General features: G+C 60.2%; 80 protein-coding genes, 4 tRNA genes and 1 riboswitch (1 of these 85 only partly in view). Of the genes, 24 read left to right on the top strand and 60 right to left on the bottom strand.

Going from position 1 to position 86,379, the window contains the following annotated elements; genetic code table 11:
- The 6 genes from CKW11_RS22600 to CKW11_RS22575 form a co-directional block, all read right to left on the bottom strand.
- Positions 1-1,487: DUF6531 domain-containing protein (locus tag CKW11_RS22600; RefSeq protein WP_256582122.1), on the bottom strand; the 1,487-nt coding region annotated here is incomplete at its 3' end.
- A gap of 246 nt (positions 1,488-1,733) precedes the next feature.
- Positions 1,734-2,132, bottom strand: a complete 399-nt coding sequence (locus CKW11_RS22595; protein ID WP_095139457.1) for a sel1 repeat family protein — start codon at positions 2,130-2,132, stop codon at positions 1,734-1,736.
- The gene (locus CKW11_RS22590) at positions 2,133-2,504 is read right to left on the bottom strand and encodes a hypothetical protein (RefSeq protein WP_003223109.1); all 372 of its coding nucleotides are present in this window, start codon (positions 2,502-2,504) and stop codon (positions 2,133-2,135) included. It abuts the gene before it with no gap.
- A complete protein-coding gene (locus tag CKW11_RS22585; RefSeq protein WP_027613366.1) occupies positions 2,501-2,842 on the bottom strand; it encodes a helix-turn-helix domain-containing protein in 342 nt (113 codons plus the stop codon). Before CKW11_RS22585 ends, CKW11_RS22590 begins: the two co-directional genes overlap by 4 nt.
- A gap of 112 nt (positions 2,843-2,954) precedes the next feature.
- The gene (locus CKW11_RS22580; protein WP_095139456.1) at positions 2,955-3,410 is read right to left on the bottom strand and encodes a YkvA family protein; all 456 of its coding nucleotides are present in this window, start codon (positions 3,408-3,410) and stop codon (positions 2,955-2,957) included.
- Positions 3,411-3,704: 294 nt separating this feature from the next.
- Positions 3,705-4,421, bottom strand: coding sequence for an FKBP-type peptidyl-prolyl cis-trans isomerase (locus CKW11_RS22575; protein WP_007950433.1), 717 nt, complete (start codon positions 4,419-4,421; stop codon positions 3,705-3,707).
- A 270-nt stretch (positions 4,422-4,691) separates the two neighbouring features.
- Here CKW11_RS22575 and CKW11_RS22570 point away from each other — a divergent pair, with 270 nt between their 5' ends.
- Together CKW11_RS22570 and CKW11_RS22565 are read left to right on the top strand one after the other, a co-directional pair.
- Positions 4,692-6,500 (top strand): di-heme-cytochrome C peroxidase, encoded by a 1,809-nt coding sequence (locus tag CKW11_RS22570; protein WP_095139455.1) that lies wholly within the window; start codon positions 4,692-4,694, stop codon positions 6,498-6,500.
- Positions 6,497-7,663 carry a catalase family protein gene (locus CKW11_RS22565; RefSeq protein ID WP_095139454.1) on the top strand — a complete coding sequence of 389 codons (1,167 nt, stop codon included), beginning with the start codon at positions 6,497-6,499 and terminating at the stop codon, positions 7,661-7,663. Before CKW11_RS22570 ends, CKW11_RS22565 begins: the two co-directional genes overlap by 4 nt.
- Positions 7,664-7,864: 201 nt before the next feature.
- Here the strand turns inward: CKW11_RS22565 and CKW11_RS22560 are convergent.
- The 4 genes from CKW11_RS22560 to CKW11_RS22545 all read right to left on the bottom strand — a co-directional run bounded on the left by CKW11_RS22560 (position 7,865) and on the right by CKW11_RS22545 (position 8,408).
- Positions 7,865-7,941: transfer RNA gene (locus tag CKW11_RS22560), tRNA-Asp, on the bottom strand.
- Positions 7,942-7,960: 19 nt separating this feature from the next.
- Positions 7,961-8,036: transfer RNA gene (locus CKW11_RS22555), tRNA-Val, on the bottom strand.
- 200 nt (positions 8,037-8,236) lie between these two features.
- Positions 8,237-8,313, bottom strand: a tRNA-Asp gene (locus CKW11_RS22550).
- 19 nt (positions 8,314-8,332) lie between these two features.
- Positions 8,333-8,408 (bottom strand) — tRNA-Val (locus CKW11_RS22545).
- A 158-nt stretch (positions 8,409-8,566) separates the two neighbouring features.
- Here CKW11_RS22545 and rdgC point away from each other — a divergent pair.
- The 3 genes from rdgC to sugE all read left to right on the top strand — a co-directional run bounded on the left by rdgC (position 8,567) and on the right by sugE (position 11,033).
- Complete coding sequence (gene rdgC, locus CKW11_RS22540; RefSeq protein ID WP_003223096.1) at positions 8,567-9,487, top strand: recombination-associated protein RdgC; 921 nt, start codon at positions 8,567-8,569, stop codon at positions 9,485-9,487.
- Positions 9,488-9,633: 146 nt separating this feature from the next.
- Positions 9,634-10,599: a bile acid:sodium symporter family protein gene (locus CKW11_RS22535; protein WP_095139453.1), complete on the top strand. Its 966-nt coding sequence runs from the start codon at positions 9,634-9,636 to the stop codon at positions 10,597-10,599.
- 119 nt (positions 10,600-10,718) lie between these two features.
- On the top strand, positions 10,719-11,033 hold the full coding sequence (gene sugE / locus CKW11_RS22530) for a quaternary ammonium compound efflux SMR transporter SugE (protein ID WP_095139452.1): 315 nt from the start codon (positions 10,719-10,721) through the stop codon (positions 11,031-11,033).
- Between the two features lie 98 nt (positions 11,034-11,131).
- Here the strand turns inward: sugE and CKW11_RS22525 are convergent, their stop codons facing one another.
- From CKW11_RS22525 to CKW11_RS22510, 4 genes are all read right to left on the bottom strand, one after another.
- Complete coding sequence (locus CKW11_RS22525; RefSeq protein ID WP_095139451.1) at positions 11,132-13,006, bottom strand: MFS transporter; 1,875 nt, start codon at positions 13,004-13,006, stop codon at positions 11,132-11,134.
- A 97-nt stretch (positions 13,007-13,103) separates the two neighbouring features.
- A complete protein-coding gene (locus tag CKW11_RS22520; RefSeq protein ID WP_095139450.1) occupies positions 13,104-14,255 on the bottom strand; it encodes a TDT family transporter in 1,152 nt (383 codons plus the stop codon).
- 105 nt (positions 14,256-14,360) lie between these two features.
- Positions 14,361-14,672: a cupin domain-containing protein gene (locus CKW11_RS22515; RefSeq protein WP_095139449.1), complete on the bottom strand. Its 312-nt coding sequence runs from the start codon at positions 14,670-14,672 to the stop codon at positions 14,361-14,363.
- Positions 14,673-14,723: 51 nt separating this feature from the next.
- The gene (locus CKW11_RS22510; protein WP_095139448.1) at positions 14,724-15,911 is read right to left on the bottom strand and encodes an MFS transporter; all 1,188 of its coding nucleotides are present in this window, start codon (positions 15,909-15,911) and stop codon (positions 14,724-14,726) included.
- Between the two features lie 91 nt (positions 15,912-16,002).
- On the opposite strand from CKW11_RS22510, the gene CKW11_RS22505 reads away from it, so the two are divergent.
- A complete protein-coding gene (locus tag CKW11_RS22505; protein WP_095139447.1) occupies positions 16,003-16,545 on the top strand; it encodes a TetR/AcrR family transcriptional regulator in 543 nt (180 codons plus the stop codon).
- Between the two features lie 221 nt (positions 16,546-16,766).
- Positions 16,767-20,237 (top strand): PAS domain-containing hybrid sensor histidine kinase/response regulator, encoded by a 3,471-nt coding sequence (locus tag CKW11_RS22500; RefSeq protein ID WP_095139446.1) that lies wholly within the window; start codon positions 16,767-16,769, stop codon positions 20,235-20,237.
- An 86-nt stretch (positions 20,238-20,323) separates the two neighbouring features.
- On the opposite strand, the gene rmuC is transcribed toward CKW11_RS22500, so the two are convergent.
- Together rmuC and CKW11_RS22490 are read right to left on the bottom strand one after the other, a co-directional pair.
- Complete coding sequence (gene rmuC, locus CKW11_RS22495; RefSeq protein WP_177440030.1) at positions 20,324-21,688, bottom strand: DNA recombination protein RmuC; 1,365 nt, start codon at positions 21,686-21,688, stop codon at positions 20,324-20,326.
- Positions 21,689-21,863: 175 nt separating this feature from the next.
- Positions 21,864-22,187, bottom strand: coding sequence for a hypothetical protein (locus CKW11_RS22490; RefSeq protein WP_080593230.1), 324 nt, complete (start codon positions 22,185-22,187; stop codon positions 21,864-21,866).
- Between the two features lie 1,021 nt (positions 22,188-23,208).
- Here CKW11_RS22490 and CKW11_RS22480 point away from each other — a divergent pair.
- From CKW11_RS22480 to CKW11_RS22470, 3 genes are all read left to right on the top strand, one after another.
- The gene (locus CKW11_RS22480) at positions 23,209-23,433 is read left to right on the top strand and encodes a hypothetical protein (RefSeq protein WP_007962908.1); all 225 of its coding nucleotides are present in this window, start codon (positions 23,209-23,211) and stop codon (positions 23,431-23,433) included.
- A 274-nt stretch (positions 23,434-23,707) separates the two neighbouring features.
- Positions 23,708-24,190 carry a hypothetical protein gene (locus tag CKW11_RS22475; RefSeq protein ID WP_095139444.1) on the top strand — a complete coding sequence of 161 codons (483 nt, stop codon included), beginning with the start codon at positions 23,708-23,710 and terminating at the stop codon, positions 24,188-24,190.
- 146 nt (positions 24,191-24,336) lie between these two features.
- Entirely contained in the window at positions 24,337-25,608 is a 1,272-nt protein-coding gene (locus tag CKW11_RS22470) for an OmpP1/FadL family transporter (RefSeq protein WP_095139443.1), read from the top strand.
- A 202-nt stretch (positions 25,609-25,810) separates the two neighbouring features.
- Here the strand turns inward: CKW11_RS22470 and CKW11_RS22465 are convergent, their stop codons facing one another.
- From CKW11_RS22465 to cobO, 14 genes are all read right to left on the bottom strand, one after another.
- Positions 25,811-26,368 (bottom strand): glutathione peroxidase, encoded by a 558-nt coding sequence (locus CKW11_RS22465; protein WP_095139442.1) that lies wholly within the window; start codon positions 26,366-26,368, stop codon positions 25,811-25,813.
- A gap of 57 nt (positions 26,369-26,425) precedes the next feature.
- Positions 26,426-26,548, bottom strand: coding sequence for a hypothetical protein (locus tag CKW11_RS28915; protein ID WP_256582121.1), 123 nt, complete (start codon positions 26,546-26,548; stop codon positions 26,426-26,428).
- A complete protein-coding gene (locus CKW11_RS22460; protein ID WP_095139441.1) occupies positions 26,545-27,753 on the bottom strand; it encodes an MFS transporter in 1,209 nt (402 codons plus the stop codon). The genes CKW11_RS28915 and CKW11_RS22460 overlap by 4 nt, the downstream gene beginning before the upstream one ends.
- A 53-nt stretch (positions 27,754-27,806) precedes the next feature.
- Entirely contained in the window at positions 27,807-28,211 is a 405-nt protein-coding gene (locus CKW11_RS22455; protein WP_007950413.1) for a MarR family winged helix-turn-helix transcriptional regulator, read from the bottom strand.
- A gap of 173 nt (positions 28,212-28,384) precedes the next feature.
- Entirely contained in the window at positions 28,385-29,116 is a 732-nt protein-coding gene (locus tag CKW11_RS22450; protein ID WP_095139440.1) for an adenosylcobinamide-GDP ribazoletransferase, read from the bottom strand.
- A gap of 1 nt (position 29,117) precedes the next feature.
- Positions 29,118-29,693 carry an alpha-ribazole phosphatase family protein gene (gene cobC, locus CKW11_RS22445; protein ID WP_095139439.1) on the bottom strand — a complete coding sequence of 192 codons (576 nt, stop codon included), beginning with the start codon at positions 29,691-29,693 and terminating at the stop codon, positions 29,118-29,120.
- Entirely contained in the window at positions 29,690-30,745 is a 1,056-nt protein-coding gene (cobT, locus tag CKW11_RS22440; RefSeq protein ID WP_095139438.1) for a nicotinate-nucleotide--dimethylbenzimidazole phosphoribosyltransferase, read from the bottom strand. Before cobT ends, cobC begins: the two co-directional genes overlap by 4 nt.
- The gene (gene cobU / locus CKW11_RS22435; protein WP_027614063.1) at positions 30,742-31,263 is read right to left on the bottom strand and encodes a bifunctional adenosylcobinamide kinase/adenosylcobinamide-phosphate guanylyltransferase; all 522 of its coding nucleotides are present in this window, start codon (positions 31,261-31,263) and stop codon (positions 30,742-30,744) included. Before cobU ends, cobT begins: the two co-directional genes overlap by 4 nt.
- A gap of 211 nt (positions 31,264-31,474) precedes the next feature.
- A complete protein-coding gene (locus tag CKW11_RS22430; RefSeq protein WP_095139437.1) occupies positions 31,475-32,926 on the bottom strand; it encodes a cobyric acid synthase in 1,452 nt (483 codons plus the stop codon).
- Positions 32,923-33,915, bottom strand: coding sequence for a threonine-phosphate decarboxylase CobD (gene cobD / locus CKW11_RS22425; protein WP_095139436.1), 993 nt, complete (start codon positions 33,913-33,915; stop codon positions 32,923-32,925). Before cobD ends, CKW11_RS22430 begins: the two co-directional genes overlap by 4 nt.
- Positions 33,908-34,816, bottom strand: a complete 909-nt coding sequence (gene cbiB, locus CKW11_RS22420) for an adenosylcobinamide-phosphate synthase CbiB (RefSeq protein WP_047600242.1) — start codon at positions 34,814-34,816, stop codon at positions 33,908-33,910. Before cbiB ends, cobD begins: the two co-directional genes overlap by 8 nt.
- A complete protein-coding gene (gene bluB, locus CKW11_RS22415; protein ID WP_095139435.1) occupies positions 34,813-35,463 on the bottom strand; it encodes a 5,6-dimethylbenzimidazole synthase in 651 nt (216 codons plus the stop codon). Before bluB ends, cbiB begins: the two co-directional genes overlap by 4 nt.
- A complete protein-coding gene (locus tag CKW11_RS22410; RefSeq protein ID WP_095139434.1) occupies positions 35,460-36,842 on the bottom strand; it encodes a cobyrinate a,c-diamide synthase in 1,383 nt (460 codons plus the stop codon). Before CKW11_RS22410 ends, bluB begins: the two co-directional genes overlap by 4 nt.
- The gene (gene cobO / locus CKW11_RS22405) at positions 36,839-37,450 is read right to left on the bottom strand and encodes a cob(I)yrinic acid a,c-diamide adenosyltransferase (RefSeq protein ID WP_003223053.1); all 612 of its coding nucleotides are present in this window, start codon (positions 37,448-37,450) and stop codon (positions 36,839-36,841) included. The genes CKW11_RS22410 and cobO overlap by 4 nt, the downstream gene beginning before the upstream one ends.
- An 81-nt stretch (positions 37,451-37,531) precedes the next feature.
- Positions 37,532-37,763, bottom strand: a riboswitch (cobalamin riboswitch).
- 164 nt (positions 37,764-37,927) lie between these two features.
- Between cobO and CKW11_RS22400 the strand changes: the two genes are divergently transcribed.
- Positions 37,928-38,512, top strand: a complete 585-nt coding sequence (locus tag CKW11_RS22400; protein WP_095139433.1) for a hypothetical protein — start codon at positions 37,928-37,930, stop codon at positions 38,510-38,512.
- 66 nt (positions 38,513-38,578) lie between these two features.
- Positions 38,579-39,892 carry a sorbosone dehydrogenase family protein gene (locus CKW11_RS22395; protein ID WP_095139432.1) on the top strand — a complete coding sequence of 438 codons (1,314 nt, stop codon included), beginning with the start codon at positions 38,579-38,581 and terminating at the stop codon, positions 39,890-39,892.
- 133 nt (positions 39,893-40,025) lie between these two features.
- Here CKW11_RS22395 and CKW11_RS22390 read toward each other — a convergent pair whose 3' ends face one another.
- The 5 genes from CKW11_RS22390 to CKW11_RS22370 all read right to left on the bottom strand — a co-directional run bounded on the left by CKW11_RS22390 (position 40,026) and on the right by CKW11_RS22370 (position 44,712).
- Positions 40,026-40,562, bottom strand: coding sequence for a C40 family peptidase (locus CKW11_RS22390; RefSeq protein WP_034156233.1), 537 nt, complete (start codon positions 40,560-40,562; stop codon positions 40,026-40,028).
- 219 nt (positions 40,563-40,781) lie between these two features.
- Complete coding sequence (locus CKW11_RS22385) at positions 40,782-41,396, bottom strand: C40 family peptidase (protein ID WP_095139431.1); 615 nt, start codon at positions 41,394-41,396, stop codon at positions 40,782-40,784.
- A gap of 225 nt (positions 41,397-41,621) precedes the next feature.
- Positions 41,622-42,326: a DnaA regulatory inactivator Hda gene (hda, locus tag CKW11_RS22380; protein ID WP_025111852.1), complete on the bottom strand. Its 705-nt coding sequence runs from the start codon at positions 42,324-42,326 to the stop codon at positions 41,622-41,624.
- A 219-nt stretch (positions 42,327-42,545) separates the two neighbouring features.
- A complete protein-coding gene (locus CKW11_RS22375; protein ID WP_095139430.1) occupies positions 42,546-43,619 on the bottom strand; it encodes an AI-2E family transporter in 1,074 nt (357 codons plus the stop codon).
- 34 nt (positions 43,620-43,653) lie between these two features.
- Positions 43,654-44,712 carry a DUF2066 domain-containing protein gene (locus CKW11_RS22370; protein WP_095139429.1) on the bottom strand — a complete coding sequence of 353 codons (1,059 nt, stop codon included), beginning with the start codon at positions 44,710-44,712 and terminating at the stop codon, positions 43,654-43,656.
- A 374-nt stretch (positions 44,713-45,086) separates the two neighbouring features.
- Between CKW11_RS22370 and purM the strand changes: the two genes are divergently transcribed.
- Genes purM through CKW11_RS22355 form a run of 3 tightly spaced genes read left to right on the top strand, consistent with a single transcriptional unit; the run spans position 45,087 to position 47,517 of the window.
- Positions 45,087-46,145: a phosphoribosylformylglycinamidine cyclo-ligase gene (gene purM, locus CKW11_RS22365; RefSeq protein ID WP_047600249.1), complete on the top strand. Its 1,059-nt coding sequence runs from the start codon at positions 45,087-45,089 to the stop codon at positions 46,143-46,145.
- Entirely contained in the window at positions 46,145-46,795 is a 651-nt protein-coding gene (gene purN / locus CKW11_RS22360; RefSeq protein WP_095139428.1) for a phosphoribosylglycinamide formyltransferase, read from the top strand. The genes purM and purN overlap by 1 nt, the downstream gene beginning before the upstream one ends.
- 8 nt (positions 46,796-46,803) lie before the next feature.
- Positions 46,804-47,517, top strand: a complete 714-nt coding sequence (locus CKW11_RS22355) for a DUF3108 domain-containing protein (protein ID WP_095139427.1) — start codon at positions 46,804-46,806, stop codon at positions 47,515-47,517.
- 193 nt (positions 47,518-47,710) lie between these two features.
- On the opposite strand, the gene CKW11_RS22350 is transcribed toward CKW11_RS22355, so the two are convergent.
- Both CKW11_RS22350 and CKW11_RS22345 read right to left on the bottom strand, forming a co-directional pair.
- Entirely contained in the window at positions 47,711-49,336 is a 1,626-nt protein-coding gene (locus tag CKW11_RS22350; protein ID WP_095139426.1) for a methyl-accepting chemotaxis protein, read from the bottom strand.
- 138 nt (positions 49,337-49,474) lie between these two features.
- Complete coding sequence (locus CKW11_RS22345) at positions 49,475-50,521, bottom strand: amidohydrolase family protein (protein WP_095139425.1); 1,047 nt, start codon at positions 50,519-50,521, stop codon at positions 49,475-49,477.
- Between the two features lie 129 nt (positions 50,522-50,650).
- Between CKW11_RS22345 and CKW11_RS22340 the strand changes: the two genes are divergently transcribed.
- Positions 50,651-51,067, top strand: coding sequence for an OsmC family protein (locus CKW11_RS22340; RefSeq protein ID WP_027614046.1), 417 nt, complete (start codon positions 50,651-50,653; stop codon positions 51,065-51,067).
- Positions 51,068-51,128: 61 nt separating this feature from the next.
- Positions 51,129-51,992: a pirin family protein gene (locus CKW11_RS22335; protein WP_095139424.1), complete on the top strand. Its 864-nt coding sequence runs from the start codon at positions 51,129-51,131 to the stop codon at positions 51,990-51,992.
- 147 nt (positions 51,993-52,139) lie between these two features.
- Here CKW11_RS22335 and CKW11_RS22330 read toward each other — a convergent pair whose 3' ends face one another.
- The 4 genes from CKW11_RS22330 to CKW11_RS22315 form a co-directional block, all read right to left on the bottom strand.
- On the bottom strand, positions 52,140-52,868 hold the full coding sequence (locus CKW11_RS22330; RefSeq protein ID WP_095139423.1) for a dienelactone hydrolase family protein: 729 nt from the start codon (positions 52,866-52,868) through the stop codon (positions 52,140-52,142).
- 68 nt (positions 52,869-52,936) lie between these two features.
- Positions 52,937-54,841 (bottom strand): molecular chaperone HtpG, encoded by a 1,905-nt coding sequence (gene htpG, locus CKW11_RS22325; protein ID WP_166495502.1) that lies wholly within the window; start codon positions 54,839-54,841, stop codon positions 52,937-52,939.
- Positions 54,842-54,922: 81 nt separating this feature from the next.
- Complete coding sequence (locus tag CKW11_RS22320) at positions 54,923-55,375, bottom strand: PaaI family thioesterase (protein ID WP_095139421.1); 453 nt, start codon at positions 55,373-55,375, stop codon at positions 54,923-54,925.
- A complete protein-coding gene (locus CKW11_RS22315) occupies positions 55,372-55,848 on the bottom strand; it encodes a PaaI family thioesterase (protein ID WP_095139420.1) in 477 nt (158 codons plus the stop codon). Before CKW11_RS22315 ends, CKW11_RS22320 begins: the two co-directional genes overlap by 4 nt.
- Positions 55,849-56,006: 158 nt before the next feature.
- Here CKW11_RS22315 and CKW11_RS22310 point away from each other — a divergent pair, with 158 nt between their 5' ends.
- Positions 56,007-56,243, top strand: a complete 237-nt coding sequence (locus CKW11_RS22310; protein ID WP_007962865.1) for a hypothetical protein — start codon at positions 56,007-56,009, stop codon at positions 56,241-56,243.
- Between the two features lie 89 nt (positions 56,244-56,332).
- Here CKW11_RS22310 and CKW11_RS22305 read toward each other — a convergent pair whose 3' ends face one another.
- From CKW11_RS22305 to sdhC, 12 genes are all read right to left on the bottom strand, one after another.
- Positions 56,333-56,734: an MAPEG family protein gene (locus tag CKW11_RS22305; protein ID WP_095139419.1), complete on the bottom strand. Its 402-nt coding sequence runs from the start codon at positions 56,732-56,734 to the stop codon at positions 56,333-56,335.
- Positions 56,734-57,471 (bottom strand): DUF599 domain-containing protein, encoded by a 738-nt coding sequence (locus CKW11_RS22300; RefSeq protein WP_027614039.1) that lies wholly within the window; start codon positions 57,469-57,471, stop codon positions 56,734-56,736. Before CKW11_RS22300 ends, CKW11_RS22305 begins: the two co-directional genes overlap by 1 nt.
- Positions 57,472-57,727: 256 nt before the next feature.
- On the bottom strand, positions 57,728-59,041 hold the full coding sequence (brnQ, locus tag CKW11_RS22295) for a branched-chain amino acid transport system II carrier protein (RefSeq protein WP_095139418.1): 1,314 nt from the start codon (positions 59,039-59,041) through the stop codon (positions 57,728-57,730).
- 483 nt (positions 59,042-59,524) lie between these two features.
- Positions 59,525-60,406: a succinate--CoA ligase subunit alpha gene (gene sucD / locus CKW11_RS22290; protein ID WP_003223019.1), complete on the bottom strand. Its 882-nt coding sequence runs from the start codon at positions 60,404-60,406 to the stop codon at positions 59,525-59,527.
- Positions 60,406-61,572, bottom strand: coding sequence for an ADP-forming succinate--CoA ligase subunit beta (gene sucC, locus CKW11_RS22285; RefSeq protein WP_003223015.1), 1,167 nt, complete (start codon positions 61,570-61,572; stop codon positions 60,406-60,408). The genes sucD and sucC overlap by 1 nt, the downstream gene beginning before the upstream one ends.
- Before the next feature lie 183 nt (positions 61,573-61,755).
- The gene (gene lpdA / locus CKW11_RS22280; RefSeq protein WP_007962860.1) at positions 61,756-63,192 is read right to left on the bottom strand and encodes a dihydrolipoyl dehydrogenase; all 1,437 of its coding nucleotides are present in this window, start codon (positions 63,190-63,192) and stop codon (positions 61,756-61,758) included.
- A gap of 97 nt (positions 63,193-63,289) precedes the next feature.
- The gene (gene odhB / locus CKW11_RS22275) at positions 63,290-64,513 is read right to left on the bottom strand and encodes a 2-oxoglutarate dehydrogenase complex dihydrolipoyllysine-residue succinyltransferase (protein ID WP_003223011.1); all 1,224 of its coding nucleotides are present in this window, start codon (positions 64,511-64,513) and stop codon (positions 63,290-63,292) included.
- A 42-nt stretch (positions 64,514-64,555) separates the two neighbouring features.
- Positions 64,556-67,387: a 2-oxoglutarate dehydrogenase E1 component gene (locus tag CKW11_RS22270; protein WP_027614036.1), complete on the bottom strand. Its 2,832-nt coding sequence runs from the start codon at positions 67,385-67,387 to the stop codon at positions 64,556-64,558.
- 259 nt (positions 67,388-67,646) lie between these two features.
- Entirely contained in the window at positions 67,647-68,351 is a 705-nt protein-coding gene (locus tag CKW11_RS22265; protein WP_003223007.1) for a succinate dehydrogenase iron-sulfur subunit, read from the bottom strand.
- An 11-nt stretch (positions 68,352-68,362) separates the two neighbouring features.
- On the bottom strand, positions 68,363-70,135 hold the full coding sequence (gene sdhA / locus CKW11_RS22260) for a succinate dehydrogenase flavoprotein subunit (RefSeq protein ID WP_007962857.1): 1,773 nt from the start codon (positions 70,133-70,135) through the stop codon (positions 68,363-68,365).
- Between the two features lie 3 nt (positions 70,136-70,138).
- Positions 70,139-70,507, bottom strand: a complete 369-nt coding sequence (sdhD, locus tag CKW11_RS22255; RefSeq protein ID WP_095139417.1) for a succinate dehydrogenase, hydrophobic membrane anchor protein — start codon at positions 70,505-70,507, stop codon at positions 70,139-70,141.
- Positions 70,501-70,875: a succinate dehydrogenase, cytochrome b556 subunit gene (gene sdhC / locus CKW11_RS22250; protein ID WP_047292829.1), complete on the bottom strand. Its 375-nt coding sequence runs from the start codon at positions 70,873-70,875 to the stop codon at positions 70,501-70,503. Before sdhC ends, sdhD begins: the two co-directional genes overlap by 7 nt.
- Positions 70,876-71,237: 362 nt before the next feature.
- On the opposite strand from sdhC, the gene gltA reads away from it, so the two are divergent.
- Positions 71,238-72,527, top strand: a complete 1,290-nt coding sequence (gene gltA / locus CKW11_RS22245; RefSeq protein WP_003222994.1) for a citrate synthase — start codon at positions 71,238-71,240, stop codon at positions 72,525-72,527.
- Positions 72,528-73,633: 1,106 nt separating this feature from the next.
- Here the strand turns inward: gltA and CKW11_RS22240 are convergent.
- The 3 genes from CKW11_RS22240 to CKW11_RS22230 form a co-directional block, all read right to left on the bottom strand.
- Complete coding sequence (locus CKW11_RS22240; RefSeq protein WP_095139416.1) at positions 73,634-75,292, bottom strand: cation acetate symporter; 1,659 nt, start codon at positions 75,290-75,292, stop codon at positions 73,634-73,636.
- Positions 75,289-75,600: a DUF485 domain-containing protein gene (locus CKW11_RS22235; protein ID WP_095139415.1), complete on the bottom strand. Its 312-nt coding sequence runs from the start codon at positions 75,598-75,600 to the stop codon at positions 75,289-75,291. Before CKW11_RS22235 ends, CKW11_RS22240 begins: the two co-directional genes overlap by 4 nt.
- Before the next feature lie 306 nt (positions 75,601-75,906).
- On the bottom strand, positions 75,907-76,758 hold the full coding sequence (locus CKW11_RS22230; RefSeq protein WP_095139414.1) for a glycine betaine ABC transporter substrate-binding protein: 852 nt from the start codon (positions 76,756-76,758) through the stop codon (positions 75,907-75,909).
- A 288-nt stretch (positions 76,759-77,046) separates the two neighbouring features.
- Between CKW11_RS22230 and CKW11_RS22220 the strand changes: the two genes are divergently transcribed.
- On the top strand, positions 77,047-78,642 hold the full coding sequence (locus tag CKW11_RS22220; RefSeq protein WP_095139412.1) for a beta (1-6) glucans synthase: 1,596 nt from the start codon (positions 77,047-77,049) through the stop codon (positions 78,640-78,642).
- Positions 78,643-78,757: 115 nt separating this feature from the next.
- On the opposite strand, the gene CKW11_RS22215 is transcribed toward CKW11_RS22220, so the two are convergent.
- Entirely contained in the window at positions 78,758-79,126 is a 369-nt protein-coding gene (locus tag CKW11_RS22215; protein ID WP_095139411.1) for a hypothetical protein, read from the bottom strand.
- A gap of 223 nt (positions 79,127-79,349) precedes the next feature.
- On the opposite strand from CKW11_RS22215, the gene CKW11_RS22210 reads away from it, so the two are divergent.
- Together CKW11_RS22210 and CKW11_RS22205 are read left to right on the top strand one after the other, a co-directional pair.
- Positions 79,350-80,648 carry a serine/threonine protein kinase gene (locus CKW11_RS22210; RefSeq protein WP_095139410.1) on the top strand — a complete coding sequence of 433 codons (1,299 nt, stop codon included), beginning with the start codon at positions 79,350-79,352 and terminating at the stop codon, positions 80,646-80,648.
- Positions 80,641-81,429, top strand: a complete 789-nt coding sequence (locus CKW11_RS22205) for a VacJ family lipoprotein (RefSeq protein WP_095139409.1) — start codon at positions 80,641-80,643, stop codon at positions 81,427-81,429. Before CKW11_RS22210 ends, CKW11_RS22205 begins: the two co-directional genes overlap by 8 nt.
- 176 nt (positions 81,430-81,605) lie before the next feature.
- Here the strand turns inward: CKW11_RS22205 and CKW11_RS22200 are convergent, their stop codons facing one another.
- Entirely contained in the window at positions 81,606-82,520 is a 915-nt protein-coding gene (locus tag CKW11_RS22200) for a DUF808 domain-containing protein (protein ID WP_095139408.1), read from the bottom strand.
- Positions 82,521-82,654: 134 nt separating this feature from the next.
- Between CKW11_RS22200 and CKW11_RS22195 the strand changes: the two genes are divergently transcribed.
- Positions 82,655-83,260, top strand: coding sequence for a TetR/AcrR family transcriptional regulator (locus tag CKW11_RS22195; protein WP_095139407.1), 606 nt, complete (start codon positions 82,655-82,657; stop codon positions 83,258-83,260).
- Positions 83,261-83,372: 112 nt separating this feature from the next.
- On the opposite strand, the gene CKW11_RS22190 is transcribed toward CKW11_RS22195, so the two are convergent.
- On the bottom strand, positions 83,373-83,831 hold the full coding sequence (locus CKW11_RS22190; protein WP_095139406.1) for a transposase: 459 nt from the start codon (positions 83,829-83,831) through the stop codon (positions 83,373-83,375).
- 210 nt (positions 83,832-84,041) lie between these two features.
- Positions 84,042-84,482, bottom strand: a complete 441-nt coding sequence (locus CKW11_RS22185; protein ID WP_095139405.1) for a heme-binding protein — start codon at positions 84,480-84,482, stop codon at positions 84,042-84,044.
- 269 nt (positions 84,483-84,751) lie between these two features.
- Between CKW11_RS22185 and gcl the strand changes: the two genes are divergently transcribed.
- A protein-coding gene (gene gcl / locus CKW11_RS22180) for a glyoxylate carboligase (RefSeq protein WP_041479607.1) crosses the window boundary here: on the top strand, positions 84,752-86,379 show its 5' portion. 148 nt of this gene lie beyond the right edge of the window; only the first 1,628 of its 1,776 coding nucleotides appear in the window; it begins with the start codon at positions 84,752-84,754; the stop codon falls past the right edge of the window.

Raw genomic sequence — 86,379 nt, 5'->3', positions numbered from 1 at the left:
TCCCCGAGAAAAATCGCCGCCCGCGACAGGCTGTTGTGAATCGCCGGGCGTTCAACGCTGGGCAACGGAAACCGCGTGCGGCGGTTCTCGTGATCGACCCAGACCACCGCATCGCCATCAAACTCCAACCGATGCGCCAGCGAATGGCTCCAGCCAAACCCCAGCCCGACATCGATCTCCACCGCGCTGGTGCGGTACAACCGGATGAACTCGAACGGCAGCAAGCCATCGAGCGTGCCATCGCTCAGGGTCAGCAGTTCTTCGCCGGTGACCATCGACACCGGGCAGCCGTTGGTGCAGGTCAGCGGCGCGCAGTCGGCGCTGTCGCCGTTGGGGTTTTGCGCTTGATCGGGAGCGTCGTCGTGATGCTCGTTTTTCTTCAGGGCGGCATTGCGTTTCGCATCCCAGCGCAGTTGCATGCGGCCCTTTTTCACTCCGGCGGCAATGCCCCGCGCGGCGACAGTTTTGTACTGGTCAACGTAATGAATGAACGTGTTGACGATGCCGAACATCGCCTTGACCAGGCGTTTCACAACCGAGAGCAACTGGGCGGCGCGATCCGCCAGGCGTAGCGTCAGATAAGCGATTCCTGCGCCAGCCCCGACGAATGTCAACACAACGCCGATCAGCACATCGATCAGCACCTGCACGATCATCATCGACGCCGTTTCAGCGGTTTTGCCGGCGATCTGACTGGGCGGCAGCATCTCCATCCAGAGACTCGCACTGCGCAGCAGCAAACACAGCGCCGCCTCATCGCTGACCAGCAACTGCAGCTTTTGCATGACATCCGGAGCTGATTCTGCGAGGCGGATCAGATCGGCCGCGCCGCTTCCGAGCCTCTCAGCAAATGCTCCTGGATCCTTGAGAATCTCCGACAGCATGCCGATGCTGTCCCATACCCCCTCGATCGCCGTCCAACTCCCGGCGAGCATGCCGTTGCCCACCGCCGTCGCCACCGACTGCGACCACTGCGGCTTGAACCCCTGCCACTCGCTGCGCAGCCAGCCATCCAGCTCGCCGGTCAAGCCGTCGTAGGACTTGAACAGTGCCTCGATCTGCTCCGGGGTAACGTCGCTGTGCACCTGCACGCGATAGAACTTGCCTGGCGTACCGCTGAATGTTCCCCGGCCTTGCGCATCAAGTGCGACGGGGGAGGTTTGGCCATCATCCACCGCGACCACATCCACCACGATGTCGCCGAGCGGAATGTCGTACACCGACTCGAATTTGCTCTCGATCGCCAGCACCCCGTTTTTCGGGCACTGCACGACTCCGGAGGCAAACTCACTGTCGCCCGTGCTGACCGCGGTGACGCGATCACCAAAGCGGATGACCCGCTCCATGCCCATCAGCGACGGCAGATCCGCCGCGTGGCTGACCTGGTCGGCCGCTCCGCTGAGCCAGTGTTCAAGTTGCTGGCGATAGAGGCTGAGGGTGTCGGGAAAGCTGTCGAGTTCCTGCTCGATACGGCTGACGGCTTCCATCAGCGCGCGCAACGATGCGGGGTGGAATGAAAAACCGGGTCAAACATGAGCGTTCCCTCGCGCAAAAATTAGGCGCGGGGACTTTGCGGGGGATCAATCAGGAAAGAAGTCAGGCGAGTAGGCGTTTGCTGTAGGACTAATCTGCAAAAGGCCAATTACTACAAAACGTATGGCGATAAACGCAAACGTGGCGTGAGGTTTCCCTCACGCCACGTTTATCGAGCGATACAAAATGATTTGCCGGGTTTAATCCCGAGCGCTCAACTCTTTGAGCTTGAGCTCGGCCAACGGGTGACCGGCCTTGGCGGCCAGCGTCCACCAGCGCGCCGCTTCTGCCGGGTCCGGCGCTTTGCTCGGAGTACCGGCCAAGCTGATCACGCCGACTTGATAAGCCGCTTTGCCATCGCCGGCGAGCGCCGCCAGACGCAACAGCCGCACACCCTCTTCACGGGCACCCAGGCCAACCCCGCGAAACGTCAGAATGTGTCCATAAAAGCTTTGCGCGCCGACATCGCCAAGATTGGCCATGCGCGCAAACTGCCCTTCGAGCCAGCGCCAGCCTCTGGGCTGGCGAACAAACCACGGCCAGTGAAACAGCCTACGGGCCAACCAGTAACTGGCCGACGCCTTGAGTCGTAAGAACACTCAGGCCTCCGCCGATTCCGGGTACTCGTATTCGAAAACCCTGACCACTTCCGACGCATGCCAGGAGGCAGCCGCAACGCCATCGGACGGCCCGGAAAAGCGTCCAAGACGCTCGACACATTCAAAGAAGCCGGTACGTGGCAAGCGGCTGGCCCCCTGACTGATTACCAGCGAACTGCGCAATGGCTGTTCGGCCTTGGCGTCCAGTGCGGCCAGATGCTCAAGTGCCGCGGTCAGCGTCTGCATCGCCGGCGTCGGCAGTTGCAAACGTTCGAGCAAGGCTCGATAGGTCAACAGATGGCGCTGCCTGCGCGCCTGATCCAGCTCCCCCAGCAATCCGTCCCAATGTTGACGACTGATGCGTACGCTCACGATTCATCCCTCCAACCCGGCACCGTCAGTTCCCAGGCCAGGCTGCGACGAATCGCGGCGTCAGGTTGACGCTCGCCGCTTTCGATCATGGCCAGATAAGACGGGCTGATGCCTACCGTGCGGGCAAGCGCCTCAATGGCGATGCCCTTCCCTTCGCGCAAACTGCGTAGTTGATCCAGACCTGGAAGAATCGGGTCTGGCGTTGCGGCGGCCGGCGCTGGCGCCTGCTGCTGCGGTGTTTCGTTGATGCCTGCTGCTTTCAGTAGAGCCTGATACTGAACCCATGGCAGAACCGCATATTCGGGTTCGCCATCGCGTGCAATTATCTGAATATCCATGACTACCCCGTAGGACAACAACACTTAGCGAGTCGGCACTTTTCCCTAGAAGTGTAATCCTAACAGCGGCCAAGGTCGCGGGGGGTATCTATCTGTCTGCAGGCGAAGTGAATCAGGGCTTTTTCGGGCCCTGAAGCTGAAGTTGCTCGGGGGTATCAGGCAGGCGCTCGACCACCGCGAGTTTTTCCGGCTGCTGGCGGTTGCGCCAGAGGCGGAACGCAGCGAGTTCGTCGTCGAGGGTTTTCATCAGCCAGGCCAGCACAGCGATGTCATCGAGCATACCGAACATCGGGATGAAATCCGGAATAGCATCCACCGGGCTGAGGAAATACATCAGGCCCGCCACCACCGAGACGATGGCTTTCGGGCTGATCGCCCGGTATTCGCCACGCCAGTAAGCCAGGCACAGCGCCTGGAGCAAGCGCAGATCATCCTTGAGTTTGCCAAGACGATTACCCTGCGCGGCACCTTTGCTCGCCACCGCGAACAACAGAGTCGGCAGACGGCCACGCGCCAGCAATCGACCGGCGAGGGGCAGAAATCGGGCGAAATTCCACGGCGCTTTCATCTATTTCTCCCGTTGAAATGTTATCCACACAAATTGTGGATAACCTTGTGAACAGAGCTGCATTTCAGCGCTGCAAGCCCCGTTTTATAAGGGCCGCGCTCAGATCGGGCGTTTTTTACTCACATAAAAAACCCCAATATTTCATTGACTTGGCGGCTCAGGGCGTCTAGCGCTGGCGGCCTCAATCTCTAGGACTGCTGTAAGCGCCATCCGTTCGCTCTGTTTACCGCCAGCTTCCTCCAGATGCAACAACGCCCCGCATAAGCGAGGCGTTGTCGTCGAAGCTACAGCCGATTACTTGGCGGCGGCGTCTTCTTTGGCTGGATCCTTGATGGCCAGCAGTTCCAGGTCGAAGACCAGAACCGAGTTGGCCGGGATTGCCGGGCTTGGCGATTGCGCGCCGTAAGCCAGATCGCTAGGGATGTACAGTTTGTACTTCTCGCCAACGTGCATCAGTTGCAGACCTTCAACCCAACCCGGAATCACACCGCTGACCGGCAGATCGATCGGGCTGCCGCGTTCAACGGAGCTGTCGAACACGGTGCCGTTGGTCAGCTTGCCGGTGTAGTGAACAGTCACGACGTCGGTAGGCTTAGGCTGTGGGCCGTCGGCTTTCTTGACCACTTCGTACTGCAGACCGGAAGCAGTAGTGGTCACGCCGGCCTTCTTGCCGTTTTCTTCGAGGAATTTCTTGCCGGCGGCTGCCGACTCTTCGCTCATCTTGGCCATACGCTCTTCAGCACGCTTTTGCAGCGCGGCGAAGGCTTCAACCAGTTCTTCGTCTTTCAGCTTCTGTTCTTTCTTGCCAACGGCATCTTCGATGCCCTGGGCTACCGCTTTGGAGTCCAGATCATCCATGCCTTCCTGAGCAAGGCTCTTGCCCATGTTCAGGCCGATACCGTAGGAAGCTTTTTGCGCCGGGGTTTTCAGCTCTACGCTGGTCTGCGAATCACAACCCGCTAGGACCAGGCTAACCAGGGCTACCGCCGCCGCCAACCGATGCTGTTTCATGCTATTTCCTTGTTCATGCGCCGAAAGGGCAATCGAGTAAAGCCGCGAGCTTATCAGGCCGCCACGACCAATGGCTACCGGCATGAGAGCAGGAAATGTCTGATAAGTTCAGGGATTAAAACGCATTCGGGCCAAGGGACGATGAAGCTTCTGTCATCTGGAGCTGACAACGACTGATGAGACTTCCTACGACAGTTGGCGTAATGGCCACTTGCCGCACCAGCAATAGCTGAGGCATAACGAGGCAACAACTCGACAAGGATGTTTATCTTGCGCCTCTTATACCGTGTGCTGGCACTGATCATTGTGCTGCTGGGCCTCGCCCTGGCAGTGGTTCTGTACTACGTCGCCAATCCGAAATTGCCCTTCTATACCCCCGCCCAACAGGTGCATTACCTGCAGCAGTGGAGCGAGGAGGAACGCCAGACCTACTACTTCACCCCGCAAGGCACGCAGGTCAAAGGCCTGCGCTACGAATGGTTCCAGGCGCTGGAGTTGCCCTTCTCGCAGCAGCGTTTCGCGTCCCCGGAATACCTCGCACGCTTCGGTTTTCTGGTTGATCCACAGCAGAAAGCCACGTCGAACAACCCCGGTAATCTGCCGGTCGGCTTCACCCGCCACCCGAACCCCGGCGGCACGGAGCAATATCTCGATATCACCTGCGCCGCCTGTCACACCGGCGAATTGCGCTTCAACGGCCAGGCCGTACGAATTGACGGCGGTTCGGCGCAGCATGTCTTGCCTTCCAGTGTTCCTACATTACGCGGTGGCAGTTTCGGACAGGCATTGGTCGCGAGTCTGGCCTCGACTTACTACAACCCGTGGAAATTCGAGCGCTTCGCCAGAAATGTTCTGGGCGATGACTACGAGAAACGCCACGAGCAACTGCGCAAAGACTTCAAGCAATCGCTGAATACCTTCCTCAAAGTCGCATGGAACGACACGCATCGCGGCCTCTACCCGACCGAAGAAGGCCCGGGGCGCACCGATGCGTTCGGACGCATCGCCAACGCCACCTTCGGCGATGCGATCTCCCCCACCAACTACCGCGTGGCCAACGCACCGGTGGACTACCCGCAACTGTGGGACATGTGGACGTTCGACTGGGTGCAGTGGAACGGCTCGGCGCAGCAACCGATGGCGCGCAATATCGGTGAGGCACTGGGGGTCGGCGCCACGCTGAATTTCTTCGACAGCAACGGCCAGCCACTACAGGGCGATGCGCGTTATGCCTCAAGTGTGCGCGTGCGCGATCTGCATGAAATCGAAGAAACCCTGCAACGCCTGCAACCGCCGGCCTGGCCGGAGGATGTCCTGGGCGCCATCGACAAACCGCTGGCCGCCAAGGGCCGCGCGCTGTTTGCCGAGAACTGCGCCGGTTGCCACGTGCCGCGCAAGACTCAGGAGGGCGAGCGCTGGGTGCAGCATTTGCACATGCTGCCGGTGGAGGTGATCGGCACCGATCCGAATGCCGCGACCAACATTGCCACCCACCGTTTCGACCTGTCGCCGCTGCAATGGGACCTGAAGGAGTTGGAGCAGATGGATGTGAAGTTGCATCCGACGCCCACCGAACCACTGAATCTGAGCCAGTTATCGGTGGCCAAGGGCCTGGCCTACGTCACCGCGTTCGTCGGGGAACGCGCCTATCGCGAGGCTGGCGTCACCCTGCAGGAAAAGCCACAACTCGACGGCTTCGGCCTGCCGATCGGCGTGCGCGAAAAGGTCGCGTACAAGGCCAGGCCGCTGGCCGGCATCTGGGCCACCGCGCCGTTTCTGCACAACGGTTCGGTACCGAGTATTTATCAACTGCTGTCACCACAGGATGAGCGCGCCACGACGTTCTATAAAGGTTCGTTCGAATACGACCCGCGCCATCTGGGGTATCGCACCGAAGCCTTTACTAATGGCTTTCTGTTCGACACGCGGATTAGCGGCAACCACAACAGCGGTCATGAATTCCGCGCCGGCGAGCGCGGCAATGGGGTCATCGGCCGACTGCTGCAACCAGAGGAGCGCTGGGCCTTGCTGGAATACCTGAAAGTACTGGGCGGACCACTGGAGGCGCAATTGCCATGAGGATCGCCCCGTATAAAAGACCGTCGATGTTCGCCCGCGTCTGGTTGTGGCTGGGGCGCCTGCTAGGCAAAGCCCTGCTAGCATTACTGATTGTCGGCCTGCTGGGCTGGGCCATCGCCAGCGCGTGGTTCGCCTGGCAGCAGCGTGGCCCGGTGTCGGCGCAGGAACAGATTCCCGCCGGTGAAGCGGCGATGACCCAGGACGTGATCCAGACCGCCGTACGCATCGTCGATCAGCACCGCGAAGGCACGCGCTATCTGCGTGACGCGCATGCCAAGGCCCATGGTTGCGTGAAAGCCGAAGTGACGGTGCTGCCGGAACTGGCACCAGCGTTGCGCCAAGGGGTGTTCAGCGAACCGGGCAAAACCTGGCAGGCGATGATTCGCCTGTCCAATGGCAACGCCTACCCGCAGTTCGACAGCATCCGCGACGCTCGGGGCATGGCGATCAAACTGCTCGATGTGCCCGGCAAACCATTGCTCGGCGACCGTCAGCAGCGCCGCGAGCAAGACTTCGTGATGTTCAGCCACCCGAATTTCTTTGTCAGCGATGTCGCCGAGTATCGTCAGAATGTGGCGGCTCAGGCTGATGGCAAAAAGATCATGGCGTTCTTTCCTGGCTGGGATCCGCGCACCTGGCAGATCCGCCACCTGTTCATCGCCTTGGCGACCCTGTCGCCAGCGCCGGACAGCCCGACCGGGACTGCGTACTTTTCGGTATCGCCCTACAAGTTCGGTGAGGCCAATGCAAAGTTTCGCGTTGCGCCGGATCCGGACAATTGCCCGGCATATGCCCTGCCCCCGCAAAACCACGACCTGCCGAATTTCCTGCGCAGCGCCTTGAACCAGCAACTGTCGACGGATCGGGTGCCGGCGTGTTTTGCGCTGCAGATTCAGCGTCAGGATGCGAACAAGTACATGCCGATCGAGGACACCAGCATCGAATGGCGCGAGCAGGATTCACCGTTCGAAACCGTGGCGCGGATTACCCTGCCTGCGCAGGACTTCGACACACCGGCATTGAATCTGACGTGTGACAACCTGTCGTTCAACCCGTGGTTTGGTATCGAGGCGCATCGGCCGATTGGCGGGATCAACCGCTTGCGCAAAGCGGTGTATGAGGCGGTGAGCGATTATCGGCATAGCCGCAATGCCGAACAGTGAGAATCACAACCCCTGTAGGAGCTGCCGAGTGAAACGAGGCTGCGATCTTTTGATCTCTAAAAGCCAGATCAAAAGATCGCAGCGTGCCGCAGCTCCTACAGGGGAGATCGAGTGATTTCACAAATCGCAGACAGCAAAAAGCCCGCACTTGGCGGGCTTTCTGTGGTGACCTGGCGTTCAGTGGGTCCAGGTGACCGAATATGGCGCAGCGGACGGGACTCGAACCCGCGACCCCCGGCGTGACAGGCCGGTATTCTAACCGACTGAACTACCGCTGCGCGAAACGCTTGAAACGAATGGTGGGTGATGACGGGATCGAACCGCCGACATTCTGCTTGTAAGGCAGACGCTCTCCCAGCTGAGCTAATCACCCTTCGCTTCGTTACGGGGCGCATTATGCCACAAGTTTTCGTAATGTGTTGATTTAATTGAAGTTTTTTTTCAAAAAAATCCGAAAACCGGTGAAACGACACAAACCCGATGGAACAAGGTACAAACTTGAGACAGAAAAAAACCCGCTTCAGCGGGTTTTTCCGTGGTGACCTGGCGTTCAGTGGTCCAGGTTACCGAATATGGCGCAGCGGACGGGACTCGAACCCGCGACCCCCGGCGTGACAGGCCGGTATTCTAACCGACTGAACTACCGCTGCGCTAAACACTTGAAACGAATGGTGGGTGATGACGGGATCGAACCGCCGACATTCTGCTTGTAAGGCAGACGCTCTCCCAGCTGAGCTAATCACCCTTCGCTTCGGTGTGGCGCGCATTCTACGGAGCGACCCAACCTCTGGCAAGCACTTTTTTAATTAATTTTCTCAGGCCTTCCAAAGGCTTAGAGAAGGGTTGGCCTATGACCCGGCGAAGACAATAATGCCCCCTTTGTATAAAGGAGAGACTCACCCCATGTGGTTCAAAAACCTGCTTATCTATCGCCTGACCCAAGACCTGCCTGTCGATGCCGAGGCGCTGGAAACTGCACTGGCCACCAAACTGGCGCGTCCATGTGCAAGCCAGGAGTTGACCACCTACGGTTTCGTCGCGCCGTTCGGCAAAGGCGAAGATGCGCCACTGGTGCACGTCAGCGGTGACTTCCTGCTGATCGCTGCGCGTAAAGAAGAACGCATTCTGCCGGGCAGCGTCGTGCGCGACGCGGTCAAGGAAAAGGTCGAAGAGATCGAAGCCGAGCAGATGCGCAAGGTCTATAAGAAGGAACGCGATCAGATCAAGGATGAAATCATCCAGGCATTTCTGCCGCGCGCCTTTATCCGCCGCTCGTCGACCTTCGCCGCCATCGCGCCGAAACAGGGGCTGATTCTGGTCAACTCGGCCAGCCCGAAACGTGCCGAAGACCTGCTTTCCACAATGCGTGAAGTACTCGGCACCCTGCCCGTGCGTCCGCTGACCGTGAAAACCGCACCGACCGCGGTGATGACCGAGTGGGTGACCACCCAGCAAGCGGCCCCGGACTTCTTCGTGCTGGACGAGTGCGAGTTGCGCGACACCCACGAAGACGGCGGCATCGTGCGTTGCAAGCGTCAGGACCTGACCAGCGAAGAAATCCAGCTGCACCTGAGCACCGGCAAAGTAGTCACCCAATTGTCGCTGGCCTGGCAGGACAAACTGTCGTTCATGCTCGACGACAAGATGACCGTCAAACGCCTGAAGTTCGAAGACCTGCTGCAGGATCAGGCGGAACAGGACGGTGGCGACGAGGCCCTGGGCCAACTGGACGCCAGCTTCACCCTGATGATGCTGACCTTCGGCGACTTCCTGCCGGCACTGGTGGAAGCGTTGGGCGGTGAAGAGACTCCGCAGGGGATCTAAAACCCTTGTGAAATCCCAATGTGGGAGCGGGCTTGCTCGCGAAAGCGGTGTGTCATTCAACATTAACTTGGCTGACCCGCCGCTTTCGCGAGCAAGCCCGCTCCCACAATTGGTTTTGTGGTGTAACTAATAATAAGGATCAGGCCATGCGCGCACTGGCTGCACTGAGCCGCTTTGTCGGCAACACCTTCGCTTACTGGGTTCTGATTTTCGCCGTGATCGCGTTTCTGCAACCGGCGTGGTTCCTCGGCCTCAAGGGCGCGATCGTGCCGCTGCTGGGGCTGGTGATGTTCGGCATGGGCCTGACCCTCAAACTCGATGACTTCGCTGCCGTCGCCCGCCATCCGTGGCGTGTGGCGTTGGGCGTGGTCGCGCATTTCGTGATCATGCCCGGTGTGGCGTGGTTGCTCTGCCAGATCTTCCATCTGCCGCCGGAAATCGCGGTCGGGGTGATTCTGGTCGGCTGCTGCCCAAGCGGCACCTCTTCCAACGTCATGACCTGGCTGGCCCGCGGTGATCTGGCGCTGTCGGTGGCGATTGCCGCCGTCACCACCCTCCTCGCCCCGCTGCTGACCCCGGCCCTGATCTGGCTGCTGGCTTCGGCGTGGTTGCCGGTGTCGTTCATGGAATTGTTCTGGTCGATCCTGCAAGTGGTGCTGCTGCCGATCGTGCTCGGCGTGATCGCGCAACGCGTGCTCGGCGACAAGGTGCGCCACGCGGTGGACGTGTTGCCACTGGTGTCGGTGGTCAGCATCGTGATCATCGTCACCGCCGTGGTGGCCGCCAGTCAGACGAAGATCGCCGAATCCGGCCTGCTGATCATGGCCGTGGTGATGCTGCACAACAGCTTCGGGTATTTGCTGGGCTACTTCACCGGACGCCTGTTCAAGTTGCCGTTGGCGCAGCGCAAGTCGCTGGCGCTGGAAGTCGGCATGCAGAACTCGGGGTTGGGTGCCGCTCTGGCCAGTGCTCACTTCTCGCCGCTGGCGGCAGTGCCAAGCGCGTTGTTCAGCGTCTGGCACAACATTTCCGGGGCGCTGCTTTCGACCTGGTTCCGGCGCATGAGCGAGAAACAAGACCGTGAAACGCTGGCACAGCAGCCGGCCGACTGAGCGGGAAACTTGATCCCCGGGTTGATGCTCGGCAGACTGTTGCGCTACGCGGGGACGACCCTGCGGCTCGATCGAGTTATCAATCCGGGGACGGCCCCGTCAATCGATGGAGGTCTCTCATGTCCTGGATCATTCTGTTTTTCGCCGGCCTGTTCGAAGTCGGCTGGGCCGTCGGCCTGAAATACACCGACGGCTTCAGCCGCCCGCTCCCCACCGTCCTGACCGTTGCGGCCATGGCCATCAGCCTTGGCCTGCTGGGTCTGGCAATGAAGGAATTACCGTTGGGTACGGCTTATGCGATCTGGACCGGGGTCGGTGCCGTGGGCACGGTGATTGCCGGGATCATTCTGTTTGGTGAGTCGATGGCGCTGATTCGGCTGGCCAGTGTGGCGTTGATCGTTACCGGATTGATTGGCCTCAAGGTCAGCGCTTAGGCCACTGGCCTCTATCGCGAGCAGGCTCACTCCTACAAGGGTACGCGCTTCAAATGTAGGAGTGAGCCTGCTCGCGATGGGGCCATATCAGGTAACAACTATCTGACTGCCCCGCGCAACGCCCCCACCATCCCCTGCAATTTCGCCGGCTGCGCCGCCTCAACCTCGACCGCCGAACCCGCCACCAACGTCACCCGCGACCACAACCGCTTGAACACCCCCTTGTTCGGATCGCGACTGAAGAAACTCCCCCACAACCCCTGCAACGCCAGCGGAATCACCGGCACCGGCGTCTCTTCGAGAATCCGCGTCAGCCCGCCCTTGAACTCGTTGATCTCGCCATCGGTGGTCAACTTGCCTTCGGGGAAGATGCACACCAGCTCACCGTCCTTCAGATACTGGGCAATCCGGGTGAAGGCCTTTTCGTAGATCTGGATGTCTTCGTTGCGTCCGGCAATCGGAATCGTCCCCGCCGTGCGGAAGATAAAGTTCAGCACCGGCAGGTTGTAGATTTTGTAGTACATGACAAAGCGAATCGGCCGACGCACCGCACCGCCAATCAGCAGCGCATCGACGAACGACACGTGGTTGCACACCAGCAGCGCCGCGCCCTCGTCCGGGATCGCCTCAAGGTTGCGGTGCTCGACGCGGTACATGGAATGGCTGAGCAGCCAGATCATGAAACGCATGCTGAACTCGGGGACGATCTTGAAGATGTAGGCGTTGACGCCGATGTTCAGCAGCGACACCACCAGGAACAGCTGCGGAATCGACAGTTTGACCACACTCAGCAACACGATCGAAACGATCGCCGAGACCACCATAAACAGTGCGTTGAGAATGTTGTTGGCGGCAATCACCCGCGCCCGCTCGTTTTCGGCGGTGCGCGACTGGATCAACGCGTACAGCGGCACGATATAGAAACCGCCAAAAATGCCGAGGCCGAGAATGTCGACCAGCACCGCCCAAGTATGCGCAAAGCCCAGCACTTCGATCCAGCTGTGGCCGGTGACGCTCTCCGGGATTCCCCCGGAATGCCACCACAGCAGCAGGCCAAACACGGTCAGACCAAACGAGCCGAACGGCACCAGACCGATCTCGACCTTGCGCCCGGAGAGCTTCTCGCAAAGCATCGAACCCAGCGCAATCCCCACCGAGAACACGGTGAGAATCAGCGTCACCACGGTTTCGTCGCCGTGCATCCATTCCTTGGCGTAGGCCGGGATCTGCGTCAGATAAATCGCCCCGACAAACCAGAACCACGAATTGCCGACAATCGAGCGCGACACCGCAGGCGTCTGGCCCAGCCCGAGCTTCAGCGTGGCCCAGGACTGGCTGAAGATGTTCCAGTTCAGGCGCATTTCCGGCGATGCGGCGGCAGCGCGCGGAATGCTGCGACTGGCGAGATAACCGAGCACCGCAATGCCGATAATCGCGATCGACACCAGTGGCGCGTAATGCGTCGAGGACATGATGATCCCGGCGCCGATGGTCCCGGCGAGAATCGCCAGGAACGTGCCCATCTCCACCAGACCATTGCCGCCGACCAGTTCATCCTCACGCAGCGCTTGCGGCAGGATCGAATACTTCACCGGCCCGAACAGCGCCGAATGCGTGCCCATGGCAAACAGCGCCACCAGCATCAGCGACAGGTGATCGAACAGAAAGCCGATCGATCCTACGGCCATGATCGCGATTTCCGCGAGTTTGATCAGACGGATCAGCGCGTCCTTGGCGAATTTTTCCCCGAACTGCCCGGCGAGCGCCGAGAACAGGAAGAACGGCAGGATAAACAGCAGCGCACACAGGTTGACCCAGATCGAGCGGTCACCTTCGATGGTCAGCCGATACAGAATGGCGAGGATCAGCGACTGCTTGAACACGTTATCGTTGAACGCGCCCAGCGACTGCGTGATGAAAAACGGCAGGAAGCGCCGGGTGCGAAGCAGGTTGAACTGTGAGGGGTGACTCATCTTCCGTGTTTCCCTGAGGTCGGTAGAGAATGGCCTGGATCTGCTTATTGGAATCTCGATCGGCGATCCAGGCCACACCTTACCTAAACTTTTCAGGTTATTGCTTCAAACCTGCAATACACGGCGAGACAAACAACTCCCCGCGCCACGCGCCTTGCACGGTGCGTTTACCGACGATCAGCCACATCACCGCCAACAGGCTCACCAGCATGCAGCCGACCACGCTGAAAAAATCCAGGTTCAGCGTGCTGGCGAGCTTGAGGGTCGCCAGCGAATACACGCCCAGCGGGAAGGTAAAACCCCACCAACCGAGGTTGAACGGGATGCCGTCACGCAGGTAACGCGCGGTGATCAGCAGCGCCATCAACATCCACCACAAGCCGAAGCCCCACAGGGTGATACCGGCGACCAGCCCTACGCCTGCAGCGATTTCACCGATACCCGGCAGGCCGTTGGCAGCGAAGATCGCCGGTGCATCAGCGCCCAGCAGCAACATACCCAACGCACCGGTACCGATCGGGCCGAGGGCCAGCCAGCTCGAAGCGGCCATGTTTTCGTGGGGCAGTTTATGCAGGGCCATGCGCAGCAGCAGGATGGTCAGAATGCTGAACGCCACCGGCAGGGAAAATGCCCAGAGCACGTAGCTGGTGGTCAGCACCACCAGTTGCGCGTGGGCATCAGCCAGATGCGGCGCGAGCAAGCCGCCGCTGGCCGCTGCCACTTCCGCGGCGACTACCGGCAACAGCCAGACCGCGGTCATCTGGTCGATGCTGTGTTCCTGGCGGGTAAACATCATGTAGGGGATCAACACGCCGCAGGCCAGCGACATCGCCACGTCGAGCCACCACAGTACTTCGGCAAGATGAATCACCCCCTCACCCCAGCGTGGCAGACCGAACAGCAGAAAGCCGTTGATGATGGTCGCCAGGCCCATGGGAATGGTGCCGAAGAACATCGATACGGTGGAGTGGCCGAAGATCCGCCGCGCTTCATCGAAGAATAAAATCCAGCGCGCGGCATAAGCGAAGGTAAACAGGGTGAACAACAGAATGTTGAACAGCCACAACCCTTCGGCCACCGCGTGCAACCCGGGGATCGCCACCGGCAATTGCGCCAGGGCCAGGGCCAGCACACCGGTACCCATGGTCGCGGCAAACCAGTTCGGGGTGAACTGACGGATCACTTCACGCGGATGCTGAAGCTGGCTGAACGGCTTGATGCCGGGTTTGGCTATGTTGGGGCAAGTCATCATGAACTCCTGTCCTCTTGTGAGGTTGAGCCCATGGTAGAACCGAATCGAATATCTATATAACGGGTAATTTCTCTATCTGTTATCTACTTTACAGATAAGCAGTCAAACACTGCCTTCGCTCTCGATCACCAGAATCCGCGCCGCGCCCTTCGGATGCGCCACGTGCTCGGTGCCGACTGAGGCGTAGAAGATGTCGCCGACCTCAAGCAGCACCTGTTTTTCTTCGCCCCGTTCGCGATAGTGCATCTGCACCTGCCCATCGAGCACCACGAACACTTCCTCGCCATCGTTGACGTGCCATTTGTACGGCTGATCAGTCCAGTGCAGACGCGTGGTGATGCCGTTCATGTTGGCAATGTCCAGTGCACCCCAGGCACGCTCGGCGGTGAACGACTTGCTGCGGATAATCTTCATCGGTCGATCCGTGAAAAGAAGGCCGGCCAAAGGTAACTGAAACCAAGGCGTTTATGGAGCGCTGCAAGCTTCGACCGTTTGCGGGCGCAGGCTGAGCAACAGCGCGGCGACGGCCAGGACGATCAATCCGGCGCCGTAGCCGTCGGTGGTCGAAAGCAAGCCGTAGGTGCGGGTCAAATGCCCAGCCAGCAACGCCGGCAAGCAGAACGCCAGATAACTCAGCGCGTAATACGCCGACATCAAACCGGCCCGCTCATGCGGCAGGGCTAGCGGCACCAGGCTGCGCACCGCGCCGAGGAAACCCGAGCCAAAGCCGCAACCGGCGACCAGTGTGCCGAGGAAAAACAGCGCCAGACTGGCGCTGTGCACACCAAGCAAAATCAGCAGCACGCCGATAGGCAGCAGACTGGCGCCGATTTGCAGGGCTTTGCCGGCGGGACGGTTGCGCAGAGTGAAGATCATCAGCGCCCCGGTCACGGTCAACGCCGAGACGGTCGCGCCGCCGATCAGGTTCGAAGTCGAGCCGGTGGCGGTGCGCACCAGCGACGGCGCCAGTGAGGCAAAAAAGCCGCCGAGGGCCCAGGTCGCGGTGTTCAGCGGCAGCACACGCCACAGGGTCGAACGCGCCTGAACCGGCACATGCAGGGTTGGCCGCAGCGAAGCCCAGGCCCCGGCTTGTGGAGTGACGCTTTCCGGCAGACGCCAGACATACACCGCCTGCAACACAAACAGCGCCAGCAGCAGCCAGTAAGTCAGTTGCAACGGCGCCGGGGCGAATTCGGCCAGCAAGCCACAGCCCATGCTGCCCAGCGCCATGCCGAGCAACGGTGCGACGCTGTTGATCAACGGCCCTTGCTGGCGATCGGTGTCGAGCAGCGTCGCACTCAAAACAGCGGTGGCCATGCCGGTGGCGAAACCTTGCAGCACGCGGGCGCTGATCAGCCAGGCAACACTGTCGGCGCCGATAAACAGCAACATCGCCAGTGCATTGAGCAGTACTGCCGTGAAAATCACCGGTTTGCGTCCCAAATGATCGGACAGCGAGCCGACCATCAGCAGCGCCGCCAGCAGACTCAGCGCATACACGCCGAAAATCAGGGTCAGCACCGCTGCCGAGAAGTGCAGTTGATCCTGATACAGGTGATACAACGGCGTCGGCGCTGTGGAAGCGGCGAGGAAACTCAGTAAGGTGATCGCCAGAAAAATCAGGCTGCCACGGTTGGAAGCAAGGCTGGTCATGGGCACACTCCGCAAAAGCTAATTTTTTGCTTTTGCGGAGTGTGCTCTCGGCTTTGGCTTAAAGCAAATTCTTTGTGTTAAGGTCTGACGCATGGCTATTAAAGAAGGTTTACGCCCCGGTGGCCGCAGTGCCCGGGTGCAAGAGTCGATTCATTCGGCAGTCCGCGCACTTCTGCAAGAACAGGAGCGCAGCACCGTGACCGTCCCGCAAATTGCGGCGCGGGCCGGGGTCACGCCGTCGACCATCTATCGACGCTGGGGTGATCTGGCGGCGCTGCTCGCTGACGTCGCCCTCGCCCGCATGCGCCCTGACAGCGAACCGGCGGTGACCGGTGACCTGCGTGGTGACATTCGCGCCTGGGCCGAACAGTATCTCGACGAGATGAGCTCAGAGCCGGGGCGCAACATGATGCGCGATGTTCAGGCCAGCGCCACGCCGGGGTACTGCGTGACGATTCTTGGTGGGCAGTTGCAGACCATCATCGAGCGCCACCCGGATGAAGCAGCGCCGAGCGTTGATCATCTGATCAATCTGGTGGTGGCGCCGGTGGTGTTCCGGATTCTGTTTTCGGCGGCGGCGCTGGAGGTGGATGAGCTGCATCATCTGATCGATATTGCGCTGCGTCAGGACTGACGCCTTCGCGAGCAAGCTCGCTCCCACAGGGGATTGCATTCCAAATGTGGGAGCGAGCTTGCTCGCGATGGGGCCTGATGAGTCACCATAAAACCACCCGGTTTCAAACCTGCGACACCCCGCCACGCCACGACCTTGGTCGACACTGACTAACCGCCATACTCATGCGAGACTGTCCGCCCGGGCAGGACTGCCGGGGAGTCTTTTGTCGGGAGTGTTGCATGTCGTTGTCCACCGGGCTGATCGCCGCCGTCGCCCTGGCCTATATGGCCATCATGTTCGCCATCGCCTTCTACGGCGACCGTCGCAGCGCGCCGTTGCCGCCGCGGGTGCGCGCGTGGGTGTACAGCCTCTCTCTGGCGGTTTATTGCACCAGTTGGACATTCTTCGGCGCGGTCGGCCAGGCCGCCGAACAGCTGTGGTCATTCCTGCCGATCTACCTCGGGCCGATCCTTTTGTTGCTGGGCGCGCCGTGGGTTCTGCAGAAAATGGTGATGATCAGCAAGCAGGAGAACATCACCTCGATTGCCGACTTCATCGCCGCGCGCTACGGCAAATCGCAATCGCTGGCGGTGGTGGTGGCGCTGATCTGTCTGGTCGGCGTCCTGCCCTATATCGCTCTGCAACTCAAAGGCATCGTCCTCGGCGTGAACCTGTTGATCGGCGCCGGGGCCGACGCTATGGGCACCCGCGCCCAGGACACCGCGCTGATCGTCTCGCTGGTGCTGGCGCTGTTCACCATCGTCTTCGGTACGCGCAACCTCGATGCTACCGAGCACCACCGCGGCATGGTGCTGGCGATTGCGTTTGAATCGCTGGTCAAGCTGTTCGCCTTCCTCGCCGTTGGCGCGTTCGTGACCTACGGGCTGTACGACGGTTTTGACGACCTGTTCAATCAGGCGATGCTCGCGCCGCGCCTCGAGGAATACTGGAAGGAAACCATCAACTGGCCGTCAATGGTGGTGCAGACCGGGGTGGCGATGATGGCGATCATCTGCCTGCCACGGCAGTTTCACGTCACGGTGGTAGAGAACATCGACCCGCAGGACTTGCGCCTGGCCAAGTGGGTGTTCCCGGCGTATCTGGCGCTGGCCGCGCTGTTCGTGGTGCCGATCGCCCTTGCCGGGCAGATGATGCTGCCGAGTCACGTACTGCCCGACTCGTTCGTGATCAGCCTGCCGCTGGCCCAGGCCCATCCGGCCCTGGCGTTGCTGGCGTTCATCGGCGGCGCGTCGGCGGCCACCGGCATGGTGATTGTGGCGAGCGTGGCGCTGTCGACCATGGTCTCCAACGACATGCTGTTGCCGTGGTTGCTGCGGCGCAACAACGCCGAGCGCCCGTTCGAAGTGTTTCGCCAGTGGATGCTCTCGGTGCGCCGGGTGAGCATCGTGCTGATTCTGCTGCTGGCCTACGTCAGCTACCGCTTGCTCGGCTCCACCGCGAGCCTGGCGACCATCGGCCAGATCGCCTTCGCCGCCGTCACCCAACTGGCCCCGGCGATGCTCGGCGCGCTGTACTGGAAACAGGCCAACCGCCGTGGAGTGTTTGCCGGTCTGGCCGCCGGGACTTTTCTCTGGTTCTACACGCTGGTCCTGCCGATTGCCGCGCACAGCCTCGGCTGGTCGCTGAGCACCTTCCCGGGTCTGGCGTGGCTGCACAGCAACCCGCTGAACCTGCCGATCACTCCGCTGACCCAAGGCGTGGTGCTGTCGCTGGCGGGCAACTTCACGTTGTTCGCCTGGGTCTCGGTGCTGTCGCGCACGCGAGTCTCGGAGCACTGGCAGGCCGGGCGCTTCATCGGTCAGGAAATCAGCGCCCGGCCGAGTGCGCGTTCGATGCTCGCAGTGCAGATCGACGACTTGCTGCAACTGGCGGCACGCTTTGTCGGCGAAGAACGCGCGCGGCAGAGCTTCATTCGTTTCGCCTACCGCCAGGGCAAGGGCTTCAACCCGAACCAGAATGCTGACGGCGAATGGATCGCCCACACCGAACGTCTGCTGGCCGGTGTGCTCGGCGCTTCGTCGACGCGGGCGGTGGTAAAAGCCGCGATTGAAGGCCGGGAAATGCAGCTGGAGGACGTCGTCCGTATCGCTGACGAAGCCTCGGAAGTCCTGCAGTTCAACCGCGCTTTGCTGCAAGGCGCGATCGAGAACATCACCCAGGGCATCAGCGTGGTCGACCAGTCGCTGAAACTGGTGGCGTGGAACCGCCGCTACCTGGAACTGTTCAACTACCCGGACGGCTTGATCAGCGTCGGCAGACCGATTGCCGACATCATCCGCTACAACGCCGAACGCGGCTTGTGCGGCCCCGGCGAAGCGGAAGTCCACGTCGCCCGGCGCCTGCACTGGATGCGTCAGGGCCGTGCGCACACTTCCGAACGTTTGTTCCCCAACGGCCGGGTAATCGAGCTGATCGGCAACCCGATGCCCGGCGGCGGCTTCGTCATGAGTTTCACCGACATCACCGCGTTCCGCGAAGCCGAGCAGGCACTGACCGAGGCCAACGAAGGCCTGGAGCAACGGGTCAGCGAGCGCACGCAGGAGCTGTCGCAGCTCAACGTCGCACTGACCGAAGCCAAGGGCCATGCCGAGGCCGCCAACCAGTCGAAAACCCGTTTCCTCGCCGCCGTCAGCCATGACCTGATGCAGCCGCTGAACGCCGCGCGCCTGTTCTCTGCCGCCCTCTCCCATCAGGACGACGACTTGAGCAGCGAGGCGCAGAAACTGGTGCAACACCTCGACAGTTCGCTACGTTCGGCAGAAGACCTGATCAGCGACCTGCTGGATATTTCCCGTCTGGAAAACGGCAAGATCAACCCCGACCGCAAGCCGTTTGCGCTCAATGAGCTGTTCGATACGCTCGGCGCCGAATTCAAGGCGCTGGCCCAGGAACAAGGTCTGACCTTCCGTGTGCGCGGCAGCCAGTTGCGCATCGACAGCGACATCAAACTGCTGCGCCGAATTTTGCAGAACTTCCTCACCAACGCTTTCCGCTACGCCAAGGGCCCGGTGCTGTTGGGCGTGCGCCGACGTGGCGGCGAACTGTGTCTGGAAGTGTGGGATCGCGGGCCGGGGATTCCGGAAGACAAGCAACAAGTGATTTTCGAGGAGTTCAAGCGCCTCGACAGCCATCAGACCCGCGCCGAAAAAGGCCTCGGGCTGGGCCTGGCGATTGCCGACGGTTTATGTCGCGTGCTCGGCCATACCCTGCGCGTACGTTCGTGGCCGGGGCGCGGCAGCGTGTTCAGTGTCAGCGTGCCGCTGGCCCGGGCGCAGTCGGTGCCGGTGCACGCTGCGGTCGAGTTGAATGGCAAGTTGCACAGCGGCGCGCGAGTGCTGTGCATCGACAATGAAGACAGCATTCTGATTGGCATGAACAGCCTGCTGACCCGTTGGGGCTGTCAGGTGTGGACGGCGCGCAATCGCGAGGAATGCACGGCGTTGCTGAACGAGGGCGTGCGGCCGCAACTGGCACTGGTCGACTATCACCTCGACCATGGCGATACCGGAACCGAGCTGATGGCGTGGTTGCGCACCACGCTGGGCGAGCCGGTGCCGGGGGTGGTGATCAGTGCCGATGGTCGCCCGGAGACGGTGGCGCAGGTGCATGCGGCGGGGCTGGATTATCTGGCCAAACCGGTGAAACCGGCGGCGTTGCGGGCGTTGTTGAGTCGGTATGTGCCGCTGTAAAGCAAAAGATCGCAGCCTGCGGCAGCTCCTACAGGATGAATGCAAATCCCATGTAGGAGCTGCCGCAGGCTGCGATCTTTTGATCTTTATTCCGGGAGTTCGACGAGGCCATCGACATCGGTCATCGCCCGCTCCAGCAGATCCGCCGGCAGACTCTTGCTGGCCCGCGCACCGAGCAGTTTGAGCTGCTCACTGCGGCTGACCAGATTGCCGCGGCCTTCCGTGAGTTTGTTGCGCGCCGAGCTGTAGGCCTTGTCCAACTGCTGCAGGCGATTGCCGACTTCGTCCAGATCCTGAATGAACAGCACGAACTTGTCGTACAGCCAGCCTGCACGCTCGGCAATTTCCCGGGCGTTCTGGCTTTGCCGCTCCTGCTTCCACAGGCTGTCGATCACCCGCAATGTCGCCAGCAACGTGGTCGGGCTGACGATCACGATGTTGCGGTCGAACGCCTCCTGAAACAGCGCCGGCTCGGCTTGCAGGGCTGCGGAAAACGCCGCTTCGATCGGCACGAACAGCAAGACGAAATCGAGGCTGTGCAGGCCCTCCAGACGCTTGTAATCCTTGCCGGCGAGGCCTTTGACGTGGCTGCGCAACGACAGCACGTGCTGCTTGATCGCGATCTGGCCGATGCTGTCGTCTTCGGCGGCAACGTACTGCTGATAGGCGGTGAGGCTGACTTTGGAGTCGACCACCACCTGCTTGTCGCCCGGCAGGTAGATGATCACGTCGGGCTGGAAGCGCTCGCCATCCGGGCCCTTGAGGTTGACCTGGGTCTGGTACTCGCGGCCCTTCTCCAGCCCTGCATGTTCCAGCACCCGCTCAAGAATCAGTTCACCCCAGTTGCCCTGAGTCTTCTGGCCTTTGAGGGCGCGGGTCAGGTTGGTCGCTTCGTCACTCAGGCGCAGGTTAAGCGCTTGCAGACGCTCCAGTTCCTTGGCCAGCGAGAAGCGCTCGCGGGCTTCGGCCTGATAGCTTTCCTCCACACGTTTTTCGAAGGACTGGATGCGTTCTTTCAGCGGATCGAGCAACTGCCCGAGGCGCTGTTGACTGGTCTCGGCAAAGCGCTGTTCACGCTCATCGAAGATCTTCCCCGCCAGCTCGGCGAACTGCGCGCGCAGCTCATCGCGCGAGCCTTGCAGGTCGTTGAGGCGTTGTTGATGGCTTTCCTGTTGCTCGCGCAATTCGGCGTTGAGCGACGCGGCCTGGGCGTCGAGGCGACGCAATTCGGCTTCTTTGTTGGCACGCTCGATGTTCCAGGCGTGGGAGGCGTCACGGGCGTCATCGCGCTCGATCTGCAGCAGCTCGACTTCGCGGCGCAGAGCCGCCAGTTCAGCCTGCTTGGCGGCGTTGGCCTGAGCGAGATCGACGGTTTCATCACGACTGGCTTCAAGCTGGGCGTTGAGTCCGTCCTGCGCCAGTTGCGCCATGGCCAGGCGCTCTTCGAGCAAGGCGACCTCGGCTTGCCGGTCGCTGGCCCGCCGCTGCAGTTGCCAGGCCAGCGCCAGCAGCGGCAATCCCGCGCCCGCCAGACCCAGCAACACGCTGGTCAAGTCCATAGCCATAGCCACTCCTGCCGATTCGATAAAGCCTGAAGGTTAACCAAGGCGTGAGGCGTTGGACAGCTCAGTCTTCGAGCAGACCAAGTTCCTGTTGCGCACGTCGATCACCGGCCCGCGCGGCCTGGCGCAGCAGATCCTGCCCGATACGCCGGTCCCGGGCGTTGCCACACTCGCGGCACATCAACTGACCGAGACGGCTTTGCGCCGCGACCACGCCTTCGCGCGCCGGTTGCTTGAGCAGACGCCCCGCCAGATGCTTGGCATTACGGCTATCGCCCAGACGCGGGCTGTCGAGCAGCCATTCGGCCACACGCACGGAAAATCGCTTGGGGGAGGTAACACGAGGGTGTTCGGAGGTAACAGAGCCTGATACTGAGCGAAACTTCATAAAACACTGTGGGACAGATCGGAAGGCGCGCCACTCTACTCTCTTTTTCGTACAGGTAAAGTCGAAAAAAAACCCGGCACGCCCGTCCTAGAGCAAGCGCTAGGGACAATCCACAGAAGCTGTGGATAACTCAGTGGACAACCGCTCCCGAACCTCCGCAAAGCCTTGTGGAATGGGGCTCGCAGTCAAACTGACGATTTTTTCACCAACAAAAAAAGACGATATTTTTCATTGACTTAAACTTTTGATACAGGCAGCCATGCGAGTCAGGATCGGTATGACAGTGTGGTTACAGCTTGCGCAACTAATGTGCACAAGTACCTGTTACCCGGTTATATCGATGCGCTTTTTTGGCTCGTTTGGCGTCTCGAACTGGGGATAAGCGGGTTGGCGATGGGCATGGCTGCACGCTTTTGTGGCGACCGGCGGTTGATCAGGGTGATCCCTTCGCGAGCAAGCTCGCTCCCACACTGGATGGTGTTTCCCATGTGGGAGCTAGCCTGCTCGCGAAGAAGCGGGACACCACCTCAATGCTTGGCGACTCACGAAATCTTTTTTACGACGGGGTTTGCATTGCCCAGAACGTTCCGTTACTATCCGCGGCGTTAGTACCAAGCTGAAAGTCAATTCCGGTCGAACACATCCCCACGGTCAACCTTCTTCCCAGAAGCCCTTCACCGAAAAAAGCGGGAACGACCCCTCGATGGTTTCCAGGTAAATCTTGCGCCGACACCGCCTTTGAATGAATGCAAAGGGTGTTGCGAAGACCACTTACTCTGACCGAACCAACCTGCAAATTGATCAGGATCTTCACCCCGGGCCCAGAACCTTTGCCCTCGATGTGTTGCCTGTCCTCCTAAGTACCTACCTGCCAGCCCAAGCGCGCCAACTTAATAGCGCTTCAAACTGGCTGCTTTGTTCCAGTCGGGTTCTTTGTTCGACCAATGGTGGTCGACATTACTGGAACGTTTTAACGTTGCACGGTTCTTATCCGTGTCATTTGTAGGAACACCTAATAACTATGTCTACTCAAATCCAGACTCAGGATGCCATTCGCACCCTAACCAACGCTTTTGCCCCAATGAACTGCCTGATCATGGCCGCTCGCAAAGGCTGCTTCAGCTTCACCGTGGTCAATGAACACGGGATCGCCCGCCACAGCGAGCGTCTGTACCCCGATCAATACTCCAGCGCCGAACCGCTGCAGGCAATTATTGATCGTACGCGTCAGGCCTTGATTGCCTGAGAGCCGAAAAGGCTGCAAAAGCAAAAGCCCCGCACACAATGCGGGGCTTTTTATTGCCTGATGTTTCGCTTTTAACCCTTCACGCCTAAGCACCTTCGGATATAACACTTGCGGCTCGCTGCCGGAAATATTTTAAAAACAGGCCTTTACGTCGCAAATATGACACTACACTTCAACTCAAGCGGCTTGATCCGCTTCCGGCGAGCCTGAGTCGATCCACCGCTGCCAAGGCCCCTTCAGGTATCGCCGCCCCATTACAAGATCCGAGGGTTTTATGGGTATCGCTGCCAGCGAACTGTGCCGCTATGTGATCCGTCCCACACTGATCTATCTGGGACGCCACTGCGCAACCGCCGAATCCCTGCTGCTGGGGATAGCGGCCAGCCAGTCCGCCCTCGGTTCCGCCCTGCATGACCGCCGGGGCCACGGCCTGTACCGGATTGCCGAGCACCGTCACCAGGCCCTTTGGGATCACTATCTGGCGCTCGATCCGGAGCGTGCCAGCCTCGTCCGCGGCCTCGCCAGCCAGCATGCCTTTCTCAGTGGCCCGCACCTGGAATTGACCGTCAACCTGCGTTACGCCACCGCCATCGCCTGGCTGCTGGTGGAAGAACAACACCCCACCCTCCCCGCCCCGGACGATCTGCTGGGCATGGCGCGAATCTGGCGTCAGACCTTCCAGCCTCAGGGACGTCTGCGCGACTTCACCTGCGCCTGGCAAACCTGTGTTTCACCGATGAATCAGGTCGCGTGTTGACTGGCGAGTTTTAGAAGATCGCTCAACAGGTCGCGAATCTGGTCGGATTGTCCTACAAAACCGCTCTAACTCAAGGCATACGGACTATAGCGCTGGGGCGAAAATGTTGGTAATTTTCGCCCCGGTGATCACCAGGAGTTCTAATAATGAAAAAAGTCATGCTCAAAACCACCCTTAGCCTCGCCGTTGCCATGGCATCCACCCAGATCTTCGCAGCTGGCTTTGCCATCAACGAACACAGCATCAGCGGGATGGGTACTGGTTATGCCGGGCGATCTTCTTCTGCCGACGACGCAAGCACTGTTTATGGCAACCCTGCCGGCATGTCGCGCCTCACGCGCGAACAAGTGACTGGTGGTGTTGCATTTCTCGATGCCAAGACCGATATCAGCGACGCCAGCTCCAGCCCTAACGGCGGCAGCAACAAAGGCGACATGGTGCCCTTCACCTCCGTACCTATGGGCTTCTACGTCAAACCGATCGACGAGCATTGGGCATTCGGCCTCGGCGTTTACGTGCCGTTCGGCCTGATTACCGACTACGAAAACGGCTTCGCCGGCCGCTACTTCGGCAGCAAGTCTGAAGTACAAGTCATCACTTTCCAGCCGACTGTCAGCTACAAGTTCAACGACGTGGTGTCGATCGGTTTCGGTCCGACCATCAACCGCATCGATGGCACCCTGGAGTCCAACCTATCGGTGACTCAGCTGGCGCCGGACGGCAAGGTCAAGATCAAGGGTGACGACACCGCACTGGGCTACAACATCGGTGTGTTGGTACAAGCCACCGACACCACCCGCCTGGGCCTGACCTACCACTCGAAAGTCGACTACAAGCTCGAAGGCAACACCAAGGTCAACTACGGCGCACTGGCCGCAGTCGGTCTGGGTGCCAGCCAGAAGTACGACGCTTCGCTGAAGATCACCACACCTGAATCCGTGGACTTCTCGGTCACTCAGGCGATCAACGATCGCTGGAACGTCTACGCCGGCAGCACCTGGACCCGCTGGAGCCAGCTGGAAAAGATCACCGTCAAGAACTCCGGCGTGCAGCCGCTGCTGGCCGGTCAGTTCGGCGAAATCACCGAAGACCAGAACTGGCATGACTCCTGGGCTTACGCCGTGGGTACTTCGTACCAGTTGAACAAGGAATGGGTACTGCGTACCGGTCTGACCTTCGACCAGTCGCCGACCAACAACGTCGACCGTTCGCCACGCATCCCGACCGGCGACCGCACGATCTTCAGCCTCGGTGCCGGCTGGAGCCCGACCGAAGACCTGACCATCGACGTGGCGTACTCGTACCTGAAGGAAGAGTCGGTCAAGATTCGCAACGAAAACAATCGTGGCCAGAGCTACGACGCCAAGTATGAAAACTCGGCAAACGGTTTCGGTGTCGGCGCGACCTATCGCTTCTGATGCTGTACGGCGAGGCTAAACCCTCGCCCACAAAAAAGCCCCGCTCTCTTTGCAGAAAGCGGGGCTTTTTTGTGCCTGTTCAAACACCACAGATCAAATGTGGGAGCGGGCTTGCTCGCGAATGCGGTCTGACCTTCAAAACAAGTGCTGAAAGATCCGCAGCCTTCGCGAGCAAGCCCGCTCCCACAAAAAGCGTGTGTTATCAGTTGAGCGGTTTTGAGGCGATGGCCTTTTCAACTGCCGCAATGAACTCTGGATCATCCGGCTTGGTCAGGCTGGAGAAATTGGCGATCACCTTGCCTTGGCGGTCGATGACGTATTTGTAGAAATTCCACTTCGGTGCGCTGCTCTGCTTGGCCAGCACCTTGAACAGGTGAGTGGCGTCGTCGCCACGGACTTTCTGCGGCTCGGTCATGGTGAACGTCACGCCGTAGTTGGCGTAGCAGACCTTGGCGGTTTCGGCGCTGTCCTTGGACTCTTGCTTGAAGTCGTTGGAGGGTACACCGAGCATTTCCAGGCCCTGGGCCTTGTAGCGCTGATTCAGCGCCTCCAAGCCCTCGAACTGCGGCGCGAAGCCACAGAAGCTGGCCGTGTTGATCACCACCAGCGGTTTGTCGGCGTAGCGCTGACACAGGTCGATGGATTCCTTGGCGCGCAACTTGGGCAACGAACCTTGCAGCGCCTCCGGACAATCAGCGGCCTGGGCCAGTCCGGTCAACGCCATCAGCAACGCGGGTACAGCACACCAGCGCATGAGCATGTCGGGGCATCCTTGAGCAGTCATCAGACCCCCGACGTTACTCGCCCTCCCGCCGGTCTAGCAAGCACCCATGCCCAACTGCATCAACGCCAGGCCGCCCTGATGCCAGCCCCACCACACCAGCGTCAGCAACAGCACGCCGAGTGTGGCGAAGGCGATTCGCGGCCAGGAGCGCTTCATACCGCGCCAACCGCCGGCTGCAGACGCGCCACCGGACGCTCGCGCACCGGCCAGTTCAGCGCGGCCGCCAGCAGGCTCAAGAGAATCGCCACTTGCCAGATCAAGTCATAACTCCCGGTACGGTCATACACCACCCCGCCCAGCCAGCCGCCGAGGAACGAGCCGAGTTGATGAAAGAGGAACACGATACCGCCGAGCATGGACAGGTTACGCACGCCAAACAAGGTCGCCACCGTGCCGTTGGTCAACGGCACCGTCGACAGCCACAGGAAGCCCATGGCCATACCGAACAGGTAGGCAGATGTGGTGGTCACCGGCAGCCACAAAAACAGCACGATCACCACCGCCCGCAGCAGGTACAACGCCGTCAGCAGACGCGGTTTGGACATGCGCCCACCGAGCCAGCCGGCAGTATAAGTGCCGAAGATATTGAACAGCCCGATCAGCGCCAGCACCGTGGTACCGACCGTCGCCGGCAGATGCTGATCGACCAGATAGGCCGGCAGGTGCACACCGATGAACACCACCTGGAAGCCGCAAACGAAAAAGCCGAACGCCAACAGCCAGAACCCCGAGTGGGAGCAGGCTTCGCGCAGCGCTTCGGACAGGGTTTGTTCATGACCCAGTACCGGCAGCGGTTTGTCCTTGAGCATGCTCACCAGCGGCACGATCAGCGCCACCAGCAAACCGAGTACCAACAGCGCCGCCGACCAGCCGAGCCAGCCGATCAAGCCCAGCGTGCCCGGCAACATCGCAAACTGACCGAATGAGCCGGCGGCGCTGGCGATGCCCATGCCCATGCTGCGTTTTTCCGGCGGCACGGCACGACCGACCACGCCGAGAATCACCGAGAACGAAGTGCCGGAGAGACCGATACCGATCAACAGGCCCGCACTCAGCGACAGCGTCAGCGCCGAATCGGACAGGCCCATGCACACCAGGCCCAGAGCGTAGAGCACCCCGCCGACCAGTACCACTTTCGCCGCCCCGAAGCGGTCAGCCAACGCGCCAGTGAACGGCTGCGCCAGGCCCCAGATCAGGTTTTGCAAGGCGATGGCGAAGGCAAACACTTCGCGACCCCAGCCGAATTGCGCACTCATCGGCGACAAGAACAGGCCGAAGCCGTGCCGTACGCCCAATGACAACGCCAGAATCAGCGCACTTCCCAGCAACACCCAACCGCACGTACGCCACATCGATGTCATTGTTATTCTCCGTTCGCGGGTATATACCCGCTTAAAACCGGAAAAACCGGCCCTCAGGCCAGTTCATCCAACAGTCGCAGCAAGGTTTCACGCTTCTCGGCGCCCAGACGATCAATCAATCGCTGTTGCGCCGCTTCCCAGGCCGGCAGCGCCGCCGCAAGGCGCTGTGCACCGGTTTCGGTGAGCCGGACGATGCGGTTACGCATGTCCTCGCCCTCGGCCAGCGCCACCAGGCCCTCGCCTTCGAGCACCCGCAGGTTGCGCCCCAGGGTGCTGCGATCCAGACCCATGGCTTCGGCCAGTTCCGAGATGCTCGGTTGATCCAGACGCTGCAGATTGCACAGCAAAGAATACTGGGCAACGTTGATCCCGAAGCCGTCGAGAGCGCCGTCGTAATGCCTGCTGACGCCACGAGCGGCGCGACGCAGGTTGGTGCACAAACACTGAGAAGGAAGCATGATGCGTGTATATACCCGCGACTGTGTTAAATCAAGTTACATGTGTTTTTTCAGTAGTAGTTCCGATGCCGGACAGACCGCTATCGCGAGCAGGCTCACTCCTACAAATTGACCGCATTCCCCTGTAGGAGTGAGCCTGCTCGCGATGGAGCCAGAACAGGCAACACAATATCTCAGACCAACACCACCCCAACCAACACCGCCATCTCCAGCAATTCCAGCAACGCCCCCGCCGTATCGCCCGTAGTCCCGCCCAACCGCCGCATCATCACCCGCCGCAACCAGACAAACCCGACCAACGCGACAACCAGCGCAACAATCGCTTTCACCCCGGCAATCAGCAAGCAGGCCAGCGCACTCGCCCCAAGCACCCACCAACCAGCCCTGCGCGGCAGATGATCAGCCAACGCCTGCCCCAACCCACCCGCCCGCACATACGGCGTGGTCAGAAACAGCCCCAGCAGCGCCGCGCGGCCCAGCAGCGGCACGATGATCAACATCACTGCGTGCCCCTGCTCGATCAGCGCCAGCAACGCGCAGAACTTCAGCAGCAACACCAGCACCAGCGTCACCACGGCAATCGGCCCGCTGCGCGGATCCTTCATGATCGTCAGCGTGCGCTCGCGATCACCGAAACCACCGAGCCAGGCATCGGCGCTGTCGGCCAGTCCGTCGAGGTGCAGCGCGCCGCTGAGCAGCACCCACGCCGTCAGCAACAGCGCCGCATGCAGCAACAACGGCGCGCCAGCCAATGCCAGGTTGAATGCCCAGAGGATCCCCCCGAACAGCAACCCCACCAGCGGATAAAACAACAGCGAACGCCCCAGCTGTTGCGGCTCCGGCATCCCCGGCAGACGAATCGGCAAGCTGCTGAGAAATTGCAGGGCGATCCACAGTGGCAGCATGTCAGTAACCTTCCTTGAGCACGCCATTGGCTTCGACGCTCAGCGCAAACAGCGAAGCATGCGCGACTTCGACATTGAGCAACTGCTCACGCGGCAAACCACGGGCCTGCGCCAGCAACAGACGCATCACGCCGCCATGACTGATCAGCAACACGCGCTCGCCGGCGTAAGCCTGATGCAAACGCGCAACCGCACCGAGTACCCGATCGGCAAAATCGCTGACCGGCTCACCCTGCGGCGGCGTGAACGCATACGGATCGGCCCAGAACAACCCCAGCGCCTCGGCATCGGTTTCCATCAATGCCGCTGCGCTCTGGCCTTCCCAGGTACCGAAATGCAGTTCTTGCAGATCATTTTCCAGCTGCACCGGCAGATTCAGTTGCTCGCCCAGCTCTGCGGCGAACCGTGCGCAACGCTGCAGCGGCGAACTGATCAGCCGATCCCACGGCCCGCCCGCGACCACGGCGGCACGCATCTGCGCCCAACCTTTTTCGGTGAGCGCATCATCGAGACTGCCGCGCAAACCGCCGCCCAGTTCAGTCTCACCGTGGCGCAGCAGATCCAGACGCAACGTCATGCCGGACGATCCGCCACCGCGGCTTCGGCGAACGTCGCCATCTGCCCGTGAAGGTCACAGGCCAGACGCAACAGCGGCACGGCCAACGCCGCCCCGCTGCCCTCGCCCAGACGCAAACCGAGTTCCAGCAGCGGCTCGGCATTGAGGGCTTCCAGCACGTGATGATGGCCCGGCTCGGCACCACGATGACCGAACAAGAGCCACTCGCGGCAAGCCTGATTCAGCCGCACCGCGACCAACGCAGCGACCGTGCAGATAAAGCCGTCGACCAGCACCGCGACGCCTTCCTGCGCACAGGCCAGATACGCTCCTACCAATGCGGCAATTTCAAACCCGCCGAGGTTGAACAGAGTTTGCAGCGCATCGCCACGTTGCGCCGCGTGCAGCGCCAGTGCGCGCTCGATCACTTGCGCTTTATGGCTGACGCCTTCGGCATTCAACCCGGTGCCGGGACCGGTCAGGTGCACCACCGGGCAATCGAGCAAGGCACACGCCAGCGCACTGGCGGCAGTGGTGTTGCCGATGCCCATTTCGCCGCCGATGAACAACTGCGCGCCGGCCGCTTTGGCGCGCAGCACGCTGTCGCGACCGGCCTGCAAGGCGAGTTCGCCCTGTGCCTGGGTCATCGCCGCGCCCTTGGCGAAATTCGCCGTGCCCGGGCCGATGTTCAGATGGCGCACGCCCGGCAGATTCAACGACGGCGTCACGGTGCCCAGATCGACCACTTCCAGCTGCGCATCGAGCTGGCGCGCCAGCACGCTGATTGCCGCGCCGCCGCTGACGAAGTTGAGCAGCATCTGCCCGGTGACTTCCTGCGGGAACGCGGAAACGCCTTCCGCGACCACCCCGTGATCACCGGCGAAAATCGCGATCCAGACCTGCTTAAGGGTCGGCTTGATCTGCCCCTGCAACCCGGCCAATTGCACCGCCACGCTTTCGAGGCGACCGAGGGAGCCGGCCGGTTTGGTCAGTTGCTGTTGGCGCGCGGCCGCTTGTTCAACGATCTCGGCATTCACGGATTGGCACGGGTTCAACCACCACGCTTGAGTCATAACGCAGGTCCTTTCAGGGTCAGGGGCAGGCCGGCGACCGTCAGGACGACTCGCTGACAACGCTCGGCCAGAGCTTGATGCAGCCAACCGGCTTCATCGACGTAGCGGCGAGTCAATTCGCCCAGCGGCACAACACCCATTCCGGTCTCGTTGCTGACAAAAATGATTTCTCCCGGCAATGACGCCAGGCAGTCCAGCAGGGCGTCGCGCTCGGCGGCGAGACGCGCGGCGTCATCGAGCATCAGCAGGTTGGTCAGCCACAGGGTCAGGCAGTCGACCAGCAGGCAACGCTCGGCACTGGCGTTCTCGCGCAGGACGCGGGCCAGTTCCAGCGGCTCTTCGATCAGCGCCCATTCGGCCGGACGCCGGGCGCGGTGATGGGCGACCCGCTCGTTCATTTCGCCGTCCAGCGGTTGGCTGGTGGCGATGTAAGTGACCGCCAGATGGCTGTCGCTGGCGAGTTTTTCCGCGAGGCGACTTTTGCCGGAGCGGGCGCCGCCGAGGATCAGTTGGAGCATGGGGACATCCTGAAAATTATGTGTTGAGGCAAACGACCTCTTCGCGAGCAAGCCCGCTCCCACCCTGGAATGTATTCTCATGTTGGAGCATGGGAACATCCCGAATTATGTGCTGAGACAACCGGCCTCTTCGCGAGCAGGCTCGCCCCCACATGGGAATGCCTTCTCATGTGGGAGCGGGCTTGCTCGCGAAGAGGCCGTAACAGCCAGCCTAAATCCCGCAGAGCTGACGCAGCAGCCCGGTATCCAGATGCTGCTCCACCAGATCCGCCAGCCGCTCGATATCGCGCTCGCGCAAGCCGTGGTAATCCACTTCCTGCACATCGCTCAACCCGGCCCAGCGCAGCAACGCGGCACTGGCTTGCGGTGATTCGAACAAGCCATGCAGATAGGTGCCGAACACCTGCCCGTCCGGACTCTGTGCGCCGTCGCAACGACCGTCATCCAGATGCACCGCCGCATTCTCCAGCGCCGACCCTACCGTCACGCCGGCATGGATTTCATAGCCACTGACCTCGGCGTTTTCCAGCGCCAGACGTCCGCGTACATTGCGCAACTGCTTCTCGGCTTCCAGCGTGGTTTCGAACGCCAGTAAACCCAGACCTGCACTGGAACCCGGCGCGCCTTCCAGGCCCAGCGGATCGTGCACCTGCTCACCGAGCATTTGCAGCCCGCCGCAGATCCCCAGCAACTTGCCGCCATACCGCAAGTGCCGATTGATCGCCGTGTCCCAGCCATTGGCACGCAAATACGCGAGGTCGCTGCGCACGCTTTTCGAGCCGGGCAGGATGATCAGGTCGGCGGCAGGAATCGCCTGCCCCGGGCCGATGAATTGCAGATCGACCTGCGGATGCAGTCGCAGCGGATCGAAGTCCGTGTGGTTGCTGATGCGGGGTAGCACCGGCACCACCACTTTCAGCACTTGCTCGGCCTTGTCGGTCTGACGTTGATCGATGCCGTCCTCGGCCTCCAGATGCAGGTCCATCACGTATGGCAATACGCCGACCACCGGTTTGCCGGTGCGCTGTTCCAGCCAGTCGAGGCCCGGTTGCAGCAAGGCGATGTCACCGCGAAAACGGTTGATGATGAAGCCCTTGACCCGTGCCTGTTCGCTCGGCGACAGCAGCTCCAGCGTGCCGACCAGATGCGCGAAAACGCCGCCGCGATTGATGTCGGCAATCAGCAGCACCGGGCAATCCACCGCTTCGGCAAAGCCCATGTTGGCGATGTCACCGGCACGCAGATTGATCTCGGCCGGCGAGCCGGCGCCTTCGACCATCACCAACGGATACGCCGCGCTCAACCGCTCGTGCGAGGCGAGCACCGCTTGCATGGCGATGGCTTTGTAGTCGTGATAGGCCACCGCGTTCATGCTGGTGACCGCACGGCCATGGATGATCACCTGCGCGCCGGTGTCGCTGTTGGGCTTGAGCAGCACCGGGTTCATGTCGGTGTGCGGTTCGAGATGCGCCGCTTGCGCCTGCACGGCTTGCGCACGGCCGATCTCGCCGCCGTCGGCGGTCACCGCGCTGTTGAGCGCCATGTTCTGCGGTTTGAACGGCACCACCGCCACGCCCTGACGGGTTGCCCAGCGGCACAGCGCCGTCACCAGCGTGCTTTTACCGGCGTCGGACGTGGTGCCTTGAACCATCAAGGTTGTCATTGGTTTTCCTTGGCGAAAGCTTGCAGCGCTTGTTCGAGACGCGCTTCTTCAGCGGCGTTGGCCGGCAGACCAAAACGCAGGCTGCTGTTGTGGGTGAAGATGCGCAGGAGGATGCCGCGTCGGGCCATGAACTCGTGCAGCACAGGCGCGCGCTCGGTGATCAGCCACTGGAACAACGCGCAACCACCGTGGGGTTTGAAGCCGTAGCGCTCCAGCAGCAAAGCCAGACGTTCACTGGCTTCATCGCTGCGAATGCGTTGCCGGGTGTGCGCTTCGGTGTCTTGCAGACAGGCCTGGCCGAGCACCCGCGTCGGCCCGCTGACCGCCCAGGGTCCGACCTGCTCCGCGAGCAATCTGAGCAACTTGCGCTCGGCCAGCACAAAGCCCAGACGCACCCCCGCCAGACCGAAAAACTTGCCGAACGAACGCAACACGATCAGGCCAACTTGATGGGTATGCGACGCCAGACTCAGCTGCGGCGTGTTGTCCATGAATGCTTCATCGACCACCAGCCAGCCGCCGCGCTGGGCCAGCCGCGCGTGCCAGTCGAGCAGCCGCGCCGGGGTCAGGCTCAGGCCGGTGGGATTGTTCGGATTGACCACCACCAGCACGTCGAGGCTGTCGAGAAAGAATTCCACTTCCTGCTCCAGCACTTCGCGCACGATGTAACCGCTGCGGCGCCAGGCTTCGGCGTGCTCGGCATAACACGGCGACAACACACCGACCTTGCCGGCGCGGCGCAAACGCGGCAGCAACTGAATCGCCATCTGCGAACCGGCCACCGGCAGCACCTGCGCGGCGCCGTAGTAATCGCACGCAGCCTGCTCCAGCCCGTCATCGGTTTCCGGCAAGCGTGCCCAGGCGCGCAGCGGAATCTCCGGCACCGCAAACGGCCACGGCGCGAGGCCGCTGGAGAGGTCGAGCCAGTCAGCCTCGGCAATCCCGTAATCGAGTGCAGCCTTGCGCAGCCGGCCACCGTGCTCAAGCATAGAATTCAGCCCCCACGCAGAGAATCAGCAGCCATAACCATACCCCGCGCTGGACCAATTGCCAGCCGCGATCAATCGAATCGGCATCCGCCGGCGGACCTTCACCCAGTTGCGGACGCTCATGCAGTTCGCCGTGATAGATCGCCGGGCCGCCCAGTTCGACATTCAACGCACCGGCACCGGCCGCCATCACCGGACCGGCATTCGGGCTGTCCCATTGCGGCCCTTGGCTGCGCCAGCATTTCCAGGCAAGCCGGGTGTTGCCCAGCAGCGCATAGGTCAGCGCCACCAACCGGGCCGGAATGTAGTTGAGCACGTCGTCGATTTTTGCCGCGCACCAGCCGAAGCGCTCGAAGCGCTCATTGCGATAGCCCCACATCGCGTCGAGCGTATTGCTCAAACGATAGAGCACCACGCCCGGCGCTCCGGCCACGACAAACCAGAACAGCGCGGCGAACACCGCGTCGCTGCCGTTTTCCAGCACCGATTCGGTGGCGGCACGGGCGACCGCGGTGCTGTCCAGTTCGCTGGTCTGGCGACTGACCAGGTAGCCGACACGCTTGCGCGCTTCTTCCAGATCATCAGCGCGCAAGGCGGCGGCTACCGGCGCGACATGCTCACCGAGGCTGCGCATGCCGAGGGCGCAATACAGCGCAAGAATCTCGACGATCCAGCCCACGTAAGGCGCCCAGGAAAACGCGGTGGCGAGCAAGGTCAGCGGCAGCACCGCGATCACCCAGGCGGTGACCCCGTGACTGCGCCAGCCACGCCCGCCCGCATTGAAACGGCGCTCGATGCGCCCGGCAAAATTGCCGAACGCTACCAGCGGATGCCAGCGTTTCGGTTCACCCAGCAGCGCATCCAGCGCGACCGCGGCGACACTCAACAACGCCACACTCATTGACTCACTCCCCAATAATTTTCGTACAGCAACTCATTGAGCGGCCGCGCCTGCGCCCACCCTTCGAGTACCAGCATCGGCGCCGGATAGAATGCCTTGACCGGCCCCAGGCACAACACCGCCAGCGGCTTGGCCCCGGCCGGCAACTGCAGCAGATCGGCCAGTGCCTGCGGTTCGAACAGCGACACCCAGCCCATGCCCAATCCTTCGGCACGGGACGCCAGCCACAGATTCTGAATCGCGCAGGACAGCGAGGCCATGTCCATTTCCGGCAGCGTACGACGGCCGAAAATGTGTTTTTCGCGATCGTCCATCAGCGCCGCGACCAACACTTCGGCGCAATCATTGATGCCTTCGACCTTGAGCTTCATGAACTCGTCGCTACGCTCGCCGAGGGCTTCGGCGGTACGCACGCGTTCTTCTTCGACGAGGTTCCGGATCTGCCCGCGCAAGCCGCGATCGCTGATGCGGATGAAGCGCCATGGCTGCATCAGGCCGACGCTGGGCGCCTGATGCGCGGCTTCGAGCAGGCGGCGCAGCAGCTCCGGCTCGACCGTGCCGCCGGTGAAGTGGCGCATGTCGCGGCGTTCGGCGATGACTTTATAGACCGCTGTGCGCTCGACCTCAGTGAATGCGTTGTTGCTCATGGCCTCTTCGCGAGCAAGCCCGCTCCCACAGGGGTTAGGTGATCCAATGTGGGAGCGGGCTTGCTCGCGAAAGCGGCCTCAAGATCTGGCACAAACAGTGCCGCGATAGCCGCAGGATTCGACGGAAAGTAGAAATGCACGTACGACGCCGTCATCCGCCCTTCCCGATATACCGCCTCGGCTCCGCGCCCGCCATTCGGGCTCAGGCCCCGGGCGATCGGCGTCAGCTCAGTGGTGGTCAGGGAATGGTGATAGGTGTGGCCGCGCAACGAGCCTTCCGGCAGATCCACCGCTTGCAGTGCCAGTGCCGCCAGACGTTTTTGCATTACCGCCTCACCGCGCAGCAGCCCGACCAGTTCGGCGCGGGTGCCGTCGACATCGGTCAACGCGTCGAGCAGGTAGAGCATGCCGCCGCACTCGGCGAGCAACGGCTTGCCGGCGGCGTGGTGCGCACGGATCGCATCGAGCATCGCGGTGTTTTGCGATAACGCGACATGGTGCAATTCCGGATAACCACCGGGCAGATACAGACTGTCGGCCTCGGGCAATTGCGTATCGCGGATCGGCGAGAAGAAACTCAACTCGGCGCCCATCGCCCGTAGCAGGTCGAGACTGGCGCCGTAGGTGAAGGCAAAGGCCTCATCGCGAGCGACGGCGATGCGCACGCCGTCGAGCAGCGGTTCGGCAGGGATCACTTCAGGTGCGGCAAATTCCACGGCCGGTGGCAGCGCTACCTCGCAACTGCTGGCCAAGGCTTCGGCGGCGGCGTCGAGACGCAGGTCGAGATCATTCAGTTCGCTGGCCTGCACCAGACCGAGGTGCCGGCTCGGCAACTCGATCCCGGTCTCGCGGGACAGCGCGCCGTACCAGCGCAGACCTTCGGTGAGGCTGCCTTCGAGCAACTGTGCATGACGCAAGGTGCCGACACGGTTGGCCAGCACGCCGGCGAATGGCAGGTCCGGCTGATACTTCGCCAAACCCAGTGCCAGGGCGCCAAAGGTCTGGGCCATGGCGGTACCGTCGATCACGCCGAGCACCGGCACGCCGAAATGCCGCGCCAGATCAGCGCTCGATGGTGTGCCGTCGAACAGGCCCATCACGCCTTCGATCAGGATCAAATCGGCTTCGGCGGCGGCTTCCCACAACAGACGGCGACTTTCCTGCTCGCCGACCATCCACATGTCCAGTTGATACACCGGCGCACCGCTGGCGCGCTCGAGAATCATTGGGTCGAGGAAGTCCGGGCCGCACTTGAACACGCGCACCTTGCGCCCCTGGTTGCGATGCAAGCGAGCGAGCGCGGCGGTGACGGTGGTCTTGCCCTGACCGGAGGCCGGCGCGGCAATCAGTACCGCCGGGCAGTGACGTGGTTGATTCAAAGTTCGACGCCTTTCTGCGCTTTGATGCCGGCCTGGAAGGCGTGTTTGAGCATGCCCATTTCGGTGACGGTATCGCCCATCTCGATCATTTCCGGCTTGGCCGCGCGACCGGTGACGATCACGTGCTGCATCGGCGGACGCGCCTGCAAGTCGCTGAGCACCTGATCAAGATCGAGGTAGCCGTGCTTGAGGGCGATGTTCAGTTCGTCCAGCACCACCAGGCCGATCGACGGATCGCGCAGCAGTTCGCGGGACACTGCCCACGCGGCTTCGGCGGCGGCGATGTCACGCTGGCGATCTTGGGTTTCCCAAGTGAAACCCTCGCCCATCACGTGAAAACGCACTTGCTCGGGGAAGCGGCGGAAGAACAGTTCTTCGCCGGTGCTGTTGCGACCCTTGATGAACTGCACCACACCGCACTGCATGCCGTGGCCCATGGCGCGGGCGAGCATGCCGAACGCCGAGCTGCTTTTGCCTTTGCCATTGCCGGTCAGCACCAGCACCAGGCCGCACTCGTCAGGCGAATTGGCGATGCGTTCGTCGATCACGGCTTTTTTGCGCTGCATACGCGCCAGATGGCGTTCGTCGCGCTCGGGGGAATCGGTCATTGGGGGAGCTCTCCGTTGAGGCTGGATAACGGCGGGCAGGCACAAGAATAGACGGCAAAAAGCCTGGCATCGCCCACCGTGATGCCGCTGGATGGATCAGGCCGGTCTCCGGGCTCATGAGCGGCGAATCGCCTGGCTGCGCGCCTTCCCGCTTCTGTCGAGGCAGTGGCTCAAGGCGCAGCTTTTACTCATTTACCGTTGCGGGGGCAGCGCCGGGATCGTGATCGTTCTTCGCCTGAAGACAACCCTCACCGGCTTCCCTGTTTCACTCTGTCGACACAGGTCACAGAGCACCTGAAACAAGCCGCGAAGGTTAGAGGGTTGGGGGTGGAGCGTCAATTAAAGAGGGGGCCGGCGGGCGAATAACTGCCGTCGATCAATTAACTGACGCCAATCTTGTGCCACACTGAGACAAGTGATATCAAAGAGCCATGCTTTTGTTTGAAAAAGCACACTACAACAATAAGGATGATGACGATGCAAGGCATGATCATCAGCAACCCGCGCCTGGAATTCCTGCGCCCGATGCTTGAACGCTGGTTTGACTGTATCGACCGCTACAACGCCATTCGCGGCGACAACGACACCCCTTACTGGCATGACGAGAAAGCCAATCTCGGATTGCTCTCCGCTGCGGCATGGATGGCCGAACTGGTAACCCTTTGCGACACCCCCACCCGTAAACAGAATGAGGAAGGCGAACGCAATGCCCGCGCCGACCTGTTCATCGCCGGCGCCGAAGACCGCGCCTACCTCCAGGCCACCCAGCGCTGGCCACGGGTCAACAACCTCAATCTGACCCAGGCCCTGCTGGACATCACCAGCGATGCCAAACGCATCAGCTTCGCCAGCGATCTCAAACTCGGCTGCCTGTTCGTCGCCCCGCAAAAGGCCCAGCACAGCGCCAGCCCCGAAGAACTGCAGGACATGGTCGACGACCTGCAAAAGGAACACTGCTGCGCGGTGGCCTGGTATTTCCCCTACGCCTACCGCAAGTTGCGCAGCGAAGCGGGCAACTATCACCCGGGCGTCGCCGTGCTGTTCAAAGAGGCCCGCGGTTGAGCGGTTGAACCATCGGGTGCGCAAGCTCCTCTATGATTAGGCAAGCATTCATAGGGAAGATCAGTAATGCGCAGAACCCAACTCGCTCTCGTCATCGCCCTCGCCGGAGGGCTCGCCGCCTGCGGTGAATCCTCCAGCCTGCAAGTTTCTGACGGCACCGGTCCGTCACCGAAGCTGCCTGAACCAAACAAAACCCTGATCCCGACGGTGAACATCGCCCCGGCGGTCGGCTGGCCTGCGGGCGGCAAACCGACTGCTGCGGCCGGTACGCAAGTCGCGGCATTCGCCGAAGGCCTCGATCACCCGCGCTGGCTCTACGTGCTGCCCAACGGTGACGTGCTGGTGGCGGAAACCAACGCCCCGCCCAAACCGGATGACAGCAGCGGTATTCGCGGCTGGGTGATGAAGAAAGTCATGGGCAAGGCCGGCGCTGGTGTGCCGAGCCCGAATCGCATCACCCTGCTGCGCGATGCCGACCACGACGGCGTGGCCGAGACCCGCACGGTGTTTCTGCAGAATCTCAACTCGCCGTTTGGCATGACCCTGGTCGGCAACGATTTGTACGTCGCCGACACCGATCGCCTGCTGCGCTTTCCCTACGAGCAAGGCGCGACCGAGATCAAGACGCAGCCGATCAAAGTCACCGACCTGCCGGGCGGCACCCTGAACCATCACTGGACCAAGAACGTCATCGCCAGCAAGGACGGCAACAAGCTGTACGTCACCGTCGGCTCGAACAGCAACGTCGGCGAGAATGGTCTGGATAAAGAAGAAGGACGTGCGGCGATCTGGGAAGTGGATCGCGCCACCGGCAACCACCGGATCTTCGCCTCGGGCATTCGCAACCCCAACGGCCTGGCGTGGGAACCCACCACAGGCGCGCTGTGGACAGCAGTCAACGAACGTGACGAGATCGGCAGCGATCTGGTGCCGGACTACATCACCTCGGTCAAGGACGGTGGCTTCTATGGCTGGCCATTCAGCTACTACGGTCAGCACGTGGATGTGCGGGTGAAGCCGCAGAATCTGGATCTGGTGGCCAAGGCTATCGCCCCGGACTACGCCGTCGGCCCGCATACCGCCTCGCTGGGCCTGACCTTCGCTGAAGGCAACAGCCTGCCGGCGCAGTTCAAGGAGGGCGCGTTCATCGGCCAGCACGGCTCGTGGAACCGTAAACCGCACAGTGGCTATAAAGTGATTTTCGTACCATTCGCCGCCGGCAAGCCGAATGGAGCACCGGTGGATGTGCTCACCGGTTTCCTCGACAAGGACGAGAACGCGCTGGGTCGCCCGGTAGGCGTGGTGATCGACCAGCAAGGTGGTTTGCTGGTAGCAGATGATGTGGGGAACAAGGTTTGGCGAGTGTCGTCGGCCAAGTAACTTTTGCCTGACCTGAAACAACTGTAGGAGTGAGCCTGCTCGCGATGACGGTGCCACATTCAACATCAGTGTTGATTGATCAACCGCTATCGCGAGCAGGCTCACTCCTACATTGGATTGTGAGCTTTTTGAACTACGGGTTATGCGCCAGATGCTCCGGCTGCAACACCCGCTTGGCACTCAGATACGCCTTCTGCCAGTACGCCTTCGACAGGCTGTCCAGCTTCACCGTGCCGCCGGTTGCCGGCGCATGCACGAAGCGCCCTTCCCCAACGTAAATCCCCGCATGGCTGACCTGCGAGCCGCCATTGGTAGCGAAGAAGATCAGGTCGCCGGTCTGCAAACCCTCTTTGCCGACATTCGGCGCCTGCATCACGATCATCTCGCGCGTCGAACGCGGCAAGCTGATGCCGGCAGCATCACGGTAGACGAAACCGATCAGACCACTGCAATCGAACCCGGAGTCCGGTGTGTTGCCGCCCCAACGATAAGGCGTGCCGACCAGCCCCAGCGCGCGAAACAGCACGTCTTCAGCAGCCGGCGAAAAAGCCTGGGAAGGCCCGAACACCACCGGAGCGCGTACGACGGGCGCAGGCGGCGGAGTGCGGCTGGCGCAGGCGCTGAGCAGCGCTGCGAAGAAGATCAACGTGAGGCGGGCCGACATCGTCATAAGCAGAACATCCTGATCTGGCTGCGGCTTTCTCTGCCGAATGGACAGAAACAAAACCGCCTGCGCAGCACGCAGGCGGTTTGCCATCAATATAGATACAGGATTCTAGCGGCTACGCGGCAAACTTCAAGTAAGACTTTAACTTCACCTTGTAAAGTCTAGGTCTACTCCCTTGCCGGGCACCGTTTTTGTCGCCACGAACGTGGCGACAACGGGGAATTACTTGCGAGCAGTGACCACGGTCGGTGCCATCGCGAGGGCGCGCTTGGCTTCGATGAAGGTCTTGCTCCAGTAGCTGTCACCCAGGCTGTCGATGCGAACACCGCCGCTGCGACGACTGCTGGAATGGATGAACTGGTTGTCACCCAGGTAGATCCCGGCGTGGCTTACACGACCGCGACGACCATTGGTGGCGAAGAACAGCAGATCGCCCGGCTCAAGGTTGCCGCGCGAGACCAGAGGCGCATCAACGTTGATCATTTCGCGGGTGGAGCGCGGCAGATTCATGCCGGCTTCTTCGCGGAACAGATAACCGATGAAACCGCTGCAGTCGAAACCGGCTTCAGAGGTACCGCCGAAACGGTAACGGGTACCGATCAGGGACATGCCGCGTTCGAGGATGCTGTCGGCCAGAACCGGGAGCTCGTACGGCTTCTTGTTGAAGTCCGAGAGTTCTTTTTCGGTGTCCAGCTCTTCCTGGTAAATAACGGAAGACTGGGCAGTGGCAGAATTTTTAACCTGTTGAGGCTGCTCTTGAACTGGAGAATGAGCAGCGCAACCGAACAACAGGGTGACGAGTGCGAGAGGCACGAGGGGTGCGAAGCGCTTTAGCATGGGCACGACCGTGGCTGAAGTTGTAAAGAAGCCGAGACTATGCCCGCTATCGGCCTCATTTGCAAATTCAATCGATCCTTTTGTGACTTCCCGGTTTCTCGTTTACATCTAAGCGCTTAAGCCCATTTGAGTCGATACGCGGTCCGCGCGCAGTGCGGAAAAGCGGATTTTCTGACGCCTGAAATATGTCGAAACGCGGTCAAAGCCGCGAATTTCAAGGGCTGGCTACCAGCCGAGGGTTTCTTTCAGGAACGGGATCGTCAGCTTGCGTTGCGCCTGCAGCGAGGCCTGATCCAGCTGTTCGAGCAAGTCGAACAATGCACTCATGCTGCGGGTGCCGCGAGTCAGAATAAAGTGTCCGACTTCATCGGTCAGGTGCAGGCCGCGACGCGACGCGCGCAATTGCAGAGCACGCAATTTGTCTTCATCGGAGAGCGGACGCATCTGGAAAATCAGCGCCAGGGTCAGGCGCGATTTGAGGTCAGCCAGTTTCACCGGCAGTTCGCGTGGCGAAGTTGAAGCAGCAATCAGCAAGCGTCGTCCGCTGTCACGCAGGCGGTTGAACAGATGAAACATCGCCTCTTCCCAGTCCGGCTTGCCGGCAATCACCTGCAAGTCATCCAGGCAGACCAGTTCGTACTGTTCAAGGTTGTCGAGGATCTCGATGCCGCGATCCATCAACTCTGCCAGCGGCAGATACACCGCCGGTTCACCCATCTGTTCGAAACGCAGACACGCGGCCTGCAACAGATGCGTACGCCCTACCCCATGCTTGCCCCACAGGTAGATCAGGCTTTCGGTCCAGCCGGCGTCGGCTTCGCATAGGCGCTCGACATAGCCGAGTGCAGCGGCATTGGCGCCTGGGTAGTAGTTGATGAAGGTGGCGTCGTCACGCAGACGCACACCTAGGGGCAGCTGAATCGGTTTCATGCTGACTGAACAGTTCTCAAGGAACCGTTAGTGGCCTCTGTGTAAAGTTTGCGAAGTTTATACCCGTGAAGCTGAGCGCACAATGCGACAGACCCCAAGCAAAATCAAAGGTTTGCGTTAACACGCTGGTTTTATGACAGTTTCTCTGACGCGGATCGAACCACCCCGCCGCAAAACACGGGCCAACCCGGCACAATGCCGGGCCGCCCTGCGATCGGTTTACAACTCAGGCTCATCTGCCCCGCTGTAGATATCCGAGTCCTTGTAAAGATCGTGCACATGACGCACCAGCACCATGATCACCGCCGCCACCGGCAGTGCCAGCAGGACACCGGTAAAACCGAACAGCTCGCCCCCGGCCAGGATCGCGAAAATTACCGCTACCGGATGCAGGCCGATCCGGTCGCCGACCAGCAGCGGCGTCAACACCATGCCTTCCAGCGCCTGCCCGACCATGAACACCGCGACAATCCCGATCATCGGATACAGATCGCCACCGAACTGGAACAACCCGGCAATCAGTGCCGCGCCAATCCCGATCACGAACCCCATGTACGGCACGATGGCCGCCAGACCTGCGATCAGGCCGATCAACAGCCCCAGCTCCAGACCAACAATCATCAGGCCCGCGGCGTAGATCACGCCCAGCGCCAGCATCACCAGCAACTGCCCGCGCACGAACGCGCCAAGCACCTCGTGGCACTCACCGGCGAGCGAGACGATGGTTTCTTCACGATCACGCGGCAGCAAGCTGCGGATCTTGGCCATCATCACGTCCCAGTCGCGCAGCAGGTAAAAACTCACCACCGGGATCAGCACCAGGTTCGCCAGCCAGCCGATCAGTGCCAGACTCGATGCCGTCGCCTGACTCAGCACCACACCGACGATGTCAGTGGTCTGCCCCATGTGTTCGCTGATCGCCGCCTTGACTTTGTCGAACTTCCAGAAACCGTCAGACAAACCCAATTTCGACTGCGCCCACGGCACCGCCGTGTGTTGCAACCAGTCGAGCATTTGCGGGGCCAGCTCGTACAAGCGCAGCAACTGCTTGGCGAGCATCGGCACCAGCACCAGCATCAGTGCCGTGACGATCAGGGTGAACAAGGCAAACACTGCGATCACGCCCCAAGTGCGCGACAGGCCCAGCCGTTCCAGGCGATCCACCAGCGGATCGAACAGATACGCCAGCAGCAGCGCCACCAGAAACGGCGTGAGGATCGGGTGCAGCAACCACACAAACGCGCAAAGCAGGACTACCCCACCGAGCCAGAACCAACGCCGCGTATCGGCCATGTACCACTCCTACTGCTTCTATATAAGGAAAGACTTACCAGCGAAACCGCAATGACGGTGCAGCCGGTGTCGGAGCCGGAGCCGCAACGGGCGCTACTCCCGCCACCGCAGGCTGCGGCGCGGCCACCGGGGCCGGCGGTTCGGCCGGCAACTCCTGCAACTTGGCCAGCGACAACTGCGCACGCAACTGATCGGCACTGCCGTTGACCCGATACACGATGCGATCACCATCGACACTTTGCAGACGCACACCGAACGGTTCGAGTAACCGCAGCAGCGCGGCGTAATGTTCCAGATTCATGCCCTGCACTTCCAGGGTCTGTTGGCCCGAAGCGCCAGGCCTGGCGACAAAGCGCGGCGCCAGACGCTCGGCCACCGCCAGCATCACCGCATCGGCCACGCTAGCCTGATCGGTTCCCTGCACACTGCCGGCCTCTTTCTGATCGCCCAGCCACAGACGCCACTTGGCCTGCCACTGCCCACCCTCTTCGTGCGCATGCACCGCCAACAAGGCATCCGCGCCGTAACGCTCCGAAGCGCCGCGCAATGGCGCGGGATCGCTGCCATCCAGCACTGGCGCGGTGGCCACCAGTTGCTCGCTCAGATCCGCCAGCGGCAAACGCAGCGGCAAGCCGCGATGCTGAGCCGCAGACCGCAGTGGTGCAGCCGCTGCCTGACCGTCGCCGACCAGACTCGAGCCTTCAGTCGAATCGTTCAGCCACCAGCTCAGAATCGACGGCCGACTCGCCCCCCACAACGACAGCCCTGCCCGGCGCAGCGCCTGCTCGGTGGTGGCCGGATCGAAATCGACCTTGAGCACCTCCGGCGGCCCGGCATCGAAACCGAACTGACTGATGATCTGCTGCGGATCCTTGCGAATCGCCGCCAGCCCGGGATTTTGCGGCGCCTTGGGGTCACCGGTCAGGCGCAACACCAGCGTATCGACCGCCGCCTGCGTGGCGCGCTCACGCTCTTCCGGCGCCTGGCTGCTGACTGGCTGGCGCACTTGATAGAGACCTTTGAGGTTTTCGGCATGACTCGCCAGGCTGACCAACGACAAACAACCCACAACCAACAATTTACAAAAACGCATGGAAAATTCCCGTCGACAGGAGCGGCTGGAACAGGCCGCGTGAACCGGTTTAGCAAGGCTATGACAATCTGCCATCGCAAAACATTCACACGGTAGCGGTAAGTTTTTGCACAGTGATAACGATAGACGGTTAATCGGCACACCTTATACAGGCAGCCACCCGGCACAATTGCAAAAAATTTCCGCTGATTATGCCCCTGCCCGTCGGCGCGAGGATGGCCGCTGCCCCTCAAGCCTGATAAAATCGCGCGCCTTCGCAGACCGGCAACAGCCGGGCGCCCCGAAATTCGCGTGAGGCTATCGCCCCACCGCTTTTGGCGTTCCCGCTGAACTCGGTCGTTACCCCTGAATCCCCTCCCCTAAAGGCCTGGATCATGAGCAAGCAACCCTCCCTGAGCTACAAGGACGCCGGTGTAGACATCGACGCCGGTGAAGCATTGGTCGAACGCATCAAGAGCGTCGCCAAGCGCACTGCGCGCCCGGAAGTCATGGGCGGCCTGGGCGGTTTCGGCGCCCTCTGCGAAATCCCGGCCGGCTACAAGCAGCCTGTGCTGGTTTCCGGCACCGACGGCGTTGGCACCAAGCTGCGTCTGGCGCTGAACCTGAACAAGCACGACAGCATCGGCATCGACCTGGTTGCCATGTGCGTCAACGACCTGGTCGTTTGCGGTGCCGAGCCACTGTTCTTCCTCGACTACTACGCCACCGGCAAACTGAATGTCGACACCGCTGCCCAGGTGGTAACCGGCATCGGCGCCGGCTGCGAACTGTCCGGTTGCTCGCTGGTTGGCGGCGAAACCGCTGAAATGCCTGGCATGTACGAAGGCGAAGACTACGATCTGGCTGGTTTCTGCGTCGGCGTGGTGGAAAAAGCCGAAATCATCGACGGCTCGAAAGTCGCCACCGGTGACGCACTGATCGCCCTGCCATCGTCCGGCCCGCACTCCAACGGCTACTCGCTGATCCGCAAGATCATCGAAGTGTCCGGCGCCGACATCGAAAACATCCAGCTCGACGGCAAACCGCTGACCGACCTGCTGATGGCCCCGACCCGCATCTACGTGAAGCCGCTGCTCAAGCTGATCAAAGACACCGGCGCAGTCAAAGCCATGGCCCACATCACCGGTGGCGGCCTGCTGGACAACATCCCGCGCGTTCTGCCAAAAGGCGCTCAGGCCGTGGTTGACGTGGCCAGCTGGACTCGCCCGGCGGTGTTCGACTGGCTGCAGGAGAAAGGCAACGTCGACGAGACCGAAATGCACCGAGTACTGAACTGCGGCGTGGGCATGGTCATCTGCGTGGCTCAGGAGCACGTTGAAGTGGCCTTGAAAACCCTGCGTGACGCCGGCGAACAGCCTTGGGTCATCGGTCAGATCGCTGCCGCTGCCGAAGGCGCTGCTCAGGTTGATCTGCAGAACCTTAAGGCTCATTAATGTCCGCAACCTGTGATGTCGTGGTGCTGCTGTCCGGCACCGGCAGTAACTTGCAGGCTCTGATCGACAGCACGCGGACCGGCGACAGCCCGGTCCGCATCGCTGCGGTGATTTCCAACCGTGCCGACGCCTACGGCCTGCAACGCGCCAGTGACGCGGGTATCGCCACCCGCTCGCTGGATCACAAGGCTTTCGAAGGTCGCGAGGCCTTCGATGCAGCCCTGATCGAACTGATCGACGAATTCAAACCGAAACTCGTGGTGCTGGCCGGCTTCATGCGCATTCTCAGCGCTGACTTCGTGCGTCACTACCAGGGTCGGCTGCTCAATATCCACCCGTCGCTGCTGCCCAAATACAAAGGGTTACACACTCATCAGCGCGCGCTGGAGGCCGGCGACGCGGAACACGGCTGCTCCGTGCACTTCGTCACCGAGGAACTCGATGGTGGACCACTGGTCGTACAAGCAGTAATACCGGTAGAGTTGCACGACACGCCGCAGACACTTGCGCAGCGAGTGCATGTCCAGGAACACTTGATCTACCCGATGGCGGTACGCTGGTTTGGCGAAGGCCGACTGGTACTCGGTGAACAAGGTGCATTACTGGACGGCCAGCTACTCGCGGCCAGCGGCCACTTGATTCGACACTAGGAGATTTTATGCGTCGCGCCCTGCTCTTCGCTTGCGCTTTGCTCACCCTGCCCTTCGCGCAGGCGGCAGACCTTCAACCGTTCTCCGCCAGCTACACCGCCGACTGGAAGCAGCTGCCCATGAGCGGCACTGCCGAACGCAGCCTGACCAAGGAAGCCAACGGCGTCTGGAAACTCAGCTTCAAGGCGTCGATGATGATCGCCAGCCTGACTGAAGAAAGCACACTGACGCTGGACAAGGACACCCTGCTGCCACAGTCCTATCACTTCGAACGTGGTGGTCTGGGCAAAGCGAAAAAGGCTGATCTGGACTTCGACTGGAACAGCAAGATGGTCACCGGCACCGACCGTGGCGACGCGGTGAAGATCCCTCTGAACCGTGGCATGGTCGACAAGTCGACCTACCAACTGGCGCTGCAGCATGACGTGGCCGCTGGCAAAAAGACCATGAGCTATCAGGTGGTCGATGACGGTGAAGTCGATACTTATGACTTCCGCGTGTTGGGCTCGGAAAAAGTCGAGACCAAGGCTGGCCAGATCGATGCGATCAAAGTCGAGCGCGTGCGCGACCCGACACAAAGCAAGCGCATCACTGTGCTGTGGTTCGCCAAGGACTGGGATTACCTGCTGGTCCGCCTGCAACAGGTGGAAACCGACGGCAAGGAGTACAACATCATGCTCCAGGACGGTACGGTCAACGGCAAGGCTGTCAAAGGCAGCTGATCCGCCGCTACAACGAAAGGCCCCGCAGATGCGGGGCTTTTTTGTGCCTGCGATTTCTCAGGCGACACACAAGTACTGTGGGAGCGGGCTTGCTCGCGAAAGCGGTCTGCCACTAGCGACGATGTATCTGATACAACGCCTTCGCAAGCAAGCCCGCCCCCACAGAGGGTCAGTGCAATCATCAAGGGTCAGCTCAGACCGAAAACCTGGCCACCATATTGTTCAAATCCACCGCCAGTCGCGACAACTCCTGGCTCGCCGCACTGGTCTGATTCGCCCCCGCCGACGTCTGCATTGCCAGATCGCGGATGTTCATCAGATTGCGGTCCACCTCCCGTGCCACCGCCGCCTGCTCCTCCGAGGCGCTGGCGATCACCAGGTTGCGCTCGTTGATCAAGGTGAATGCCGAGGCGATTTCCTCCAGCGCCACGCCCGCGGCCTTGGCCAGCTCCAAGGTCGAATTGGCGCGGACGCTGCTCTGCTGCATTGAACTCACCGCCGAATCGGTGCCCTGCTGGATGCCACCGATCATCTGCTCGATTTCCTGGGTCGATTGCTGGGTGCGGTGCGCCAGCGCCCGCACCTCGTCGGCCACTACCGCGAAACCACGACCGGCATCCCCGGCCCGCGCCGCCTCGATTGCCGCGTTCAGCGCGAGCAGATTGGTCTGCTCGGCAATCGAGCGGATCACGTCGAGCACTTTGCTGATGCCGTGAACCTTCTGCGCCAGGTCCTCGACCTGCGTGGCGTTGGAGGTCACATCTTCAGCCAGGGATTCGATTGACGTCACGGTCTGGTTGACCTGCTCGCGCCCATGCTGGGCAATCCGGTCAGATTCGCGCGACGCCTCGGAAGTCGCCACGGCGTTGCTCGCCACCTCTTCCACGGCGGCGGTCATCTGATTGACTGCGGTGGCCGCCTGCTCGATCTCCAGACTTTGCTGATGCAGCCCGCGCGTGGCGTCCTCGGTGACGCAACTGAGTTCCTCCGAGGCTGACGCCAACTGGCTGGACGACTCGGAAATCTGCCGGATGGTGTCGCGCAGGTTGTGCTGCATGCTTTTCAGCGCCTGCAGCAGCCGCGCCGGTTCGTCCTTGCCGGAGATAGTGATATCGCCAGTCAGATCGCCACCGGCCACCACTTGCGCCACGCCCAACGACTGCGTCAGCGGCAGGACGATGCTGCGAGTCAGCAACAACGCCAGACCGATGGTGACGAGGGCCGTTATGCCGATCATCACCCCCACCCACACTCGCGAATTGGTGAAGACCAGCCGCGCGGCTTCGGTGGCGAGATTGGCATTGTGTTTGTTCAGTTCGACCAGTTCACGCAGGGTGACCGCGATCTCGTCGGCCAACGGGCTCATTTCACCATTGAGGATGGCCGCCGCCTCTTCCACTCGATTCTGGGCAGACAACTGCATGACCTGCGCCTGAAGCTCCAGATATTGGTGCTCGGCGACCTTGAAGCGATCAAACAGTCCGCGCTCCTGGGGCAGCACGATCAGCACGTCATAACGCTGCTGAGCCTCACTGAGCGCACCGCGCAGCTCATTGAGCTTGGCGACATTCTGCTGCAGCGCCTGCGGGTCGCGATTGAGCAGCAGGCGCATGGTCAGCGCACGCAGGCGCAGCATGTCCTGACTCATCTCGCCAACCGCCATCACGCTCGGCAGCCAGTTGTTGTCGACCTCATCAGACTGCGCGCGCATATTCGCCATTTGCAGCAGGGCGAACGCCCCCAAGGCAAACACCATCAGCGCCAATACACCAAACCCCAGGCCGGCACGCGGCGCGATATTGAGACTACGGATGCTCATTACTCTGGTTCCTTCCAAAAGCGCTGCATCAACCCTGCAGCTGGTTGCTTTAGAAGGTATCGGCCCGGCGACAATTTGCGTAAGACGAAAAGGTGATATCAAAAGGCCTTGATACTTCGAACCCTCGACATTAACGATTCAGCGCGCTTTCCCGGACTTTGCTGCTGTTCGTGGCAATATTGCCAGGAAGTTATCCCGGGCGACTTTGCGCGCGACGTCTTCGGGCAATGCATCAAGGAACGGCGTGAAACTGCGCATTTCCTTACCGAGTTTGTTGAATCGGCCCACAACATCCGAACCCACCATGAACCGATCAGGGTACTTCTCGACCAACGCCAGCCATTCCGCGCGCGGCTTGCCCTGTTCGTCCAGCAGGTACGGCGTGAGCATGCTCCACGACAGGTCGATGAACAGATTCGGATAGGATTCCAGCATCCGGCTGACAGTGGGCAGAAGGAATTCCAGCTGCGTCTGGTGCCGGTGAATCTCCGCGCTGGTGCCGGCGTGCGCCCAGATGAACCGCGTGTGCGGGTGATTACGCAGCGGTTCTTCGACTTCCTTCAGGTACAGCGGATTTTTCTCACGCTTGGAAGTGATGTTGGAATGCAGCATCACCGGCAGATCGTTTTCCGCCGCCAGGTGATATATCCGCTTCATCGCCTCGTTATTGGCCCGTGGCGTGTCGCCGGCGGTCAACGCCGTCAAGTCATCATGGCGGGTGAACACCTCACCAATGCCCTGCCACAGCCCCGGATACAGGTCGAGCATGCGCTGAATGTGCGCAGCGGAGTTCTTGTCGTTGGGGTTGAACCCGGACAGAAACGGGTGGAAATGCTGACGCTGCTCCGGGGTGAGTTTCAGCACGGCATCGGCGACGATCACGTCGGTGGCGCTGTACCAATAGGCATCAGCGTCATCGCCGGCGTAATAGCGCGGACGCTTGGGCTCGTCTTCGTGCCACTTCTTCGCGACGGGAATCCCGGAAATCATCACATGGTCGATGGAGTTGTCCTTCATCGCCGTGAGCAATTTCGCCATGCCGGCGGTTTCCTGGAAAAAATCCACGTAATGCAGGTGCGCATCGCTGTAGGTGTAATCGCGGGCGCTGGCGCTACCGGCCAATGCCAGCAGGCAGGCAAGACTCAAACGAAACAAGGACACAAGTAATCTCCGACAGGTAGGCATAGCCTAGACCCTGAGTCGATCACAAGGGTTCATCCTGCAGGAAAGTGGAACGCGCCTCCGTAGGAATGCTCTATAACTGCAAGGTCTTTTTTGATCGAACGACTTTTTCCTACTGCCAGTGAGGTTGCCATGACTGTTACCGTCAATACCGTCTCCGCCGAAGGTTTCCGTCACACCGTACAGATCGATGACCACGAATTGTTTGCCGACGTGCCGAAGTCTGCCGGTGGCGAAGGCTCGGCACCCGAGCCACATGACTACTTCGACGCCGCGCTCGGTGCCTGCAAGGCACTGACCCTGAAGATGTACGCGAAGAAGAAAGACATCCCGCTGACCGGCGTGGGTGTCGAGGTCAAACGCGACAACAGCGAGGAGCAGAAAGGCAAATACGCGCTGCACGTCACCCTCACGCTTAAGGGTGTCCTCACCGATGCCCAACGCGAAGAACTGCTGCGCGTCGCTGATCGCTGCCCGATCCACAAGCTGATGACCACCACCGACGTCAGCATCGAAACCCACGCGCCACAAGGCTTTGACAGCCAGTAATCACCTTCTTGCCAGCGGCGGGTTATGCTTCTGGCATCACCCGCTCAGCCTGGAATGCACCATGGACACGCCACCTCTGATCATCCGCCCGCGCGCCGAAGACGTCGAAGGCCAGCCGATCCTGCGCCCGCTGCCGTCAGCCAAATGCCGCAGCGTCGGGCCGTTCGTGTTTTTCGACCACATGCTCGAAACGGTTTATCCGACGGGTAAAGGCATGAACATCCGACAGCATCCGCACATTGGTCTGTCGACCCTGACCTACCTGTTCGACGGGCAGATCCAGCACAAGGACAGCCTTGGCTCCGATCAGGTGGTCAGCGCCGGCGATGTCAGCTGGATGACCGCAGGCAGTGCGATTGCCCACGTCGAGCGCACGCCCGAGCCGTTGTGGGAGCAAGGCTTCACCATGCACGGCTTGCAGATCTGGCTGGCTTCGCCCAAGGATCACGAGCAAGGCCCGGGACACTACAGCCATCACCCGGCGGCAACCCTGCCGGTCAGCGATAACCTTGGCGTACAGATCCGGATGATTGCCGGGTCAGGCTTTTGCCTGGAATCCCCAGTGCCAGTGCTTTCTCCTACGCTGTATGCCGAAGTGAAGATGCAGACCGCGACTACTTTGCTGATCCCGACCGAGCACGAAGAACGGGCGGTGTATGTGTTGAGTGGCGATGCACAACTGGATGGCGAGCCCCTCGAACCCCATGCGCTGGTGGTGTTGCCGGCCGGGGAAGAGATGAGTTTGTTTGCCGAGAGCGATCTGCACGCGGTGGTATTTGGCGGCGCGCCGCTGGACGGGCCACGGCGGATCAACTGGAATTTTGTCGCGAGCGATCCGGCGGCGATCGACGAGGCGCGGCGCAAGTGGGCGGCCGGGGATTGGCCGACGGTACCGGGGGAAGTGGAGCGAATCGAACTGCCCTGAGTGTTGTGTCGCCAGTGAGTAAGCCTTCGCGAGCAAGCCCGCTCCCACAAGGGGAATTGTGGTGTGTATGAGTTCTGAGTACACACCACAATTCCCCCCGTGGGAGCGGGCTTGCTCGCGAAGAGGCCAGTAAAGGCGCCGAAAAAATCAGCCCTTGAACACCTCATCCAGCAAGTCATGCATCGACTTGAACGCACGCTTGGCGGTCTTCGCGTCGTACATCATCTTGCCCGGCACATTGGCGTGCGGATCGGTGAACGAGTGCACCGCACCGCCATAGCTGAGCAACTGCCAATCGACCTTCGCTGCGTTCATTTCATCCTCAAACGCTGGCAACTGCTCTTTTGGCACCAACGGGTCTGAAGCACCGTGCAGCACCAGCACAGAGCCTTTGATGTTCTGCGCATCGGCCGGATTCAGCGAGTCCAGCGTGCCGTGGAACGACACCGCCGCCTTCACCGGTGCACCGGTACGCGCCAGATCCAGTGCGCAGCAACCGCCGAAGCAGAAACCGAACACCGCCAGTTTCGAGGTATCGACCGCTGCCTCGCCCTGCTTCTGCAATTGTTCGAACGCCGCCTGCATACGCTTGCGCAGCAGTGCCCGATCGTTCTTCAGCGGCATCATCGCGGCGCCGGCCTCGTCAGCGTTCTGCGGACGCACGGCCTGGCCATACACGTCAGCAATCAACACCACATAGCCCTTGGCCGCGACCGACTTGGCGATCTCTTCAGCACCGGCGCTGACGCCCATCCAGTTCGGCGCCATCAACAGGCCCGGGCGCGCGCCCTTGTGCTCGGCATCGAACGCCAGACGACCTTCAAAAGGCTGGCCATCCAGCTGATAGACCACGGAACGTACAGTGACTTGGCTCATTTCTGACTCCTGATTAGTTAAACACCAGAATGAAAAAACCCGCCGAAGCGGGTTTTTCTACAACGTGATCAAGCTGACAGTTCAACCAGCAGCTTATTCAGACGGGTCACGTAAGCGGCCGGGTCCTTCAAGCTTTCGCCAGCCGCCAAAGCGGCCTGATCGAAGAGGATGTGCGACAAGTCGCCAAAACGCCCTTCGTTCTGTTCGCCGTCGAGTTTCTCGATCAGCGGGTGGCTCGGGTTGAATTCGAAGATCGGTTTCGATTCCGGCACTTTCTGCCCGCTGGCTTCGAGGATCTGGCGCATTTGCAGGCCCAGATCCTGTTCACCGATGGCCAGAATGGCTGGCGAGTCGGTCAGACGATGGGAGACCCGGACTTCCGCCACGGAATCGCCCAGCGCGGTTTTCAGACGCTCGACCAGACCTTCTTTGGACTTGGCGACTTCTTCTGCAGCTTTCTTGTCCTCTTCCGAGTCCAGGTTGCCCAGATCAAGGTCACCGCGTGCCACGTCGACAAAGGTCTTGCCGTCAAATTCGTTGAGGTAGCTCATCAGCCACTCGTCGATACGGTCGGTCAGCAGCAGCACTTCGATGCCTTTCTTGCGGAAGACTTCCAGGTGCGGGCTGTTCTTGACCTGCGCGTAGGTTTCGCCGGTGAGGTAGTAGATCTTGTCCTGACCTTCCTTGGCGCGCGCCAGGTAGTCGGCCAGACCAACGACCTGCTCGCCGTCGTCGCCTTGGGTCGATGCGAAGCGCAGCAGACCGGCAATTTTTTCCTTGTTGGCGAAATCTTCTGCCGGGCCTTCTTTCATGACCTGACCGAAGTTTTTCCAGAAGCCCTTGTATTGCTCAGGCTCGTTCTTCGCCAGTTTTTCCAGCATGTCCAGGACGCGCTTGGTCAGCGCCGATTTCATCGAGTCGATGATCGGATCTTTCTGCAGGATTTCCCGCGACACGTTCAGCGACAGGTCGTTGGAATCGACCACACCTTTGATGAAGCGCAGATACAGCGGCAGGAACGACTCGGCCTGATCCATCACGAACACACGCTGCACGTAGAGCTTCAGGCCTTTCGGCGCTTCACGCTGGTACAGGTCGAACGGCGCGCGGGCCGGCACGTACAGCAGCGAGCTGTATTCGAGCTTGCCTTCGACCTTGTTGTGGCTCCAAGCCAGCGGGTTTTCGAAGTCGTGAGCGATGTGCTTGTAGAACTCCTGATATTCCTCGTCCTTCACTTCAGTGCGCGGACGGGTCCACAGGGCGCTGGCGCGGTTGACGGTTTCCCATTCAACGGCAGGCTTCTCTTCGCCTTCGGCGGCAGTGACTTCTTTCGGCAGCTCGATCGGCAGCGCGATATGGTCGGAGTATTTCTTGATGATGTTGCGCAGACGCCAGCCGTCGGCGAACTCGTCCTCAGCGGATTTCAGGTGCAGGACGATGCGAGTGCCGCGCTCTGGCTTGTCGATGGTGGCGACTTCAAACTCGCCCTCGCCTTTCGACGACCAGTGCACGCCTTCGCTGGCCGGAGTACCGGCGCGACGGGAATACACATCAACCTGGTCGGCAACAATGAACGCCGAGTAGAAGCCGACACCGAACTGGCCGATCAGGTGCGAATCTTTCTTCTGATCGCCCGAGAGATTCTTCATGAAATCGGCGGTGCCCGACTTGGCGATGGTCCCCAGGTGGGTGATCACATCGTCACGGTTCATGCCGATACCGTTGTCTTCGAGGGTGACGGTCTTGGCGTCCTTGTCGAAGCTCACACGGATTTTCAGTTCAGCGCCACCTTCGAGCAACTCAGGCTTGGCCAGGGCTTCGAAGCGCAGCTTGTCGACAGCGTCAGAGGCGTTCGAGATCAATTCGCGAAGGAAGATTTCCTTGTTGGAATACAGCGAATGGATCATGAGGTGCAGCAGCTGCTTTACCTCGGTCTGGAAGCCCAGGGTTTCCTTTTGAGTTTCCACACTCATGGTCATCAAACTCCAATCAGATGGCAGTGGCCGCGACCCTGAGGGTCGGCGGCGGGTTGTTCACTGAGTTGGGGGCAGCGTTCAGGATTTCAAGGGCTCATCAATTTTGAAATGTGCACGGGCGGTGGCAATCGGTTCGCTCTCGGTGCTTTGCCAGGCCGTGATGGCGACGTTGGCCACGCGCCGCCCCTGGCGACAGACCTGACATTTGGCCCAAGTGTCGCGAAACTGCCCCGCACGCAGGTAATCCAGAGAAAAGTCGATGATCTTCGGCACGCCCGGCGCCTCGGTAAAAACCAACAGATGCAAGGCTGCGGCCAGCTCCATGAATCCGGCAATCACTCCGCCATGGATCGCCGGCAATAAAGGGTTACCAATGTTGTCCTTGTTCGCCGGCAGCTTGAACAGCAATTCATCGCCAACCCGCGAGCATTCGACGCCGATCAGTCCGGCGTAGGGAATCAGTTGCAATAGCGGCGCGTAGTCACCCTGAGCATGAGCCTGCTGCAGTTGTCGCTTCCAGTCATCGCTCATCGGTTTTCCCCTTTGACCTTGCCGCCAAATCCCTGGGTACCTTTCAGGCCCTTGCCCATGCGCATGAAGGTGCCGACGACATGGGCGATCGGTTGCTGCGGGTCGTCCTGATAAGCAAAGCCGCGGGCGAAGATCACGTCGGTGGTGACCCGGTAACACTGGGCAAAGCCGTAGACATCCTTGTGCGGTTCAGCGGCGTGCATGTAATCGATGCGCAGGTCCAGGGTCGGGCAAACTTCGAACTCCGGCAAAACGCACAGCGTGGACATGCCGCACGCGGTGTCCATCAATGAGGTAATGGCGCCGCCGTGGATGACCCCGGTTTGCGGATTACCGACAATTTGCGCGCTGTACGGCAACTTCACCGTCAGCCCTTCGCTATCGGCGCTTTGTACCGTCAGACCAAGCACCTGACAATGGCGCAGGGCCGAGAGAAAGCGTGTCGCGCGCTCAAAAACGGGGTTTTCAGCCATATGATAATTACTCTCGTTAGAGCCTTGTGCCAGTATTGAGAAATACGGCAAAAGTTCCACTAAAAAACAAACTTATATATCTGAACGAAATGAGGAACTTAACCTTTGGGCCAACGCTCTTAAGGCCAGTAGTTATTTTCCATAAGGAGAAACACCCCATGCGTAAGACTTTAGCTATTGCCTTGATGTTGACCGCTTCCCTCGGTCTCGCTGCCTGCGATAAGAAATCCGAGGACAAAGCTCAAGATGCCAACCAACATGCTGAGCAAGCTCAGCAAGACATGAACAAAGCTCAGGATAAAGTGAACGACGCAGCAAAAGAAAACGCCGAAGCTGCCAAAGCTCAGGCTGAATCGAATCAAGCTGCTCAGGAAGAAGCTGCCAAGAAGCAATAATTGCGACTTGATGCAGAAAAAGAAAACCCGCCAAGTGCGGGTTTTCTTTTGCCTGTGATTTTTTGTCAGTGTTGGCTTAGAGGCTGTTTTTAGAGCAATACGGTTCTAAAAGTCGGACTAATCATCAGCAACAAACTGCAGATCAGTCCGACCAGCCACACCAAGCTGCGCAGGGATGGTTTATCCGCCAGGTACAACCACACGTAAAGAATCCGCGCGATCACAAAGATGATCGCCAGGGCATCAATCAACCAGCCTTGGGTTTGCGTGGTGTGCGCCATCAGCACACCCACGGCAAACAGGATGAACGCTTCGATGCAGTTCTGGTGCGCCGCCAGCGCCCGCGCGCCGTAGCCGGTGAGTTGCGCCTGCTGTTGACGCGGCAGGTGGTTGTTGTAACCGCCCTGCTCTTTCATGGCTTTAGCCACCGGCATACGCGCGATGTAAATCAACAGTGCACTGATAAACACACACCAGAACGGAATACTCATCAAGCAGCCTCTTTATTGGTTTCGGGCAATGGCGCCTCTGTAGGGGTATAGACCATCACATCCAGCACGTCAGAATGAAACTCGCGGCGGTACAAAACGATGACCACACCGGCACTCATCAACATGAACAGCCACGGGCTGACAAACCACGCCAGCATGCTCATGCCGAAGTAATAAGAGCGCAGACCGAAGTTGAACTGGTTGGCCGCCATCGAAATCACCCGCGCCGCCCGCAGCGCGAAGGCTTTACGCTCCTGCTCGGACACCTGGCGCTCGCCGATCATCGGCGCTGAACCGACCAGCACCGCAGCAAAGTTGTACTGACGCATGCACCAGCTGAACGTGAAAAACGCATAGACGAACACCAACGCCAGGCACAGCAACTTGATCTCCGACATACCCTGCGACGCCTGCTGCACCATCGGGATATCCGCCAGCAGCGACACCGCGCGCTCGGACGCACCGAGCACGGTGAGAATGCCCGCAAGAATGATCAAAGTGCTGGAAGCGAAGAACGAGGCGTTGCGCTCCAGATTGCCGATCACGCTGGCGTCAGCGATGCGGTTGTCGCGCAGCAGCATGCGGCGCATCCAGTCTTCGCGATACAGGTGCAGCACGCTGGCCAGGCACGCGGTGTCGCGGGCCTTCCACGACGCATAACGGGTGTAGCCGCCCCAGCAGATGACAAACCAGAGCGCGGCCAGCAGGTGGATCAGGTTGGCTTGGATGAACGACATTCGTTTTCCTGTGAAGTGTGGATGCATTACCTGTAGGAGTGAGCCTGCTCGCGATTCGCTGGCACATCCGGCATTGATCTGACAGACACGACGCCATCGCGAGCAGGCTCACTCCTACATAAAACCTGTGCAGTGCTTCGACGTTAGCTCGCGAAAAAAGACACTGCCAGACGCCCATAAAAAATGCCCCGTATCGATTGATACGGGGCATTTCCGTTTAAGCGCTGAAGACCCGCTTGTGGCGGGTCAGACAACGTCAGGCAACGGCTTCGCTGCGCTTGCCCAGCAGGCGATCGCAGACCACGGCGACCACCAGAGTCATCACGCACGGCACCAGCCACGCCAGCCCCTGCTCGCTCAGCGGCAAGTGCGACAGCTGTGACGGCATCCAGTCAGCCAGACCGGCGCCCTTGAGCGCGTCGATGGCGCCGAACAGGAACGACACCAGCATCACCGGGCCGAGGATCCGCCCGTGCTCATGCCAGAAGTCCTTGCAGAAGCTCAGGGCCACCAGAACGATGCACGGCGGGTAAATCGCCGTCAGCACCGGGATCGAGAACGCGATCAGCTTGGTCAGGCCCAGGTTGGACACCAGCAGCGAGAACGCGGCGAGGATGATCACCAGGGTCTTGTAGGACAGTGGCAGCACGCGGCTGAAGTATTCGGCACAGGCGCAGGTCAGACCGACCGCTGTCACCAGACATGCCAGCGAGATCAGCACCGCGAGGAAACCGCTGCCCAGCGAACCGAAGGTGTGTTGCACGTAAGCGTGCAATACCGCCGCACCGTTGGTGGCACCGACCGCGACTTCATGGCTGCCGGAACCGAGGCGGAACAGGCTGATGTACACCAGCGCCAGACCGACACCGGCGATGAGGCCGGCGATGATCGCGTAACGGGTGATCAGCGCAGGCGACTCGACGCCACGGGAGCGGATCGCGTTGACGATGACGATGCCGAACACCAGCGCGCCGAGGGTATCCATGGTCAGGTAACCATTGATGAAGCCCTGTGAGAACGGTGCCGCGACGTATTCCGGTGTGGCCTGACCGATATCACCGGCCGGCAAGGCGAATGCGGCGATGCCGAGTACCGCCAGGGCGATGATTTTCAATGGCGCGAGAAAACGCCCCACGGTATCGAGCAGACGGCCCGGATACAGCGAGATGAAGAACACCAGCAGGAAGTACACCGAGCTGTAGAGGAACAGCGCCAGCGGGCTTTCGCCGGTCAGCGGCGCCAGCCCCACTTCGAACGACACGGTCGCGGTCCGCGGGGTGGCGAACAGCGGGCCGACCGCCAGGTAGCACGCCGCGGCGAGCACACCGCCGGCGATCTTGCCGATCGGGCTGCTCAGCGCATCCATCGCACCACCGACCTTGGCCAGGGCAACGACGGTGACCACCGGCAGACCGACGGCCGTGATCAAAAAGCCCAGCGCCGCCATCCAGACGTTAGGTCCGGACTGCAGGCCGACGATAGGCGGGAAAATGATGTTGCCGGCCCCGACGAACAGGGCAAATGTCATAAAGCCCAGTGCCAGGATGTCCTGACCTTTCAAAACTTTCATTAAGGAAATACCACACTACTGAATCGGAATTTAGAGGGGGATTTCCCTGTGGGGTTAGGGAAATGCTGTCAGTCCGTTTGGGGCTGACCCGTTTAGCGCGTTGCATGCCTTGTGGGCGGCAGACGCAAAAATGGCTGCTAGCCTAACGAATTTGTCTGACAAACGCACTGTTTGAGGGCGAACTATCCGATACACGACGTGTCCGTGTCGCGTTTACGCATCTATTTTTCCTACGGAGCACTCTGCAGGAAGAACCAGGACATGTAGCGAGGGGATTTATCCCCGATGGGGCGCGCAGCGGCCCCGATTGAGACCGTTTGGTTTTTTCAGACTGAGCGCACTCACCGGCTTAGGGGGCCGCTTCGCAGCCCATCGGGGATAAATCCCCTCACCACAAATGCCCGCTAAAACGCAGATTGCAGAAACAACAAAGGCCACCCGAAGGTGGCCTTTGTCTGGTGAAGCGTCAGTCAAGCACGAGGCTTACTTGACAGCCCAACCGGTCAGCTCGGCCAGGGCCTTGCCGATGTCTGCCAGCGAACGCACGGTTTTTACGCCTGCGTCTTGCAGCGCAGCGAATTTCTCGTCTGCAGTGCCTTTGCCGCCAGAGATGATTGCGCCAGCATGGCCCATGCGCTTGCCCGGAGGAGCAGTCACACCAGCGATGTAGGAAACAACCGGCTTGGTCACGTGTGCCTTGATGTAGGCAGCCGCTTCTTCTTCAGCCGAACCGCCGATCTCGCCGATCATCACGATCGCTTCGGTCTTCGGATCTTCCTGGAACAGCTTCAGGATGTCGATGAAGTTCGAACCCGGGATCGGGTCACCACCGATGCCGACGCAGGTCGACTGACCGAAACCGGCGTCAGTGGTCTGCTTCACAGCTTCGTAGGTCAGGGTGCCGGAACGCGAAACGATACCGACCTTGCCTGGCAAGTGAATGTGACCTGGCATGATGCCGATCTTGCATTCGCCTGGGGTGATCACGCCTGGGCAGTTAGGGCCGATCAGGGTAACACCCAGCTCGTCGCACTTAACTTTGGCGTCCAGCATGTCCAGGGTAGGAATGCCTTCGGTGATGCAGACGATCAGCTTGATGCCGCCGAAAGCAGCTTCCAGGATCGAGTCCTTGCAGAAAGGAGCCGGAACGTAGATCACGCTGGCGGTAGCGCCAGTGGCAGCTACTGCGTCTTTAACGGTGTTGAACACTGGCAGACCCAGGTGCTCGGTGCCGCCTTTGCCCGGAGTTACGCCACCAACCATCTTGGTGCCGTATTCGATGGCTTGCTGGGTGTGGAAACTACCTTGCGAACCGGTAATACCCTGGCAGATAACTTTGGTGTCTTTATTGATCAGGACGCTCATTATTTGCCCTCCGCAGCTTTGACAACTTGTTGAGCAGCGTCGGTCAGGCTGGTAGCAGCGATGATGTTCAAACCGCTTTCTGCCAGTACTTTAGCGCCCAGCTCAGCGTTGTTGCCTTCAAGGCGAACAACAACCGGGATTTTCACGCCGACTTCTTTCACGGCGCCGATGATGCCTTCGGCAATCATGTCGCAGCGAACGATGCCGCCGAAGATGTTGACCAGTACTGCAGCGACGTTGGTGTCGGACAGGATGATCTTGAACGCTTCAGTTACGCGTTCTTTGGTTGCACCACCACCTACGTCGAGGAAGTTGGCTGGCTTGCCGCCGTGCAGGTTGACGATGTCCATGGTACCCATGGCCAGGCCGGCACCGTTGACCATGCAGCCGATGTTGCCTTCCAGGGCTACGTAGTTCAGTTCGAACTTGGCAGCGTGCGCTTCGCGCGGATCGTCTTGCGACGGATCGTGGAAAGTCTTCAGCTTAGGCTGACGGTACATGGCGTTGGCGTCGATGTTGATCTTGGCGTCCAGGCAGTGCAGATCGCCGTCAGCCTTGATCACCAGCGGGTTCACTTCCAGCAGGGCCAGATCGTGATCCTGGAACAGTTTGGCCAGACCGACGAAGATCTTGGCGAACTGGGCAACTTGCTTGCCTTCCAGACCCAGTTGGAACGCCAGCTCGCGACCCTGGAATGGCTGAGCGCCAACCAGTGGATCGATAGTGGCTTTGAGAATTTTTTCTGGAGTGTCGTGAGCGATTTTCTCGATGTCCACGCCACCTTCGGTGGAAGCCATGAACACGATGCGACGGCTCGAACGGTCAACGACAGCGCCCAGGTACAGCTCTTTAGCGATATCAGTGCACGATTCAACCAGGATCTTGGTGACTGGCTGACCATTGGCGTCAGTCTGGTAAGTCACCAGACGCTTGCCCAGCCACTGCTGTGCGAAGGCCTTGGCGTCTTCTTTGTTGCGAACCAGCTTGACGCCGCCCGCTTTACCGCGACCACCGGCGTGGACCTGGGCTTTGACAACCCACTCGCTGCCGCCGATTTTATCGCAAGCTTCTGCTGCTGCTTCCGGGGTGTCTACTGCGTAACCAGTGGAAACTGGCAGGCCGTATTCAGCGAACAGCTGCTTACCCTGATACTCGTGAAGATTCATGCTTTTTACCGTCTTCGTTAGGTACTGCGCATTCGGCGCTGCGCTCTTGATGAGTGCCGCGCCACCTGTGACTGCTGCTTGCGTAGCTGAGCTACGCAAGACTGCGTCCAGCGGACATTCCGCGGTGAGACTTGCTCGCAAGGCTCACGACGGGCCGCAACCGCCGTGGTTTCTTATTGTGTCTTAACGCTTCTTGCGGTTGGCAATGTGAATGGCGCCGCCATTCACCGCCAGAGCAGCTTCGTGCAAGGCTTCAGACAGGGTCGGATGGGAGAAAACCATCATGCCCAGGTCTTCAGCGCTGGTGCCGAATTCCATACCGATCGCGCCCTGCTGAACCAGTTCTGCAGCGCTCGGGCCAATCACGTGCACGCCCAATACGCGGTCAGTCTTGGCATCAGCGATGACCTTGACGAAACCACCGGTATCGTTGGCGGCCATGGCACGGCCGGAAGCGGCGAACGGGAAGGTGCCGACGTTAACTTCAACGCCTTCGGCTTTCAAGGCCTGCTCGGTTTTGCCAACCCACGCGATTTCCGGGTGAGTATAAATAACCGAAGGGATCAGGTCATAGTTCATCTGAGCCTTGTGGCCCTTGATGCGCTCGACAACCATGATGCCCTCTTCCGAGGCCTTGTGCGCCAGCATCATGCCGCGAACCACGTCACCGATGGCGTAGACGCCCGGTACGGTGGTGGCGCAGTGATCGTCAACGTGCACGAAACCGCGCTCGTCCAGAGTCACGCCGCTGTCGGCAGCCAGCAGATCAGTGGTCACCGGACGGCGACCAACGGCTACGATCAGCTTGTCGAAAGTGATGGACTGTTCGCCGTTGGCATCGGTGTAGTTAACAACGACTTCGTCGCCGTTCACTTTCGAACCGGTTACGCGAGCGCCCAGCTTGATGTCCAGACCTTGTTTGGTCAGGGTTTTCAGCGCTTCCTTGGAAACAGCGGTGTCCGCTGCCATCAGGAAGGTGTCCAGTGCTTCGAGGACAACCACTTCGGAACCCAGACGCGACCACACCGAACCCAGTTCCAGACCGATCACGCCAGCGCCGATCACGCCCAGACGTTTAGGTACGGACTGGAATTCCAGAGCGCCAGTCGAATCAACGATGACTTTCTGATCGACCGGAGCCGGTGGAATGTCGATCGGACGCGAACCTGGAGCCAGGATGACGTTTTCGGCTTCGATGACTTCAACCGAACCGTCCGGCTTGGTGACTTCGACTTTCTTGCCGGCCAGCAGCTTGCCGTGGCCCTGGATCGAAGTAACGCCGTTGGCCTTGAACAGGGTGGCAACGCCGCCAGTCAGGTTCTTGACGATGCCAGCCTTGCGGCCAACCATCGCAGCGACGTCCATTTTGACTTCGCCGGTCGAGATACCGTGAACGTTGAAGCTCTCTTTGGCTTCCTTGTACTTCCAGGAGCTGTCCAGCAGCGCCTTGGACGGAATGCAGCCGACGTTCAGGCAAGTACCGCCGAGGGCCTGCTTGCCTTCAGCGTCGGTGTACTTCTCGATGCAGGCAGTGGTGAGCCCCAGCTGCGCGGCCTTGATGGCAGCTACATAGCCGCCAGGGCCGGCACCGATCACTACTACGTCAAATTTCTGCGACATTCAAAAAATCCTCTTTAGCGAAAAGCTTCAAGCCGCGCGCTGCGGGCCGTACCGCCGTTGCCGACGGTACGCCTCCCGCAGCGCATGGCTGCTTCTATCAGATATCCAGCAACAGACGAGCCGGATCTTCCAGCAGGTTCTTGATGGTCACCAGGAAGGTTACAGCTTCTTTGCCATCGATCAGACGGTGATCGTAGGACAGTGCCAGATACATCATCGGACGGATCACGACCTGACCGTTGATGGCCATTGGACGCTGGATGATGTTGTGCATGCCCAGAATCGCTGCCTGCGGCGGGTTGACGATCGGGGTCGACATCATCGAACCGAAGGTACCACCGTTGGTGATGGTGAAGGTACCGCCGGTCATCTCTTCCATCGACAGTTTGCCGTCTCGGGCTTTCTTGCCGAACGTGGCGATGCCGCCTTCGATTTCAGCCAGGCTCATCAGTTCGGCGTTACGCAGAACCGGTACGACCAGGCCACGGTCGCTGGAAACGGCAACACCGATGTCGGCGTAGCCGTGGTAGACGATGTCCGCACCGTCGATCGAAGCGTTGACCGCCGGGAAGCGTTTCAGCGCTTCGGTGGCAGCCTTGACGAAGAACGACATGAAGCCCAGGCGTACGCCGTTGTGGGACTTCTCGAACAGGTCCTTGTACTTCGAACGCAGGGCCATGACTTCGGTCATGTCGACTTCGTTGAAAGTGGTCAGCATTGCCATGTTCGACTGGGCTTCAACCAGACGCTCGGCAACCTTGGCACGCAGACGGGTCATCGGCACGCGTTTTTCAACGCGGTCACCGGCAGCGAATACCGGCGCAGCGGCAGCCGGAGCAGCAGCCTTGGCAGGTGCGGCAGCCGGAGCGGCTTTCTTCGCGGCAACAGCAGCCACCACGTCTTCCTTGGTTACACGACCGCCTTTGCCGGTGCCGGCAACGGAAGCGATGTTGATGCCGTTCTCTTCAGCCAGCTTGCGCGCAGCCGGAGCAGCAACAGGATCGTCTTCGCCTTCGGCAGCCGCCGGGGCAGCGGCAGCAGCGGCCGGAGCAGCAGCGGCGGCTGGAGCGGCAGCAGCAGCGCCACCCGCTTCGATGGAGCCCAGGACTTCGTCGGACAGAACGGTGTCGCCTTCGTTCTTGACGATTGCGCCCAGCACGCCGTCAGCGGTAGCCAGCACTTCCAGTACGACTTTGTCGGTTTCGATGTCGACGATCAGGTCGTCACGCTTGACGGCGTCGCCCGGTTTTTTGTGCCAGGTGGCAACGGTGCCATCGGCAACCGATTCCGGGAAAGTGGGGGCTTTGATCTCGATAGCCATTATCTGTGGTTCCTTAAATTCGGTTTCAGGTGCGCGAAGGCGTTAAACGGTAAACGCGTCTTGCAGCAGTTTTTCCTGCTGCTCGGCGTGCATCGATGCGTAACCACATGCTGGGGCAGCAGAAGCCTCGCGGCCCGCGTACTCGAGTACGAGAGACTTGTCGAGGTTACCGATGCTGCGACGCAGGTGATGCTGGCTGCAGTACCAGGCGCCCTGGTTCATCGGCTCTTCCTGACACCAGACGGCATGCTTGACGTTGGTGTAAGGCGCCAGGACTTCTTTCAAGTCGTCCTCAGGGAATGGATACAGCTGCTCGATACGCACGATGGCGATATCGTCACGGCCTTCGGCACGGCGTTTTTCCAGCAGGTCGTAGTAGACCTTGCCGCTGCACAGAACAACGCGCTCGACCTTTTTCGGGTCCAGGGCGTCGATTTCCGGGATCACGGTCTGGAACGAACCTTCAGCCAGATCTTCCAGGGTCGATACGGCCAGTTTGTGGCGCAGCAGCGACTTCGGCGTCAGCACTACCAGAGGTTTGCGCAGCGGGCGAATCACCTGACGACGCAGCAAGTGGTAGATCTGGGCCGGAGTGGTCGGCATGCACACCTGAATGTTGTGCTCGGCGCACAGCTGCAGGTAACGCTCAAGACGTGCCGAGCTGTGCTCAGGACCCTGACCTTCGTAGCCGTGCGGCAACAGCATGGTCAGACCGCAGAGACGGCCCCACTTGTGCTCGCCGCTGGTGATGAACTGGTCGATAACAACCTGTGCACCGTTGGCGAAGTCGCCAAACTGGGCTTCCCAGATCACCAGCGCGTTTGGCGTGGTGGTCGAGTAACCGTATTCGAAAGCCAGTACCGCTTCTTCCGACAGGAACGAATCGTACAGGTCAAAGCGTGGCTGACCGTCGTACAGGTTCTGCAGCGGAATGTAGGTGCCCGCGTCTTTCTGGTTGTGCAGTACGGCGTGACGGTGCGAGAACGTACCGCGGCCGATGTCCTGACCGGTCATGCGGATCGGGTGACCTTCGAACGCCAGGGTTGCGTACGCCATGGTTTCGGCGTAACCCCAGTTGATCGGCAGGCCGCCGGCTTGCATCTTCTGACGGTCTTCGTAGATCTTCGCGACCTGACGCTGAACCACGAAGCCTTCCGGAATTTCCAGCAGCTTGGCGGACAGTTCCTGCAGGGTCTTCAGGTCGAAACGCGTGTCGTGACGCGCAGTCCAGGCGTGGCCCAGATACGGACGCCAATCCACGAACAGCTCTTTGTTCGGCTCTTTGACCAGCGACTTCACTACGTGCAGACCGTTGTCCAGCGCGTTGCGGTACTCGTCGACCTTGGCCTGAACACGTTCAGCGTCCAGCACACCGGCCTGAGTCAGGCGATCAGCGTACAGCTCACGGGTGGTGCGCTGCTTGGTGATCTGCTGATACATCAGCGGCTGGGTGCCGCTTGGCTCGTCGGCCTCGTTGTGGCCGCGACGACGGTAGCAGACCAGGTCGATCACCACGTCACGCTTGAACTGCATGCGGTAGTCGATGGCCAGCTGGGTCACGAACAGCACGGCTTCCGGATCATCACCATTCACATGGAGGATCGGCGCCTGGATCATCTTCGCAACGTCGGTGGCGTACTCGGTGGAACGCGAGTCCAGCGGGTTGCTGATGGTGAAGCCAACCTGGTTGTTGATCACGATGTGCACGGTACCGCCGGTCTTGAAACCGCGGGTCTGCGACATCTGGAAGGTTTCCATGACCACGCCCTGACCTGCGAATGCAGCGTCACCGTGGATGGAGATCGGCAGCACCTTCTCACCGGTCGGGTCGTTACGACGATCCTGACGGGCGCGAACCGAACCTTCTACCACCGGGGAAACGATTTCCAGGTGGGACGGGTTGAACGCCATGGCCAGGTGAACTTCACCGCCGGTGGTCATCACGTTGGACGAGAAGCCCTGGTGGTATTTGACGTCACCGGAACCCAGCTCGACCTTCTTCTTGCCTTCGAACTCGTCGAACAGCTCGCGCGGGTTCTTGCCGAAGGTGTTGACCAGCACGTTCAGACGGCCACGGTGGGCCATGCCGATGACGACTTCCTTGGTGCCGTAGGAACCGGAACGCTGGATCAGTTCGTCGAGCATCGGAATCAGGCTTTCGCCGCCTTCCAGACCGAAACGCTTGGTGCCCGGGTATTTGGTGCCCAGGTATTTTTCCAGGCCTTCACCGGCAGTCACGCGCTCGAGCAGGTGGCTCTTGATGTCAGCGGAGTACGTTGGACGACCGCGCACGCTTTCCAGACGCTGCTGGAACCACTGGCGCTGCTCGGAATCGGTGATGTGCGTAAATTCAGCGCCGATGGTGCGGCAATATGTCTGCTGCAACGCTTCGTGAATTTCGCGTAGGCTCGCTTCCTCTTTGCCGATGAACAGGTCGCCGGCACGGAAGGTCGTATCAAGATCGGCATTGGTCAAGCCGTAATGATTGATTGACAGGTCTGCAGGTGCAGGACGCTGCCACAGCCCCAGCGGGTCAAGCTGGGCTGCCTGGTGGCCACGCATACGGTAGGCCTGGATCAATCGCAGCACTTCAACTTGCTTTTTCTCGTGCTCACTGCTCACGCTCCCGGCGGAAACCGGTTGGGCGCGGCGCTGGTTCTTTGCCAGCAGCACGAAATGATCGCGAATTGTGGAGTGCGAAACATCAGTGGCAGAGCTGCCGTCGGCAGGCAGCTTCTGAAAGTAGGTGCGCCACTCTTCTGGCACAGCGTTAGGGTCGTGCAGGTAGAGCTCATAAAGCTCTTCCACATAGGCAGCGTTTCCACCTGAAAGGTAGGCGCTGTTCCACATGCGCTGCATCACGCTTTCTTGCATGCTTGGTCACCCTCGGTTAGGGGAACACCATCGGCGTCAATACCGAGCAAACTTGCAGAAGTCCGAATGCAGCGACCAAAACAAGCCACTTAGGATCACGCTGATAGTCCGGGTACCAGCCCGGATGCCCCTGCTTGTCTCATTTCTTCAAAATAAGAGCTGCAGCTTGTGGCTACTGCTCTGGTTATAGCCATGACGCGGGTTGAAGCCCGCGCCACAGCCTCTTCGTTACAGCGGTTCTACGGTTACAGCAGCTGAATCACACGCCGCTCGAAAGCAACATGTTACGGATGTGACCGATGGCCTTAGTCGGGTTCAGGCCTTTCGGACATACGTTGACGCAGTTCATGATGCCCCGGCAGCGGAAGACGCTGAACGGGTCATCGAGCGAAGCCAGACGCTCGGACGTCTTGGTGTCACGGCTGTCTGCCAGGAAGCGGTACGCTTGCAGCAGGGCAGCTGGACCCAGGAACTTGTCCGGGTTCCACCAGAAGGACGGGCACGAGGTCGAGCAGCAGGCGCACAAAATGCACTCGTACAGACCGTCGAGCTTTTCACGCTCTTCAGGGGACTGCAGACGCTCGATGGCCGGAGCCGGCGTGTCATTCTGCAGGTAAGGCTTAACCTTCTCGTATTGCTTGTAGAAGATGCTCATATCGACAACCAGGTCACGGATAACCGGCAAACCTGGCAGCGGACGAACGATCAACTTGTTGCCTTTTACGACAGCGGACAGCGGCGTGATGCACGCCAGGCCGTTCTTGCCGTTGATGTTCATGCCGTCGGAGCCGCAGACGCCTTCACGGCAAGAGCGACGATAGGAGAAACCCTCGTCCTGCTCTTTGATCAGGGCCAGCACGTCCAGCACCATCAGGTCCTTACCACCGGTATCGACCTGGAATTCCTGCATGAACGGCGCAGCGTCCTGATCAGGGTTGTAGCGATAAACACTGACTTGCAACATGGCGATCACCCTTAATAAGTCCGGACTTTAGGTTCGAAAGTCGGAACAGTCTTCGGCGAGAAGTTTACGGCACGCTTGGCGACGCGTTTCTCACCCGGGAAGTACAGGGTGTGGCACAGCCAGTTTTCGTCGTCACGGTCTTCGAAGTCTTCACGGGCGTGAGCGCCGCGGGACTCTTTACGTACTTCGGCCGCGATGGCGGTAGCTTCAGCCACTTCCAGCAGGTTTTGCAGTTCCAGAGCTTCGATACGCGCGGTGTTGAACGCTTGCGACTTGTCGTTGATCTTCACGTTGGCGATGCGCTTGCGCAGATCGGCCAGCTGAGCGATACCCTTCTGCATGTATTCGCCAGTGCGGAATACACCGAAGTAGTTCTGCATGCAGCTTTGCAGCTCGCGACGCAGGGTTGCCACGTCTTCGCCATCGGTACGGCCGTTGAGCGCGTTCAGACGCGACAGGGCAGCTTCGATGTCGGCTTCGGTAGCGTCGTCGTATTCGATGCCGTCGGTCAGTGCCTTTTCCAGGTGCAGGCCGGCAGCGCGGCCGAATACCACCAGGTCGAGCAGCGAGTTGCCGCCCAGACGGTTGGCACCGTGTACTGATACGCAAGCCACTTCACCTACGGCGAACAGACCAGGAATGATCTGATCCACGCCTTCGGCGTTCTGAGTGATCGCCTGACCATGAATGTTGGTGGCAACGCCGCCCATCATGTAGTGGCAGGTCGGAACAACCGGAACCGGAGCAACCACCGGGTCAACGTGTGCGAAAGTCTTCGACAGTTCGCAGATACCTGGCAGACGGCTGTGCAGCACTTCCTCGCCCAGGTGGTCGAGTTTGAGCATTACGTGGTCGCCATTCGGACCGCAACCGTTGCCGGCGATGATTTCTTTAACCATTGAGCGGGCAACCACGTCACGACCAGCCAGGTCTTTCGCGTTCGGAGCATAACGCTCCATGAAACGCTCGCCGTGCTTGTTGATCAGGTAACCACCTTCACCACGGCAACCTTCGGTCACCAGTACACCGGCGCCGGCGATGCCGGTCGGGTGGAACTGCCACATTTCGATGTCTTGTACCGGTACGCCAGCACGCAGAGCCATGCCGACGCCGTCACCGGTGTTGATCAGGGCGTTGGTGGTGGAAGCGTAGATACGGCCGGCACCGCCAGTGGCCAGTACGGTGGCCTTGGCGCGGATGTACGAAGTTTCGCCGGTTTCGATGCAGATCGCGATCACACCGACGAACTCGCCTTCCTGGTTTTTCACCAGGTCAACAGCGTAGTACTCGTTGAGGAACGTGGTACCGGCTTTCAGGTTGCCCTGATAAAGGGTGTGCAGCAGCGCGTGACCGGTACGGTCGGACGCTGCGCAGGTACGGGCAGCCTGGCCGCCTTTACCGTAGTCCTTGGACTGACCACCGAACGGACGCTGGTAGATACGACCTTGCTCGGTACGCGAGAACGGCAGACCCATGTGGTCCAGCTCGAAAACGGCAGCCGGGCCTTCCTGACACATGTATTCGATAGCGTCCTGGTCACCGATGTAGTCGGAACCCTTGACGGTATCGTACATGTGCCAGCGCCAGTCATCGTTCGGGTCAGCGGACGCGATGGCGCAGGTGATGCCGCCCTGGGCGGATACAGTGTGCGAACGGGTCGGGAAAACCTTGGTGATCACCGCAGTCTTGTGACCGCCTTGTGCCAATTGCAGCGCAGCGCGCATGCCGGCACCGCCACCACCAATAATGATGGCGTCGAAAGAAATCGTTGGAATGTTAGCCATGACTCAGATACCCCAGAGAATCTGCACACCCCAGACGAAGTAAGCGAACATCGCAACGCCGCATACTGCCTGGAAAAGGAAACGTACTGCGGTCGCGGACTTGCCCAGCGCCATTGGCGTCAGGTAGTCGGTCGCGATGGTCCACATGCCGACCCAGGCGTGAGCGCCAAGGGCAACGAGGGCCAGCAGACTGAAGATACGCATCCCGTTGTGAGCGAACAGGCCGTGCCACTGCTCGTAGCCAATGCCCGGATTCACTGCAAGGTATCCGATCAGAAAGATGAAATAAGCCGCGAGAACAACCGCAGACACACGTTGCGCCATCCAGTCATAGAGGCCCGAACGCGAAAGGTTCGTAACGCTGGTTACCATATCCAAACTCCTGCCAGAACGATCAGCACCACGGAAACGGCGATGATAATTTTCGAGCCCAGGCGGCCGCCTTCCAGCGTCTCACCGATGCCCATATCCATGATCAAGTGGCGCACACCGGCTACCAGGTGATACAGCAGAGCGGACAGGAGGCCCCATGCTACGAACTTGGCCAGCGGGCTGGTCAAGCATGCCTTCACGTCGGCAAAACCTTCCTCGGAACCCAGAGACTTGCCCAATGCATAAAGCATGAAGCCGATACCCAGGAAGAGGATGATGCCGGAAACACGGTGAAGAAACGACGTAACGCCGGTGATGGGGAGTTTGATGGTCCTTAGGTCTAGGTTTACAGGTCGTTGGCTTTTCACGGCTTTTTTTTCACACTGAAGAGCCCCTAACAATCAGGGCAAAGTTGTTGGGGAGTGCACTGGTCAGGTAACCACCACCCAGGGATGCGACCCCCAATAAAGCAGGCCCAAAAGCCCTTGGCGGTCGGTGGCCGAGTATAGACAGTTAGGCTACTAATGACAACGCAATCACCTACCCCAAATAGCTGATTGCACAAGTCGTATAAAAGGCGTAAATGGCAGGCAATTTCGAGGAAAAAGTGCGCTTAAAGCCTTCTGGAGCAAGACTTTAGGCAAATTGACATTCGAATTTATCTCACTATAGTGGTGCGGGCCCTGCGTGGGGGGTCTGTCTGATGGTTCAAGCATAAATAGGAGGCCACATGGCTGACAAAAAAGCGCAGTTGATCATCGAGGGCGCAGCCCCCGTCGAGCTGCCCATTTTAACCGGCACCGTTGGTCCCGATGTAATTGATGTTCGGGGCCTGACGGCCACGGGCCGCTTCACTTTCGACCCGGGTTTCATGTCGACCGCCTCGTGCGAATCGAAGATCACCTATATCGACGGCGACAACGGCATTCTGTTGCACCGCGGCTATCCGATCGAACAGCTGGCTGAAAAGTCGGACTACCTGGAAACCTGCTACCTGCTGCTCAACGGCGAATTGCCGACCGCAGAACAGAAGGCCCAGTTCGTCAGCACCGTGAAAAACCACACCATGGTTCACGAGCAGCTGAAAACCTTCTTCAACGGCTTCCGTCGCGACGCCCACCCGATGGCCGTCATGTGCGGCGTAGTCGGCGCCCTCTCGGCCTTCTACCACGACTCCCTGGACATCAATAACCCGCAGCATCGCGAAATCTCCGCGATCCGTCTGGTTGCCAAGATGCCGACCCTGGCAGCGATGGTTTACAAGTACTCCATGGGCCAACCCATGATGTACCCGCGCAACGACCTGACGTACGCGGAAAACTTCCTGCACATGATGTTCAACACCCCGTGCGAGATCAAACCGATCAGCCCGGTACTCGCCAAGGCCATGGACCGGATCTTCATCCTCCACGCCGACCACGAGCAGAACGCATCGACCTCCACCGTGCGTCTGGCAGGTTCTTCGGGTGCCAACCCGTTCGCCTGTATCGCCGCCGGTATCGCCGCACTGTGGGGCCCTGCCCACGGCGGTGCGAACGAAGCGGTTCTGACCATGCTTGACGAGATTGGTGATGTGTCCAACATCGACAAGTTCATCGCCAAGGCCAAGGACAAGAACGATCCGTTCAAGCTGATGGGCTTCGGTCACCGCGTTTACAAGAACCGCGACCCTCGCGCGACTGTAATGAAGCAGACCTGCGACGAAGTACTGAAGGAACTGGGCATCAACAACGATCCGCAACTCGAACTGGCCATGCGCCTGGAAGAGATCGCGCTGACCGACCCGTACTTCATCGAGCGCTCGCTGTACCCGAACGTCGACTTCTACTCGGGGATCATCCTCAAGGCGATCGGCATTCCAACCAGCATGTTCACCGTGATCTTCGCTCTGGCCCGTACCGTGGGCTGGATTTCGCACTGGAAAGAAATGCTCTCCAGCCCGTACAAGATTGGCCGTCCGCGCCAGTTGTACACTGGCTACGAGTCGCGTGATATCACCAAGCTGGAAGACCGCAAATAAGGTTTGTCTTGCGATAACGTCTTAAAGTTGTATCGGGAACGGCCTCTTATATAGAGGCCGTTTTTGTTTGTTTGGTCGCAGCGGCCTGGGGGCCGACTGGCTTTTGGGCGTTTGTGGGCATATCCGTTGCTGCGGGTGCTGCCGCTGGCGGTTTCGCTCTTACAGCGACTCACTTTTCCAGACGCCGAAAAGTAAGCAAAAGGCTTTGCCCCGGCGTACGGCACTTCGCTGAGGCTCAGTGTTCCCTCGCTACGGTGCCCATCAGGGGGCATCGCCTCCGGTTTGCTTCGCTGCACCTCCTCTCGATGTATGCGGCTTCGCCGCATGGCGCTGCGCGCCTATCCCCCTGATGGACACCTTCGCTCGGCCTGCCGAAGGGGCAAAAAATCAAAAGCTACATCAAGAGCCAGATCAAAAGATCGCAGCCTTCGGCAGCTCCTACATGGGGGTGTATTCAGTTGGAGATTGATCGGCTGGCAGGACGCATTCGCGAGCAAGCTCGCTCCCACAGTGGGATTGGGTGTGTTCAGTAAAAGATTGGTCGGCTGGCAGGACGCTTTCGCGAGCAAGCCCGCTCCCACAATTGGATTGGGTGCATTCAGTTAGAGATTGGTCGGCTATCAGGCCGCCATCGCCAGCAGGCTGGCTTCCACAGTATTGATTGTGCAAGCTCATGCGGCGCAGCCGCCCCACTCCAGGATGAGCGCAAGCTCGGCTGTCGCTCTTGATCTTGATCCACGGGCGACGTCGGCAGGCTGAGTGGAGGGATTGATCCGGGGGTGGGAGCGTAGCGACCGTTTGGCGAAGCCAAACACAGCGAGAGGAGGTGCAGCGAAGCAAACCGGAGGCGCTGCGCCCGGATCAATCCCGCAGCGAAGGGACCCCGAGCCCCAGCGAGCGGGCCGAACGCAGGAGCAAGCCTTTTGGGTTACCTTTTCGGCGTTTGGAAAAGGTGACTCGCCGTAAGGGCGAAACCCTAAGCAGCCGTTACCGCAGCAACGGATATGTACCCAATAACCACCAAGGCCCGAGCCCGATAACCGCCCACAAAAAAAATGCCCCGATCTCTCAACCAGGGCATTTCACTCAAAACATCTAATCAGCGCTTAGTGCGAAACCGCCCCACTCGCCCCCAACCCAGTCTGCGAACGCACAAACTGCGGAAAGAACAGCGCCCGCTCGTTCTCGGCCGCCGCCGACTTATCGGTGATCGAGAAGAACCAGATACCGATGAACGCAATGATCATCGAAAACAACGCCGGGTATTCGTAAGGGAAGATCGCCTTCTCGTGATGCAGAATCTGCACCCAGATGGTCGGGCCAAGGACCATCAGCCCCACCGCACTCACCAGCCCCAACCAGCCACCGATCATCGCACCGCGGGTGGTCAGCTTCTTCCAGTACATCGAAAGCAGCAGTACCGGGAAGTTGCAGCTTGCCGCAATGGAGAACGCCAGACCGACCATGAACGCGATGTTCTGGCTTTCGAACAGGATGCCCAGACCAATCGCCAGCACCGCCAAAGCAATGGTGGTGATCTTCGAGACGCGAATCTCATCCTTGTCGTTGGCCTTGCCCTTCCTGATCACGCTGGCATACAGGTCGTGCGACACCGCCGATGCACCAGCCAGAGTCAGGCCCGCTACCACCGCCAGAATGGTCGCGAACGCCACCGCCGAGATAAAGCCAAGGAAAATGCTGCCACCCACGGCGTTGGCCAGGTGCACCGCCGCCATGTTGTTGCCGCCAAGCAGCGCGCCCGCAGCGTCTTTAAAGGCCGGGTTGGTGCTGACCAGCAGGATCGCGCCGAAGCCGATAATGAAGGTCAGGATGTAGAAGTAGCCAATGAAACCGGTCGCATACAGCACGCTCTTACGGGCTTCTTTAGCATCACTTACAGTGAAGAAGCGCATCAGAATGTGCGGCAGGCCCGCGGTACCGAACATCAGGGCCAGGCCCAGGGAGAACGCCGAAATCGGATCTTTCACCAGACCGCCCGGGCTCATGATCGCTTCACCTTTAGGGTGAACCTTGATCGCCTCGGAGAACAGCATGTTGAAGTCGAAGTTGACGTGTTTCATCACCATCAGTGCCATGAACGAGGCACCGGACAGCAGCAACACCGCCTTGATGATCTGCACCCAGGTGGTCGCCAGCATGCCGCCGAACAGCACGTACATGCACATCAGCACACCGACCAGAATCACCGCAACATGGTAGTCCAGACCGAACAGCAACTGGATCAGTTTGCCGGCACCGACCATTTGCGCGATCAGGTAGAACGCCACCACCACCAGCGAACCGCAGGCAGACAGGGTGCGGATCTGGGTTTGCCCGAGGCGGTAGGACGCCACGTCGGCAAAGGTGTATTTGCCCAGGTTACGCAGGCGCTCGGCGATCAGGAACAGAATGATCGGCCAGCCCACCAGAAAGCCGATCGAGTAGATCAGACCGTCGTAGCCGGAAGTGAACACCAGCGCGGAAATCCCCAGGAAGGACGCCGCCGACATATAGTCACCGGCGATCGCCAGACCGTTCTGGAAACCGGTGATCTTGCCGCCTGCCGCATAGTAATCGGCCGCCGAGTTGTTTTTCTTCGAGGCCCAGTAGGTGATGTACAACGTCGCGCCGACGAAAGCCACGAACATCAGGATTGCAGGAATATTCAGTGGCTGTTTGGCCACTGCACCTGTCAGCGCGTCAGCCGCCCAGACACTCGGCGCGAAAGCTGAAACACTCAAAAGAGCCAGTAGACGCCGGATCATTGCTGAGCCTCCTTGAGAATCGCATTGTTCAGGTCGTCGAACTCGCCATTGGCGCGGCGCACGTAGATACCGGTGAGGACGAATGCTGAAAGAATCAGCCCGACACCGATCGGAATGCCCCAGGTAATCGAGGATTCAGGACTGAGCTTCGCGCCGAGTATGTGCGGCCCGTAAGCGATCAAAAGGATGAAGCCAGAGTAAAGCCCGAGCATGATCGCCGAGAGTATCCAGGCGAACTTTTCTCTTTTTCTCACCAGCTCCTTGAAGCGCGGGCTGTTTTGAATCGAGAGGTAAATGCTGTCGTTCATTGTTTTTATCCTCGCAGCACAGATTATTGTTGGAACGTATCCACTGTATGCGGCTGCGGAACGGCTTCCAGACGACCTTAGTATTAGAACGACATGACGTTTTCGCCAATTTTCGGACGCTAATTAGCCGAAAGAATTTGAAAGAGGCTTTGAAACAGCCGTAAACCCTGCAGGTGAGGGTTGCCCAGAAACAAATGTAGGAGTGAGCCTGCTCGCGATGGCGTTGTATCAGTCGACATTTGTATCAACTGAAAGGACGCTATCGCGAGCAGGCTCACTCCTACAGGGGAGCTGCGTTGAGCGGAGTTATTTGGTCCAGTCAGCCACTCGATCCGGGTGCTTGGCCACCCAATCCTTGGCCGCCGCGTCAGGCTTGGCGCCGTCCTGAATGGCCAGCATGACTTCGCCGATCTCGTCTTTCGACGCCCACTGGAAGTTTTTCAGGAACTTGGCCACTTCTGGAGCCTTGGTAGCGAGCTCCTTGCTGCCGATGCTGTTCACGGTTTCAGCCGCGCCGTACACGCCTTTCGGGTCGTCGAGGAAGCGCAGTTTCCACTTGGCGAACATCCAGTGCGGTACCCAACCGGTGACGGCAATCGATTCGTTCTTTTTCTCGGCACGGGTCAGCTCGGCAATCATGCCGGCGCCGGAACTGGCCTTGAGCGTATATTTGTCGAGGCCGTAATCCTTGATCGCCTGATCGGTTTTGAGCATCACGCCTGAACCGGCGTCGATGCCGACGATGCGGTTCTTGAAGGTGTCGTCGGTCTTGAGGTCTTCGATCGATTTAGCCTTGACGTACTCCGGCACGATCAGGCCGATTTTCGCGTCCTTGAAGTTCGGGCCGTAATCGACGACCAGATCCTTGTTCTTCGTCCAGTAATCGCCGTGGGTCACCGGCAGCCATGCCGAGAGCATCGCGTCGAGTTTGCCGGTGGCCACGCCCTGCCACATGATCCCGGTGGCGACGGCCTGCAGCTTCACGTCGTAACCGAGTTTCTGCTTGATCACTTCGGCCGCCACGTGGGTGGTCGCGACGCTGTCGGACCAGCCGTCAACGTAACCAATGTTCAGGGTCTGTTTTTCAGCGCTGGCGAATGTGGAACTCATCGCAAGCACCAGAGCGGCACCTGCGCCTAAAAGTCGTCGCATCTTCATCGTTTACTTCCCCGAAATGCTGCGCCCGACGGATGCCGGGCATCGTCAACGTATTGTTATGGTGCACAGCGCCCCCATAACGCCTGACCGCAAACTTGCTCGAATGCCAGTGGAGTACTGACGCTTTCGATCATCGGCCTGACGCCCACAGCGACCTGCTCTGTCAGCGACCTCAATACACCGAGAAACGACATCAGAAGGCCATTAATCGCCTCGGAATAATTGGCGCCAGACAATCCGCCCGAACTTTGCATGTGCAAAGCATGCAGGCCACCAACCCGCAGATAAATGCAGGTAACATGCGTCGCTTTGCAGCCACTCGGCCTGACCATGTCCGCGACTTCCCGCTTCCCGCTTGCTCCTTATCTCTTCGCCTGCCTGCTCGGCCTGTTTGCCCTTGGCGGTTTCTGGTACGGCCTCGGCAAACCGGTGATTCTGCCGGACGCTGCGACCCCGACGCACAAGTTGCAATGCGCCTCCTACACGCCGTTCGACAAGGATCAATCGCCGTTCGACGTGCCGTTCAAACTGCGCCCGGAACGCATGGACGCCGACCTCGCCCTGCTGGCGACGCGCTTCGAATGCATCCGCACCTACTCGATGACCGGCCTCGAAGCCCTGCCGGATCTGGCGCGCAAGCACGGTTTGAAGTTGATGATTGGCGCCTGGGTCAACAGCAACCCGGTGGACACCGAGAAAGAAGTCGACCTGCTGATCGCCTCGGCCAACGCCAACCCGGACGTGGTCAGTGGGGTGATCGTCGGCAACGAAGCCTTGCTGCGCAAGGAAGTCACCGGCGCGCAACTGGCGAAGCTGATCAACAAGGTCAAAAGCCAGGTCAAACAACCGGTCACCTATGCCGATGTCTGGGAGTTCTGGCTCAAACACCCGGAAGTCGCGCCGGCGGTGGATTTCCTGACCATTCACTTGCTGCCGTACTGGGAAGATGAACCGTCAAACATCGACGTCGCTCTGCAACACGTGGCGGATGTGCGTCAGGTGTTCGGCAACAAATTCGCGCCCAAAGACGTGATGATCGGCGAGACCGGCTGGCCCAGCGAAGGTCGCCAGCGTGAGACCGCCCTGCCGAGCCGGGTCAACGAGGCCAAGTTCATTCGCGGTTTTGTCGCAATGGCCGAGAAGGAAGGCTGGCATTACAACCTGATCGAAGCGTTCGACCAGCCATGGAAACGTGGCAGCGAAGGTGCGGTCGGCGGTTACTGGGGCCTGTTCGACGCCGATCGCCAGGACAAGGGCGTGCTCGCCGGGCCAGTGACCAACGTGCCGTACTGGAAGGAATGGCTGGGCGTCGGTGGGCTGATTTTCCTCGGCACCCTGCTGCTTGGTGGCCGGGTGCGCACCACGCAATCGGCATTGGTTCTGCCCCTGCTTGCGGCAGTTGCAGCCTGCTCGATCGGCGCCTGGGGCGATCTGGCGCGAGTGACCACGCGGTTTGCCGGGGAATGGCTGTGGGTCGGCTTGCTGACCGTGTTGAATCTGTTGGTACTGGCGCATGCCGCGCTGACCTTGAGCAACCGTCAGGGTTGGCGTGAACGCGCGTTCAATCTGCTGGAACGCCGCGCTGGCTGGCTGGTTGCGGCAGCAGGATTTGCGGCGGCGGTGATGATGCTGGAGATGGTGTTCGACGCGCGTTATCGCAGTTTCGCCAGCATGGCGTTCATTCTGCCGGCGCTGGTGTACGTATGCCGTCCGGTCAGCGTACCGCGCCGGGAAATTGCCCTGCTGACCTTTATCATCGGTGCCGGCATTGCGCCGCAGCTGTATGAGGAAGGATTGTTGAATCAGCAGGCGTGGGGCTGGGCGCTGGTCAGTGGGTTGATGGTGGCGGCGTTGTGGCGCTGCCTGCGGGTTCGCAAAGGCTGATCTCCTGAGGCCAGTCTGGCCCCTTCGCGAGCAAGCCCGCTCCCACATTTGATCGGGTTCCTCCAGTTGGAATGCAATCAAATGTGGGAGCGGGCTTGCTCGCGAAGGCTGACTGTCAGGCGCTGCGGGCTGCCCGAACCAACCGCAATCCGCCAATCACCAGCGCAAACACCGCCAACGTCGTGTTGTACAACGCCAGCGCCGGCAGCCCGAACACCAGCGCCAGCACCGCCAGCCACCACCCTGCCCGTCCCGGCAGCACAAAACCGAGCAGCGCTGCGCCCAATGCCGTCCAGCCCAGCACCTTGAAGTGAATCATCAGCCCCAGGTTCGAGCGCACCGTGCATTCCCAGCGGCTCGCCTCATCGACGCAGATGCCGACCCACTGCCCATCTTCCATGAAGCCATAACGCACGCCATAACTGGCGGCCAGCCACAGCGGCAACAGCACGAGCAACAGAATCACGGGCAAGCGGCGGGACATGAATCTCTCCAATCAACGAAATCGGCGGCCAGCTTAATCTGCCCGCACGCATTGGCAAGCACTAACAACTGTTAACTGGTCATCCGCGCCTTGCAACGTGTATCGTCCAGCTACTATTACTCCGAATTCTGCCTGTTTGGTGCCGAGGCATGGCACTTTGGCGCGAGCCCGGCGGTCATAGCCTGCGAACTTCATTCGGCACCTTCCTTTAAGGGATCCAGTCATGCTCCGTTCCTTGCGCTTCGCCGCGCTGTTCAGCGGCCTTATTCTGAGTGCGTCCGCACTGGCGGTGGATATCGATGCCGCCAGTTATGGCTATCCCCTGACCAACCCGTTCGAGGCGACCATCGCCACGACGCCACCGGACCTGCGCCCGGAGTTGCCGTCGAACGACGAGATCAATCAGTCCGACCACAGCATCACCCTGCGCCCGGAACGGGCCTTCATTCTCCCGGACAATTTCTGGGCGGTGAAAAAACTCACCTACCGCATCGCCGAGCAGGACAAACCGGCGCCGCTGATCTTCCTGATCGCCGGCACCGGCGCGCGCTATGACAGCACGCTCAACGAATACCTGAAGAAGCTCTACTACAAGGCCGGTTACAACGTCGTGCAGTTGTCGTCGCCCACCAGCTTCGACTTCATCAGCGCCGCTTCACGCTTCGCCACCCCGGGCATCACTAAGGAAGACGCCGAAGACATGTACCGGGTGATGCAGGCCGTGCGCGCGCAGCATCCAAAACTGCCGGTCACCGAGTACTACCTCAGCGGCTACAGCCTCGGCGCGCTGGATGCCGCGTTCGTCGCACACCTGGACGAGACCCGACGCAGCTTCAACTTCAAGAAAGTCCTGCTGCTCAACCCGCCGGTCAACCTCTACACCTCGATCAGCAACCTCGACAAACTGGTGCAGACCGAAGTAAAGGGCATCAATAACAGCACCACCTTCTATGAACTGGTGCTGAACAAGCTGACCCGCTACTTCCAGCAGAAAGGCTACATCGACCTCAATGACGCCCTGCTCTACGACTTCCAGCAGTCCAAGCAGCACCTGACCAACGAGCAGATGGCGATGCTGATCGGCACCTCGTTCCGTTTCTCGGCGGCCGACATTGCCTTCACCTCCGACCTGATCAACCGTCGTGGCCTGATCACCCCGCCGAAATTCCCGATCACCGAAGGCACCAGCCTCACGCCGTTCCTCAAGCGTGCGCTGCAATGCGACTTCGACTGCTACCTGACCGAACAGGTGATTCCGATGTGGCGCGCGCGCACTGACGGCGGCAGCCTGCTGCAACTGATCGATCAGGTCAGCCTGTACGCACTCAAGGATTACCTGCACGACAGCCCGAAAATCGCCGTCATGCACAACGCCGACGACGTGATCCTCGGCCCTGGCGACCTCGGTTTCCTGCGCAAGACCTTTGGCGATCGCCTGACCGTTTACCCACTGGGCGGCCATTGCGGCAACCTTAACTACCGCGTCAACAGCGACGCCATGCTGGAGTTTTTCCGTGGCTAAATATCTCCTGCTGATTGCAGCGCTCCTCAGTGCAGGCGTGGCCCAGGCCGACAACAGCAAAGCCAATGCGCCAGTGGTGGTCGACAGCGACGGCTTCAAGGAGCCGCTGTCCAAACTCAAGTTCAACCCGGGGCTGGACCAGCGTGAGTTCGAACGTTCGACGCTCAACGCGCTCAACGTCTATGACCCGCTGGAGTCGTGGAACCGCCGCGTCTACCACTTCAACTACCGCTTCGACCAATGGGTGTTCCTGCCGGTGGTCGACGGTTATCGCTACGTGACGCCAAGCTTCCTGCGCACCGGGGTGAGCAACTTCTTCAACAACCTCGGCGATGTGCCGAACCTGGTCAACAGCCTGCTGCAGTTCAAGGGCAAGCGCTCGATGGAAACCACCGCGCGCCTGTTGCTCAACACCACCATCGGCATTGCCGGTCTGTGGGATCCGGCGACCGCCATGGGCCTGCCGCGCCAGAGCGAAGACTTCGGCCAGACCCTGGGCTTCTACGGCGTACCGGGCGGTGCCTACTTCGTGTTGCCGATCCTCGGCCCGTCGAACATTCGCGATACCGCCGGCCTGGCCGTGGACTACACCGCCGAATCGGCGATCAACTACCTGAACGTGTCGGAAGTCAGCTCCAACCACCCGGAAGTCTGGGCACTGCGCGCGGTCGACAAGCGCTACCAGACCAACTTCCGCTACGGTCAGATGAACTCGCCGTTCGAGTACGAGAAAGTGCGTTACGTCTACACCGAGTCACGCAAGCTGCAGATCGCCGAGTAACCTCGGCGACAACAAAAAAGGGCCATTCGATGCGCGTCGAATGGCCCTTTTTCATGGCACAACCCAGATCAAACTGTGGGAGCGGGCTTGCTCGCGAATGCGGTGAATCTGCCAGCATATTCTTCGACTGACACACTGCCTTCGCGAGCAAGCCCGCTCCCACAGGAGTGATGTGTTTATCCTTTGATCGCGCGCCAGATTTTGCCGACGACCGAAACCACCACCAGCACTGCCGCGCCCGCGATGATCCCCGCCACGCCATTGAGCAGCACAGGCACGGCAAACCCGGCGCTACCGGCCGCCGCGCCGACACTTTCAATCCAGTGATGCACCACCGGAACGCCATGGGTGAGGATGCCGCCACCGACCAGGAACATCGCCGCTGTGCCGATCACCGACAGGCCTTTCATCATGTACGGGGCGGCGCGCAGGATCGCATTGCCGATGCTTTTTGCAACTGCACCCGATTTCTGGGTCAGCCACAGGCCCAGATCGTCGAGTTTGACGATGCCGGCCACCAGGCCATAGACGCCGACGGTCATGACGATGGCGATGCCGGACATGACGATCACTTGCTGGGTCAGCGATGCGTCGGCCACGGTGCCAAGGGTGATGGCGATGATTTCCGCCGAGAGGATGAAGTCGGTGCGGATCGCGCCTTTGATCTTGTCCTTCTCGTAAGCCACCAGATCGGTGGTCGGCTCGGCCACCGCCGCGCTCAGTTGCGCATGCTCGGCATCATCTTCGGCCTTGCTGTGCAGGAACTTGTGCGCGAGCTTCTCGAAACCTTCGAAACACAGGTACGCGCCGCCAACCATCAACAACGGCGTCACCAGCCACGGCACGAATGCACTGATCGCCAGCGCCGACGGCACCAGAATCAACTTGTTGAGGAACGAGCCCTTGGCCACCGCCCAGACCACCGGAATTTCCCGCTCGGCGCGCACCCCGGAGACTTGCTGGGCATTGAGCGCCAAGTCATCGCCGAGCACGCCAGCGGTCTTCTTCGCGGCCATTTTGCTCATCAACGCCACGTCATCCAGAACGGTGGCAATATCGTCGATCAGCACCAGCAAACTGCTTCCTGCCATGAATCTTGTTTCCTTATGTGAATAATGTCGCGCAGCATACCGCGACTGCGGGCCACACGGGGCATTCTTGAGCCACGCGCGAGGCCGGTGCTACCATGCGCAACCGCCAGAACAGGCAAGGAACCACCGGGTTTATGAGCACAATCCGCGAGCGCAACAAAGAACTGATCCTGCGTGCCGCCAGCGAGGAATTTGCCGACAAGGGCTTCGCGGCGACCAAAACCAGCGACATCGCCGCCAAGGCAGGATTGCCCAAGCCCAACGTCTACTACTACTTCAAATCCAAGGAAAACCTCTACCGCGAGGTCCTGGAAAGCATCATCGTGCCGATCCTGCAGGCCTCGACCCCGTTCAACCCGGACGGCGTACCGAGCGAAGTGCTCAGCGGCTACATCCGCTCGAAGATCCGCATCTCCCGCGACCTGCCCTTCGCCTCCAAGGTGTTCGCCAGCGAAATCATGCACGGCGCCCCGCATCTGAGCGTCGACCTGGTCGAGCAGCTCAACAGCCAGGCCAAGCACAACATCGACTGCATCCAGAGCTGGATCGACCGCGGCCAGATCGCCCCGATCGACCCCAACCACCTGATGTTCAGCATCTGGGCCGCGACCCAGACCTACGCCGACTTCGACTGGCAGATCTCTGCGGTCACTGGCAAGGACAAGCTCGACGAGGCGGACTACGAGGCGGCGGCGCAGACGATTATCCGGTTGGTGTTGAAGGGGTGTGAGCCGGACTGATAGACCGCGGTGACTGCTTCGCGAGCAAGCTCGCTCCCACAGGGATTTGTGAACGCCGCAGATCCAATGTGGGAGCGAGCTTGCTCGCGAATGGAGCGACCAGGTTTGACTGTCAGACCCAAATCGCATCCCACAGCGGATAGTCACCTAGCTTCTGCACTAAACCTGCCCGCAATGGGTTGGCCACGACATAACGTGCCATTTTCACCAGATCCTCCTCTCGCCGTAGTGCCCTATCGTGAAATCCCTGCTGCCATAGGCTGCCTTCTCTATTCGCAGCCAGATTCACTGCCCGCGCGCTTAAGGATTTTGTCCGTTGCATCAGGTCACTCAAGGAACCTCGCTTCAAATCGATCAACCAATGAAAGTGGTCAGGCATAACTACCCACGCCAAAGAGTCGGCAAAGCCCTGCTCTTGGGCGCTTCGAAATTGGGCAACGACCAACCTGCCCAACGCAAAATCGCGGAAAACGGGTTCGCGATTTAGCGTATTGGCGGTCAGCAGATAAATTCGGTTGGGCTCGTCGTAACGACCAAAGCGCAAGCGATGTGAAGCGGACAGTTTCGGCATTCCTTTGCCCCTTTCAAGAGATGACCTGAAAGGTTAGATCTGCACACGGGGAGGAAGCGTCAAGACTGTTAGCCAGATGTGTCCGTTGAATCGCCTTCGCGAGCAAGCTCGCTCCCACAGGAGATTTGAGGTGCTCACACTTTATGTGTCAGAACACAAACCTGTGGGAGCGAGCTTGCTCGCGAAGACTTCAGTTCAGACGCTACAAAATCAAGCAGCCACCCCCGCATCCGCCCTCAAATCCAGCGCCTCCACCGCTTTAATCGCCACCTGCTCATCAATATCCGACAGATCGCCGCTAATCCCGATCGCCCCCAGCACATTCCCCGCCTGATCACGAATCAACACCCCGCCCGGGGCCGGGACGACGCTGCCCTGGCCCATGCTGTTGAGTGCGGCGATGAAGGCCGGGCGTTGTTGGGCGTCCAGCGCCAGCAAGCGTGAGCCCTTGCCCAGGGCGATAGCGCCCCAGGCTTTGCCGATGGCGATGTTCGGGCGCAGCAGGCTGGCGCCGTCTTCGCGTTGCAGGGTGATCAGATGGCCGCCGGTATCGAGTACCGCGATGGTCAGCGGCGCGGCGTTGATCTCGCGCCCCGCGCTGATGGCTTCGCTGACCAGATTGACTGCGACTTTCAAGGTTAAAGCGCTCATGGTGCCGTCCTCATTTTGTTATTGGGAAAGTCGTGGGACTGCGCTCAAGTGCCGCAGGCCGATGCCACAAATAGAACACAATGAATTATTTTTTTGTATACAATAATTCTCGAAAAGCGCCACATGCGACGAAAAGCCACAGCAGAACCGGGCTTGCGACGAATGAAACAGGCGCTTGAGAAAATGGATTGACCTGCGCCGTCCGCCGTGAATACACTCTGCGCAAAGCCACTTGTATACAATTACAAAACGTAAAGAGGCACAAAACCATGAGCAAAATGAGAGCAATCGAAGCCGCCGTTCTGGTGATGCGCCGTGAAGGGGTTGATACCGCTTTTGGCATTCCGGGTGCTGCGATCAACCCGCTGTACTCCGCCCTGCAGAAAGTCGGTGGCATCGATCACGTCCTCGCTCGCCACGTCGAAGGCGCGTCACACATGGCCGAGGGTTACACCCGCACCAAGGCCGGCAACATCGGCGTGTGCATCGGTACGTCCGGCCCGGCCGGTACCGACATGGTCACCGGGCTCTACAGCGCCTCGGCCGACTCGATCCCTATCCTCTGCATCACCGGCCAGGCACCCCGCGCCCGTATGCACAAGGAAGACTTCCAGGCGGTCGACATCACCAGCATCGTCAAGCCCGTCACCAAGTGGGCGACCACCGTTCTGGAGCCGGGCCAGGTGCCTTACGCGTTCCAGAAAGCCTTCTACGAAATGCGCTCCGGCCGTCCGGGCCCGGTACTGATCGACCTGCCCTTCGACGTACAGATGGCTGAAATCGAATTCGATATCGACGCCTACCAGCCGCTGCCGCTGGCCAAGCCAACCGCGACCCGCGTTCAGGTCGAGAAGGCTCTGGCCCTGCTGGATCAGGCCGAGCGTCCATTGCTGGTGGCCGGCGGCGGCATCATCAACGCCGACGCCAGCGATCTGCTGGTGGAGTTCGCCGAGCTGACCGGTATTCCGGTGATCCCGACCCTGATGGGCTGGGGCACCATCCCGGACGATCACCCGCTGATGGTCGGCATGGTCGGCCTGCAGACTTCGCACCGTTATGGCAACGCGACCATGCTCAAATCCGACGTGGTACTGGGCATCGGTAACCGTTGGGCCAACCGTCACACCGGTTCGGTCGACGTCTACACCGAAGGCCGCAAGTTCATTCACGTCGATATCGAAGGTACGCAGATCGGCCGCGTGTTCACCCCGGATCTGGGTATCGTCTCCGACGCTGCTGCCGCGCTGACCGTGTTCATCGAAGTCGCCCGTGAATGGCAAGCCGCCGGCAAACTGAAAAACCGCAGTGCCTGGCTGCAGGATTGCCAGCAGCGCAAGGCCAGCCTGCACCGCAAGACCCACTTCGACAACGTGCCGGTCAAGCCGCAGCGCGTTTACGAAGAGATGAACCAGGTGTTCGGCAAAGACACCTGCTACGTCAGCACCATTGGTCTGTCGCAGATTGCCGGCGCGCAGTTCCTGCACGTCTACAAGCCGCGTCACTGGATCAACTGCGGTCAGGCCGGCCCGTTGGGCTGGACCATTCCGGCAGCGCTGGGCGTGGTCAAGGCCGATCCGAGCCGGAAAGTCGTGGCCCTGTCGGGGGACTATGACTTCCAGTTCATGATCGAGGAGCTGGCGGTCGGCGCTCAGTTCAAACTGCCTTACATCCACGTCGTGGTGAACAACTCGTACCTGGGGCTGATCCGTCAGGCCCAGCGCGGGTTCGAAATGGACTACTGCGTGCAGCTGTCCTTCGATAACCTGAACGCGCCGGAACTCAACGGTTACGGTGTCGACCACATCGCAGTCGCCGAAGGCCTCGGCTGTAAAGCCCTGCGGGTGTTCGAACCATCGGAAATCGCCCCTGCCCTGCGCAAGGCCGAACAGATGATCGA

It is taken from the genome of Pseudomonas sp. Irchel s3a10 (assembly GCF_900187525.1).
Classification (GTDB): domain Bacteria; phylum Pseudomonadota; class Gammaproteobacteria; order Pseudomonadales; family Pseudomonadaceae; genus Aquipseudomonas; species Aquipseudomonas koreensis_G.
Note: the sequence above shows the minus strand (reverse complement) of the source record. Positions and strands in the feature narration are given on the sequence as shown.

Coding starts and splice junctions, on each gene's coding strand:
- CKW11_RS22355 (WP_095139427.1), top strand. CDS start 46,804: ATGCGTCGCGCCCTGCTCTTCGCTTGCGCTTTGCTCACCCTGCCCTTC.
- CKW11_RS22575 (WP_007950433.1), bottom strand. CDS start 4,421: ATGAAACAGCATCGGTTGGCGGCGGCGGTAGCCCTGGTTAGCCTGGTC.
- CKW11_RS22450 (WP_095139440.1), bottom strand. CDS start 29,116: ATGCTGCCACTGTGGATCGCCCTGCAATTTCTCAGCAGCTTGCCGATT.
- CKW11_RS22565 (WP_095139454.1), top strand. CDS start 6,497: ATGAGGATCGCCCCGTATAAAAGACCGTCGATGTTCGCCCGCGTCTGG.
- CKW11_RS22500 (WP_095139446.1), top strand. CDS start 16,767: ATGTCGTTGTCCACCGGGCTGATCGCCGCCGTCGCCCTGGCCTATATG.
- sugE (WP_095139452.1), top strand. CDS start 10,719: ATGTCCTGGATCATTCTGTTTTTCGCCGGCCTGTTCGAAGTCGGCTGG.
- CKW11_RS22375 (WP_095139430.1), bottom strand. CDS start 43,619: ATGGCCGATACGCGGCGTTGGTTCTGGCTCGGTGGGGTAGTCCTGCTT.
- sdhA (WP_007962857.1), bottom strand. CDS start 70,135: ATGGCTAACATTCCAACGATTTCTTTCGACGCCATCATTATTGGTGGT.
- CKW11_RS22335 (WP_095139424.1), top strand. CDS start 51,129: ATGGACACGCCACCTCTGATCATCCGCCCGCGCGCCGAAGACGTCGAA.
- cbiB (WP_047600242.1), bottom strand. CDS start 34,816: ATGAGTGTGGCGTTGTTGAGTGTCGCCGCGGTCGCGCTGGATGCGCTG.
- purN (WP_095139428.1), top strand. CDS start 46,145: ATGTCCGCAACCTGTGATGTCGTGGTGCTGCTGTCCGGCACCGGCAGT.
- CKW11_RS22210 (WP_095139410.1), top strand. CDS start 79,350: ATGCTCCGTTCCTTGCGCTTCGCCGCGCTGTTCAGCGGCCTTATTCTG.
- CKW11_RS22300 (WP_027614039.1), bottom strand. CDS start 57,471: ATGTCGTTCATCCAAGCCAACCTGATCCACCTGCTGGCCGCGCTCTGG.
- CKW11_RS28915 (WP_256582121.1), bottom strand. CDS start 26,548: ATGAAGCGCTCCTGGCCGCGAATCGCCTTCGCCACACTCGGCGTGCTG.
- cobU (WP_027614063.1), bottom strand. CDS start 31,263: ATGCTCCAACTGATCCTCGGCGGCGCCCGCTCCGGCAAAAGTCGCCTC.
- CKW11_RS22505 (WP_095139447.1), top strand. CDS start 16,003: ATGGCTATTAAAGAAGGTTTACGCCCCGGTGGCCGCAGTGCCCGGGTG.
- CKW11_RS22475 (WP_095139444.1), top strand. CDS start 23,708: ATGGGTATCGCTGCCAGCGAACTGTGCCGCTATGTGATCCGTCCCACA.
- CKW11_RS22455 (WP_007950413.1), bottom strand. CDS start 28,211: ATGCTTCCTTCTCAGTGTTTGTGCACCAACCTGCGTCGCGCCGCTCGT.
- cobD (WP_095139436.1), bottom strand. CDS start 33,915: ATGCTTGAGCACGGTGGCCGGCTGCGCAAGGCTGCACTCGATTACGGG.
- CKW11_RS22585 (WP_027613366.1), bottom strand. CDS start 2,842: ATGGATATTCAGATAATTGCACGCGATGGCGAACCCGAATATGCGGTT.
- lpdA (WP_007962860.1), bottom strand. CDS start 63,192: ATGTCGCAGAAATTTGACGTAGTAGTGATCGGTGCCGGCCCTGGCGGC.
- CKW11_RS22480 (WP_007962908.1), top strand. CDS start 23,209: ATGTCTACTCAAATCCAGACTCAGGATGCCATTCGCACCCTAACCAAC.
- CKW11_RS22460 (WP_095139441.1), bottom strand. CDS start 27,753: ATGACATCGATGTGGCGTACGTGCGGTTGGGTGTTGCTGGGAAGTGCG.
- CKW11_RS22430 (WP_095139437.1), bottom strand. CDS start 32,926: ATGACAACCTTGATGGTTCAAGGCACCACGTCCGACGCCGGTAAAAGC.
- CKW11_RS22310 (WP_007962865.1), top strand. CDS start 56,007: ATGCGTAAGACTTTAGCTATTGCCTTGATGTTGACCGCTTCCCTCGGT.
- rdgC (WP_003223096.1), top strand. CDS start 8,567: ATGTGGTTCAAAAACCTGCTTATCTATCGCCTGACCCAAGACCTGCCT.
- CKW11_RS22330 (WP_095139423.1), bottom strand. CDS start 52,868: ATGAGCCAAGTCACTGTACGTTCCGTGGTCTATCAGCTGGATGGCCAG.
- CKW11_RS22305 (WP_095139419.1), bottom strand. CDS start 56,734: ATGAGTATTCCGTTCTGGTGTGTGTTTATCAGTGCACTGTTGATTTAC.
- CKW11_RS22535 (WP_095139453.1), top strand. CDS start 9,634: ATGCGCGCACTGGCTGCACTGAGCCGCTTTGTCGGCAACACCTTCGCT.
- CKW11_RS22345 (WP_095139425.1), bottom strand. CDS start 50,521: ATGCCTACCTGTCGGAGATTACTTGTGTCCTTGTTTCGTTTGAGTCTT.
- bluB (WP_095139435.1), bottom strand. CDS start 35,463: ATGAGCAACAACGCATTCACTGAGGTCGAGCGCACAGCGGTCTATAAA.
- CKW11_RS22490 (WP_080593230.1), bottom strand. CDS start 22,187: ATGAAGTTTCGCTCAGTATCAGGCTCTGTTACCTCCGAACACCCTCGT.
- CKW11_RS22515 (WP_095139449.1), bottom strand. CDS start 14,672: ATGAAGATTATCCGCAGCAAGTCGTTCACCGCCGAGCGTGCCTGGGGT.
- CKW11_RS22580 (WP_095139456.1), bottom strand. CDS start 3,410: ATGAAAGCGCCGTGGAATTTCGCCCGATTTCTGCCCCTCGCCGGTCGA.
- CKW11_RS22195 (WP_095139407.1), top strand. CDS start 82,655: ATGAGCACAATCCGCGAGCGCAACAAAGAACTGATCCTGCGTGCCGCC.
- CKW11_RS22470 (WP_095139443.1), top strand. CDS start 24,337: ATGAAAAAAGTCATGCTCAAAACCACCCTTAGCCTCGCCGTTGCCATG.
- CKW11_RS22215 (WP_095139411.1), bottom strand. CDS start 79,126: ATGTCCCGCCGCTTGCCCGTGATTCTGTTGCTCGTGCTGTTGCCGCTG.
- CKW11_RS22230 (WP_095139414.1), bottom strand. CDS start 76,758: ATGAAGATGCGACGACTTTTAGGCGCAGGTGCCGCTCTGGTGCTTGCG.
- CKW11_RS22340 (WP_027614046.1), top strand. CDS start 50,651: ATGACTGTTACCGTCAATACCGTCTCCGCCGAAGGTTTCCGTCACACC.
- odhB (WP_003223011.1), bottom strand. CDS start 64,513: ATGGCTATCGAGATCAAAGCCCCCACTTTCCCGGAATCGGTTGCCGAT.
- sucD (WP_003223019.1), bottom strand. CDS start 60,406: ATGAGCGTCCTGATCAATAAAGACACCAAAGTTATCTGCCAGGGTATT.
- cobC (WP_095139439.1), bottom strand. CDS start 29,693: ATGACGTTGCGTCTGGATCTGCTGCGCCACGGTGAGACTGAACTGGGC.
- CKW11_RS22185 (WP_095139405.1), bottom strand. CDS start 84,482: ATGAGCGCTTTAACCTTGAAAGTCGCAGTCAATCTGGTCAGCGAAGCC.
- CKW11_RS22200 (WP_095139408.1), bottom strand. CDS start 82,520: ATGGCAGGAAGCAGTTTGCTGGTGCTGATCGACGATATTGCCACCGTT.
- CKW11_RS22320 (WP_095139421.1), bottom strand. CDS start 55,375: ATGAGCGATGACTGGAAGCGACAACTGCAGCAGGCTCATGCTCAGGGT.
- CKW11_RS22510 (WP_095139448.1), bottom strand. CDS start 15,911: ATGACCAGCCTTGCTTCCAACCGTGGCAGCCTGATTTTTCTGGCGATC.
- CKW11_RS22390 (WP_034156233.1), bottom strand. CDS start 40,562: ATGACGATGTCGGCCCGCCTCACGTTGATCTTCTTCGCAGCGCTGCTC.
- CKW11_RS22465 (WP_095139442.1), bottom strand. CDS start 26,368: ATGCTCATGCGCTGGTGTGCTGTACCCGCGTTGCTGATGGCGTTGACC.
- hda (WP_025111852.1), bottom strand. CDS start 42,326: ATGAAACCGATTCAGCTGCCCCTAGGTGTGCGTCTGCGTGACGACGCC.
- CKW11_RS22385 (WP_095139431.1), bottom strand. CDS start 41,396: ATGCTAAAGCGCTTCGCACCCCTCGTGCCTCTCGCACTCGTCACCCTG.
- sdhD (WP_095139417.1), bottom strand. CDS start 70,507: ATGGTAACCAGCGTTACGAACCTTTCGCGTTCGGGCCTCTATGACTGG.
- CKW11_RS22190 (WP_095139406.1), bottom strand. CDS start 83,831: ATGCCGAAACTGTCCGCTTCACATCGCTTGCGCTTTGGTCGTTACGAC.
- CKW11_RS22520 (WP_095139450.1), bottom strand. CDS start 14,255: ATGACTTGCCCCAACATAGCCAAACCCGGCATCAAGCCGTTCAGCCAG.
- htpG (WP_166495502.1), bottom strand. CDS start 54,841: ATGAGTGTGGAAACTCAAAAGGAAACCCTGGGCTTCCAGACCGAGGTA.
- cobT (WP_095139438.1), bottom strand. CDS start 30,745: ATGACTCAAGCGTGGTGGTTGAACCCGTGCCAATCCGTGAATGCCGAG.
- cobO (WP_003223053.1), bottom strand. CDS start 37,450: ATGACCGATTCCCCCGAGCGCGACGAACGCCATCTGGCGCGTATGCAG.
- CKW11_RS22270 (WP_027614036.1), bottom strand. CDS start 67,387: ATGCAAGAAAGCGTGATGCAGCGCATGTGGAACAGCGCCTACCTTTCA.
- CKW11_RS22525 (WP_095139451.1), bottom strand. CDS start 13,006: ATGAGTCACCCCTCACAGTTCAACCTGCTTCGCACCCGGCGCTTCCTG.
- sucC (WP_003223015.1), bottom strand. CDS start 61,572: ATGAATCTTCACGAGTATCAGGGTAAGCAGCTGTTCGCTGAATACGGC.
- gltA (WP_003222994.1), top strand. CDS start 71,238: ATGGCTGACAAAAAAGCGCAGTTGATCATCGAGGGCGCAGCCCCCGTC.
- CKW11_RS22235 (WP_095139415.1), bottom strand. CDS start 75,600: ATGAACGACAGCATTTACCTCTCGATTCAAAACAGCCCGCGCTTCAAG.
- CKW11_RS22395 (WP_095139432.1), top strand. CDS start 38,579: ATGCGCAGAACCCAACTCGCTCTCGTCATCGCCCTCGCCGGAGGGCTC.
- brnQ (WP_095139418.1), bottom strand. CDS start 59,041: ATGAAAGTTTTGAAAGGTCAGGACATCCTGGCACTGGGCTTTATGACA.
- CKW11_RS22265 (WP_003223007.1), bottom strand. CDS start 68,351: ATGTTGCAAGTCAGTGTTTATCGCTACAACCCTGATCAGGACGCTGCG.
- CKW11_RS22315 (WP_095139420.1), bottom strand. CDS start 55,848: ATGGCTGAAAACCCCGTTTTTGAGCGCGCGACACGCTTTCTCTCGGCC.
- CKW11_RS22240 (WP_095139416.1), bottom strand. CDS start 75,292: ATGATCCGGCGTCTACTGGCTCTTTTGAGTGTTTCAGCTTTCGCGCCG.
- CKW11_RS22220 (WP_095139412.1), top strand. CDS start 77,047: ATGCAGGTAACATGCGTCGCTTTGCAGCCACTCGGCCTGACCATGTCC.
- purM (WP_047600249.1), top strand. CDS start 45,087: ATGAGCAAGCAACCCTCCCTGAGCTACAAGGACGCCGGTGTAGACATC.
- CKW11_RS22400 (WP_095139433.1), top strand. CDS start 37,928: ATGCAAGGCATGATCATCAGCAACCCGCGCCTGGAATTCCTGCGCCCG.
- CKW11_RS22350 (WP_095139426.1), bottom strand. CDS start 49,336: ATGAGCATCCGTAGTCTCAATATCGCGCCGCGTGCCGGCCTGGGGTTT.
- CKW11_RS22370 (WP_095139429.1), bottom strand. CDS start 44,712: ATGCGTTTTTGTAAATTGTTGGTTGTGGGTTGTTTGTCGTTGGTCAGC.